95 protein-coding genes and 3 pseudogenes (1 of these 98 running past the window's edge) are annotated in these 105618 nt (G+C 69.3%); 65 read left to right on the top strand and 33 right to left on the bottom strand.

Going from position 1 to position 105618, the window contains the following annotated elements:
* The 6 genes and pseudogenes from VHB92_RS00775 to VHB92_RS00755 all read left to right on the top strand — a co-directional run.
* A partial coding sequence (locus tag VHB92_RS00775) for a MoxR family ATPase (protein ID WP_325450382.1) occupies positions 1 to 987 on the top strand: 987 nt, incomplete at its 5' end.
* On the top strand, positions 984 to 2330 hold the full coding sequence (locus VHB92_RS00770; protein WP_325450381.1) for a DUF58 domain-containing protein: 1347 nt from the start codon (positions 984 to 986) through the stop codon (positions 2328 to 2330). The genes VHB92_RS00775 and VHB92_RS00770, both read left to right, overlap by 4 nt.
* Entirely contained in the window at positions 2327 to 4657 is a 2331-nt protein-coding gene (locus VHB92_RS00765) for a transglutaminase TgpA family protein (protein WP_325450380.1), read from the top strand. Before VHB92_RS00770 ends, VHB92_RS00765 begins: the two co-directional genes overlap by 4 nt.
* A pseudogene (locus VHB92_RS16670) lies at positions 4608 to 4733 on the top strand (zinc-ribbon domain-containing protein); the annotation flags it as partial. The gene VHB92_RS00765 and the pseudogene VHB92_RS16670, both read left to right, overlap by 50 nt.
* Positions 4734 to 5102: 369 nt before the next feature.
* On the top strand, positions 5103 to 5426 hold the full coding sequence (locus tag VHB92_RS00760) for an FHA domain-containing protein (RefSeq protein WP_325450379.1): 324 nt from the start codon (positions 5103 to 5105) through the stop codon (positions 5424 to 5426).
* 186 nt (positions 5427 to 5612) lie between these two features.
* Positions 5613 to 8537 (top strand): FtsK/SpoIIIE domain-containing protein, encoded by a 2925-nt coding sequence (locus VHB92_RS00755; protein ID WP_325450378.1) that lies wholly within the window; start codon positions 5613 to 5615, stop codon positions 8535 to 8537.
* Between the two features lie 125 nt (positions 8538 to 8662).
* Here VHB92_RS00755 and ald read toward each other — a convergent pair whose 3' ends face one another.
* Complete coding sequence (gene ald, locus VHB92_RS00750; protein WP_325450377.1) at positions 8663 to 9778, bottom strand: alanine dehydrogenase; 1116 nt, start codon at positions 9776 to 9778, stop codon at positions 8663 to 8665.
* 66 nt (positions 9779 to 9844) lie between these two features.
* The gene (locus VHB92_RS00745) at positions 9845 to 10864 is read right to left on the bottom strand and encodes an asparaginase (RefSeq protein ID WP_325450376.1); all 1020 of its coding nucleotides are present in this window, start codon (positions 10862 to 10864) and stop codon (positions 9845 to 9847) included.
* A 169-nt stretch (positions 10865 to 11033) separates the two neighbouring features.
* On the opposite strand from VHB92_RS00745, the gene VHB92_RS00740 reads away from it, so the two are divergent.
* Positions 11034 to 11507, top strand: coding sequence for an OsmC family protein (locus VHB92_RS00740; RefSeq protein WP_325450375.1), 474 nt, complete (start codon positions 11034 to 11036; stop codon positions 11505 to 11507).
* Between the two features lie 39 nt (positions 11508 to 11546).
* A complete protein-coding gene (locus VHB92_RS00735) occupies positions 11547 to 11693 on the top strand; it encodes a hypothetical protein (protein WP_325450374.1) in 147 nt (48 codons plus the stop codon).
* A 168-nt stretch (positions 11694 to 11861) separates the two neighbouring features.
* Here VHB92_RS00735 and VHB92_RS00730 read toward each other — a convergent pair whose 3' ends face one another.
* The 3 genes from VHB92_RS00730 to VHB92_RS00720 form a co-directional block, all read right to left on the bottom strand.
* On the bottom strand, positions 11862 to 12557 hold the full coding sequence (locus tag VHB92_RS00730; protein WP_325450373.1) for a lysophospholipid acyltransferase family protein: 696 nt from the start codon (positions 12555 to 12557) through the stop codon (positions 11862 to 11864).
* A gap of 232 nt (positions 12558 to 12789) precedes the next feature.
* Complete coding sequence (locus tag VHB92_RS00725; RefSeq protein ID WP_325450372.1) at positions 12790 to 13707, bottom strand: hypothetical protein; 918 nt, start codon at positions 13705 to 13707, stop codon at positions 12790 to 12792.
* A gap of 144 nt (positions 13708 to 13851) precedes the next feature.
* Positions 13852 to 14679: a ClpP family protease gene (locus VHB92_RS00720; RefSeq protein WP_414653038.1), complete on the bottom strand. Its 828-nt coding sequence runs from the start codon at positions 14677 to 14679 to the stop codon at positions 13852 to 13854.
* 47 nt (positions 14680 to 14726) lie between these two features.
* Between VHB92_RS00720 and VHB92_RS00715 the strand changes: the two genes are divergently transcribed.
* Positions 14727 to 15074, top strand: coding sequence for a helix-turn-helix transcriptional regulator (locus VHB92_RS00715; RefSeq protein WP_325450371.1), 348 nt, complete (start codon positions 14727 to 14729; stop codon positions 15072 to 15074).
* Between the two features lie 127 nt (positions 15075 to 15201).
* Here VHB92_RS00715 and VHB92_RS00710 read toward each other — a convergent pair whose 3' ends face one another.
* Positions 15202 to 16554: an aminotransferase class III-fold pyridoxal phosphate-dependent enzyme gene (locus VHB92_RS00710; RefSeq protein WP_325450370.1), complete on the bottom strand. Its 1353-nt coding sequence runs from the start codon at positions 16552 to 16554 to the stop codon at positions 15202 to 15204.
* Positions 16555 to 16677: 123 nt separating this feature from the next.
* Here VHB92_RS00710 and VHB92_RS00705 point away from each other — a divergent pair, with 123 nt between their 5' ends.
* Positions 16678 to 17673: an FKBP-type peptidyl-prolyl cis-trans isomerase gene (locus VHB92_RS00705; RefSeq protein WP_325450369.1), complete on the top strand. Its 996-nt coding sequence runs from the start codon at positions 16678 to 16680 to the stop codon at positions 17671 to 17673.
* A 111-nt stretch (positions 17674 to 17784) separates the two neighbouring features.
* On the top strand, positions 17785 to 18870 hold the full coding sequence (dxr, locus tag VHB92_RS00700; protein WP_325450368.1) for a 1-deoxy-D-xylulose-5-phosphate reductoisomerase: 1086 nt from the start codon (positions 17785 to 17787) through the stop codon (positions 18868 to 18870).
* Positions 18871 to 19023: 153 nt separating this feature from the next.
* Here dxr and VHB92_RS00695 read toward each other — a convergent pair whose 3' ends face one another.
* Entirely contained in the window at positions 19024 to 19932 is a 909-nt protein-coding gene (locus tag VHB92_RS00695) for a DsbA family protein (RefSeq protein WP_325450367.1), read from the bottom strand.
* A gap of 213 nt (positions 19933 to 20145) precedes the next feature.
* Between VHB92_RS00695 and VHB92_RS00690 the strand changes: the two genes are divergently transcribed.
* Both VHB92_RS00690 and ispG read left to right on the top strand, forming a co-directional pair.
* Complete coding sequence (locus VHB92_RS00690) at positions 20146 to 21534, top strand: site-2 protease family protein (RefSeq protein ID WP_325450366.1); 1389 nt, start codon at positions 20146 to 20148, stop codon at positions 21532 to 21534.
* Positions 21535 to 21642: 108 nt separating this feature from the next.
* Positions 21643 to 22776, top strand: coding sequence for a flavodoxin-dependent (E)-4-hydroxy-3-methylbut-2-enyl-diphosphate synthase (gene ispG / locus VHB92_RS00685; RefSeq protein WP_325450389.1), 1134 nt, complete (start codon positions 21643 to 21645; stop codon positions 22774 to 22776).
* Positions 22777 to 22828: 52 nt separating this feature from the next.
* Here ispG and VHB92_RS00680 read toward each other — a convergent pair whose 3' ends face one another.
* Both VHB92_RS00680 and VHB92_RS00675 read right to left on the bottom strand, forming a co-directional pair.
* A complete protein-coding gene (locus VHB92_RS00680) occupies positions 22829 to 23464 on the bottom strand; it encodes a pyroglutamyl-peptidase I (RefSeq protein ID WP_325450365.1) in 636 nt (211 codons plus the stop codon).
* Positions 23461 to 24921: an RNB domain-containing ribonuclease gene (locus VHB92_RS00675; protein WP_325450364.1), complete on the bottom strand. Its 1461-nt coding sequence runs from the start codon at positions 24919 to 24921 to the stop codon at positions 23461 to 23463. Before VHB92_RS00675 ends, VHB92_RS00680 begins: the two co-directional genes overlap by 4 nt.
* Before the next feature lie 23 nt (positions 24922 to 24944).
* Here VHB92_RS00675 and VHB92_RS00670 point away from each other — a divergent pair, with 23 nt between their 5' ends.
* On the top strand, positions 24945 to 26732 hold the full coding sequence (locus tag VHB92_RS00670; protein ID WP_325450363.1) for a proline--tRNA ligase: 1788 nt from the start codon (positions 24945 to 24947) through the stop codon (positions 26730 to 26732).
* A 44-nt stretch (positions 26733 to 26776) separates the two neighbouring features.
* Positions 26777 to 27859: a TIGR00730 family Rossman fold protein gene (locus VHB92_RS00665; RefSeq protein ID WP_325450362.1), complete on the top strand. Its 1083-nt coding sequence runs from the start codon at positions 26777 to 26779 to the stop codon at positions 27857 to 27859.
* A 51-nt stretch (positions 27860 to 27910) separates the two neighbouring features.
* Here VHB92_RS00665 and VHB92_RS00660 read toward each other — a convergent pair whose 3' ends face one another.
* Positions 27911 to 28801: a DUF1206 domain-containing protein gene (locus VHB92_RS00660; protein ID WP_325450361.1), complete on the bottom strand. Its 891-nt coding sequence runs from the start codon at positions 28799 to 28801 to the stop codon at positions 27911 to 27913.
* A 193-nt stretch (positions 28802 to 28994) separates the two neighbouring features.
* On the opposite strand from VHB92_RS00660, the gene nusA reads away from it, so the two are divergent.
* From nusA to rbfA, 4 genes are all read left to right on the top strand, one after another.
* A complete protein-coding gene (nusA, locus tag VHB92_RS00655) occupies positions 28995 to 29999 on the top strand; it encodes a transcription termination factor NusA (RefSeq protein ID WP_325450359.1) in 1005 nt (334 codons plus the stop codon).
* A 441-nt stretch (positions 30000 to 30440) separates the two neighbouring features.
* Positions 30441 to 30686, top strand: a complete 246-nt coding sequence (locus tag VHB92_RS00650) for a YlxR family protein (protein WP_325450357.1) — start codon at positions 30441 to 30443, stop codon at positions 30684 to 30686.
* Between the two features lie 84 nt (positions 30687 to 30770).
* Entirely contained in the window at positions 30771 to 33506 is a 2736-nt protein-coding gene (infB, locus tag VHB92_RS00645) for a translation initiation factor IF-2 (RefSeq protein ID WP_325450355.1), read from the top strand.
* 168 nt (positions 33507 to 33674) lie between these two features.
* On the top strand, positions 33675 to 34115 hold the full coding sequence (gene rbfA, locus VHB92_RS00640; RefSeq protein ID WP_325450353.1) for a 30S ribosome-binding factor RbfA: 441 nt from the start codon (positions 33675 to 33677) through the stop codon (positions 34113 to 34115).
* An 18-nt stretch (positions 34116 to 34133) separates the two neighbouring features.
* Here rbfA and VHB92_RS00635 read toward each other — a convergent pair whose 3' ends face one another.
* Both VHB92_RS00635 and VHB92_RS00630 read right to left on the bottom strand, forming a co-directional pair.
* Entirely contained in the window at positions 34134 to 35081 is a 948-nt protein-coding gene (locus VHB92_RS00635) for a DnaJ domain-containing protein (RefSeq protein ID WP_325450351.1), read from the bottom strand.
* A gap of 25 nt (positions 35082 to 35106) precedes the next feature.
* Entirely contained in the window at positions 35107 to 36144 is a 1038-nt protein-coding gene (locus VHB92_RS00630; protein ID WP_325450349.1) for a helix-turn-helix domain-containing protein, read from the bottom strand.
* 85 nt (positions 36145 to 36229) lie between these two features.
* On the opposite strand from VHB92_RS00630, the gene VHB92_RS00625 reads away from it, so the two are divergent.
* Positions 36230 to 36484 (top strand): hypothetical protein, encoded by a 255-nt coding sequence (locus VHB92_RS00625; RefSeq protein ID WP_325450347.1) that lies wholly within the window; start codon positions 36230 to 36232, stop codon positions 36482 to 36484.
* Between the two features lie 64 nt (positions 36485 to 36548).
* Here VHB92_RS00625 and VHB92_RS00620 read toward each other — a convergent pair whose 3' ends face one another.
* Positions 36549 to 37466: an A/G-specific adenine glycosylase gene (locus tag VHB92_RS00620; RefSeq protein ID WP_325450345.1), complete on the bottom strand. Its 918-nt coding sequence runs from the start codon at positions 37464 to 37466 to the stop codon at positions 36549 to 36551.
* Positions 37467 to 37631: 165 nt separating this feature from the next.
* On the opposite strand from VHB92_RS00620, the gene VHB92_RS00615 reads away from it, so the two are divergent.
* Complete coding sequence (locus tag VHB92_RS00615; protein ID WP_325450343.1) at positions 37632 to 38318, top strand: uridine kinase; 687 nt, start codon at positions 37632 to 37634, stop codon at positions 38316 to 38318.
* Between the two features lie 48 nt (positions 38319 to 38366).
* On the opposite strand, the gene VHB92_RS00610 is transcribed toward VHB92_RS00615, so the two are convergent.
* The gene (locus tag VHB92_RS00610) at positions 38367 to 39362 is read right to left on the bottom strand and encodes a 2-dehydropantoate 2-reductase (protein WP_325450341.1); all 996 of its coding nucleotides are present in this window, start codon (positions 39360 to 39362) and stop codon (positions 38367 to 38369) included.
* A 307-nt stretch (positions 39363 to 39669) separates the two neighbouring features.
* On the bottom strand, positions 39670 to 41145 hold the full coding sequence (locus VHB92_RS00605; RefSeq protein ID WP_325450339.1) for a DHA2 family efflux MFS transporter permease subunit: 1476 nt from the start codon (positions 41143 to 41145) through the stop codon (positions 39670 to 39672).
* A gap of 159 nt (positions 41146 to 41304) precedes the next feature.
* Here VHB92_RS00605 and VHB92_RS00600 point away from each other — a divergent pair, with 159 nt between their 5' ends.
* From VHB92_RS00600 to VHB92_RS00580, 5 genes are all read left to right on the top strand, one after another.
* A complete protein-coding gene (locus tag VHB92_RS00600) occupies positions 41305 to 42054 on the top strand; it encodes a TetR/AcrR family transcriptional regulator (protein WP_325450337.1) in 750 nt (249 codons plus the stop codon).
* Complete coding sequence (gene truB / locus VHB92_RS00595) at positions 42051 to 42968, top strand: tRNA pseudouridine(55) synthase TruB (protein WP_325450335.1); 918 nt, start codon at positions 42051 to 42053, stop codon at positions 42966 to 42968. The genes VHB92_RS00600 and truB overlap by 4 nt, the downstream gene beginning before the upstream one ends.
* Complete coding sequence (locus VHB92_RS00590; protein WP_325450333.1) at positions 42965 to 43336, top strand: hypothetical protein; 372 nt, start codon at positions 42965 to 42967, stop codon at positions 43334 to 43336. Before truB ends, VHB92_RS00590 begins: the two co-directional genes overlap by 4 nt.
* A 100-nt stretch (positions 43337 to 43436) precedes the next feature.
* Positions 43437 to 43934 (top strand): hypothetical protein, encoded by a 498-nt coding sequence (locus tag VHB92_RS00585; protein WP_325450331.1) that lies wholly within the window; start codon positions 43437 to 43439, stop codon positions 43932 to 43934.
* Positions 43935 to 43942: 8 nt separating this feature from the next.
* On the top strand, positions 43943 to 44875 hold the full coding sequence (locus tag VHB92_RS00580) for a bifunctional riboflavin kinase/FAD synthetase (protein ID WP_325450388.1): 933 nt from the start codon (positions 43943 to 43945) through the stop codon (positions 44873 to 44875).
* Positions 44876 to 44896: 21 nt separating this feature from the next.
* Here VHB92_RS00580 and VHB92_RS00575 read toward each other — a convergent pair whose 3' ends face one another.
* On the bottom strand, positions 44897 to 45517 hold the full coding sequence (locus VHB92_RS00575) for a maleylpyruvate isomerase family mycothiol-dependent enzyme (RefSeq protein WP_325450329.1): 621 nt from the start codon (positions 45515 to 45517) through the stop codon (positions 44897 to 44899).
* A gap of 175 nt (positions 45518 to 45692) precedes the next feature.
* Here VHB92_RS00575 and VHB92_RS00570 point away from each other — a divergent pair, with 175 nt between their 5' ends.
* Positions 45693 to 46799, top strand: coding sequence for a class I mannose-6-phosphate isomerase (locus tag VHB92_RS00570; protein WP_325450327.1), 1107 nt, complete (start codon positions 45693 to 45695; stop codon positions 46797 to 46799).
* 64 nt (positions 46800 to 46863) lie between these two features.
* Entirely contained in the window at positions 46864 to 48126 is a 1263-nt protein-coding gene (locus VHB92_RS00565) for an MFS transporter (protein WP_325450325.1), read from the top strand.
* Between the two features lie 15 nt (positions 48127 to 48141).
* On the opposite strand, the gene VHB92_RS00560 is transcribed toward VHB92_RS00565, so the two are convergent.
* Together VHB92_RS00560 and VHB92_RS00555 are read right to left on the bottom strand one after the other, a co-directional pair.
* A complete protein-coding gene (locus VHB92_RS00560; protein ID WP_325450323.1) occupies positions 48142 to 49083 on the bottom strand; it encodes an ROK family protein in 942 nt (313 codons plus the stop codon).
* 151 nt (positions 49084 to 49234) lie between these two features.
* Positions 49235 to 50569, bottom strand: coding sequence for an MFS transporter (locus tag VHB92_RS00555; protein WP_325450321.1), 1335 nt, complete (start codon positions 50567 to 50569; stop codon positions 49235 to 49237).
* 120 nt (positions 50570 to 50689) lie between these two features.
* Here VHB92_RS00555 and VHB92_RS00550 point away from each other — a divergent pair, with 120 nt between their 5' ends.
* The 6 genes from VHB92_RS00550 to VHB92_RS00525 all read left to right on the top strand — a co-directional run bounded on the left by VHB92_RS00550 (position 50690) and on the right by VHB92_RS00525 (position 57043).
* Entirely contained in the window at positions 50690 to 51535 is an 846-nt protein-coding gene (locus VHB92_RS00550) for a LysR family transcriptional regulator (protein WP_325450319.1), read from the top strand.
* Positions 51536 to 51653: 118 nt separating this feature from the next.
* The gene (locus tag VHB92_RS00545; RefSeq protein WP_325450317.1) at positions 51654 to 52781 is read left to right on the top strand and encodes a sugar-binding transcriptional regulator; all 1128 of its coding nucleotides are present in this window, start codon (positions 51654 to 51656) and stop codon (positions 52779 to 52781) included.
* Positions 52778 to 53761, top strand: a complete 984-nt coding sequence (gene deoC, locus VHB92_RS00540) for a deoxyribose-phosphate aldolase (protein ID WP_325450314.1) — start codon at positions 52778 to 52780, stop codon at positions 53759 to 53761. The genes VHB92_RS00545 and deoC overlap by 4 nt, the downstream gene beginning before the upstream one ends.
* A 32-nt stretch (positions 53762 to 53793) precedes the next feature.
* Positions 53794 to 55446, top strand: a complete 1653-nt coding sequence (locus tag VHB92_RS00535; RefSeq protein ID WP_325450313.1) for an aldehyde dehydrogenase family protein — start codon at positions 53794 to 53796, stop codon at positions 55444 to 55446.
* Positions 55443 to 56303: an aldehyde dehydrogenase family protein gene (locus VHB92_RS00530; protein WP_325450311.1), complete on the top strand. Its 861-nt coding sequence runs from the start codon at positions 55443 to 55445 to the stop codon at positions 56301 to 56303. Before VHB92_RS00535 ends, VHB92_RS00530 begins: the two co-directional genes overlap by 4 nt.
* Before the next feature lie 155 nt (positions 56304 to 56458).
* Positions 56459 to 57043, top strand: coding sequence for a GDSL-type esterase/lipase family protein (locus tag VHB92_RS00525; RefSeq protein ID WP_325450309.1), 585 nt, complete (start codon positions 56459 to 56461; stop codon positions 57041 to 57043).
* A gap of 66 nt (positions 57044 to 57109) precedes the next feature.
* On the opposite strand, the gene VHB92_RS00520 is transcribed toward VHB92_RS00525, so the two are convergent.
* Together VHB92_RS00520 and VHB92_RS00515 are read right to left on the bottom strand one after the other, a co-directional pair.
* Entirely contained in the window at positions 57110 to 57673 is a 564-nt protein-coding gene (locus VHB92_RS00520; protein ID WP_325450307.1) for an O-acetyl-ADP-ribose deacetylase, read from the bottom strand.
* A 4-nt stretch (positions 57674 to 57677) separates the two neighbouring features.
* Entirely contained in the window at positions 57678 to 57956 is a 279-nt protein-coding gene (locus tag VHB92_RS00515) for a metal-sensitive transcriptional regulator (protein WP_325450305.1), read from the bottom strand.
* A gap of 234 nt (positions 57957 to 58190) precedes the next feature.
* On the opposite strand from VHB92_RS00515, the gene VHB92_RS00510 reads away from it, so the two are divergent.
* The 4 genes from VHB92_RS00510 (at position 58191) to VHB92_RS00495 (ending at position 62125) form a co-directional block, all read left to right on the top strand.
* Entirely contained in the window at positions 58191 to 58583 is a 393-nt protein-coding gene (locus tag VHB92_RS00510; protein ID WP_325450303.1) for a hypothetical protein, read from the top strand.
* A 211-nt stretch (positions 58584 to 58794) separates the two neighbouring features.
* The gene (locus VHB92_RS00505; protein ID WP_325450301.1) at positions 58795 to 59292 is read left to right on the top strand and encodes a DUF6804 family protein; all 498 of its coding nucleotides are present in this window, start codon (positions 58795 to 58797) and stop codon (positions 59290 to 59292) included.
* Position 59293: 1 nt separating this feature from the next.
* Positions 59294 to 59641, top strand: coding sequence for a DUF488 domain-containing protein (locus VHB92_RS00500; RefSeq protein WP_325450299.1), 348 nt, complete (start codon positions 59294 to 59296; stop codon positions 59639 to 59641).
* A gap of 324 nt (positions 59642 to 59965) precedes the next feature.
* On the top strand, positions 59966 to 62125 hold the full coding sequence (locus VHB92_RS00495) for a DEAD/DEAH box helicase (RefSeq protein WP_325450297.1): 2160 nt from the start codon (positions 59966 to 59968) through the stop codon (positions 62123 to 62125).
* Positions 62126 to 62203: 78 nt separating this feature from the next.
* On the opposite strand, the gene VHB92_RS00490 is transcribed toward VHB92_RS00495, so the two are convergent.
* Positions 62204 to 62419 carry a hypothetical protein gene (locus VHB92_RS00490; protein ID WP_325450295.1) on the bottom strand — a complete coding sequence of 72 codons (216 nt, stop codon included), beginning with the start codon at positions 62417 to 62419 and terminating at the stop codon, positions 62204 to 62206.
* A gap of 131 nt (positions 62420 to 62550) precedes the next feature.
* On the opposite strand from VHB92_RS00490, the gene VHB92_RS00485 reads away from it, so the two are divergent.
* The 3 genes from VHB92_RS00485 to VHB92_RS00475 all read left to right on the top strand — a co-directional run bounded on the left by VHB92_RS00485 (position 62551) and on the right by VHB92_RS00475 (position 66333).
* Positions 62551 to 63216 (top strand): CYTH domain-containing protein, encoded by a 666-nt coding sequence (locus VHB92_RS00485; protein ID WP_325450294.1) that lies wholly within the window; start codon positions 62551 to 62553, stop codon positions 63214 to 63216.
* Positions 63217 to 63352: 136 nt separating this feature from the next.
* On the top strand, positions 63353 to 64384 hold the full coding sequence (locus VHB92_RS00480; RefSeq protein ID WP_325450293.1) for a 6-phosphofructokinase: 1032 nt from the start codon (positions 63353 to 63355) through the stop codon (positions 64382 to 64384).
* A 320-nt stretch (positions 64385 to 64704) separates the two neighbouring features.
* Positions 64705 to 66333: a VWA domain-containing protein gene (locus VHB92_RS00475; RefSeq protein ID WP_325450292.1), complete on the top strand. Its 1629-nt coding sequence runs from the start codon at positions 64705 to 64707 to the stop codon at positions 66331 to 66333.
* A 90-nt stretch (positions 66334 to 66423) separates the two neighbouring features.
* Here VHB92_RS00475 and VHB92_RS00470 read toward each other — a convergent pair whose 3' ends face one another.
* A complete protein-coding gene (locus tag VHB92_RS00470) occupies positions 66424 to 68745 on the bottom strand; it encodes a S9 family peptidase (RefSeq protein ID WP_325450291.1) in 2322 nt (773 codons plus the stop codon).
* 209 nt (positions 68746 to 68954) lie between these two features.
* On the opposite strand from VHB92_RS00470, the gene VHB92_RS00465 reads away from it, so the two are divergent.
* On the top strand, positions 68955 to 69791 hold the full coding sequence (locus VHB92_RS00465; protein WP_325450289.1) for an aldo/keto reductase: 837 nt from the start codon (positions 68955 to 68957) through the stop codon (positions 69789 to 69791).
* A 152-nt stretch (positions 69792 to 69943) separates the two neighbouring features.
* Here the strand turns inward: VHB92_RS00465 and VHB92_RS00460 are convergent, their stop codons facing one another.
* A complete protein-coding gene (locus VHB92_RS00460) occupies positions 69944 to 70408 on the bottom strand; it encodes an Hsp20/alpha crystallin family protein (protein ID WP_325450287.1) in 465 nt (154 codons plus the stop codon).
* 177 nt (positions 70409 to 70585) lie between these two features.
* Here VHB92_RS00460 and VHB92_RS00455 point away from each other — a divergent pair, with 177 nt between their 5' ends.
* Both VHB92_RS00455 and VHB92_RS00450 read left to right on the top strand, forming a co-directional pair.
* Positions 70586 to 71272 carry a class I SAM-dependent methyltransferase gene (locus tag VHB92_RS00455; protein WP_325450285.1) on the top strand — a complete coding sequence of 229 codons (687 nt, stop codon included), beginning with the start codon at positions 70586 to 70588 and terminating at the stop codon, positions 71270 to 71272.
* Positions 71273 to 71390: 118 nt separating this feature from the next.
* Positions 71391 to 71813 carry a hypothetical protein gene (locus VHB92_RS00450; protein WP_325450283.1) on the top strand — a complete coding sequence of 141 codons (423 nt, stop codon included), beginning with the start codon at positions 71391 to 71393 and terminating at the stop codon, positions 71811 to 71813.
* 40 nt (positions 71814 to 71853) lie between these two features.
* Here VHB92_RS00450 and VHB92_RS00445 read toward each other — a convergent pair whose 3' ends face one another.
* The gene (locus tag VHB92_RS00445; protein WP_325450281.1) at positions 71854 to 73215 is read right to left on the bottom strand and encodes an alpha-hydroxy-acid oxidizing protein; all 1362 of its coding nucleotides are present in this window, start codon (positions 73213 to 73215) and stop codon (positions 71854 to 71856) included.
* 198 nt (positions 73216 to 73413) lie between these two features.
* On the opposite strand from VHB92_RS00445, the gene VHB92_RS00440 reads away from it, so the two are divergent.
* On the top strand, positions 73414 to 74604 hold the full coding sequence (locus VHB92_RS00440; RefSeq protein WP_325450279.1) for an inorganic phosphate transporter: 1191 nt from the start codon (positions 73414 to 73416) through the stop codon (positions 74602 to 74604).
* Complete coding sequence (locus VHB92_RS00435; protein ID WP_325450277.1) at positions 74601 to 74942, top strand: peptidase; 342 nt, start codon at positions 74601 to 74603, stop codon at positions 74940 to 74942. Before VHB92_RS00440 ends, VHB92_RS00435 begins: the two co-directional genes overlap by 4 nt.
* A 67-nt stretch (positions 74943 to 75009) precedes the next feature.
* Here VHB92_RS00435 and VHB92_RS00430 read toward each other — a convergent pair whose 3' ends face one another.
* Entirely contained in the window at positions 75010 to 76296 is a 1287-nt protein-coding gene (locus tag VHB92_RS00430) for a uracil-xanthine permease family protein (RefSeq protein ID WP_325450275.1), read from the bottom strand.
* Positions 76297 to 76455: 159 nt separating this feature from the next.
* Between VHB92_RS00430 and VHB92_RS00425 the strand changes: the two genes are divergently transcribed.
* Positions 76456 to 77892 (top strand): NCS2 family permease, encoded by a 1437-nt coding sequence (locus tag VHB92_RS00425; RefSeq protein ID WP_325450273.1) that lies wholly within the window; start codon positions 76456 to 76458, stop codon positions 77890 to 77892.
* A gap of 146 nt (positions 77893 to 78038) precedes the next feature.
* Positions 78039 to 79430, top strand: coding sequence for an aldehyde dehydrogenase family protein (locus tag VHB92_RS00420; protein WP_325450271.1), 1392 nt, complete (start codon positions 78039 to 78041; stop codon positions 79428 to 79430).
* Between the two features lie 54 nt (positions 79431 to 79484).
* Here the strand turns inward: VHB92_RS00420 and VHB92_RS00415 are convergent.
* Together VHB92_RS00415 and VHB92_RS00410 are read right to left on the bottom strand one after the other, a co-directional pair.
* A pseudogene (locus tag VHB92_RS00415) lies at positions 79485 to 79643 on the bottom strand (LacI family DNA-binding transcriptional regulator); the annotation flags it as partial.
* Between the two features lie 198 nt (positions 79644 to 79841).
* Positions 79842 to 80072: pseudogene (locus VHB92_RS00410) on the bottom strand (CGNR zinc finger domain-containing protein); the annotation flags it as partial.
* Positions 80073 to 80636: 564 nt separating this feature from the next.
* On the opposite strand from VHB92_RS00410, the gene VHB92_RS00405 reads away from it, so the two are divergent.
* Complete coding sequence (locus VHB92_RS00405; RefSeq protein WP_325450387.1) at positions 80637 to 82121, top strand: aspartate ammonia-lyase; 1485 nt, start codon at positions 80637 to 80639, stop codon at positions 82119 to 82121.
* 27 nt (positions 82122 to 82148) lie between these two features.
* On the opposite strand, the gene VHB92_RS00400 is transcribed toward VHB92_RS00405, so the two are convergent.
* The gene (locus tag VHB92_RS00400; RefSeq protein WP_325450269.1) at positions 82149 to 83024 is read right to left on the bottom strand and encodes a fumarylacetoacetate hydrolase family protein; all 876 of its coding nucleotides are present in this window, start codon (positions 83022 to 83024) and stop codon (positions 82149 to 82151) included.
* Positions 83025 to 83143: 119 nt separating this feature from the next.
* Between VHB92_RS00400 and VHB92_RS00395 the strand changes: the two genes are divergently transcribed.
* Positions 83144 to 84073, top strand: a complete 930-nt coding sequence (locus tag VHB92_RS00395) for an alpha/beta fold hydrolase (protein WP_414653042.1) — start codon at positions 83144 to 83146, stop codon at positions 84071 to 84073.
* 65 nt (positions 84074 to 84138) lie between these two features.
* Here VHB92_RS00395 and VHB92_RS00390 read toward each other — a convergent pair whose 3' ends face one another.
* Positions 84139 to 84909, bottom strand: coding sequence for a glycosyltransferase family 2 protein (locus VHB92_RS00390; protein ID WP_325450265.1), 771 nt, complete (start codon positions 84907 to 84909; stop codon positions 84139 to 84141).
* 252 nt (positions 84910 to 85161) lie between these two features.
* Here VHB92_RS00390 and VHB92_RS00385 point away from each other — a divergent pair, with 252 nt between their 5' ends.
* Positions 85162 to 86280, top strand: coding sequence for a PrsW family intramembrane metalloprotease (locus tag VHB92_RS00385; RefSeq protein WP_325450263.1), 1119 nt, complete (start codon positions 85162 to 85164; stop codon positions 86278 to 86280).
* Positions 86281 to 86542: 262 nt separating this feature from the next.
* Positions 86543 to 86917, top strand: coding sequence for an FKBP-type peptidyl-prolyl cis-trans isomerase (locus tag VHB92_RS00380; RefSeq protein ID WP_325450261.1), 375 nt, complete (start codon positions 86543 to 86545; stop codon positions 86915 to 86917).
* 36 nt (positions 86918 to 86953) lie between these two features.
* Here VHB92_RS00380 and VHB92_RS00375 read toward each other — a convergent pair whose 3' ends face one another.
* Positions 86954 to 88222 (bottom strand): MFS transporter, encoded by a 1269-nt coding sequence (locus VHB92_RS00375; RefSeq protein WP_414653041.1) that lies wholly within the window; start codon positions 88220 to 88222, stop codon positions 86954 to 86956.
* Between the two features lie 201 nt (positions 88223 to 88423).
* Between VHB92_RS00375 and VHB92_RS00370 the strand changes: the two genes are divergently transcribed.
* Entirely contained in the window at positions 88424 to 88948 is a 525-nt protein-coding gene (locus VHB92_RS00370) for an adenine phosphoribosyltransferase (protein WP_325450257.1), read from the top strand.
* A 117-nt stretch (positions 88949 to 89065) separates the two neighbouring features.
* The gene (locus VHB92_RS00365) at positions 89066 to 90601 is read left to right on the top strand and encodes a carboxylesterase/lipase family protein (RefSeq protein WP_325450255.1); all 1536 of its coding nucleotides are present in this window, start codon (positions 89066 to 89068) and stop codon (positions 90599 to 90601) included.
* Here the strand turns inward: VHB92_RS00365 and VHB92_RS00360 are convergent.
* On the bottom strand, positions 90585 to 91418 hold the full coding sequence (locus VHB92_RS00360; protein WP_325450253.1) for an alpha/beta hydrolase: 834 nt from the start codon (positions 91416 to 91418) through the stop codon (positions 90585 to 90587). The genes VHB92_RS00365 and VHB92_RS00360 overlap by 17 nt on opposite strands.
* Before the next feature lie 155 nt (positions 91419 to 91573).
* Between VHB92_RS00360 and VHB92_RS00355 the strand changes: the two genes are divergently transcribed.
* Both VHB92_RS00355 and rpsO read left to right on the top strand, forming a co-directional pair.
* Complete coding sequence (locus VHB92_RS00355) at positions 91574 to 92743, top strand: hypothetical protein (protein WP_325450251.1); 1170 nt, start codon at positions 91574 to 91576, stop codon at positions 92741 to 92743.
* A gap of 170 nt (positions 92744 to 92913) precedes the next feature.
* Positions 92914 to 93183, top strand: coding sequence for a 30S ribosomal protein S15 (rpsO, locus tag VHB92_RS00350; protein ID WP_146317451.1), 270 nt, complete (start codon positions 92914 to 92916; stop codon positions 93181 to 93183).
* 198 nt (positions 93184 to 93381) lie between these two features.
* Here rpsO and VHB92_RS00345 read toward each other — a convergent pair whose 3' ends face one another.
* Positions 93382 to 94101, bottom strand: a complete 720-nt coding sequence (locus tag VHB92_RS00345) for an MBL fold metallo-hydrolase (RefSeq protein ID WP_325450247.1) — start codon at positions 94099 to 94101, stop codon at positions 93382 to 93384.
* A gap of 125 nt (positions 94102 to 94226) precedes the next feature.
* Here VHB92_RS00345 and VHB92_RS00340 point away from each other — a divergent pair, with 125 nt between their 5' ends.
* The 4 genes from VHB92_RS00340 to VHB92_RS00325 all read left to right on the top strand — a co-directional run bounded on the left by VHB92_RS00340 (position 94227) and on the right by VHB92_RS00325 (position 98563).
* The gene (locus tag VHB92_RS00340) at positions 94227 to 94805 is read left to right on the top strand and encodes a TetR/AcrR family transcriptional regulator (protein WP_325450245.1); all 579 of its coding nucleotides are present in this window, start codon (positions 94227 to 94229) and stop codon (positions 94803 to 94805) included.
* Between the two features lie 169 nt (positions 94806 to 94974).
* Complete coding sequence (pdhA, locus tag VHB92_RS00335; protein ID WP_325450243.1) at positions 94975 to 96126, top strand: pyruvate dehydrogenase (acetyl-transferring) E1 component subunit alpha; 1152 nt, start codon at positions 94975 to 94977, stop codon at positions 96124 to 96126.
* Positions 96123 to 97106, top strand: coding sequence for an alpha-ketoacid dehydrogenase subunit beta (locus tag VHB92_RS00330; protein WP_325450241.1), 984 nt, complete (start codon positions 96123 to 96125; stop codon positions 97104 to 97106). Before pdhA ends, VHB92_RS00330 begins: the two co-directional genes overlap by 4 nt.
* Positions 97103 to 98563 (top strand): dihydrolipoamide acetyltransferase family protein, encoded by a 1461-nt coding sequence (locus VHB92_RS00325; RefSeq protein WP_325450239.1) that lies wholly within the window; start codon positions 97103 to 97105, stop codon positions 98561 to 98563. The genes VHB92_RS00330 and VHB92_RS00325 overlap by 4 nt, the downstream gene beginning before the upstream one ends.
* Positions 98564 to 98838: 275 nt before the next feature.
* Here the strand turns inward: VHB92_RS00325 and VHB92_RS00320 are convergent, their stop codons facing one another.
* Positions 98839 to 99501, bottom strand: a complete 663-nt coding sequence (locus tag VHB92_RS00320) for a TetR/AcrR family transcriptional regulator (RefSeq protein ID WP_325450237.1) — start codon at positions 99499 to 99501, stop codon at positions 98839 to 98841.
* A 92-nt stretch (positions 99502 to 99593) separates the two neighbouring features.
* Here VHB92_RS00320 and VHB92_RS00315 point away from each other — a divergent pair, with 92 nt between their 5' ends.
* From VHB92_RS00315 to VHB92_RS00295, 5 genes are all read left to right on the top strand, one after another.
* On the top strand, positions 99594 to 101219 hold the full coding sequence (locus VHB92_RS00315) for a carboxyl transferase domain-containing protein (protein WP_325450235.1): 1626 nt from the start codon (positions 99594 to 99596) through the stop codon (positions 101217 to 101219).
* 5 nt (positions 101220 to 101224) lie between these two features.
* Positions 101225 to 103369: an acetyl/propionyl/methylcrotonyl-CoA carboxylase subunit alpha gene (locus VHB92_RS00310; protein ID WP_325450233.1), complete on the top strand. Its 2145-nt coding sequence runs from the start codon at positions 101225 to 101227 to the stop codon at positions 103367 to 103369.
* Positions 103366 to 104577: an acyl-CoA dehydrogenase family protein gene (locus tag VHB92_RS00305; RefSeq protein ID WP_325450231.1), complete on the top strand. Its 1212-nt coding sequence runs from the start codon at positions 103366 to 103368 to the stop codon at positions 104575 to 104577. The genes VHB92_RS00310 and VHB92_RS00305 overlap by 4 nt, the downstream gene beginning before the upstream one ends.
* Positions 104578 to 104731: 154 nt before the next feature.
* Positions 104732 to 105286, top strand: coding sequence for a MaoC family dehydratase (locus VHB92_RS00300; RefSeq protein ID WP_325450229.1), 555 nt, complete (start codon positions 104732 to 104734; stop codon positions 105284 to 105286).
* On the top strand, positions 105283 to 105618 hold the start of the coding sequence (locus VHB92_RS00295; RefSeq protein ID WP_325450227.1) for a CoA ester lyase. 678 nt of this gene lie beyond the right edge of the window; the window shows 336 of its 1014 coding nt (coding positions 1-336); it begins with the start codon at positions 105283 to 105285; the stop codon falls past the right edge of the window. The genes VHB92_RS00300 and VHB92_RS00295 overlap by 4 nt, the downstream gene beginning before the upstream one ends.

Here is a 105618-nt window from a genome sequence, read left to right as displayed (position 1 = left end):
GCGACACGCTCGCTCAACCCGCTCACCGACGACCAGGCATCCTGGTTCCAGACCACGGTGGATGCGATCGTCGCGAACGTCGAACGGGTCCTGCTGGGCAAGACTCACGTGATCCGCCTGGCCGTCACGGCGTTGCTCAGCGAAGGACATCTTCTGCTGGAGGATGTACCGGGCACGGGCAAGACCTCCCTGGCGAGAGCGCTCGCCGAGACGATCTCGGGAACGAGCAGCCGCATCCAGTTCACCCCCGACCTGCTGCCGGGCGACATCACCGGTGTCGGTGTCTACGACCAGAGAAGGGGTGACTTCGAGTTCCATCAGGGCCCCGTCTTCGCCAACGTCGTGCTGGCGGATGAGATCAACAGAGCGAGCCCGAAGACGCAGTCCGCGCTGCTGGAGGTCATGGAGGAGCGGCAGGTCAGCGTCGACGGCGTCACGCACCACCTCGCGCCGCCGTTCATGGTCATCGCCACGCAGAACCCGATCGAGCAGGCGGGCACGTACCGACTGCCCGAGGCGCAGCTCGACCGCTTCATCATGAAGGCGTCCATCGGCTACCCCGATCACGCCTCGATGGTGCGCATCCTCGAGGGCGCTGATCACGCAGCGCACGACACCGTGCTGCCGACGGTGGTGATGGGCGACATGGTGACGACGATGTCGAAGCTGGCACGCGCCGTGCACGTCGACGCGTCCATCAACGACTACGTCTCACGCCTCGTGGATGCCACGCGCAACGCCGAGGAGGTGCGTCTCGGCGTCAGCGTGCGAGGTGGTCTCGCGCTCATCCGCACCGCTAAGACGTACGCAGCCGGGATGGGCAGACCCTACGTGGTGCCCGACGACGTGAAGGCGCTCGCCGAACCGGTGCTGTCCCACCGCATCGTGCTGGACCCCGAGGCCGAATTCGACGGCGTCACCGCGCAGAGCGTCGTCGCCAACGTGGTGCTCCAGACGCCGCCACCGCTGGACGGGGCAGCGGTGTGACTTTCGACGCACCCTCAGGCAGCAGCACCGGGCTCGACAACGCGAGAACCCGGCTGGTCGGCGCGCGCGAGGGCAGGCTTGCGGATGCCATCGTCGCAGCCGTGCAGGCGTGGCGCGCCTTCTCGGCCGTGTGCGCGAGGGTGTGGCGACGGGTCAGCGAAGTCACGACGGTCACGGGCGTCTGCGTGGCGATGGTCACGGTGGCCGCCTTCATCGCCGGGTACGTCGCGGGATGGTCGGAGGCCGTGGTCTTCGCGTGGACAGGGGTGGCGCTCTTCGTCGTCGCCGTGCTGTATCTGATGGGTTCCGTGGCATACAGCGCACGCCTGCAGCTGCCGACGCCACGTGTGGTCGTCGGAACGCCGGCTCCCGTAGACGTCATCGTCTCCAACCCGACTCGCCGAGGGCTGCTGGCGGCTCGTATCGAGGTGCCGGTGGGGGAGGGGATCGCCGAGTTCGCGGTGCCCGGACTCCGACCGGACGCGGAGTTCCGCGACGTGTTCCTCGTGCCGACGCCGCATAGAGGCGTCGTGACCATCGGCCCGGTGCGTTCCGTGCGCGCGGATCCGGTCGGACTCCTGCGGCGGGAGAGCGACTGGGAGCAGACGGCCGAGCTGTTCGTGCATCCGCTCACGGTTCCGGTGCCGAGCATGAGCACCGGACTGGTGCGCGACCTCGAGGGCAACTCCACCCGGGACCTCACCACCAGCGACATGTCGTTCCACGCGTTGCGCGAGTACGCGCGCGGGGACGAGCGCAGGCACATCCACTGGCGCAGCACGGCGAAGACCGGCGATTTCATGGTGCGCCAGTACGAGCAGACGCGGCGCAGCAACCTGCTCATCGGGCTGTCCCTGGCCGAAGGCGACTTCGCCTCCGATGAGGAGTTCGAGCTCGCCGTGAGCGCTGCGGCATCCCTCGGGGTGCGAGCGGTGCGCGACGGTCGCACCGTCTCGTTCGTGGTCAGCGAGCGCACGCCCGACTTCGCGAAGACTCCGGTGTTCGACGTTCGCACGCTCGACAGCGTGACGCCGACCAGGCTGCTGGATGCGCTCTGCCGCGTCGAACGCGCGACCGGTGCGCTGCGCATCGCCGACGTCGCCAAGGTGGCAGCGGACACGACGATCGACCTCTCGGTGGCGTTCCTCGTCTGCGGATCGACCGTCACGACGGCACAGCTCCGGCACGCAGGCACGATGTTCCGTGCTGGTGTGGACGTCGTGGTCGTTCGCTGCACGGCAGGGGTGTCGCCGAGCCTGCGCAGAGTGGGCGAGCTGAGCATCCTCACCATCGGCTATCTCGACGATCTGCGCTCGAGTCTGTCCCGATCGAGGGCGGCATGACACGTCGACACGCGCTCTACCTCGTCGTCAGCACCGCGGATCTTCTCGTGCTGGTCGGCGCGTGCGTTGCCGTGTTCTGGCCCGTGTACCGCGACGCGGACTTCATCGTCATGGCCGTCGGAGCGATCGTGGCCGGCGCCGCAGTGGCCATTGCCGGAGCCATCTGGCGCTGGTCGACGCTCGTCACGGTGCTCGTCGCTCTCGGCACGTTCTTCGTGCTCGGAGTGCCGCTCGCCGTTCCGACGCAGACTCTGTGGCGCGTGGTCCCGACGCCGCAGGGCCTGTTCGACCTCATCACGGCTGTTCCGCTCGGCTGGAAGCAGCTCATCACCATCTCGGTGCCGGTGGGGTCCTATCAGGCGCTGCTGGTGCCCGCCTATCTGCTGGCCTTCGCCGCCGCGCTCGTCGCCGTGACGATCTCGTTGCGGTCTCGGATGCCCGAGCTCGCCCTCGTCCCGCCTCTTGTCGTCTTCGTGCTGGCGATCGTGCTCGGCTCCGACACGGCGGCCACCCCGCTCCCGCTGACCCTCCTTGTCGCGGCACTCAGCGTCGGCTGGCTGGTCTGGATGCGCCGCCGACGTCGCCTCTCGCGCCTGGTCTCCCTGGCGAGTGAGCACGCGGACGGCGTGCGCCGCAGCGAACGCTCGCTCGCGGCGGCGCGATCCGTCGGCATCGCCGTGCTCGCCGTCGTGCTGGCGCTCAGCGTGGCCGCCGGTGTCGCTGCAGGCATCCCTCCCGTGGCGGTCCGCACCGTGGCCCGCACGGCGACGACACCGCCGTTCGACCCACGGGACTATCCGAGTCCGCTCGCCGGCTTCCGGTCCTATCTGGAGCCGCCTCGATCCGACGAGCCGTTGTTCACTGTGCGAGGCGCGGGAGACGTGCACCGTCTGCGCATCGCGACATTGGACACATACGACGGGATCGTGTACTCGGTCGGCACCCAGCCGGGAGACTCGGGTGCCTTCGCGCGGGTACCCGACACGCTCAGCCTGCCGGCGGCATCCGACCCCTCGAAGAGGCCTCTTCAGACGGTCGACGTCACGCTTCAGGGTCTTACGGGGCCGTGGCTGCCCACGTTCGGCGACCTTCGGAGCATCTCGTTCGGCGGCAGCTCACCCGACAGCCTGCGTCAGGGCTTCTACTACAATTCGACGACGGCCACCATGGCCGACGTGTCGCAGTTGCGTGAAGGCGACTCGTACCGCATCACGGCGGATGCCACGCCCACCTGGACGCTGGCACAACTCGCCAAGGCTCGGCCGGGTGACGCCCAGCTCCCTTCGCTCTCCGTCGTCCCCAGCCGCCTGGACGACACGGTGCACCGTTACGAAGGCGACGCGGCGACCCAGGGAGCGAAGCTCGCCGCCGCGCTGCGCCAGCTGGCCGACACCGGCTACGTCAGCCATGGGATCGGCACGGAGCCGAAGAGCCTCTCGGGGCACGGGGCCGACCGCATCGACTCCCTGCTGACGCAACAGCCGATGATCGGCGACCAGGAGCAGTACGCCGTCACGGCTGCGCTGATGGCCAGGCAGATCGGGTTCCCGGCGCGCGTCGTGCTCGGCTTCACGATGCCGCAGAAGGCGAGTGGAGAGAGGGTGACGATCACGGGATCCGACGTGACGGCGTGGATCCAGGTGCAGACGGCCAAGGATGGCTGGGTCGACGTCGACCCGAACCCCCAGGTGCGGCCCATCCCGCAGAAGAAGCCCGACGAGCCCAAGCAGATCTCGCGGCCGCAGTCGGCGGTCGAGCCGCCGAAGGACGACGTGGATCGCGAACAGAGCCCGCCGCCGCAGTCGCACGTTGCGCAAGAGCACAACGACGACATGCCGCTCTGGATGAGCATCCTTCTCACCGTGCTGGGTGTGCTCGGGTGGGTCCTGTTGGTGCTCGCGCTGGTCGCGTCCCCGTTCCTGGCCGTGATCGCCGCGAAGTGGCAGCGGCATCGTTCCCGCCGGTCACCCCGGGTCCTGCCTCGCGGGCGCATCTCGGGCGCGTGGCGGGAGTTCGCCGACATCGCGGTCGACCACGGGTACGTGCCGCCGGGTGCTGCCACCCGCACCGAGGTGGCGCAGGCGGTCGGCGGCCCTCGTCCTGTGCTGCTGGCCGCCGTGGCCGACAGGTCGGCGTTCGGGCGCGCCGAGCCCACCGACGACGACGCCGAGCAGGTCTGGCGGGCCGTTGACGAGCTGCGCAGGGACCTCGACGGGCGCACCACCCGTTGGGGCAGACTGCGCGCCCGCATCTCGCTTCGGTCGCTGGGCGGCTACCGTGGAAGCGCACACGGAAAGGACGCGGTGCGAAGAAGGAGGTCGCGGTGAGGAGGTTGCGGTGAACTGTGCGTCATGCGGGGCGGCGCTGCCCGAAGGCGCGATGTTCTGCGGGAACTGCGGCCGGGCGGTGCACGCCATCACCGTTCCACGCGATCGACTCGAAGACCCGAGACCGGGCGACACGACAGTCATCCCGCCCCGGTCCGTGTGGAGAGCCATGATCGCCACGACGGATGCGTCGCCGTCGCCGGCCGAGCAGGCCCGCCTAGCGGAGCAGTCGCGGGTTGCAGAGCCTGCCGGTCCGGAGAGCGCGCCGTCAGAGGATGGCCGCACTCGGGCCGAAGGCTCGAAGGCCGGACCCTCGGAGGCCGGGCGCACTGAGAACGGACACACTGAGACTGGACAGCCGGACGCCGCACGCTCGGCAGCGCCCACGTCGGCGAGGTCCACGGGAGCGTCCGAAGCGGACATCCCGACGGGTCCGATCCTGCCCGTGCCGTATGTGCTGTCCTTCTCCACGGGTGAGCGCATCGTCGTGGTCGGTGCGGGCCTGCTCGGCCGCCGGCCGTTCGCGCAACCGAACGAGCGGTTCGACCAGCTGGTGTCGATCGCCGACCATGAGCGTTCCGTCTCGAAGACGCACCTCGAGTTCGGCGTCGAAGACGGCCAGTTGTGGGTGTGCGACCGCTACTCGGCCAACGGCACCGTGATCATCCCGCCGGCCGGCGGCCCGCACCGGTGCGAACCCGGCAGACGATACCGGGTGCCACGAGGCGGACGCGTCGAGATCGGCGACCACTGGTTCGACGTGCGCTGACGCTGCCTGGCGGATGACGGTCCTGCCGCTTCGAGCGTGGAGTGGCCGGTCGCGTTCTGGGACGCCGAGCTCCCGATCCGGATTCTCCGAGTGCCGCCCTGCGTCCCCAGACCCCTTCGTCGTGGTCACTCCACCGACTTCCGAGGAGGACCCCCGCCGGCTCGCCAGTTCGAGTGCACTGGACGCATGCCAGTCCCGGATCCCCTCGAGGCCGAGCCGCTCGCCTTGCCAAGGCAGCCGCCGCCACCACCCAAATCCGGGTTTCCCCTGCTCGCGGTCCTTGTTCCGCTCGTCGGCGCCGCCATTCTCTTCGCCGTCGTCCGCTCGCCCTACATGCTCGCGTTCGCCGCGCTCAGCCCGGTCATCGCCGTCGCAGGCGTGGTCGACGGTCGCATCTCGGCCCGCAGACGACGGCGGGCGGATGAACGCACGTTCGCGGCCGAGGCGGCCAGGTATCGCGAAGACGTCGCCGTCGCACACGAGCGCGAGCGTCGAATGCGCGATCAGCAGCATCCCGCCGCGAGCTCGCTGGTCTCCGACGCTGAGCACCGGCCACGACGATGGGCGCACGGCGACGACGACTTCGCCGCCGTCCGCATCGGAACGGGCAGGACGACGAGCGCTCTGACGGTGTCCGGGTCGGCAGCGTCAGAACGCGACCGCGAGCTGCTCGTCGCCGCCCGGACGATCGCGGATGTCCCCATCGTCGCCGACCCATCGGACGGAATCGGGCTGATCGGCCTACCTCCGGTCGCCAGGGCGGCGCTCAGGGGGCTCGTCGTGCAACTCGCTCACTCGCATCCTCCTGGTGCGATGGCGATCGTGGCGCCGCCCGATGAGGCATACGACTGGCTCGACGACTATCCGCACGGCGCGAGCCCACAGCACGAACCGCTCGTGCTCCGCATCCTCGACGACACCGGGGACGGCGCTCGAGGCGAAGCGCCGGCCGGTCAGGTCACCGCGGCCACCCCCGTCGGGCGAGGCGGGGCATCGGCTCGGTCTGCGACTCTCGCCGTCGCCGAGCGTGTCGACGAGCTGCCGGCCGGATGCCGTCTGGTGGCGGAGGTGTCGGCTGACGGCCGGCTCACGGTGCTCGCGCCGGCGCACGCGGTCGGAGAGTTGCGCACGGAGCTCGTCACCGCACAGACCGCCGCGGCTTTCGGTCGCGAGCTTGCAGCCTCGGCCAGAACACGGGGTGTCGACCTCGGCAGACCGCTGCCCTCGACCGTCCGGTTCGCTGAGCTTCCCGCGGTGGAGCCCGCAAACGGGACGGGGCTGATGGCCGTCGTGGGGAGAACGGCGTCCGGCACGCTCCAGCTCGACCTCGTGGCGTCCGGCCCGCACGCCATCGTGACGGGAACGACGGGAAGCGGCAAGAGCGAGCTGCTCATCACGTGGGTGCTGGCGATGGCGGCCATCGCGGCGCCCGATGCGGTGAACTTTCTTCTCGTCGACTTCAAGGGCGGCACTGCGTTCCGCCGTCTCGCCGCGCTGCCGCACACGGTCGGCGTGGTCACGGATCTCGCGCACGGGGAGGCCGCACGGGCATTGAAGAGTCTGCGCGCCGAGCTGCGCAGACGCGAAGCGAAGCTGGCCGACCTCGCCGCATCGGACATCGCCGAGGCGAGCGGCGCGCTTCCGCGTCTCGTCATCGTCGTGGACGAGGCCGCGGCGATGCTCGCTGCATTCCCCGAGCTGAGCGAGCTCTTCTCCGACATCGCCGCCCGAGGTCGAGCGCTCGGTGTTCACCTGATCCTGGGCACTCAGCGGGCGACCGGCGTGCTGAGCGATGCTCTTCTCGCGAACTGCGCGCTGCGCGTCTCCTTGCGGGTCGCATCGGACAGCGACAGCACGGCACTCCTGGGGACGGATGCGGCTGCGCGTCTGCCGCACGGCGTTCCAGGGCGCCTCGTGGTGGCGCGCGACGGCGACCTGCTGATCGCGCAGGCCGCGACGGTCGAGTCCGCGGACGTCGAGGCCGTCGTGCGCGCGCACTCCTCGGCTTCCCGTCAACGCGCTCCGTGGCTGCCTGCGCTGCCCGACGTCATCCCGCTCAGGGCGTTCGGCGCGCCACCCGCCGGTGCGGTAGTGATCGGCGCAGGCGACGATCCCGATCGACAAGTGCAAGAGGGTGTCGTCTACCGGCCTGCTCGTGCGCATCTTCTCGTCCTCGGGGTGCGCGGGAGCGGCAAGTCCACGGTTCTCGCGACGATCTCCTCGCAATGGACCGGGTCCGTGATCGCGGTGCCGGCCGGCATCGAGGGGGCGTGGGACGCCATGACTCGGGCGGAGTCGCTCCTGCACTCTCGCCAGGACGACGATCGCGGATGCCTGGTTCTGATCGACGACGTGGATGCGCTCCTCGACCGATTCGATGACGAGCACCGCGACGCCATGGCCGAGCGGATCCGTTCTCTCCTGGTGGACGGCCCGCGAGCCGGGATCGCCGTCGAGTGCACGGCGGCAATGCTGCCTACCGGACTTCGGAGCGTTGCGGGACGATTCGGCGAACGTCTGCTCCTTCGCCAGGCGGACAAGCAGGAGCACGTTCTCTCCGGCGCACCTGCCGACCTCTACGATCCCTCCGCTCCACCCGGCCGGGGGGTGTGGCACGAACGCGCCGTACAGGTCGCAATGACGGATGTCCCTGCACCCGAGTCCGAGCCTTCATCCGCCAGTCGACGGCCGCCCGTTCTCACGTTCCCGCCCGCCTCGCTCACGCTCGTCGTGACCCGATCGCCCGGTGCGCTCGTACGACGCCTGCGTGTGGTCTTCGCCGAGCTGGACGTCGTCGACCTCGGCGAGGTGGGCACCGGTCTAGGAAGAACGTCGCCGGAATCCCTCGTCCCGGCACCGGAGCCCGGTTCGGTCAGCGTCACGGAAGACGGGCGAGCCGTCGTCGTGGTCGGGGATGCGGATGTCTGGCAGGCCAACTGGACCCTGCTCGGCCGCCTTCGGCAGAGGTCGACTCTGGTGTTCGACGGCTGCACCCTCGCGCAGGTGCGTGCCATACTGCATGCTCGCGTGCTGCCGCCGCCTGCCCAGGCCGGCCACGTCATCGTGTGCGACTCCTCGATGGAGTTCACGAGGGCGACGTTGCCGGCATGAGGCATGCGGCAGCGGCATCGCCGCAACCGGGCAGGGTTCGCCGTTGCTCTCTGCTTTCCGGGCGTCTCGTTTCCGGGCGTCTCGTCTCCGAGCGTCTGCTCTCCGGGCGTCTGGTTTCCGGGCGATCAGCGAAGCGCGTCCTCCAGCGCCGTTGGCTGGATCCCGTTCGCCTCTGCGACGCCCTTGTTCGTCACGGACCCGCCGACCACGTTGAGTCCAAGCGCCAGGGATGCGTCGGCCTGCAGTGCGGAGCGCCAGCCGTTGTTGGCGATCGCGCGAAGGTAGGGGAGGGTCGCGTTCGTCAGGGCATGCGTGGACGTGTGCGGCACGGCGCCCGGCATGTTGGCAACGCAGTAGAAGACCGTGTCATGCACGCGGAACGTCGGTGCGTCGTGGGTGGTGGGATGGGAGTCCTCGAAGCAGCCGCCTTGATCCACCGCGATGTCCACGAGAACGCTGCCCGGTCGCATCTTGGCGACCATGTCGTTGCGCACGAGCTTCGGGGCCTTCGCCCCGGGCACGAGCACGGAGCCGATCACGAGATCGGCGTCCAGCACGGCACGCTCGACCTCGAAGGTGGTCGAGGCGATGGTTTTGATCCGCCCCGCGTAGAGCGCATCCAGCTCGCGCAGCCGGCCCACGTTCGTGTCCAGCACCGTGACGTCCGCGGCCAGGCCGACGGCCACCGATGCGGCGTTCGTGCCCGCGACGCCCCCGCCGAGCACGACGACCTTCGCCGGATACGTTCCCGGCACGCCGGGAACCAGCAGTCCGGAACCGCCCTGCGGTTTGAGCAGAGCGTTCGCACCCGCGATGGGAGCCAGCCTTCCCGCGACCTCACTCATCGGCGCGAGCAGGGGCAGCGTGCGGTCCGGACGCTGCACCGTCTCGTACGCGATCGCCGTCACGCCCGCATCCATGAGCGCGCGAGTCAGCTCGGGTGCTGCGGCCAGGTGCAGGTAGGCGAACAGCACGAGCCCGTCACGGAAGTAGCCGAACTCGCTCTCGATCGGCTCTTTCACCTTCAACAGGAGCTCCGCGGCCGCCCAGGTGCTGGCCGCATCGGGCTCGATGATCGCGCCCGCGTCGGAATAGGCGGAGTCTGCGATGGACGACCCTTCGCCGGCGCCGCGCTCGACGTGCACTTCGTGACCATTGCCGACGAGGTCGTGCACTCCGGCAGGTGTGATCGCTACCCGGTACTCGTTGTTCTTGATCTCGCGCGGAATGGAGATTCTCATCGTGTTCCTTGTCTCTTCGCTAGGGGCGTCGTCGCCCGCTCGCGGTCTCCTTCGACCGCGAAGTTCTCAGACCACAGGGCGCAGGCGTCCGACCGGTGCTCCGCCGCCCAGCACGACGGTGTCCGCCGCCTCGAGCGCGCTCTGCGCGGCGTCAGTGGTGATGGCGCCGGCTTTCGCCAGGAGCGCGACGGCCGCCGTCCTCGCCGCCCTGACATTGCCGTCGAGCACCTTCACGGCGACGGCCGTGCCGTCATCCGTCGCCATGGTCATCACGCCATCGGCGCCCGCTTTGGCATAGCAATGCAGCAGCTCCATCAGCACGGTGTCGGGTCTGCCGGAACCGGAGATGGCCCATGGATGCTCGCGCGCGCTTCTGTACACCCGAGCGGCATTCCGATACAGCGCGAAGGGCGACTGCTCCGAGGTCGTCGCCACGCGCTGCACGCCGCGGGCGAGGCCGGCCAACGTGATCGCGAACACGGGCGCGCCGCATCCATCCACGGCCGTGTGGGCAACCTTCTCGCCGGTGAGACGCTCGACGACGTCTTTCACATGCTGTTGCAAGGGGTGCCGCGCATCCGTGTAGTCGGCCGTGGTCCAGCCGTTCGCCACGCACGCGGAGAGCATGCCGGCGTGCTTGCCGGAGCACTCCATGTAGATGGGCGAGGGCCGCCCGCCGCCACCGAGCACGTCGTTCCTGGCGTCACTGTCGGCAGGCAGCGCGGGCGGACAGAGCAGCGCGCTCTCGTCGAGACCGACTTCAGTGAGCATGCGACGCACCACTGCCACATGGGCTGCGGTGCCAGCGTGGCTGGCGGAGGCGAGTGCCGTCTGCTCCCCGTCGAGACGCGCGCCGGCTCCGATCGACGCGACGGCCTGGAACGGCTTGAGCGTGGAACGCGGCAGGATGGGTGCGTCCGGCGAGCCGAGGGCGATCATCCGCTCGCCGTCAGGGGACAGCACGAGCGCGGAACCGACGTGACGGGTCTCGATGAAGCCGCTGCGCTCCGCGACCGCGAGTTCCACGGCGCCCGAGACTTCGAAGGTGCCGCCGACAAGTCGCGGGGCCCGCACCGGATCGCTCATGGTGATCCGAGTCTAACGAGGGCCGAACGACGGATGTTTGCGGCGCAGCCGACGATCCGTGCGATCCTCATGGCTTGAACGGCGGAGTGTGCGACCACGGAGGATCGCGCCGGATGGGGCAGAGTAGAGGCCTGCCCGAGAGGGACCGGCAGGGGAAGGATTCCAGCGCATGAACGTCGACCACCACTACGCCCTGACCCTGGAGTGGACGGGTAATCGCGGTACCGGGACGAGCGGCTACCGGGACTACGGCCGCGACCACATCGTGAGGGCCGAGGGCAATCCGCCCATCGAAGGCTCCAGTGATCGTGCCTTCTTCGGCGACCCCGAGCGGTGGAATCCGGAGGAGCTCCTCGTGGCGGCGCTGGCGCAATGCCACATGCTCAGCTATCTGCATGTGGCGCAGAAGAACGGAGTGGTCGTGACCGGCTACACCGATTCGGCAACGGGCACGATGGCCACAGCTGCGGATGGCGGCGGCCACTTCACCTCGGTGACCCTGCGGCCCGCTGTCACGGTCGCGGAGCAGGGACAGGTGGAGCTCGCGCAGAGTCTGCACGAAGAGGCATCCCGCCTGTGCTTCATCGCGTCGTCCGTGAACTTCCCTGTGGAGCACGAGCCCTCGACGACCGCTGCGGCGTGATGGACGACGCTGGGGCGTGATGGACGACGCTGGGGCGTGATGGACGACCGCTGCGGCGTGATGGACGACGCTGCGGCGCGATGGGCGAAGGCTGAGCGCGATGGGCGGTGGGCGATGGGCGATGGCCGCGCGGTGACGGCTGACGGCCGCGCCGTGACGGACGACTGGCGCCAGACGATGGCGTGAGCCATTCGACCGGGCGGCATCACCGAGTACAGAGGCTCAGCCTGACGGTTCAGCCGTTGAGGTTCGGAGGCGGCTCAATGCGACGATTGAGCGGCAGAGGCTCAGCTCGATGATTCAGCGGCAGAGGGTCGGCACGACGATTCAGCCGCAGAGGTTCGGCTCGAGGGTTCAGCCGTTGAGGTCGTCCGCGGGCGCCTCGTTGTAGGTGCCGGCTTCCGTCTGGCCCGTGAGACGCTGGATCTCCGCCATGATGGCGTCGGTAGCCTCGCGCCGGGTTCTGCCGCTGGAGGCCGGACCGAATGAGGAGACGTCGATCGGCTTGCCGAAGGCCACTGTCACCTTCGCGAACGCGGGCACCTTCGACCCGACCGGCTGCAGCTTCTCCGTGCCGATCAGGCCCACCGGAACCACGGGAGCACCGGTCGTCAGGGCGAGCCATGCCACTCCCGTGCGACCCCGGTAGAGGCGGCCGTCCCGCGATCGCGTCCCCTCCGGGTACAGCGCGAACGCGTTGCCGCTCTCGAGGATGCCCTTGCTGATCTCGAGGGCGTCCTGCGAGTCCCTGCCCGCGCCGCGGCGAACGCCGACGGCGCCGATGGCGGTGAAGAAGGTGCGCTTCACCCAGCCTGCGAACCCGGTGCCCTCGAAGTAGTGCGACTTCGCCAGGAACTGGATGCGACGCGGCGCGACGACCGGGATCACCACGCTGTCGATGAACGAGAGGTGGTTGCTCGCGAGGATGACAGCACCCGCCATCGGCACGTTCTCACGACCGATGACGCGCGGCCGATAGAGCAGCTTCGCCAGCGGCGCGATCACGAACCGGCCGAAGGCGTAGACGGCGCCCGCACGGGGGCGACGCACTCGTCGGGCTGTACGAGCAACTGCGGCCGACTCGGGCGGGCGCTGTGCATGTGCGTCCTGACGCTGTTCGTGCGCATGCCGAGCCGGCACCGAAGACATGGCCGTAGCCTTCGTCGTGGCCGCTTTCGGCATGATCCTGGACTCCGGCCGCGACAGTGTGGTCATGGCTCGACACTACGAAGCCGCGTATGCCGCCGCGGGCATGACTATGGGCAAGACCAGGTGTGCGCCATCACAGGCCCGTGACCGGGTCGGGGAAGCACCGCCTGCCGTCGACCAGGTTCAGGCAGGCGTCGTACTGCGGAGGGACGAGCTCGGCGAGCGGCGAGCCGAACCAGTCCTTGTACAGCCGCCAGAAGTTCAAGTTGCCGAAGGTGGAGCATCCCGTGGCAGTGTCGGGATGCTTCAGCGTCTCGGGCGAGGGCTGGTACGGCGTGTAGTTGTAGAGGTTCGCCGTGGCCTGGTTGCGGATGTCGACCGTGCTGGACCCGCACGTCGTGTCGGGATGGAACTGGATCGGCACGCTCCCCACGTGATAGCGCCAGGACCTGCCACCGACGGTGTACTCCCTGAACTGCCATGCGGCGTTGTAGACCTGGTTGAAGAATCCGAAGTACCTGGCGTCGCACGCCGCCGTGTCGGGGCAGGCGTATCCGGTGGCGCGCTGATAGCCGGACGCGCTGGGATGCGTGAGCAGAGACTGCTCCTTCTGCAGAAGCACCAGCAGCACCTTCGGGCTGATGCGGCAGGCATGCGCCACCTTCACGATGATGGTGCTCGCCCGCTCGCCGGCTCGCCCGTGATATGCGGCGCAGTGGGCGTACTGCGTCGGCTCGTCAGGGGTGTCCTGTCGGTAGTCGGCGAGGCACGGCGATCCATCGGCCGAGACGCACGATCGGGTCTGGAGGAAGTGCTGCACCTGCGAACGCGTCATGCTGTCCGGGTTGTAGAACGCAGCGTCGCTGATGATCAGGCCCGGCCGGAAGTGCGCATCCGACGGTGGCCGGGACGACGCGCGCGGCACCACCAGCATGAGCACCACGAGAGCGATCACGGCCAGCGCGGCGGCGGCGACGATCGCGATGTCTCCGGCATCCGCCGCGAGCAGCCGCCCGCGCGCCCGCTCGGAATCGCGGTCAGCTGCGGGCATGCCTCGACCCTATGTGCCCGAACCTCGGCATGCGCTGGGGCTTACCGCGGGGATCGCTCTCCGATGCGCATCAGCATGGCGGTGCGGGTGCGGCGTTGCCGCGCCGCGACGGCGTTGCGGCGACGCGCATCCGTCTGCGGGCCGCTACGAGGCGCTGAGAGCGGTCCGGCCCATGCCCGCAAGAAGGTCCTGCGAGGAGATCACCCGGTCGGCGAACCCGTAGCGCACCGCCTCGTCCGCCGTGTACCAGGCATCGCGATCGCCGTCGCGCAGGATCTCCTCGATGTCGTGGCCCGTCTGCTCGGCGGTGAGCCGCGCCATCTCGTTCTTGAACTTCACGATCTGCTCGGCCTGCCTGCTGATGTCTGCGGCTGTCCCGCCGAACCCGCCGTGCGGCTGATGCATGACCACGCGGGTGTTCGGCAGCACGAAGCGCTTGCCCGGCGTGCCTGAGCTCAGCAGGAACTGCGCCATCGAAGCGGCGAACCCGAGCCCGACCGTCACCACATCAGGCGCCACGTAGCGCATCACGTCGTAGATGGCGAAGCCGGCCGTCACCGATCCGCCCGGCGAATTGATGTACAGCTGGATGTCGCGCTTCGGGTCGGCTGCGGCGAGAAGCAGCAGCTTGCCGCAGATCTCGTTGGCGATCGCATCGTCCACCTCGACGCCCAGGAAGACTATGCGGTCCTCCAGCAATCGGTCGAAGACCTGCGAAGACGCGGAAGGGGTAACTGTCTCTGTCATGCACTCACTCCGTTGTCGTCCGGCACTTTCCGCGCGACGGGCCGTGGCCTCTGCGGGGCGTTCGTTCGAACGCGGGCCGGTGTTGGTCCATGCTGCTGCGAGCGGATTCCGTCGCGAGGCCGTTTCTGCCCAGCGCGACTTCGCGCAGAGCAGAACCGCGAATCGCCGGCCGGAACGGCCTCTGCGCGTAGCCTCGAAGCAGTGGCGCGACCGTCGCCGCGTCACACCGTTCCGAGACCGCGCATCGAACGCGAACAAGGGAGGAGAGGCGGATGCTTCTCAGGTACGCCGTGGGGTCGGCGATCCGCCGGTTGAGGCTCGCCAGGGGCTTGACGCTGCGCGAGGTGTCGCAGTCCTCGGCGATCTCGCTGCCTTACCTCTCCGAGATCGAACGCGGTCGCAAGGAGCCCTCGAGCGAGATCATCCAGACGGTGTGCTCCGTGCTGGGCATCACGTTGCGCGAGCTGATGCGTGAGACGGACGCCGAGCTCATCGTGGCGGAACGAGGCCAGGGGCGACCTGTCGCTCCCGTGCTCGACCTGACGGCACGACGGCGGACGCCGTCCCGAGCGACCGGCTCCCTGCCGAACACGGGAACCCCGCAGCTTCTCGCCGCCTGACCGCCGGACATCGCTCTGGCGCACGCATCGGAGCCGACAGGATCTCGGCGCCCGCATCGCATCCTCGCTCAGGCCGACTGCGCCGTCGGCGCCACCTCGATCGCGGCGTCCGGCGTGGCGTACTCGATCAGGCCGACTGTGCGGCCAGCGCCACCTCGATGACGCTCGCGGCGTCGTCGATGAGCTCCTCGCTGATCACGACCGACGGCATGATGCGCAGCACGCTGTCCCAGCTGCCGGCATCCAGCACGATCACGCCGTTGCTCGTGGCGTGCCTCAGGATGCCGGTGAGCGCCTCCGGGTTCGGCCGGCGCGTTCCCGGCACGACCAGCTCGACACCCCACATGGCGCCCTTGCCGCGCACGTCCCCGACGACGCCGAAACGCTCGGCCCAGTCGCCGATGCGTGCCTGCATGGCCCGCTCGACCCTCTGCGCCTCCGCGATGAGGTTCTCGCTCTCGATCACGTCGAACGTGGCGAGGGCGGCAGCGGTGGAGACCGGGTTGCCGCCGAACGTGCCGCCGATCCCGCCCGGCTGCACGGCATCCATGATCTCCGCGCGGCCCGTCACCGCGGCGAGCGGGAAGCCGCCCGCGATGCCCTTGGCGCTCGTCACAAGATCGGGCACGACGCCGAAGTGCTCGATCGAGTACCAGGCGCCCGTGCGCGCCATGCCTGCCTGGATCTCGTCGGCCACGAAGACGATGCCGTTCTCCCGGCAGAACTCGGCGATGCGGTTGAGGTAGCCATCGGCCGGGATGACGATGCCGCCGTCGCCCTGGATCGGCTCGACGAAGAACGCCGCGATCTCGGTGGCGCCGATGTGCGTCTGGATGTAGTCGATGGTGCGCGCGGCGGCCTCCTCGCCGCTGAGCCCGTCCTTGAACGGGTAGCTGCCAGGCACGCTGTACAGCTCGCCGGGGAACGGGCCCATTCCCGCCCGCTCCGGCCACGGCCGGTACGTCATGGCCATGGTGAGGTTGGTGCGTCCGTGGAACGCGTGCTCGAGCGACACGATCGCCCGGCGACCCGTGTGCTTCCTCGCGATCTTCACCGCATTCTCGACGGCCTCGGCACCGGAGTTCACGAGGATGGAGTGCTTCTCGAACTCGCCGGGCGTCACCTGGGCAAGCTTCTCGGCCACGCGCACGTAGTTCTCGTACGGCGTCACGGTGAAGAGCGTGTGAGTCAGGCGGCTGGCCTGCTCGAACGCAGCGGCAGCCACGGCGGGATGCGCGTGCCCGATCGTCGTGACCCCGATGCCGCATCCGAGATCGATCAGCCGGTTGCCGTCGACATCGACGAGGATCGCGCCCGATGCGTGGTCCATGTAGATGTTCGCGAGCGTTCCCGCCCCGCGTGAGACGGATGCCTCGCGACGCTGCTGCAGCTCCACGGAGCGAGGCCCCGGAAGCGGGGTCACGACGGAACGGCTCTGTGGGACGGAGAAGTCCCGGGTCACTGACGAATCGCGAGGCATCCCCCCATCGTACGGTGGCCGCGACGAGCGGAAGCCCGCTCTCGACGACGTGGGCTCACAGCGCGGGCAGAGGAGCGTGGTGCACACTGAAGGCCCCACTGTTCGTGTTCAGAAAGCTGTGCCGTGCGCCTGAAACTCCCCGCAGTCCTTGCCGTGTCCGCCGCCGCTCTGCTCCTCGCGGGCTGCGCCAGCTCGGGAGGAACGGGCAGCACCGCCTCGCCATCGACCTCCGGCAGCGCCGCCTCGAAGGCGTGCACCGCGCCCAAGGCCGGAAGCGTGTCGAGCGCGGTGAAGGTCACGGGGGACAAGGGCGCCGAGCCGGCCGTGACGTTCGACAAGCCGTTGAAGGCGACGGGCACGCAGCGCAGCTACATCACCAAGGGCGACGGGTCGGAGGCGAAGAACGGGTCGACGGTCGACGTCGCACTCGTCGCGTACAACGGCACCAGCGGCGCCAAGCTCACGAGCAACGGCTTCGGGGGAACGGCGACCATTCCGGTCACGGTGGGGGACTCCACGATGATCCCCGGGCTGACGCAGGCCGTGGAGTGCGCCTCTGTGGGCTCGCGGCTGGTGACCACGTCGACGGCCAAGGAGGCGTGGGGCGGAGCCGACCCGTCGAGCGTGGGCAGCCTCAAGAGCACCGACACCGTCGTGTTCGTCGTCGACATCCTCGACCAGGTTCCGAACAAGGCGGACGGCGCCGCACAGCCCCCGCAGCAGGGTTTCCCGACGGTCAAGCTCGCGTCGGACGGCAAGCCGAGCGTCACCATCCCGAAGAGCCTGAAGCCGCCGACGGAGACCAAGGTCGAGGTGCTGAAGAAGGGCACGGGGGCCACCGTCGCCGACGGCGACGAGGTGACGCTGCAGTATCAGGGCGTCAACTGGCGAACGGGCAAGGTCTTCGACCAGAGCTGGGGCCGCGGGCTCTCCACCCTGCAGACGTCGCAGGTCGTTCCCGGATTCAGCAAGGCACTGGTGGGGCAGATGGTCGGATCCCAGGTCGTCGCGGTCATCCCGCCCGCCGACGGCTACGGCAGCGCCGGGCAGTCCCAGGCCGGCATCAAGGGCACGGACACGCTCGTGTTCGTCATCGACATCCTCAAGACCCAGCACTGACCCGCGCTTCTTCTGTCTCCTGGCGCTCGAATCTGCGGACTGTGACGCGCGCCGTGATGCGGCCGGGCACAGGCCCGTGCCGCGCATCATCGCCGCGGATACGATGAGCGGATGCGCAGGGTACTGATTCTCGGATCCACCGGCTCGATCGGCACCCAGGCGCTCGACGTGATCAGGCGCAACCCGGAACGGTTCGAGGTTGTGGGACTCTCGGCCGGGAGCAACAGGGATGCGCTCGCCGAGCAGGCCGAGGAGTTCGGCGTCGAGCACACGGCGCTCGGCTCAGCCGATGCCGAGCGGCTCGTGCGCGATGTCGAGGCGGACGTCGTGCTCAACGGCATCACCGGATCGGTCGGGCTCGGCCCCACGCTCGCCGTGCTGGCGACGGGCGCGACGCTCGCTCTGGCGAACAAGGAATCCCTCATCGTCGGGGGAGCGCTGGTGACCGAGCGGGCGAGACCGGGGCAGATCGTGCCGGTCGACTCCGAGCACTCCGCGATAGCGCAGGCGCTGCGCGCCGGGACGGACCGTGAGGTGCGCAGGCTGGTGGTCACGGCATCCGGCGGCCCGTTCAGAGGCCGCACCCGCGCCCAGCTGGCCGACGTCACGCCCCAGCAGGCGCTGGCCCACCCGACCTGGAACATGGGCCAGGTGGTCACGACCAACTCCGCGACGCTGGTCAACAAGGGGCTCGAGGTGATCGAGGCCCACCTGCTCTTCGACGTGCCGTACGACCGCATCGACGTGGTGGTGCATCCGCAGTCGATCGTGCACTCCATGGTCGAGTTCGTCGACGGCTCGACCATCGCCCAGGCGTCGCCGCCCGACATGCGCCTGCCCATCTCGCTCGGGCTGGACTGGCCGCATCGGGTCGCCGGCGTCGGCGTTCCGCTGGACTTCAGCGCCGCGCAGCAGTGGACCTTCGAACCCGTCGACGAGGATGCCTTCCCCGCCCTGGCCCTCGCGAAGCGCGTCGGTCGGGCAGGCGGCACGTACCCGGCCGTCTTCAACGCCGCGAACGAGCAGGCGGTCGCCGCGTTCCACGCCGGACGGCTCGGGTTCCTCGGCATCGTCGACACGGTGCGCCGCGTGGTTGACGAGCACGAGCCGCCTGCCGAGCTCGACCTCGCGGCCTTGTCGGAGGCGGAGCGCTGGGCGCGTGAGCGCGCGGACGACGTGATCGCGTCCGCCGGCTGAGACGGTCGTTCCGCAGCCCGCAGCCCGCAGCCCGCAGCCCGCAGCCCGCAGCCGCGGCCGGCAGCCCGCAGCCGCAGCCCCAGGTCGCGGCGCACGCTCCCGCCGCTCTGCCGCTTCACGATCGCTCGCGTCACGGCATCCTGGCCGGACGCCCTACTGGGTCGCGGTGGGCGTCGGCGTCGGAGTGGGCGTCGAGGTGGACGAACCGACGGTCGACTGCACGAACGAGGAGAACGCGGACGCGTCGGTGAGCGAACCCTTGTACTGCTGGCCGTTCACGATGACGGTCGGCGTGCCGCCGAACGTCGTGACGTCGGAGTTCGGCAGTTTCTGGGTCGTCGCCCGCTTGGTCGCCGCGTTCAGCCAGTTCGAGTACCTGGTGTTGTTCACGCACTTCGTGATGCTGCTCGAGCTGACGCCCGCGCTCTTCAGGATCGACAAGATCTGCGAGTTCGGCAGCCCGCCCGTGCCCTCCTGGGGCTGCTTCGCGTACAGCGCCGAGTTCACGGCGAGGAACTTGTCGGGGTCGTAGTTGGCCACGCACGAGACGGCGTTCGCGGCCCGAAGAGCGTAGCCGCCGTTCGCGGGCGACGTGAGGTAGTTGAGCGGGTGGACCTCCAGCTGCGCGAGCCCGGAGTCGAGCCACTGGGTGATCTGCGTCATGTTGGTCTGCTCGAACTGCTGGCAGTACGGGCACTGCAGGTCTTCGTAGAGCGTGATGTACGCCTTGCTCGACGTGTCAGACTGCGTCGTCGGCGTCGGCTTCTCGCCGGCGGCCAGGGCTGGGGTGCGCACGGCCTTGGTCGAGGAGGTCAGCACGATCCCGTCGCTGATCATGTTCTTCGGACCGGCGGAGGTCTGTCCCTGCGGAATCGAGTTGACGATCACGAGCGCCACCACGGCCAGCACGGCGACGATGACGACGGCGACGGATCCCTGGATCCACCACTTGCGGCGCCTGGCCTTCTTCGCGGCCTCCTCGCGCATCAGTCGCGCGTGCTCGCGTGCAGCCTCCCTGCGGTCCTTCTTGCTCGGACCGTTCGCACCGCGGCCAGTAGCCATCTGTCGTCCTCTTCGTATAAGGGGGATGGAGAAAGAGCGTGGGTCGCCGGCAACGGTCGATCCGGTCGCAGGCGTCAGCAACTCACCCTAACGTGGCCTGTCTATGCGTTTCGTGAGGGGACGCCGTCAACCCTCGCCGAGGCCGGCCTGCGTTCGCCGAGAGCCTGGCTCACGTCAGGGCGCAGCACAGGATCGGCTGGCTACGATTTCTCCATGTCCTCTGTGCTGCCCTTCGTCGTCGGCGTGCTGATCTTCGTGGTCGGTCTCGCCGTCTCGATCGCGCTGCACGAACTCGGCCACCTGACGGCCGCGAAGGCGTTCGGCGTCAAGGTCACGCAGTACATGATCGGCTTCGGCAAGACGCTGTTCTCGTTCCGCAGGGGCGAGACCGAGTACGGCGTCAAGATGCTGCCGCTCGGCGGGTACATCGCCATGATCGGGATGTTCCCGCCCAAGCATCCCGGCGAGGCGCCCCGGGATGCGTCGACCGGCTTCTACAACTCGCTCGTGATGACGGATGGCGCGATCGGCGCACCGGCCGAGGAGCGGGCGCAGCAGCGGCGGAGCGTGCTCAGCAGCATGGCGGAGGAGGCGAGGCAGGCCAGCGCCGACACCATCCCCGACGGCGAGGAGCACAGGGCGTTCTACCTGTTGCATCCGCTCAAGCGCATCGTGATCATGCTCGCCGGTCCGTTCATGAACCTCGTGATCGCGTTCGTGCTCATCCTGATCATGTTGTGCGGCATCGGCGTCCAGACGGCGACCACGACGGTGCAGAGCGTGTCGGAGTGCCTGAAGCCCGCGTCCTCGTCGTCCGCCACGTGCGGGTCGTCCGATCCCGCCTCGCCCGCCGCGGCGGCCGGTCTCAAGGCGGGCGATCGCATCCTCGAATACGGCGGCACGCCGATCACGAGCTGGAACCAGTTGTCGACGAAGATCCAGCAGTCGGCGGGGCAGACGGTGCCGGTGGTCGTCGAACGATCGGGCGAGCGCGTCACGCTCACCGTGACGCCGCAGAAGACGCATTCGGAGGTGACGGATCCGAAGACGGGCAAGACATCCACAAAAGTCGTCGGGATGATCGGCATCTCTCCGACGACGGCGTTGCAGCGTCAGTCGCCCGCGACGGCGCTCGCGACGACGGGACAGCAGCTCGGCCAGGTCGCAGGCGTCGTGGTGAACCTTCCCGAGCGCATGGTAGGCGTGTGGAACGCGGCGTTCGGATCCAGCGAGCGTTCGGTATCCAGCCCGGTCGGCATCATCGGCGTCGGCCGCATGGCGGGCGAGATCGCCGACAGCTCGTCGTACGCCTTCGTCTCCAAGATCCAGCTGATGCTCAGCCTGCTCGCGTCGCTGAACCTCGCGCTCTTCGTGTTCAACATGATCCCGCTGCTCCCGCTCGATGGCGGCCACATCGCCGGCGCCATCTGGGAGTGGCTGAAGCGCGGCTGGTTCAAGGCCACGAGGCGCGAGCCGGGCCCGAAGCCGGTCGACATGGCGAGGCTCATGCCCCTGACCTATGCGGTGATCATCGTGCTCGGCGCGATGAGCCTGCTTCTCGCGTACGCCGACATCGTCAAGCCCATCACGCTGCCCGGCTGATCGCCGAATCGCGCAGGCGGATGAAGGCGGGTCCTGTCTCGTGGAGCGCCCACGCCGCGATCAGGCGGCCGTCGTAGGCTGATGGGCGTGCCAGCAGTGAATCTCGGTATGCCGAAGGTCCCGGAAGTGCTCCACCCGCGCCGCAAGTCGCGGCAGATCCGGGTGGGCAAGGTGCTCGTCGGCGGGGATGCCCCGATCAGCGTGCAGTCGATGACCACGACGCCGACGACCAACATCAACGCGACGCTGCAGCAGATCGCCGAGCTGACGGCATCCGGATGCGACATCGTGCGCGTCGCGGTTCCCAGCCGCGACGACGCCGAGGCCCTGCCCATCATCGCGAAGAAGTCGCAGATCCCGGTGATCGCCGACATCCACTTCCAGCCCAACTACGTGTACGCGGCCATCGACGCCGGATGTGCCGCTGTGCGGGTGAACCCGGGCAACATCCGCAAGTTCGACGACCAGGTGGGAGAGATCGCGAGGCGGGCCAAGGAGGCCGGTGTCTCGCTTCGCATCGGCGTGAATGCGGGTTCGCTGGAGCCCAGCATTCTGCAGAAGTACGGAAAGCCCACGCCTGAGGCGCTCGTCGAGTCGGCGGTGTGGGAGGCCAGCCTGTTCGAGGAGCACGACTTCCACGACTTCAAGATCTCGGTCAAGCACAACGACCCGATCGTCATGGTGAAGGCCTACCGGCTGCTCGCCGAGCGCGGGGACTGGCCGCTGCACCTTGGCGTCACCGAGGCGGGCCCCGCCTTTCAGGGCACCATCAAGTCGGCGACGGCGTTCGGCATCCTCTTGTCCGAGGGCATCGGAGACACGATCCGCGTCTCGCTCTCCGCTCCGCCGGTGGAGGAGGTCAAGGTGGGTCTGCAGATCCTGCAGTCGCTCAACCTGCGCGAGCGCAAGCTCGAGATCGTCTCCTGCCCGTCGTGCGGTCGCGCCCAGGTGGACGTGTACTCGCTGGCCGACAACGTCACCGAGGGCCTGCAGGGCATGAGCGTGCCGCTGCGCGTCGCGGTGATGGGATGCGTCGTGAACGGTCCGGGCGAGGCCCGCGAGGCCGACCTCGGCGTGGCATCCGGCAACGGAAAGGGCCAGATCTTCGTCAAGGGCGAGGTGATCAAGACGGTGCCCGAGTCCGAGATCGTCGAGACGCTGATCGCGGAAGCGAACCGGATCGCGGACGAGATGGGCGCCGCCGCTCCGGTGGGCGAGCCGTCGGTCACTGTCGGGCACTGACCCGTCGCACCGACGGCGCGATACGTCACCGATCGATCGGGACACACCGCGCTCAGTGCAGCGCGCCGCCGGCAGCATGCACGTCGTCGGCGGTCTCCAGCGTCGTGCGGATCGCCGTCTCGATGGCGAGCGCCGACTGCCCGAGAGCAAGCTCAGGTTCGCCGTGGGGCGCCTGCCGCTCTGCCCAGGGAAGATGGATGAAGCCCGCGCGGGCGCCTGAGCCCTCCGCCCATGCGGCGGCGTGCACGAGCACGTGGTTGCACACATACGACCCGGCCGTCAGCGACGCCTCCACGGGGACACCCGCCGCCGCGACATCCCGCACGATCGCCTTCACCGGCAGCGAGGAGAAGACGGCGGCAGGCCCACCAGGCAACGACGGCTCGTCGACGGGCTGCTCGCCGTCGTTGTCCGGGATGCGCGCGTCGAGGAGGTTCACGCCGACGCGCTCGATCGAGACGCGGGACCGGCCTCCTGCCAGCCCGGTCGCCACGACGACGTCCGGTCGGTGCTTCTCGAGCAACTCAGCCAGTCGCAGGGCGGAGCCCCTGAATGTCACGGGGAGCACGTCCGTGACCAGCCGCTCCGGCCGGCTCCATCGGGAGGCGATGAGCCGCACGGCCTCGCCCGAGGGGTTGACGGCATCCGAGCCGAACGGCTCGAAGCCCGTCAACAGGATGGTCGTCATGACGCCGCCTCCTCCTGCCTGAAGGTGTTGCTGTCTGCAGCCGTGAACTCGACGGTTCCCTTCGCGATGTCAGCCTGCAGGAGCCGCACCGTGAGCGTCATGCCGGCGCGCACCGAGTCGGCGACGCGGCACGACGACGTCACGACGGGCTCCGTCAGCTGGATGCGCGCCCGTCCGTCGTGCACCTCGAGCACCCACGCCGTGAACGTGTCGCCGATGCGATCCTTCAACAGCGCGGCCTCGACCCTGTCGATGGACCCGGAGGAGAGTCGCGATGCGCGGTCCGTCGACGCCTGCATCAGGCGCGGAACCGCCGGCAGGCTCTCCCGCACCCAGCCCGGGACCTCGGTGCCGGAGGAGATCGACTCGCACACGACGAGGCCCCAGCGATCGACCAGCCGGCGCAACGGCGCGGTCACGTGAGCGTAGGGCGCTGCGACCGCCGCTTGCATCGCGTCGGCCGGACGTCGTCCGTCGAAGGCCGCATAGCCGGCGCCGCGGAAGAGCGATGCCGCGGCCTGCAGCACGGCGAGCGTCTGAGGGTCGTCGCGGTCGAGGCGGCGCAGGTACTCCCCGTAAGGGACATCGGTGCCCCACGGCATCCCCAGAGCCGCCGTTCTCGCGCGGAACGCTGCGACGGCGACGTCGTCCGCCGCCGGCATGGTGCGCAGGATGCCGACGCCGGCCTCGAGCATCATCTCCGCGGCCGCCAGCCCGGTAAGGAGGGACAGCTGCGCGTTCCAGTCCTCGAGCGGAAGCGGCCGCCGCCTCCTGATGTCGTATGCACCTGAGGCATCCCGCACGATCTCCTCATCAGGCAGGTTGAGGCTCGCGCCGCCGCGCAGGCGCTCCTGCTCGAGACGAGCCCTGCCCACCTCGGGAAGCAGCGCCGCTGGGGAGTCGGCGTCGCCCGCGTCGAGCGCTCGCTCAGTCGTGACGTAGTCGAGCTGTGCCCTCGAACGGATCCAGGCGCGCTCGACGCGGCTGGATGTCGCCGCTCCCGCATCGTCGAGGTCGAAGCTCCAGACATGCGCCGGCCTGTCCCTGCCGGGCAGGAGGGACGCCTTGTCCTCGCCGACCGCCGGTGGGTGCAGTGGCACCGTGCCGTCGGGCGCATACAAGGTCTGTCCGCGTTTGCGCGCCTCGGCATCAACGGCGCCGCCGGGAGCGACGAAGCCGGGGACGTCGGCGATGGCATAGCGCACGCGCCACCCCGATCCCGAGCGCTCCAGGTGGAACGCCTGGTCGAGGTCCAGAGCGCCGGCCGGGTCGAGCGTGACGAACGGCACGTCGCGCAGGTCGAGCCGCGGAGGGGTGGCCCCTACGGCATCCGCCTCGGCCAGCGCGTCGGCGGGGAACGTCTCGGGGATCGCGAGCTCCGTGCGGAGCACGGCCAGCGACTCGGCCAGCTCGCTCTGCGCCGTCGAGGCGGTCAGGCGAGCGCGACGGAGGGGCACGAGGTCAACCCTAGACTTGACGCGTGGTCACCCGTCTCTCGAACTTCTTCTTCCGCACCCTCCGCGAAGATCCCGCCGACGCCGAGGTCGCGAGCCATCGGCTGCTCGTACGCGCCGGGTACATCCGTCGCCAGGCGGCAGGCATCTTCGCCTGGCTCCCACTCGGCCTGCGCGTGAAGGCGAAGATCGAGCAGATCGTGCGCGAGGAGATGGCTGCGGCGGGCGCCCAAGAGGTGCACTTCCCCGCTCTGATGCCGCGAGAGGCGTACGAGGCGACGGGTCGCTGGGAGGAGTACGGCGACCTGCTGTTCCGTCTGCAGGACCGCAAGGGCGGCGACTACCTGCTCGCGCCGACGCACGAGGAGGCGTTCACGCTCCTCGTCAAAGACCTGTACTCGTCATACAAAGACCTGCCGATCACGATCTACCAGATCCAGGACAAGTACCGCGACGAGGCCCGCCCGAGGGCTGGGCTGCTGCGCGGCCGCGAGTTCACGATGAAGGACGCCTACTCCTTCGACTACACGGATGCCGGACTCGACGCTTCGTACGAGGCGCAGCGCGCGGCGTACGAGCGCGTCTTCACGCGGCTCGGCCTGTCCTACGTGATCGTGCAGGCGGATGCCGGCGCCATGGGCGGATCCCGTAGCGAGGAGTTCCTGCACCCGACCCCGGTCGGCGAGGACACGTTCGTGCAGTCGCCAGGCGGCTATGCGGCGAACGTGGAAGCGTTCACCACGACGCCCCCGCCCACGCGGTCCTACGAGAAGCTCACGCCTCAAGAGGTCGTGGACACCCCGAACACGCCGACGATCGAAACGCTCGTGGCCATCGCCAATGAGAAGCATCCTCGTCCGGACGGCCGGGCGTGGACCGCCGCCGACACGCTGAAGAACGTGGTGCTGGCGCTCACGCACCTCGACGGGACGCGGGAGATCGTCGTCGTCGGGCTGCCGGGCAACCGCGAGGTGGACATGAAGCGCGCGGAGGTCGCGTTCGCGCCCGCCGGGGTGGAACCGGCCACCGACGCCGACTTCGCGAAGAAGCCCGGCCTCGTCAAGGGCTACATCGGACCGTGGTCGCCGGAGGGTCCCGTGCTGGGCGAGGAGTCGCGCACCGGCGTCCGCTACGCGGTCGATCCCCGGGTCGTCGACGGCACCGGCTGGCTGACGGGCGCCAACATCGAGGGCAAGCACGTTCTGGGGCTGGTCGCGGGGCGCGACTTCGGATGGGACGAGACCGTCGAGGTCGCCGAGGTGCTGCCGGGCGACCCGGCACCCGACGGCTCGGGCCCGGTCGAGCTGGCTCGCGGCATGGAGATCGGCCACGTGTTCCAGCTGGGCCGCAAGTACGCCGACGCGCTGGGCCTCAAGGTGCTCGACGAGAACGGCAAGCTCGTCACGGTGACGATGGGCTCGTACGGCATCGGCATCACGCGCATCCTCGCGATCATCGCCGAGGAGAACAACGACGAGAAGGGCCTGATCTGGCCGGAGTCCGTCGCGCCGTTCGACGTGCACGTCGTGGCGACGGGCAAGGACACCGCCGTGTACGAGGTGGCGGAGAGCGTGGTGGCCTCGCTCGAGGCATCCGGCCTCGACGTTCTCTACGACGACCGCCCGAAGGTGTCTCCCGGCGTGAAGTTCGGCGATGCCGAGCTCGTCGGCGTGCCGCACATCGTCGTCGTCGGCCGGGATGCGGCCGAGGGCGTCGTCGAGCTGTGGGACCGCCGCACGGGGGAGCGCAGCAAGGTCGACATCGCCGACGTAGCGGGAGCGCTTGCCGCGCGGGGTGTCGCCGCCGGCGCCTGAGCGGTGGCGGCCCTGGGCCGTGACACGCGTGTCATCCTGGCTTCATGCCTGACGACGCCATGGATGCCCTTCCGCCGGCCGTAGCCGAGGAGCTGCGGGATGCGGTGATGAGCGCCGGCATCCACGAGGACCGCGACCTGGTGCTGCGCATCCTCGCCACGGGCGCCGGCCTGGGCATGGATGCGCCCGGCCGCCTCGACCTGAAGATCGTCTCGGCGTCGCTCGAGGAGATGCGGGCTGCGTTCCGGCTGTTCGCGCCGTACGTCGACGTGCCCAAGGTGACCATCTTCGGATCCGCCCGTACGAGGCAGCAGGACGCCCTGTACCGCCAGACCATGGACGTGACGTCGGCGCTGGCCGATCGGGGATGGATCGCCGTGACCGGCGCGGGGCCCGGCATCATGCAGGCTGCCGTGCAGGGCGCGGGGCCCAAGCGGTCGATCGGGGTGTCGATCCGGCTGCCGTTCGAGGAGCATCCCGAGGATGCCGTGCAGGACGACCCGAACGTCGTCACGATGAAGTACTTCTTCACGCGCAAGCTCATGCTGGTGAAGGAATCGAGCGGCTTCATCTGCCTGCCCGGCGGTTTCGGCACGCTCGACGAGATGTTCGAGCTGCTCACGCTGCAGCAGACCGGCAAGGCGGAGCCCGTTCCGATCGTGCTGCTGGATGCTCCAGGTGGCACGTTCTGGGCCGGCCTGCGTCGGTTCGTCGACGAGCAGCTGATCACCACCGGTGTCATCTCGCCCGACGACTTCGACCGCGTGCTGATCACCGACTCCGTCGATGCCGCCGTGTCGGAGATCACCGGGTTCTGGCGCAACTACGACTCGCTCAGATGGGTCGGCCATCGACTCGTGCTCCGGCTCAAGGCAGATCCGACGGATGCCGAGATCGCCTCGCTCAACGAGCGTTTCGGCGAGCTGGCGCCCGACGGCGGCATCGCGCGCACGGAACCGCTGCGCGCCGAGCGGGTCGACCAGGATCGTCTCGAGCTGCCCAGGCTCGTGCTGCGCCTCGATCAGTTCCGCGTGGGGGAGCTGCACAGGCTGATCAGGGCGCTCAACGCCTTGGGCAGCGCGCCTGCGCTCGATAAGACGCGCTGGTCGCGGACCACGGAGGGCTGACCGCGCCTCGGCCGTCGCCGGGCTCGCCGCCCGAGGCCTCCTTGGCTCCCCTCACAGCTTTCCGCGCACCGCCCGGATGCCGCAGAACAGCCCGTAGACGATGAGGCCGCACCCGAGGAGCGCGAGGGTGGTGTTGCCGAAGGGCACGTGCCTCATCAGCTTCAGAGCGGGATCCATGCCGCCTGCAGCGTGAGCATTGCCGGTGACGGCGGCGATCAGAAAGAACACGCCGACGACGCCGAGCGCGATGCCCTTGGCGACGTACCCGATCACGCCCACCACGATGACGACGAAGCGCCAGCCGCCAGATGGCATCCTGAGCAGTTTGCGGAAGCTCGCGCGGACCCCGATGACGAGGAAGCCGATGCCGACCCCGACGACCGTTCCTCCCACGATGAACACCACGATCGCGCCCCCCGGCGCGCCCAGCAGCCACCGGCTCGTGGTCTCCAGGGTGTGCTGGGAGTTCTGCCGGCCGCCGAGTGCGAACACCAGCGCGCTGACCGCGAGCACCGCGTACGCGATGCACTTTCCGCCCTCCGAGATGCGCCTGCCCCAGCGCTTGACCGCGATTCGCTCATGCACCAGCACGAACTGAGCGACCTGCCAGAACGCGAGCCCACCGAGGGCGATGAACATCAGCCAGAGCAGGATGTCGCCGCCCAGTGTACGAGCGATCTGCGACATCGCCCCCGACTGGTCGGCCTCGCCACCGCCCGAATGCGTCGCCGCCGAGATCGCGATGCCGCCGATGACGACGTGCACGACGCCCAGCATGGCCAGGCCGATGCGAGTGGCGAGGCGGAGGATCGGCGAGCCCTCGGCTACGGAAGCCGCTTCCTTAGCGTCGTCGTCCGCCGTCTCGGCGGCGCCACGCATGCCTCGACCGTGCTTCGCCCGCGTCCCTGACGCGTCGGGAGCGGATGCCTGGCCGTGGATCATGCGGTCACAGTACCCGCAGAGTGCGCGGCGAGACGACGGGTCCGGGCCAGGGAGATCGGGCCGTGACGAGCCCGTTCCGATCCGGTATCCTGAATGGTCAGCCCTGCGAGGGCACTGGCGTGACGCCCGCGGTCCATGTGACTGCGGGCCTTCACTTGAAGACTGACTTCGAACTGAATAAAGGGGGCCGAAGGTGGACATCGACCTCAGCGTCTTGCGTCTGATGGAGCGCGAACGGGAGATCCCGTTCGACGAGCTCGTCGAGATCATCGAGCAGGCCATTCTGACGGCCTACCTCAAGCACACCAACCAGGCGGAGCATCGGCACAGCCAGGGGCACAGTGAGGAGTCGCCTGCAGCCCGCGTGCACCTGGACCGCAAGACCGGGCACGTCACCGTGCATGTTCCCGAGTTCGACGAAGACGGCAAGGTCATCGGCGAGTCGGAGGACAGTCCAAGCGACTTCGGTCGCATCGCGGCGTTCGCGGCGAAGCAGGTGATCAACCAGCGGTTGCGCGACATCCAGGATGACGCCGTGCTCGGCGAGTTCAAGGGCCGGGAGGGTGACGTGGTCGCCGGCGTCATCCAGCAGGGGCCCAATCCTCGCATGATCCACGTCGACCTCGGGTCCGTCGAGGGGATCCTTCCCCCCGAGGAGCAGGTGCCGGGGGAGGAGTACACGCACGGATCGCGCGTCCGCGTGTACGTGACGAGCGTCTCCAAGGGGCTGAAGGGACCGTCCATCACGGTCTCGCGCACGCATCCGGCGCTCGTCCGCAAGCTCTTCGCGCTGGAGGTGCCCGAGATCGCGAGCGGCGTCGTCGAGATCGTGTCGCTCGCCCGTGAGGCAGGGCACCGCACGAAGATCGCCGTGCGGGCGAACCAGCCGGGCGTGAACGCCAAGGGCGCCTGCATCGGTGAGCTCGGCCAGCGCGTGCGGGCCGTCACCGCGGAACTGAACAACGAGAAGATCGACATCGTCGACTATTCGCCCGACCTTCCCACGTTCGTGGCGAGCGCGTTGTCTCCTGCGAAGGTGACGAGGGCGTTCGTCGTGGACGAGTCGTTGAAGGCCGTTCGCGCGCTCGTCCCCGATTACCAGCTCTCTCTCGCGATCGGCAAGGAGGGCCAGAACGCCCGACTGGCCGCCAAGCTGACGGGCGCGAAGATCGATATCCAGCCGGATACGGCTGGGTAACGATCTTCGCGAAAGGCGGCAGCCAGGCGATGCCGGTGGCATCGCCTCTGCGGTAGACCGCGGAAGCCGACGCGGCAGCTGTCTCCTGCGCGCACTGGAAACAGCAGATGTCGCCGGGAACAGGAGGAATTCTGCTGTTTCGGGTGCGAGAGCGCGATCTCTGCTGTTCCCGGTGCAGGGCATCCGCGGAGCTGCAAGCATCCGTTGCTCACCCAGGCTCGCGAACAGGCGGCGATGCCGGTGGCGTCGTCTGTGCGGGTAGACCGCGGAAGCCGACGCTGCAGTGGAAAGTAGCCAGACATCCAGCCGGACACGGCCCGGTGCTTGCAGGCACATCTCTCCACAACAGGCCGATCGCGCCTGTTTTGAAGAGGAAAGCGCGACCATGCCTGTTTCGCGGATGCGGGCCGCGGCGCGGGCGGGTGCGGCGTGTGGGGTACCATGGAGGCTGTGAGAACGTGCGTCGGATGCCGTTCCCGCGCCCCCCGATCCTCGCTTCTGAGGGTTGTCGCCCGGAATTCGCAGCTGGTGGCGGATGAGTCCGCCCGGATGCCCGGCCGGGGTGCGTGGCTGCATCCGACTTCCGAGTGTCTCGACAAAGCGATCCGGCGCAGAGCCTTCGGGCGTGCGCTCCGGGTCGAAGGACCTCTGGACACCCGGCCACTAGAGAACAGGCTGAACGGCTAATGGACAACTGATGAGCGGCTCGAAATGAGACCCGTCCACCACTAAGGCTTGCCCCTGCTCGGGCGAGTCCCGAACAGGAGAATTGTGGCTGCAAAACCACGTGTACATGAGATCGCGAGCGAGCTCGGCGTCGACAGCAAGGTCGCACTCGCGAAGCTCAAGGAACTCGGCGAATTCGTCAAAGGACCGTCGTCGAGCATCGAACCCCCGGTCGCGCGCAAGCTGAGAGCTGCGCTGCAGGCAGACGGCGCGCCGTCCGCCGCGCCCGCCAAGCCCGTGGCGACCGCGGCATCCAAGCAAGCGGGAACCCCGGCGACCGTGCCGGCAGGCGCAGCCGCGCCGAAGCCCGCCGCTCCGAGGCCTGCTGCGACGCCCGCGCCCGAGACCAGGCGCGAAGCGGCGAAGCCCGCGGAGGCCCGATCGGCCGACACCGGGTCGGCGGAATCGAAGCCGGCCGACGCGAAGCCCGCGTCCCGGCCGGGCGACGCCCCTGCCGCTCGTCCCGGCGGCCCCCGCCCAGGCGGACCGCGTCCCGGCAACAATCCGTTTGCGAGCTCGCAAGGCATGGGGCAGCGTCCGGCGGGAACGCCGCGCCCCGGCAACAACCCGTTCGCCAGCTCCCAGGGCATGGGACAGCGTCCGACTCCGGGCAACATCCCGCGTCCGCAGGCTCCGCGACCCGGCTCGCCCCGACCAGGCGGACCCCGCCCTGCCGGTGCAGGCCAGCGCGGACCCCGCCCGGCAGGTGCTGGCGGCGGGCGTCCAGGCGGTTTCCAGCGCCCGGGTGGCGCAGGTGCAGGCGCGGGCGGCTTCAACCGTCCAGGCGGCGGCTTCGGCGGTCCACGCCCCGCAGGTGGTGGCGGCCGTGGCCGTGGTCCCGGCGGTGGAACCGCCGGTGCCTTCGGTCGTGGCGGCGGAAAGAGCAAGGCCCGCAAGTCGAAGCGCACGAAGCGTCAGGAATTCGAGATGCGCGAGGCGCCGTCGATCGGCGGCGTCAGCGTACCCCGCGGTGACGGCGGCACGGTCATCCGCCTTCGTCGCGGTGCATCCATCAGCGATTTCGCGGACAAGATCGATGCGAGCCCCGGCAACCTCGTGACCGTGCTCTTCCACCTCGGTGAGATGGCGACGGCGACAGAGTCGCTCGATGAGGCGACGTTCGAGGTGCTCGGCGCCGAGCTGGGCTACAAGATCCAGATCGTGTCGCCGGAGGACGAGGACAGGGAGCTCCTCGAGGGCTTCGACATCGACCTCGATGCCGAGCTGGAAGAGGAGTCGGACGAGGATCTGGTTCCCCGCCCGCCCGTGGTCACCGTCATGGGCCACGTCGATCACGGTAAGACGCGACTGCTCGACGCCATCCGCAACACCAACGTGGTGGCGGGCGAGGCCGGCGGCATCACGCAGCACATCGGCGCGTACCAGATCACGACGGTGCACGAGAACGTCGAGCGTCCGATCACGTTCATCGACACGCCGGGTCACGAGGCGTTCACCGCCATGCGTGCCCGTGGAGCGCAAGTGACCGACATCGCGATCCTGGTGGTCGCGGCAGACGACGGCATCATGCCGCAGACCATCGAGGCGCTGAACCACGCTCAGGCGGCCGACGTGCCCATCGTGGTCGCGGTGAACAAGATCGACAAGCCGGATGCCAACCCCGCCAAGGTGCGCCAGCAGCTCACCGAGTTCGGGCTGGTCGCCGAGGAGTACGGTGGCGAGACGATCTTCGTCGACGTCTCCGCCCGCGAGAACATCGGCATCACCGATCTGCTCGACGCCGTACTGCTCACGGCCGACGCCGGTCTCGACCTGCGGGCCAACCCCGACAAGGATGCCCGCGGCGTGGCCATCGAGGCCAAGCTCGACAAGGGCCGTGGTGCCGTGGCGACCGTGCTCATCCAGTCGGGAACGCTCCGCGTCGGCGACTCGATCGTCGCCGGAACGGCGTACGGACGCGTCCGCGCCATGCAGGACGAGAACGGCGACGCCGTCGAGGCGGCTCTGCCGTCGCGACCCGTCCAGGTGCAGGGTCTGTCCAGCGTTCCCCGCGCAGGTGACACGTTCATTGTCACCGAGGAGGACCGCACGGCCAGGCAGATCGCCGAGAAGCGCGAAGCGGCCGAACGCAATGCGCAGCTGGCGAAGGCGCGCAAGCGCATCAGCCTCGAGGACTTCACGCGTGCTCTCGAGGAGGGCAAGGTCGAGTCCCTCAACCTCATCATCAAGGGTGACGTGTCCGGTGCCGTCGAGGCGCTGGAGGAGTCGCTCATGAAGATCGAGGTGGACGACAGCGTTCAGCTGCGCATCCTGCACCGTGGCGTCGGCGCGATCACCGAGAGCGACATCGACCTGGCCACGATCGACAACGCGATCGTGATCGGGTTCAATGTGCGGCCCGACGTCAAGGCGCGCGAGCGCGCCGCGCGCGAGGGAATCGACGTGCGGTTCTACTCGGTCATCTACAACGCCATCGACGACATCGAGAACTCGCTCAAGGGCATGCTCAAGCCCGAGTTCGAAGAGGTGCAGTCCGGCGTCGCCGAGATCCGCGAGGTGTTCCGTTCGTCCAAGTTCGGCAACATCGCCGGTGTCTACGTGCGCAGCGGAATCATCACGCGCAACGCCAAGGCGCGGGTCATCCGCGACGGCGTCGTGGTGGGCGACAACCTCACCATCGAGTCGCTGCGACGGTTCAAGGATGACGTCACCGAGGTCCGTCCGGACTTCGAGGCCGGTATCGGTCTCGGACGGTACAACGACATCCAGGTCGGCGACGAGATCGAGACGATCGAATTGCGCGAAAAGCCGCGTGCGTAGCACGCAGAGAGCGGGGGCCATTTCTGGCCCCCGCTCTTTTCGCGCCGAGCCCGTCTCGGGCCCGGTCAAGTGAACACAGGGCGCGTAGCGCTCCATCGCTCGTGCGAGAGAGGCCGAGCGGCAGCCCCTCCCGCCGTCGCGCGGCCGGGGGAGTGAGAGAGGTTTGGAATGGCTGACGAAGCACGGGCTCGCAAGCTCGCCGACCGCATCAAGGAGATCGTCGCCAGGAGACTGGACAAGGGTCTACGCGACCCGAGGCTGGGCTTCGTGACCATCACCGACGTCCGTGTGACGGGTGACCTGCAGCACGCCAGCGTGTTCTACACGGTGTACGGCACGGACAAGGAGCGCGAGGACTCCGCTGCCGCCCTGAAGGCGGCGACGGGGATGCTGCGCACCGAGGTGGGCAGGAACATCCAGGTGCGCCTCACGCCGTCGCTGGAGTTCATCCCCGACGCCATTCCGGAGAACGCCGCGCACATCGAGGATCTGCTGAGGGCCGCGCACGAGCGCGATGCTGAGGTCGCGAGGCTGGCGGCATCCGCTCAGTATGCGGGCGACGAAGACCCCTACGTCAAGCCGCGCGAATTCGACGAGGACGACGACTGAGATCGCCGGCAGGCGTTCTCACACGAACCTGATCCCCTGTTGCAGCCTCGTGCGCAGCTCGAACAGGGCGGTGCCGTCCGGCCGAGGCGTGTCGGCGACCCCCGTGCGCAGCAGGTGCGCGAGCACGGATGACTGCGCAGCAACGAGAGCGATGCCGCGCGACCGCCCCACGACGGTCACCGGGTCGTCCAGGTCCTGATCGGGCAAGACGACGACGGCGACGGTGAACTTGACCCCGGTGGCGCGGCCGAGAGTGCGAGCGCGTCCGGCGAGCTCGTGCAGCGGCTGCCTGTCGTATCCGGATGCCTCGCCCTCCGGCACGAGATCGCCTCGCCGCACGGTCGCTCTGGTCGCCCAGTCCTCCGACTGCACCGCGAACAAGCCAGAGGGCCCGAGCACGACGTGGTCGATCTTCTCCACCCGGCCGGCGGCGGATGCGGCGCGGCCCGTCGCATCCACGTCGTGCCACACCGTGTACCCAATGCCGAGCCCCGTGAGCGCGCGCGCCGTCGTCTCCTCCGCGAGGGCGTCGGCCAGCGCATGACGGATCTCGCGCGGCGCCGTTCGCACGAGGGCGGGATCGTAGGGATCCGGCAGCGGCTCACCACGGCCGACCCATTCGCGCACCAGATTCAGGTAGCGCTCGCGCGAGTATCCGCCGGGGTGCCCGTACGATCGCGTCTGCGGCCTGGACTGCTGGCGTGGCGCGCGCGCAGGCCGCGGTGCCCAGGTGTGCTGAGTCGTCTCGTGCAGGCCCTTGCCCCTGTCGTATGCCGCCCTCGCCTCCGGCGTGCCGATCGCGGCCCACGCGCGCTGCACGGTCACGAACAGGGCCTCCGACCCGCCGGTGTCGGGATGCGCCTGTCTCAGCATGCGGCGGTACGCGCGGCGCAACTCCTCCTGGCTGGCCGACACGGGCACGCCGAGCACGTCGTACGGCGAAGCGGAGAGCGGACTTTCGGGCATCGAAAGCACAGCATAGGGCCCGTGGTCAGGCAATGGCTGCGACGCGCATGCCGACACGCTCGGAATCCCGGTCGCCCCCGGTGGCGTCGCTCCGCGAACCGGCGTCGTCGCGCGCGAACGAGCGACGGTACGCGCTCGGTGCCACACCCACCTCGCGAGAGAAATGGTGGCGGAACAGGGTGGCGCTGCCGAAGCCGCACGTGGCCGCGATCTCGTCGATGGAGGCATCCGTCGTCTCCAGCAACAGGCGCGCGTGCAGCACGCGTTGCGAGGTGAGCCACTGCATGGGCGTCACCCCCGTCTCGGCCACGAAACGACGTGCGAAGGTGCGAGTGGACATGTGCGCGAGCCTGGCCAGCGACGCCACCGAGTGCTGATCGGCCAGGTTGTCGTTCATGAACGCCAGCACGTCGACGAGTGCATCGCACTCGGCCTCGGGCACCGGCCGGCTGATGTACTGCCGCTGGCCGCCGTCGCGCTGGGGTGGCACCACCATGTTGCGCGCGATCACGTTCGCCACCCCGCTGCCCAGCTCCCTGCGCACCAGGTGCAGGCTGGCGTCGATGCCCGCCGCCGTTCCCGCGCTCGTGATGAGATCGCCGTCGTCGACGAAGAGCACGTCCGGATCGACCCGCGCGCTCGGATGCCTCGCCTGCAGGTCGTCTGCATACCGCCAGTGCGTGGTGCACGGCCTGCCCTCGAGCAGTCCCGCTGCGCCGAGCAGGAAGGCGCCAGAGCACGCGCTCAGCATGATCGCACCCCGCTCGGATGCCCGCCGCAGCGCCGCGAGCAGCTCGGCGGGGTACTCGTCGTCCGCTCGCACCCTGGCTGCAGGCACGGCGATGACATCGGCGTCGTCCATCGCCTCGAGCCCCAACTCGGGAGTGATGGGGATGCCTGCCTGTGTGCGCACCGGCCGGCCCGCCTGGACGCCGCAGACGCGGAAGTCCAGCCTGGGCACATCGGAATAGTCGGTGCGGTCGAGCCCGAACACCTCGTTGAGCAGGCCGAACTCGAACATGGCGAGGTCATCGATCACGGGCACCGCGACGCTGCGAATCATGCTGCCACTGTACTGGCTGGATCTTTGTGAAGGTAGTCTCTGTGCCACCTGGTGGCAGAATCTGCATGTTCGTAACGTGAGAGCCATGACTCAGAACATGGCATCCGAGCACTCGTTCACGGCACGGTCGAAGCGTTCCGTCGCGCTCCAGGGCATCGAGCACGGCTACGTCGCCAAGCCGAGTCGCAAGAAGCGGTTCGTGCTGTGGAAGTGGATTCCTCGCGCCGTGCTCGGTCGCGGAGCCATCGCCACGCGCGACGACGAACGTGCGTATCGCGACATCCAGGCCGTGCGCGATCACGACGAATGGGAATCCGTGGAGCACGCGCGACGCTTCTGACGAGGGTCCTTCATCCTCACCGCGGCGGACGACCGCCGGTCGCCGGGCGCGGAACTCCGGTCCGTCAGTCCGGCAGGCGGTAGCCGTCGTCTCCGGCGACGGCGAGACCGTCGGAGACGAGACCGGCCAGGGCACGCGCGCGCTGCTCGCGATGCGGCCATAGCGTTTCGAGCTCGTCGGCCGGAACCGGCGCGACCGCCTTGCGAAGCGTCGCCAGCAGGATGCCGCGCGCCTGGCGATCGCTGCCCTCGTACCGCTTCTGCACGGCGCGTCGTGCGCCGAGGTATGCCGGCTTGCCAGCGCCCAGCCACGCGCATTCGCTCGCGACGGGGCAGAGTCCGCATCGAGGCGCTCGCGCGGTGCAGATCACCGCTCCCAGCTCCATGGCCGCGGCGTTGAACACCCTGGCCTCTGCGTCGTCGACGGGAAGCACGGACTCCATCGAGGCCAGATCCCGTCGAACGGCGGGCGGACCGGGCTCGCCGAGCCCGTCGACGCAGCGCGCCAGGAACCGGCGCACGTTCGTGTCGACGACGGGGTGGCGCTTACCGTAGGCGAAAGCCGCGACAGCCCGAGCCGTGTAGTCGCCGATACCGGGCAGCGCGAGCAGCTCCTCGATATCGCTGGGCACCTCGCCGCCGTGGCGCTCGGCTATCGCGACGGCGCAGGCGTGAAGGCGCAGTGCCCTGCGCGGGTAGCCGAGGCCTGCCCAGGCCCTGATCGCCTCGGATGGCGGCGCGTCCGCGAGATCGGACGGCGTCGGCCACCGATCGAGCCATTCGGCCAGCCGGGGGATGACGCGCACGACGGGCGTCTGCTGCAGCATGACCTCGCTGACCAGGATGCCCCACGCCCCGAACCCCGGACGGCGCCACGGCAGGTCCCTGGCCTCGCGTCGGAACCAGTCGTTCAGCACTCGGGCAAGGTCATCGGCGCCGCTGCCGGATGCTCGTGCATCCGTCGTGGCGAGCGTCGACTGCATCCCGAAAGGATATCCTCGCCGGCGCGCCCCGCCGTCGACGGTCCGCGGCTCGCGCTCGGGTCGAGCCTGGCTCGGGTCGAGCTCCCGTTCGCGTCGGGCCTGCGCTCGCGTCCCTTCCCTTCGCCGGAGAGTTCGCCCGCTCGGCGCCCGGCCTAAGCTGGCGCCATGCAGCTGGCGACGACACCGCGCACGGCCTTCCTGCGCGATCTGAGAGCGGAGATCGCGCACAACTATCCGGCCGGCCGCGTCATCGTCGCGATCGACGGTGCCGAGGGCTCGGGCACCGCGGCATTCGCCGACGATCTCGCGGCCGTGTACCGCGAATCGGGAACGGCGACCGCGCGGGCGTCCCTCGTCGACTTCCACCTGCCACGGCAGCGGCGCCATCCGAACGGTCGGGGCGATGCCGGCGACTACTACGAGCGCTCGTTCGACTACGAGACGCTCCGCAGGGCGCTCATCGACCCGTTCCTCCTCGGCGGATCGACGGGGTTTCAGACCCGCGCGTTCGACGCGCGCCGCGACGCCCCGGTGATCTCCGAGTGGCGGACGGGACCGGCCGACATGGTCCTGATCGTCGACGGACCCTTCCTGCTCCGGCCCGAGGTGCGCGGAACCTGGCACTTCTCCGTGCTCCTGGATGTCCCGCTGGTCGAGGTGTACGCGCGGCTCGCGTCGTCGCAGGGCAGGCACCCGGATCCGGAAGCGCCGTCGAACGCGCGGTACGTCGGAGGGTGGCGGCGCTACGGCGAGGAGGTCGAGCCGCAGTACCTCGCGTCGGCGGTCGTCGACCTGGCCGATGCCGAGCATCCGCGCCGGGAATTCCCCGACACCGGTTGCGCCTGCTTCTGACGAGAAGCGGGGCGCGCCCGCCCCGGGTCGATGCCGCGATCCTCGGCTTCACCCGATCGGCAGCGCCGCGGCTTCGTCTCGGCTGAGGTACACGCCGGCGTGCTCTGCCCGGTGCATGGCCTCGACGATCGCCTCGTTCACGGGTGCAGTGCGTCCACTCGCGGCCGCTGCTCTGACGACCGCCCCGTTCAGGAAGTCGATCTCGGTCGCGCGTCCGCGCCTCCGGCTCTGCAGCGTGGACCCGAGGTTCGGAACGGACCCCATGCGTCGCGCCATGAGCCGGGGGAGCGCGCGTGCCGCCCAGAGCGGGAGCCAGGAGAACACGCGCAGCAGAGGATGACTGAGCCCCTGAACGCTCGCGTACCGCACGCCCGATGCGAAGCCGACCCGCACGGTCTCGCGCATCGACGCCGTCACGATGCGGCCGAGCCGGGCATCCCGGATGGTGTCCTGCACGCTCATGCCGGTGAGCGCGGGCAACGCGTTCACCATGTTCACGACGAGCTTCGACCACTGCGCGCCCGAGAAGTTCCGTGTCGCCACGGCGGGCATGACGGCGGCGAGGATGGCCGCAGCACGCCTGGCGGCCTCCGTCGGCTCGCCGCTGCCGTCGCCGAGATACGTGCTGCCCGGCGCCGTCACGGTGACGTGCCCCGGCTCGACGTACCGCGCCGCGTAGAGCGCCAGAGCGCCGACGAGCTCGGACTCGGGCAGGATGCCCGCAGCGAGCTGCAGCGCTTCGAGCCCGTTCTGCACCATCACGACGGTGATGCCTCGCAGGGCATCAGCGTTCTCGCGCAGCGCTGCGGCCGCATCCTGGGCCTTGGTGCAGACGAAGGCGACCTCTGGGGCCGTGGTGAGCCGTTCCGCCGCGGACACGCGAGCGACGTGATCGCCCCACGCGCCGTCCAGCTGGAGTCCGTGCGCGGTGATGGCGGCCAGGCCCTCTCCGCGCGCGGTGACGGCGACCTCGTGTCCGGCGCGGTCCAGGAGGGCCGCGATGGTGCCGCCGATCGCACCTGCCCCGATGATGCCGATGCGCATCCGGTCAGCCTACGGCTTACGCTTCGCCGCGCGGTGCGCCCGAGCGTGATGCGCCGGAGCGTGATGCGCCCGCGCTCCAGGCAGAGAGAGCCGCAAGGGCCCTCGAACAGCACGGCAGAGCCGTCGGAGCTGGCCGACGGCTCTGCGGTGCGGTGCTTGCGGCTTCCTCTCGTCTGGGCCGGTTTCTTCTGGGCTGGTTTCGTCTGGACTGGTCCCATCCGGGCCGGTCCCGGCGAGCTCCGGCTTGTGGGAGCAGTTCTTCCGCGGCTGCTGCTGCCTGTGGTCGAGGACCGCCGCGGCGGGTGGCTCAGCCGATCGCGACGCCCGCCACGGTCTCGTCCGCGTCCCGCACCTCGTCCTCCAGCTCGTGGATCGAGTTGCCGCGAGCGGGGCGGGCATCGCGGCCGATCGGCAGGAAGACGGCGATCACGGCCGCGGCCGCCAGGACTGCTGCGCCGACGATCACGGCGGGAATGGCGGCGCTCACGTATCCGGTCGGCGTCAGCTGTCCGCCGGCTCCGATGAAGACGGCGGTGAGCACGGCGACACCCAGGGCGACGCCGATCTCGCGGAGGGTGGCGTTCGTTCCCGACGCCTTCGCGTGGTCCTTCTCGCCGAACCCGGCGAGCACCGCTGTCGAGCTCGGTGCGAAGACGAGGCCCATGCCGATGCCGGCGAGCAGGAACGGCGGAACCATCGCGGCGTACGGAGTGTCGGCCGAAAGGATGGCGGCGACCCAGAACATGGCCGCCGACTGCAGCACGAGACCGGCCACGATGGGCAGCCGGGTGCCGAAGCGGGGCACGATGACCGCGCCGGTCAGCGGTGCGACGACCATCGGTGCGAGCGTCCACGGCATGGTCATCAGGCCCGCCTCGAGAGCGGAGTGGCCCTGAACGACCTGCAGGAACTGGATGAGGATGAAGACGGCGCCGAAGATGCCGAAGCTGAACGTGACGCCGACGAGGTTCGCCACCGAGAAGCTGCGGTTGCGGAACAGCCGGAGCGGAAGCAGCGGTGCGCTCGCCCTCGTCTCCCACCAGACGAAGGCGAGAAGCAGCAGGCCGCCGCCGATGAGCGCGGTCAGCACTTCGCCGCTGTCCCAGCCTGCGTCGTTGCCGCGCACGATGCCGTACACGACGGCGAACACCCCGATGCCGACGAGCACGACTCCGAGCACGTCTGCGCGCAGCTTCGCGCCGAACGAGTTGGGGAGCGCGAGCAGCAGGAGCGGCAGCGCGATCACGCCGACCGGCACGTTGATCCAGAAGATGGCCTGCCAGTTCCAGCCCTGCACGATGGCGCCGCCGATCAGCGGACCGAGCGCGACACCGAGACCGGAGACCCCGCCCCAGATGCCGATGGCCGCCGGTCGCATGCGCTCGCCGACGGAGCCGACGAGCAGCGTCAGCGACAGCGGCATGACGGCGGCGGCGCCTGCACCCTGCACTGCCCGGAACAGGATCAGCTCCGTCGGCGAGGTGGCGAGGGCGGATGCCGCGCTCGCCAGCGTGAACACGCTGACGCCGATGGCGAAGACCGTGCGGCGGCCGAAGCGGTCGCCGAGGGCGACGGACAGCAGGATGAACGTGGCGAACGACAGGCTGTAGGCGTTCACGACCCACTGCAGCTCCTCGATGGACGCCTTCAGGTCGACGCCGATCCTCGGCAGCGCGTTCGTCACGACGAGGTTGTCGAGCGTCGCCATGAACATCGGAACGGATGCCGCCACGATGGCGAGCCAGGTCGGCACGCGCCTGCGCGGTGCTCGAATGTCGGTCATGAGTCTCTCCGTGACGGTCGTGACGTGGTGGTTCGGGTTCGGTCCGTTCGCCGGACCTGGGGAGCGGCGGCGGGCGGGTACCGGCATCCGCGCCGATGATTGATGTAATCGAATGATTACAAGAGGTGACTGTAGTAATCGACTGATAACATGTCAAGCATGAGTGACGAATCCGGTCAGGAGAGGAGCGGTCTCGCGACGGCGCCGTCGACCGAGCGCTCCTCGGCGCAGGAGGCATCGACGGCTGCGCAGCCCACAGAGGCGACATCGGAGACTCCGGCGAAGCAGGAGCGGGTATCGTCGGCCGTTCGCCGGGAACAGATCCTGGCTGCGGCCAGCCGGGTGTTCGGCGAACGGGGCTATGTGGGCGCCACGACAGACCAGGTCGCGCGGGAGGCGGGCATCAGCCAGCCCTACGTCGTTCGCATGTTCGGGAGCAAGGAGAACCTCTTCGTCGCCGTCCTGGAGGGGGCGCTCGTCAAGCTGCTCGATGCGTTCAACGGAGCCCTGGCCGATGCCAGGAGGAAAGGCGAGACGCGCGACGAGACGATGGGGCGGATGGGGGCCGCTTACGCGGACCTCATCAAAGACCGCGGAATCCTCCTCTCGCTCATGCAGGCCTTCATCTCTGGCCACGAGCCGGTGATCGGCGAGCATGCGCGCGCAGGATTCATGAAGATCTACACGCTGCTGCGCAACGAAGCAGGGATGGACCCCGATCAGATCGTCGACTTCCTCGCGCACGGCATGCTGTTCAACGTGCTCATTGCCATGCACATGGTCGACGAGCACGACTCGGACGACCCGTGCATCCCCGAGTTGCTCGCGCACACGTTCCGCACCAAGCTGGACATCGTGGTGAACACGATCACGGGCTCGGACGGATCGCACTCGCGGGCGACCGCGTGAGCGGTCCCAACGGCATCCTGATCGTCGACAAGCCGGCCGACTGGACGAGCCACGATGTCGTCGCACGCGTGCGCAGGCTCGCCGGCACCCGCAAGGTGGGCCACGCGGGAACGCTGGACCCGATGGCGACGGGCGTGCTGGTGCTGGGTCTCGGGCCGTCGACGCGGCTGCTCACCTACATCGTCGGCTCCGACAAGGAGTACCTCGCGACGATGCGGCTGGGTGCCTCGACGACCACGGACGACGCAGAGGGCGAGCCGCTCGGGTGGGCGCCGGCAGGACGCATCCGGTCGATCACACCGCAGCGGCTGGCGGATGCCGTCGCGCATCTCACCGGCGACATCCAGCAGGTGCCCTCCAGCGTCTCGGCGATCAAGGTCGACGGCAAACGCGCGTACGCGAAGGTGCGGGCGGGGGAGCAGGTGGAGTTGAAGGCGCGCGGCGTGACCGTCTCGGCCTTCGACATCCTCGCCACCCGCGAGGTCGCGGTCGGCGACGCGGTCGCGCTCGACGTCGACGTGCGGATCGCCTGCTCGTCGGGAACGTACGTGCGGGCCCTCGCCCGCGACCTCGGCGTCGCGCTCCTCACCGGCGGCCACCTCACGTCGCTGCGCCGAACGAGAGTCGGACCGTTCGCCGAGGCGGATGCCCGCGAGCTGGCCGATCTCGACGTCGCGTCGGCGCTCATCCGGCCGGCCGCCGCCGCCTCTGCGCTCTTCCCGGTGCTCCAGCTCACGGCCGAGCAGGCGAGGGATCTCGGCAACGGCAAGCGGATCGCGGTGGCGGCAGCCGATTCGCCGATGGTGGCAGCTGTCTCGCCTGACGGTGCCCTCGTCGGCATGGCGAGCGTGCAGGACGACGTCGCTCGCACGGTCGTCAATTTCCCCAACGCCTCGGAAGGAGAGCAGGGTTGATCGAGTGGTTCACCGCCGTGCAGGTGATCGTGGCGGTGCTGGCCGGCCTGCTCTGCCTGGTCGTCGGCTTCATCGGGCGACCGCCCAACGATCTGACCCTGGGAGCCGTCGCGCTCGTCGAACTGCTGCTCGTCGCTCAGCTCGTGGTCACGATCGTCGCCCCGATCGTCGGCAACGAGCCGTCCGGATCTCTCGGCGAGTTCTACATCTACCTGATCTCGGCGCTGCTGCTGCCTGCCGCGGGCGGCTTCTGGGCGCTCATCGAGCGCACGAGGTGGAGCACCGTCGTGCTCGGCGTCGTCGGCCTGGCGATCGCGGTCATGACATATCGCATGGGCCAGATCTGGTTCGTGCAGGGCACGCCCTGACGGCCGTCTTCTACGGCGACCGGTGCCAGAGTGTGCGGCCCCAGGGTGTTGCAGCCGGGACGCACCGCGTCGTCCGGCGCTACGGCGATAATGGAGTGACATGACCGAGAACCCATCCTCCGCCGCTGCCACCCGCGCGCCGCGTCGCATGACCGGCGTGGGCCGCGTGCTGGTGGCCGTGTACGGCATCCTGGCCCTGGCAGCTGCTGGGCGCAGCGCCTACCAGATCGTCGATCACTTCTCCGTCGCGCCCGTGGCGTTCACGCTGTCGGCGTTCTCCGCTCTCGTCTACATCGTGGCGACGGTGGCGCTCATCGCCCCCGGCCGGCTGTGGTATCGGGTCGCGTGGATCACCATCTCGATCGAGCTGGCCGGCGTTCTGGTCATCGGCACGTTGAGCACCTTCGCGCCGAGCGTCATCGGCATGGACGCCATCGATCCGTTCGGGGAGGACTCGACCGTGTGGTCGGCCTACGGCGCCGGATACCTGTTCGTCCCGCTCGTGCTCCCCGTTCTCGGCATGCTCTGGCTCGCCAGGCACCGGCCGGTCGCGGTCTCGGCAGAGCCGGCCCCGTCGTCGGCGGCGACCAGGGCATGAGCGCCGGCATGCAGGTCTTCCGGTCGATCGACGACATCCCGGAGGACTTCGGCCCGAGCGCCGTCACCGTCGGCAAGTTCGATGGTGTGCACCTCGGGCACCGTGCCGTGATCGGGCGGCTCCTCGCCGTGGCGCATCGCGAACGGCTGTCGTCGGTCGTCGTCACGTTCGACCGGAATCCGCTGTCCGTCGTCGCGCCCGAGCGCTGCCCGGAGGATCTCGTGAGCGTGGAGCAGAAGCTCGAGCTGCTCGAGGTGACCGGCATCGACGCCGTTCTCGTGCTCACGTTCGACCGCGAGCTCTCCCGCGTGCCCGCCGAGGAGTTCGTCGAGCGGTATCTCGTGTCGAAGCTGCACGCGAAGACGCTGCTGGTGGGCAGTGACTTCCGCTATGGAGCCAGGGGCGCCGGAGACGGGGCCTTGCTCCGCGAACTCGGCGCCCGAGACGGATTCCAGGTGCAGCTCATCGACGATGTGCGTCCCGACGGGCACGACCGGGTCTCGTCGACCTGGATCCGCTCGCTGCTGGCGGAGGGCGACGTGGCGTACGCCGGCGTGCTGCTCGGGCATCCGCCCACGGTGCGAGGCGTCGTCGTGCATGGAGCGCAGCGCGGCAGGCAGCTCGGATTCCCGACGGCCAATCTGTCCCCGCAGTGCGAGGGCCTGATCCCCGCCGACGGCGTATACGCAGGATGGCTGATCGACGGGGGAGTGCGGCATCCCGCCGCCATCTCGGTGGGGAACAACCCGACGTTCGAGGGGGTGCCGCAGCGGCAGGTCGAGGCGTACGTGATCGGAGAGGATCTCGACCTCTACGACCACGTTGTCGACGTCGAGTTCGCCGAGCGGATCAGGGGCATGGTGGCGTTCGGCGGCATCGACGCGCTGATCGAGCAGATGACATCCGACGTCGACACGGCGTCGAGGATGCTCGCCGACTGACCGCGAAGCCGGAACCGGCCGCTACGCGGCGGCAACCGCCAGCGGCCGCCTGCCGAAGAGGTACAGCACGATGCCCTGCGCCGAGCCGTCGATGATGCGCCCCGCGCCCGGCTTCGTCCTGCCGATCGCCCACCCGGCGTCTGTGGCGTGCAGGGTGTTGCGGGCGACGACGACCCGGCGGTCGGGTGAGGCGAACAGCAGGCCGCGCAGCGCGACGCGACGGCTCGCATCCTGATCGACGTCGATCGGGACGCCGAGCGGCTGCACGATGTCGTACGTGTGCACGACGGACTCCACCAGATCGTTCAGGCCCGTGCGGCCGATGCCGGCGAGTCGCAGGGCCGCGATGCGCCGCAGCCGCTGCACCAGCTGCTCGGGGCTCGTGGCCTCGGCCTCCTGCCTGCTGACCGCATCGGTGAGCGAGTCCATACTGGTGCGAGACAGTGTGAGCATGGGCAGGGTGCTGCGCAGCATCTCGCCGTACGACCCTCCGACCCGCCACACGATGTGACCGGCGACATCGCGCACCGTCCACCTCGAGCACAGGCTCTGCGCGCCCCACTCGTCCGGCTGAAGACCCTCGAGGATGTCCGCCAGCTGCGTCAGCGTGCGTGCGATCTGCTCGCCGAAATCGTCTCGCATGTTCCGCCCCCGTTCAGCGAACATCCTGGCACGCGCTCCCGCGTGCGGCCTTGGAGGCCGGGCGCCGTTGCCGGCCCGTCGGCTCCCAGGCAGCATGCGCGACACCGCTAGCCTGGTTGCTGCCGAAGAGCGTGGCCTTTCGGTGCCACGAGACATGCCGAAAGGGAATGACGAGATGACGAGCCTGCCAGCGCCATCCGGGACACGCGCGCCTGCTCCCGTGGTGCTCGGCCCGAACCGGCCGGCCGAGCGGCCGTACCGCGGGGGCGAAGGCATCCTCCGGTTCCGAGGTCTGGATCGCGGCTCCGATCCTGCCGGCGACCGGATGCCGGAGGATTTCGTCGCGTCGGCGACCGAGGTGTTCGCGGGCGGCGGCGTCGGGCTCACGGTGCTGCCTGACGGCACGACGCTGCGCGATGCGATCGCGGCGGATCCGACCGGCTACCTGGGCGACGAGCATGTGCTGGCGTACGGCGACGACCCGCGGCTGCTCGTCAAACTGCTCGACACCCGCGAGCGGCTCTTCGCGCACTACCACCCGGGAACCCGGTTTGCGCGCGACGTGCTCGGCCGCCCCAGCGGAAAGACGGAGGCCTGGGTCTTCGTCGCCGCCGACGGACCGGCATATGCGTACCTCGGATTCCGGCGAGAGGTCTCGGAGGCGGAGGTGCTCGACTGGTTCCGGAGGCAGGACGTCTCCGCCATGCTCGCCGCGATGAATCGGGTCGACCTGGCGCCTGGTGACACGCTTCACGTGCCTGCCGGCATGCCGCACTCGATCGGACCGGGCATCACGCTCGTCGAGCTCCAGCAGCCCGTCGACCTGTCGATCCTCATCGAATACGACGGGTTCCCGGGCCTCGACTCGAAGGGTGCAGTGCTCGGCCTCGACGTCGCCACGGCACTCTCCGACCTCGACCGTTCAGCCGTCTCGACGGCGCGGCTGGCCGAGCTCGCCTCTTCGCGGCCGACGCACGAGCTTGGCGGCGTGAGCGTGACCGCACTCTTCCCCGCGGAGGCGGATGCCGTCTTCCGTGCCGATCGCATCCGCATCGCTTCCGAGCATGGGACGGCGGAGCTCGATCCGGGCTACGCGGTCGTCGTCGCGCTCGACGGAACCGGCGTGCTTGAGTGGGAGGGCGGAGAGACGGCGCTTGCGGTCGGTGACACCGTGCTCGTCCCTTACGCATCGGGAGCGACGACCCTGCGAGGGCGGCTCACCGTGCTCCGCTGCCGTCCGCCCGCACCCCGACCGCTGGAAGTGCCCGAGAGGCGAGGCTGAGCGACGAGGCCCAGCGACGCGCCCGTCGGGATCAGCCACAGCGCCTGCTGTGAAAGACTGGGGTGTGACCCTCCAGAACGCCTCGGCCAGACCGCTCTGGGCCGGCCGCACACTCGCGCTGCTGGGCATCCTGCTCGTCGCGGCCAACCTGCGCGCCGCCGTCACGGCGCTCTCGCCGATCTTCGACGAGATCACGCGCGACGTTCCGTTCGGGGCGGCCGGCATCGGACTGCTCGGCGCTCTGCCGCCGGTGTGCTTCGCCGTGTTCGGCCTCGTCGCACCACTCTTCACGCGTAAAGCCAGCCTCGAGGTCGTCATGGTGATCGCGCTCGCCGCGATCGTGCTCGGCCACCTGGTGCGCGGACTCTCCGTCTCGTTCTGGATGCTCACTGCGGGGAGCGTGCTCACGTTCGCCGGCATGGCGGTGGGCAACGTGCTGCTGCCGCCGCTCGTCAAGCGCTACTTCCCCGACCGCATCGGCCTGCTGACGTCGCTGTACGCCACGGTGCTGTCGATCAGCACGCTCGTGCCGCCGTTGCTGGCGGTGCCCGTCGCCGACTCGGCTGGGTGGCGGTACTCGGTCGGCATGTGGGCCGTGCTCTCCGTGCTGGCGCTTCTGCCGTGGCTCGGCATCCTCGTTCGCTCGCCGGAATCCCGGCGAGTCGACGCTGTGGTCGAGGAGGCGAGCGGAGCGGCACTGGGCAGGGTGTGGCACGTGCCGCTGTCGTGGGCGATGGCGGTCACGTTCGCCGCCTCGTCGCTCAACGCGTACGCCATGTTCGCGTGGCTCCCCGAACTGCTGCACGACACCGCAGGCAGCGATCCGGTTCAGGCGGGCGCGCTGCTCTCGCTGTATTCCGCCATGGGAATACCGGCGGGGCTGCTCATCCCCGTGCTCGCGACGAGGATGCGCAACGTCGGTGTGCTGGTCTACCTCGGGGTGGCGTTCTTCGTCGTCGGATACCTCGGCCTGCTGCTCTGGCCTGCCCAGGCGACTTGGCTGTGGGTGGCGCTGGCCGGGCTCGGCCCGCTGCTGTTCCCGCTGTGCCTCGTGCTCATCAATCTGCGCACGAGCACTCACGAGGGCGCTGTCGCGCTGAGCGGCTTCACGCAGGGGCTCGGCTACGTGCTGGGCGCGCTCGGCCCGCTCGTCTTCGGCCTGCTGCACGATGCGACCGACGGATGGCTGTGGCCGCTCGTGTTCCTGCTCGCCACGGCAGCGGCCGTCGCCTTCGCGGGAGTCGTGATCGCGCGCCCCGGCACGCTCGAGGACCATGTCGCCACCCGGCACGCGAGGTCGGTCGCGTCAGGCACCGGAGCGGACTGACCGCCTCGCGCGGCGTCAGCGCGGCGGCAGCAACTCCGCGCGATGCACGAGCGCTGCCGCCCCGATGAGCGGGCCTTCTCCGGAGAGCCCGGAGGGCACCACGCGCACCTTGCGCACGAATCCGAAGTAGTGCCGAGCGATCGTCTCGTCGATGACGTCGAAGAGGTCGGGTGTGGCTTGCGAGAATCCGCCGCCGATGGCCACGAGCTCGAGGTCGAGAAGCGCTGTGGCACTGGAGATCGCCTGGCCGACTGCTTGTCCGGTGCGGTGGATCGCCGCATGTGCGACAGGGTCGCCCGCCGCGTACGCTGCCGCGAGGTCTTCACCCGTCGCTCCCGGGAAGCCCTGCCTGCGCGCCCACGCCACGGTGTGCGGACCGCTCGCGATCGCCTCGAGCGACGTCGCCTTGCCGAACGTGTCCTCGCCTTCGAACCCCGCCACTTCGATGTGGCCGATGTGCCCCGCGTTGCCCGTCGGGCCCGTGATGACGCGGCCGCCGACGATGAGGCCGCCGCCGATGCCCGTCGAGACGACCATGCCCATGACGTTGTCCACGTTCTGGGCGGCCCCCACCCAGTGCTCCGCCATTGTGATCGCGACGCCGTCCATCTCGAGCGTCACCTGCACGTCGAGACCGTTGTCGGCGAGCACCGACTCCGCGAACGACCGCAGGTCGAAGTCCCGCCACGCCGGAACGTTGAGCGGGGACACGAGGCCGCGCGCCCTGTCGATGGGGCCGGCGCATCCGATGCCGACGCCGACGAGGTCGCCATCCAGCCCGGACAGCGCCGCCTCCATCACCTCGCGAACGGATGCCTGCAGCCGCTCGCTCGTCGCGTCGCGACCCGTCGGCGCGCGGTGCCTCGACTCCGGCACCACCTCGCCTTCGGCGGTGACGAGGGCTGACTCGACTTTGGTGCCGCCGAAGTCGACGGCGAGAGCGAGGGGCGGGGTCATGAGTCCAGGTTAGGGGAGCGCCGGGTGTGGTCCGCGCCGGTGGCAGTCACGCCCGCCGGGGACGGCTACGACCCCGCGGGGCACGCCCCGTAAGGCCGCCGCGAAGAGCCCATACCGGCGCGCGGATCGTGGTGGGCCGGCCGGATCCCGATCAGTCGCGCGGGATCAACGCGAGCGCCGGAAGACGCCCGCTGCGCCTCAGGGCGATGCGCAGGCGCGAGCGCCGCATGATCAGCAGCCCGAGGACGACGGCGGTCAGAAGCGGCACGAGGCCCGAAACGGCGAGGCCCCATGCTGGTCCGAAGCTTTCCACGATCCAGCCCATCACCGGACCGCCCAGAGCCTGCCCGCCGAGCTGGACCAGGATGTAGAGCGCCATCACGCGACCGCGGATGCCCAGGTTCGTCGACATCTGCACGAGCGAGTTCGCACTGGTCAGGAACAGCAGGCTCGCCGCTCCGCTCAGCGCCATGAGCACGGCGAACACCACGATGTCGGGGGAGAGCGCAGCGGATGCCTGTACGACGCCGAGCACGACCGCGCCGGCGATCACGAGGCGCAGGCTCACGCCCATGCGGCGAGTGGACAGCACGGCGCCGGTGAGCGCGCCGACCGCGACGAGCGCGTTGAAGAAGCCGTAGCCGGCCGACCCCACCTTGTAGACGTCGTTGGCATACGCGGCCAGCAGCACGGGCATGGTGTACGCGAACATCGCGACGGCGCCCAGGGTGATGATCGTGAAGAGGATGGCCGGTTTGCCTGCCGCGTAGCGAAGCCCTTCGGCCAGCTGTCCCTTGCCGCGCGGCGTGACGGGCGAGGGGAGGAGCGTCTTCGTGTTCATCATGCCGAGCGCCGTGACCACGACGAGACACGCGCAGGCGTTGATTACGAAGGCCCAGCCGCTGCCCACCGCGCTGATCGCGATGCCGCCGACCGCCGGGCCGATGAGAGCTCCCAGCTGGAACGTCGACGAGTTCAGGCTGATCGCGTTGCGCAGCAGCTTCGGCCCGACGATCTCGTTCACGAAGACCTGTCGCGCCGGGTTGTCGACGACCGTCACGAATCCGCCGATGAACGCGAGCGCCCAGATGTGCCACACCTGAACGGTGCCGGTCAGGATGAGCGTGGCCAGGATGCCGGCGAGCAGCGCTGCCGTCGACTGCGTCAGCATCAGGAGGATGCGCTTCGAATAGCGATCGGCGATCACACCGCCGAGCAGACCGAAGATGAGCATCGGCGCGAACTGCATGGCCACCGTGACGCCGACGGCCGCGACGCTTCCGGAGAGCTGGAGCACGAGCCAGTCCTGTGCCACGCGCTGCATGCCGAGCGCCGTGGTCGCGATGACCTGAGCACCGGCGTAGAGGCGGTAGTTCGGAACGCGCAGCGAGGAGAACGTGTCGCGCCACGGGGGGCGCTGCTCCAGAACGGGTACGGGCTCGGTGAGGAGGCTTTCGGCTGCTGGCGTTTCGGAAGTGGCTGTCACGGTGCTTTTCGTACGGAATGGCTGAAGGAACGTGTTCTTCAACGCTAACGAACCGCCGCTCATTCCCCCCGATAATCGCATCTATAACTCCCATTGCGTTTTCGAATGTATGCTGCGTGCATGTTCGATCCCGACCTGCTCGCGACGTTCCTCGCCGTCGCCGAGACCGGCAGCTTCACCAGGGCGGCTGAGCGGCTTCGGCTCAGCCAGCCCACCGTGAGCCAGCACGTCGCGAAGCTCGAGAAGGCAGCGGGCCGCGTGCTGGTCGACAGGGACACGCGCCAGGTGCGGCTGACCGACAACGGCGACGCGATGGCGGGCTTCGCGCGCAGCATCCTCGCCGCGCATGCTGCGGCCGACAGCTACTTCAGCGGAACGGCGATGCGCGGCAGGCTGAGGTTCGGCGCGGCCGACGACCTGGCGATCACCCAGTTGCCGAGCATCCTGCGGGACTTCCGGCAGGCGTATCCGCAGATCAACCTCGAGCTCACGGTGAGCCAGTCCACGCCGCTGCACCGGCGGCTCAAGGCCGGCCAGCTCGACCTCATCTTCATCAAGCAGATGGCGGGCTCGCAGGAGGGCGACCGCGTCAGCAGCGACGACCTCGTGTGGATGGGACTGGACAAGACGGAGCTCGCCCCCGACGACCCGGTGCCCCTCATCGCGTATCAGGACCCCAGCATCAGCAGGCAGATGGCCATCGACGCCCTGGAGGCGGCGGGACGCGTGTGGCGCATCACGTGCAACACCCGCGAGGTGAACGGCGTGCTGGCCGCCGTGCGCGCCGGCCTGGGAGTCGCGCCGTTCCCGCGCACGATCATCCCGAACGACCTGGTCAAGGTCACCAACCGGCTGGGACTGCCCGAGCTCGGCCAGGTCGAGTTCAGCCTGCTGGCCAATCCGAGGGCTGCGGCCGAACCCGTCGCCGCGCTCACCCGAGCGATCATGGGCCGCACGCTGCACTAGGCCGCCCCATCCGCCGCCGGCGCTGCCGGGAGCTACAGCGCGTGCGAGTGCGCACATGAGCGCATAGCCGTGCCCGCATTGCTCATAAGTGAACTGTCTTCCTATCCTGGATGACGTTATGAATTCCTCAGACGAACTGCTCGCGGTGCGTGCGGCCGAGCTCTACTACGACGAGGGACGCACGCAGGATGAGATCGGCGCGGTCCTGCACATCACGCGCTGGAAGGTGGGCAGGCTGCTCGCCCAGGCGAGGACCGCAGGCATCGTGCGCATCGAGATCGTGCACCCGAGAGCGAGACGCGTGCTCGCCGAGCAGGCCGTGAAGAAGCGGTACGGGCTGAAGGACATCGTGGTCGCCTCCTCCGCGGGCGTCTCGTCCGCCGAGGAGCTGCAGAGGCGCGTCGCCCAGGCGGCTGCCGACTACCTGACGGCGATGCGGCCGGCACCGCAGACCCTCGGCGTCAGCTGGGGCAGGACGATGCACGATGTGGCGGCCTGCCTGCCCCGCGGGTGGGCGCACGGAGTGGGCGTCGTGCAGATCAACGGCGGGCTCAGCCTGACCAAGTACGGCGACACCGCATCGGCGACGGCGCTCGTCATCGCGCAGAAGGCTGCGGGCTCCGCCCATGTGCTTCCCATCCCCGCGATCCTCGAGCACACGGCGACGAAGCGCAGCATCGAGCACGACAGGGCGATCGCCGGAGTGCTCGATCGTGCGGCGCACGCCGAGACCTATCTGTTCAGCGCCGGCGTCGCAGGGCCGGACTCCGCCCTGGTGCACAGCGGGTACCTCACGGCAGAGGAGGTGGACGGCCTCGTTCGGAAGGGCGCGGTGGGCGACCTGATCGGACGGTTCATCGGAGCAGACGGCAAGCCCGTCGACGCCGAGCTCGACTCGCGAACGGTCGGTCTGCCGCTGGAGCGGATCAAGGCATCCGACAGGGCGATCGCGGTGGTCGCGGGAGAAGGCAAGCACGAGGTGGCCAGGGCTCTCGTCACCAACGGCCTGTGCACGGTGCTCATCACCGACGACCAGACCGCTGCCGCACTGCTGGCCGAGCCGTCGGAGCAGCCGGTGCACTCCGCTGCGCAGAACCAGGCTGCACAGAACCCGGCTGCACAGAATCCGACGGGGCAGAACGAGCGCAGGCAGGGACAGCGCAGCACGTCCGACCGCGTCCCCAACGAGCGGAACCCGCACAATCGCGTTCTGAGCGATCGTCGACCGAGAGAGCAGGCATCATGACGTTGGATCTCGCGCGAACGGTCGTGGGCTCCGAGCTCAGCGAACGCAGCCTGCGGGGCTTCGTGCTGGGGCTTCCCGGGGTGGATGCCGTCGGCCTCGAGCAGCGGGCCGCCGGGCTGGCGACCAGGTCCATCAAGACCTCGTCGAAGAAGCGCGCGCTCGACACGATCGTGTCGCTCATCGACCTGACGACGCTCGAGGGTGCGGACACGCCCGGCAAGGTGCGGTCGCTGGTGGCGAAGGCCGTGCTCCCCGATCCTTCCGATCCCTCGTGTCCGCAGGTCGCCGCCGTCTGCGTGTACGGCGACCTCGCACACGTCGCCGTGGAGGCGCTCGGCGCGCACCACACGGCATCCGGCGGCAGCATCGCCGTCGCGGCCGTCGCGACCGCCTTTCCGAGCGGCCGAGCCTCGATGGGCGTCAAGCTCGCCGACACCGCTGACGCCGTCGCCGCGGGCGCAGACGAGATCGACATGGTCATCGACAGGGGGGCCTTCCTCTCCGGCCGGTACGGCGAGGTGTTCGACGAGATCGTCGCCGTCAAGGAGGCGTGCCGTCGGCCCGACGGCACGAGCGCCCACCTCAAGGTGATCCTCGAGACGGGCGAGCTCGCCACGTACGACAACGTGCGGCGCGCGTCGTGGCTCGCCATCCTGGCCGGGGCCGACTTCATCAAGACGTCGACGGGCAAGGTCTCGCCGGCCGCCACGCTTCCCGTCACCCTGCTCATGCTCGAGGTGGTGCGCGACTGGCACCGACTGACGGGCGAGCTCGTCGGGGTGAAGCCCGCGGGCGGCATCCGTTCGTCGAAGGATGCCGTGCGCTACCTCGTCACGGTGGCCGAGACTGCGGGGGAGCGCTGGCTCGACCCGCACCTATTCCGGTTCGGCGCATCGAGCCTTCTCAACGACGTGCTGCTGCAGCGGCAGAAGCTCGCGACCGGACACTATTCCGGCGCCGACTACGTGACCATCGACTAGCCGATGCCGCGTCCGAACACTGGAGATCCCCGATGACCTTCCTCGACTACGCGCCGGCGCCCGAGTCGCGCGCGATCCTCGACCTCAAGCCGTCGTACGGGCTGTTCATCGACGGCGAGTTCGTCGACGGGCACGGCGAGGGGTTCCACACGATCTCGCCCGCCTCGGAAGAGGCGATCGCCGAGATCGCGGCAGGAGACGAGCACGATGTCGACCTGGCCGTGCGTGCCGCACGTCGCGCGTACGAGCGCGTGTGGTCCCGGATGAGCGGATCCGATCGCGGCAAGTACCTGTTCCGCATCGCCCGGCTGGTGCAGGAGAGGGCGCGCGAGCTCGCCGTCGCCGAGAGCCTCGACAACGGCAAGCCCATCAAGGAGAGCCGTGACGTCGACGTGCCGCTCGTCGCCGCCTGGTTCTTCTACTACGCGGGATGGGCCGACAAGCTCGACCACGCGGGTCTCGGGCCTGCGCCGCGCGCGCTGGGGGTCGCCGGCCAGATCATCCCCTGGAACTTCCCGCTTCTCATGCTCGCGTGGAAGATCGCGCCGGCGCTCGCGGCGGGGAACACCGTCGTGCTCAAGCCTGCGGAGACGACCCCGCTGACCGCGCTGCTCTTCGCCGAGATCGTGCAGCAGGCCGGCCTTCCCGCCGGTGTCGTCAACATCGTCACCGGAGCGGGCGAGACCGGCAGAATGCTGGTCAACCACCCGGATGTCGACAAGGTCGCCTTCACCGGATCGACGGCCGTCGGGCGGGAGATCGCCAGGGCCATCGCGGGAACGCACAAGAAGGTGACGCTCGAGCTGGGCGGGAAGGCGGCGAACATCGTCTTCGACGACGCGCCGATCGATCAGGCCATCGAAGGCATCGTGAACGGCATCTTCTTCAACCAGGGACACGTGTGCTGCGCAGGCAGCAGGCTGCTCGTGCAGGAGAGCGTGCACGAGGAGGTCGTCGACCGGCTCAAGGCCCGGCTGAGCACGCTGCGGCTCGGTGACCCGCTGGACAAGAACACCGACATCGGGGCGATCAACTCGGCCGAGCAGCTGCAGCGCATCCGACAGCTCAGCGACATCGGGGAAGCGGAGGGCGCCGAGCGGTGGAGCGCGGAGTGCGCCATCCCGGATCGCGGCTTCTGGTTCGCCCCCACGATCTTCGACAACGTGTCGACGTCGAGCCGCATCGCCAGGGAGGAGATCTTCGGCCCTGTGCTGTCGGTGCTCACGTTCCGCACGCCGGACGAGGCGATCGCGAAGGCGAACAACACGCCATACGGGCTGTCCGCCGGCATCTGGACCGACAAGGGCAGCCGCATCCTCGCCGTCGCCGACCGCCTTCGCGCCGGCGTCGTGTGGGCGAACACGTTCAACAGGTTCGACCCGGCGTCGCCGTTCGGCGGATACAAGGAGTCGGGATACGGCCGGGAGGGCGGAAGGCACGGCCTCGCGGCGTACTTGGCGCCGCCGGCGGCGACGCCAAGAAGGACTGCAGCAGGAGCGGAGCGAAGCATCGCTTCGCGAAGCGCATCCGGCGGCCTCGAGAACGAGACTTCCAGGGCCGACGCGCGAACCACGATCTCTGAAACGCCTTCGGCAGACACGGATACGCGTCGCGAAGGCGTGACCGCCACGCGAGCGAGCCGATCGTCGTCGAAGTCCGCCTCGAAGAAGGGATCCGCCAAGTGACGCGCCTGGCCGTGCCCAAGACGTACAAGCTGTTCATCGGCGGAGCCTTCCCGCGCAGCGAGTCCGGCCGCAGCTACGAGATCCTCGGCGCCGACGGCGCCTTCCTGGCGAACGCCGCGAAGGCGTCGCGCAAGGACGCCAGGGATGCCGTGCTCGCCGCCCGCAAAGCGGTCGCAGGCTGGGCGGGAGCCACCGCGTACAACCGGGGGCAGGTGCTCTACCGCGTGGCGGAGCTGCTCGAGGGGCGACGTGCGCAGTTCATCGAGGAGGTGCGCGCGTCGGAAGGGCTGTCCGAGCCGGATGCCGCTGCGCAGGTCGACGAGGCCATCGACACGTGGGTGTGGTACGCCGGCTGGGCCGACAAGTACGCCCAGGTGGCAGGCAACGCCAATCCGGTGGCAGGTCCGTACTTCAACATCTCGGTCCCCGAGCCCACCGGCGTGGTCGCCGTCATCGCGCCGCAGGGCACGTCGTCGCTGCTGGGCCTGGTCGCCGTGGTCGCGCCGGCGATCGTGACGGGCAACGCCGTCGTCGTGGTCGCCGATGAACGCCATCCGCTGTCCGCCATCTCGCTCGCAGAGGTGCTGGCGACGAGCGACGTGCCTGGCGGCGTCGTGAACGTGCTCACCGGGTCTGCGGCGGAGCTGGCTCCGTGGCTCGCCGCGCACGCCGATGTCAACGCGCTCGACCTCACCGGGGCATCCGAGCTCGACTGGATCGATCTGCAGATCTCTGCCGCGGAGACGCTCAAGCGGGTGCTGCCGCCCGCCGGCGGTGAACTCGACGTGCGCTCGCTCGAACGCATCACGGCGTTCGTGGAGACGAAGACCGTCTGGCACACCAAGTCCATGCGCTGACCGGCGCAGCGGCGGCATCGGGGAGGCGGTTCGCCCACCGACTGCGGCACGCTTACGGCGCCCTCGGCTCGCGAAGCACCACGCCGACGTTCGTCAACCGGTGGCGTGTCGTCGGTGTGGCAGGGATGATGGGACTCCGGGGCGGAAGGAGCGACATGTCCGACGAGGTGTCGACTGTTTTCGTCGGCGACAGCATCACCGCAGGCGGCAGATGGGACGAGTGGTTCCCCGAGGAGCACTCGAAGAACCTGGGTGTCGCTGGCGACACGACGGATGCCGTGCTGTCGCGCCTCGACGAGGTGATCGCGCTCGACCCCGACACCGTCGTGCTGCTGATCGGCACCAACGATCTGGCCTGGCGTCGCTCGGCCGAGCACATCGTGCGGAACATCGAGATGATCCTGGTGTCGTTGCGCAAGGCGCTGCCCGGTGCCCAGCTGCTCGTGCAGTCCGTCATGCCGCGTGAGGCCGCCCACGCCGACACCATCAAAGACGTCAACCGTCACCTGTGGCAGTTCTCCTCGACGGTGCGTGCTCAGTACCTCGACCTCTGGCCCGCGCTGGCCGGCGAAGACGACGCCATCGACCCGGAGTACTCGGACGACTCGGTTCACCTGAACGAACGGGGTTACGCCGTCTGGGCGGGGGAACTGCGCACCGCTCTCGAGACGCTGCACAAGGTGCCGCCCACCAGCAGACCGATACTCATTCCGCGCGAGCATCTCAGGCATCGCCGGTAGCCGGCTCTCGCTGAAGACAGGAATCCGGAAGATTCGTCGGGTCGCGGCCGGCCGAGGACGGGCCGCTCAGCCGAGGGTAGACGCGAGCGCTCGTTCGAACTCCTCGAGCGCTGGCGGAGAGAAGAGCACGAAGCGCACGAGCGTGATGCCGTCGAGCGACGGGGCGACGCCCGCTGTGGTCTCCACTGCCACGCGCGCCGCGTCGGCCATCGGCCACCCGTAGACGCCTGCCGAGATGGCGGGAAAGGCGACGGATGCCGCACCCACCTCTTCCGCCACGCTCAGCGAGCGCGAGTACGCGCTCTGCAGCAGCGGCGTGCGGTCCTCGCGTCGCGACCACACCGGCCCCACCGCGTGGATGACGTGCCGCGCAGGCAACCGCCCGGCCGTCGTCGCGACGGCGTCTCCGGTGGGCAGCCCGTCGGGGAGCGTGGTGTCGCGGAGCGCTCGGCAGGCCGCGAGGATCTCTGGCCCGCCTGCCCGGTGGATGGCACCGTCGACCCCGCCGCCTCCGAGCAGCGAGGAGTTCGCGGCGTTGACCACGGCATCCACGGTCTGACGCGTGATGTCTCCGAGCACGGCCTCGAAGCGCACGCCGTCGACGACGCGCCGTGCTTCGATGTCCGTCATCGCGTCATCCCCTGTTGTTCGAGAGCTCGAAGACGCGCAGCAGCTCCTCCACGGCGCGTTCGCGCTCGTCGCCCCCTGCCTCGAACTGCTCGGTCACGTGGGTTCGGAGGTGGTTCTCGACGAGCAGCTTGTTCAGCGAGCCGAGCGATTTCTGTATCGCGAGCGACTGCGTGAGGATGTCGACGCAGTAGTCCTCGTTCTCGATCATCTTCTCGAGTCCGCGCAACTGGCCGGCCAGGATGCGCGTGCGATGCAGGGCCCGCTTCTTGATGTCGTCGATCACGCTCTCAGGGTAGGACGCGCGGGCGGAATCGGCAGGCAGGCCGGAGTCGGGGCGGGCATCCGAGGCGGACGCGAGACGCCGTCGTCCCTCCCGAAGAGACGGAACGGCGTCCGGCCCCGAACAGGGGTCTTTCCCCATGGCTCGGGCCGTTCCTAGACTTTCGACGGATCCTCAGTGACCCGAAACGCCAACCCGAGGCGTTGCGCCGACCCGAAGGCGCGAGGAGGTACCCGCATGCTCAAAAACATGTCCCCCTTGATGTCAGGGGCGCTGTTGCGCGCCCTCGACGACGCCCCGAGCGGCGCGTGGATCGCGATAGTCAGTTCGGACCACGACGTGGCGGGCAGTATCAGGCTCGACCCCGACTCCGTGGAGCTCGTCGTGATGGCGCTTCTAGCCGTCACCCCGCTCGACCCCGACGCCCCCATCGTCGTGGAAGGCGAGAGCGAGCTGAGCGACATCGCGTTCGCGGTCGCAGGGCTGGCGGCGGACGCCGAAGGCCATCGGTTCGACGTTCTCCCCGTCTCCGAGGCCGCATTCGGTGCACTGACGACGGTCAGCAAGGTGACGGTGGCGGTCGAGACGCCGGAGCACTTCGGCTTCCTGCTCTGCAAGGGCCGTTGCTGAGCTGAGCCGCGAGCCGTTCGGCCGTGGCTCGTCGAGCATCCAGAACGCGGCTCCCGGCGCGCCCCGAGAGTGCGAGGCATCGCCTTGCATGGCGCCGGGAGCCGCCTCCCTCCATCGGATGCACGGATAGGCGCCGACAGGTCAACAGTGACGGGTGGCGCTCCCGGATAGGCTCTCCCTGGTAGGCGCTCGCGGGTAGGCTCTGAGCACGATGTCGCGTCCCAGCACTGAACCCACCCGCGCCCGTCTCGCCTTCCTTCCCGGGCTGATCGGCGCGATCGTGCTGATGGCAGCGCTCGCACTCATCGGCGGCAGCTGGTACGTCTGGGTGCTCTTCGCGGTCGCCATCCTCGCGCTCATCATGTGCGTGTTCGCCGTGCAGGCGAAGTCGTACTGGTGGCTGGCCGGACTGATCCCCATCGCCATCGTCTTCAACCCGGTGTGGCCGCTGCCGATCGGGGACGTGTGGCTCAGGCTGCTGCACCTGGCGGGTGCCATCGTGTTCATCGCCGCCGGTGTCTCGATCAAGGTGCCCGTCGAGGCTGCGAAGCAGGGGCCGGCCGGGCGATACGACGGCACGCGTGCGAAAGGCGGCTCGTCCGGCGGCACGGCGAGCAGGTCGAAAGGCCAAGGACACGGCGGCAGGCAAAGTCAGAGCGGCAGGCGCGGACAGGGCGGCGGAAGGTCACGCGGCTCGGGTCGGAGGTGACATGTCCATTCGAATCAAGCGCGTCTACGAGCCGGCATCCGACGATGACGGATACCGCGTGCTCGTCGACCGGATCTGGCCGCGCGGCGTGAGCAAGCAGCAGGCGCGACTGGACGAATGGGACAAGGAGCTGGCTCCGAGCACCGAGCTTCGCACCTGGTTCGGGCACGACCCGGAGAGGTTCGAGGAGTTCCGCGCGCGATACGTCGCCGAGCTGCAGGGGAACCCCGCCCTCGACGGTCTCCGGGAGCGCGGCAGGCACGGCGTGCTCACCCTCGTCTACAGCGCTCACGACGAAGAGCACAACCAGGCCGTGGTGCTGCGGGACGTCTTGAACAGCGGCTCCTGACCGCGCGACGCAGCCAGACCGACCATCGCCGGAAACGCCAGACGGTCTCGAGCGGCTCTGCGACGCGCCGGTGCCTCTTCCCGAAGTGACGGGAGGCGGCCGCGTGTCGTAAAATGACTGTGCGTCGGGGTTCTGGCATCCGCCGGACACGTCTCGTCGACTGCATCGCAGGCGACCCTCGGGCTTCCCTTGCCCCCCGCATCGGTCTTGTCGCCACTGCCGTTCCACAGTGCGATCGGGCGCATGCGGGCGGGATGTCGCCACCACCCCGTCGCCCCACCAGGAGCGGCCCCCTCTCTGCGGGCCCTCACGCACAGGAGGATCATGCCGAACACCGGCGATCGCACCGCCCAGGCTTCACGTCGTTCCGGCTCGCGCCACTCGAACAACGACGGTCTCATTCCCGTTCTCGCCCGCCGCGTACGCGAGGTCGAGTCCAAGGCGACGAGTGGCAAGAAGCTCGGGCCGACCAACCGCACCAAGTTCCAGGTCATCGCACTGCTCATGCGCGAGGAGCGAGGGCGCGCCAAGTCCGACGCCACGCTCAGCGACTCGGCGCGCGCAGAGCAGCTGAAGCGCCTCGACGGCATCGCCACCATCCTGGCGAAGACCGCCGCCAGGGACACCTCGCTCATCGCGCTCCTCGAGTCGACGGCGCCGCCGAGCCCCGCCGCTCAGAAGATGCGCAGAGACTGGCTGCTGGAATCCGGCATGGAGCTCGCGCCCGACGATCTCATCATCACGACGGAGGCGCCGAAGCCGAAGCAGGAGGTTCTGCTCTCGCCGGAGCTCGCCCAGAAGCAGGTCATACCGCAGTCCGTGCGCGCCAGGCAGCTGTCGAACCCGTTCCTCGCGCCGGACTTCGCCCTGGCGCATCAGTCGGCTCCTGCACCTCGCCGCCGGCTCGACTCGTGGGAGCTCCTCGGGCCGCTGTTCAAGTCGTTCGAGTACGGCGCGGGCGGCAAGGCGGCAAGCATGGAGCTTCCTCCCGCACCGGCCATCGACAGGTACTCTCCGCACGGCATGGAGCTCATGAAGCACCAGGCGAGGTTCGTGGAGTCGGTGCGCCAGGGGCACAGGAGCTTCCTGCTCGCCGATGAGCCCGGGCTGGGCAAGACCGCGCAGTCGCTGCTGGCGGCGTCGGTGGCGGGAGCCTACCCGCTGCTGGCCGTCGTGCCGAACGTCGTCAAGATGAACTGGGCGCGCGAGGTGGAGCGCTGGACGCCGCACCGCAGGGCGACGGTCATCCACGGCGACGGCGAAGGCCTCGACGCGTTCGCCGACGTCGTCATCGTGAACTACGAGGTGCTGGACAGACACCTCGCCTGGCTGTCGGAGCTCGGATTCCGCGGCATGGTCGTCGACGAGGCGCATTTCATCAAGAACCTGCATTCGCAGCGCTCGCGGTACGTGCTCGGCCTGGCGGATGCCATCCGGCACAGGGTCGCGGATCCGCTGATGATCGCGTTGACCGGAACCCCGCTCATCAACGACATCGACGACTTCAGGGCGATCTGGCAGTTCCTGGGCTGGATCGACGGCACGAAGCCGACGGCGGAGCTGATGGAACGCCTCGACGAGACGGAGCTCACGCCCGCCGACCCCGGGTTCTACACGGCGGCCCGCGAATCCGTCATCGACATGGGGATCGTGCGGCGCAAGAAGATCGACGTGGCCGCCGATCTGCCGTCGCGCCGCGTCGTCGACCTGCCGATCGAGCTGGATGACGAGCTCGGCCGCTCGATCAAGGCCGCCGAACGTGAGCTCGCGGCCCGCCTGGTGCAGCGCTACCGTCGCGCGGAGGCGGCGGGCGTCGGGGACTCGTTCTCCGGCGACGGAGACGAGCGCAGGGAGCATCTCATCCGCATCGTGGCGCACGCCGAGCTGGAGGAGTCGAAGGGCCAGAAGACGGGCGAGAACGTCTTCACCATGGTGCGCAAGATCGGCCAGGCCAAGGCCGCTCTCGCCGCCGACTATGCGGCGCAGCTCGCGCGGTCCGTCGGCAAGGTGGTGTTCTTCGCGAAGCACATCGACGTGATGGACCAGGCTGAGGAGGCGTTCGCCTCCCGAGAGCTGCGCAGCGTCTCGATCAGGGGCGACCAGACGGCCCTGATGAGGCAGCGCGAGATCGACGCCTTCAACAACGACCCCGGTGTGTCCGTCGCCGTCTGCTCGCTCACTGCGGCCGGCGTCGGGCTGAACCTGCAGGCGGCATCCAATGTGGTGCTGGCCGAGCTCAGCTGGACGGCCGCCGAGCAGACCCAGGCGATCGACCGGGTGCACCGCATCGGTCAGGAGGAGCCGGTGACGGCGTGGCGCATCATCGCGGCCCAGACCATCGACGCGAAGATCGCCGAGCTCATCGACGCCAAACAGTCACTTGCCCTGCGGGCTCTCGACGGCGTCGACGTGGAACCGGGATCGGCGGACTCCGTGCAGCTCGACGCTCTCATCTCCGTGCTGCGCGACGCCCTGGCCGCGTAAGACGGGCAGTACGACCGCACGTCACGTGAACACGCGCGGCGTGAACGCGTGCTGCGTGAACGCGGGCAGCGCGTAAGCTCAGGCCTCGTCTTCGCCGGGTTCGTCGTCGAACACGACGACGCGCTCGTCGTCGGGGAATCCGTCGTCGAGGTCGTCGTCGATGGGGCGTTCGTCTTCGTCGGCGAGCACCTCGGCTTCGTCGATCTCCGGCTCGTAGTCGCCGTCCTGAGCCGCGGCGAACTCGTCGAACTCCGGATCCGAATCCGCAGGTACTGCCTCAGCGTGCTCGCTCATGCAGCAAGGGTAATCCGCGAGCGGGCTTTCACCCAGGGGCACCGTCGAATCGTCTCGCCGCGGGCGCAACAGGCAGAGCACGATCCCGTCACGACGCGCCGGCTGCTCGGCCACTGCGCGAGACTGGAGGAATGAGCAGGCAGCACGGAACCTCCACGATCGAGATCGAGCGCAAGTACGACGTGATCGAGCCGGCGGGAGAGCCTGCGTTCGTCGGGGTCGGCCCCATCGCCGTCGTCGAATCCCCTGAGGTGCGTGAGCTGGATGCCGTCTACTACGACACAGCGGATCTCGCGCTCGCGAGGGCGCGCGTCGCGCTGCGCAGGCGTGAGGGCGGTCCTGATGCCGGATGGCACATCAAGCGAGACGTCGAGGAGGGCAGGTCGGAACAGCACTGGCCGCTCGGCGGCGACGGCGGCGTCGACGCAGGTGACTCGGGCGGCGAGGGAAAGGCATCCGTTCCGGCGGCGCTCCTCGAGGAGGTCAGGGAGCTGACGGGAGGCGCGGCACTGGTGCCCGTGGCGCGCGTGCGCAACCACCGGGTGGTGCGCCGGCTGCTGGACGCGGCAGGCTACCCGGTCGCGGAGCACTGCGACGATCACGTGACGGCGGAGAATCTCCTCACCGGCGGCACGCAGTCGTGGCGGGAGTGGGAGGTGGAGCTGGCGGCGGCCGCTCCCGACAGCCGGAAGGCGAGGACGGAACTGCTCGACGGGCTGGAGGCCGTCGTGCTCGCAGCGGGGGGAACGGTCGCGACGAGTTCGTCGAAGCTGGAACGCACTCTGACGGGTCGTTGAGTGGTGGGTGAAGCATGCCGCGGCCGTTTTGGAGCCGACCGTCGGCATCCGGCATGATCGTTGACGTATCGGCCGATACACCGGCGTATCGACGTGCAAACAGACGTACTCCCTGTATGTGCGAAAGAGGCACGTTATGAAGATCGGAATCCTGACCTCGGGCGGTGACTGTCCAGGCCTGAACGCCGTCATCCGCGGTGCCGTGCTCAAGGGCGACCGCGTCTACGGCGACGAGTTCGTCGGGTTCCGCTACGGCTGGCGCGGCGTGGTCGAGGCAGACATCGTTCCGCTCGACCGGCACAGCGTGCGCGGGTTGTCCCGCCAGGGCGGCACCATCCTCGGTTCCAGTCGCACGAACCCGTTCGAGGGCGAGGGCGGCGGACCGGAGAAGATCCAGCGGATGCTCGACGACAACGGCATCGACGCCATCGTCGCCATCGGTGGCGAGGGAACGCTCACGGCGGCGCGACGGCTCGTCGACGAGGGCGGCCTGAAGGTCATCGGCGTGCCGAAGACCATCGACAACGATCTCGCCGCCACCGACTACTCATTCGGTTTCGACACGGCGGTCGAGATCGCGACCGAGGCGATCGACCGGCTGCGCACCACCGCGGAGTCGCACCAGCGCTGCATGATCGTCGAGGTGATGGGTAGGCACGTCGGCTGGATCGCGCTGCACTCGGGCATGGCGGGCGGAGCGCACGCCATCCTGATTCCCGAGCGGCCGCAGTCGATCGACCAGATCTGCGAGTGGGTCGAGCACGTGCGGGATCGCGGGCGCGCGCCCGTCGTCGTGGTCTCCGAGGGCTTCCACCTCGACACCATGGAGGGCGCGCACTCGCACAAGGGACTCGACGCGTTCAACCGCCCGCGGCTCGGCGGCATCGGCGAGCTGCTCGCGCCCATGATCGAGGAGCGCACCGGCATCGAGTCGCGGGCGACCGTGATCGGCCACATCCAACGCGGCGGCGTTCCCAGCGCATACGACCGCGTGCTCGCGACGCGACTGGGCATGGCCGCCGTCGACGCCGCACAGACCGGCCAGTGGGGTTCGATGGTCTCGCTGAAGGGCACGGATGTCGAGATCGTGTCGATCGCCGACGCGACGGGCGGTCTGAACACGGTGCCCGACTACCGGTACGATGAGGCCGCCGTACTCTTCGGATAGCGGCGGACTTCGTCCACGGTGTGACGAAATCGCGTGGTCCGATGGTCTCACCGCCGGGCGTTGGCTAGGCTGTCGGCGTACTTCAGCCGAGTCGAGGGGGACGAATCGGGCTGACTGGAACCCGACCAGGAGCGTCCGTGGGCCGTCACGCCAGCAATGAGCCACCCGCACGGCGGCGTGGTCACAAGCGCCAGGCCGATCGCCACACCACCATCGCTCCGCGGCACACTCCCGCACCGTCACAGCCGGTCCGTGCAGGGCGGCCGTCCTCGAACACGGGAGGCGTGCCGGTACAGCAGCCGAGGCGACGACGTCGCCGCATGGTCGCCTGGCTCGTGGCGGGAGGTATCGCCCTCGTTCTCCTCCTGACCGGTGGTGTGGCCTGGACGAAGAACGCCTTCGATCCGATCCTGCCCGCTGCGGCGTGGGCGCAGACGTGCGATCCGGTCGAGCTCAGGGTGGTTGCCGATCCTTCGATCGCGGATGCCCTGGCCAAGTCGGCCCAGGGTTTCGATGCGACGACGCCGTGCGTGCACACCACGGTCCGCGCCGAGAAGTCGGCAGACACGGCATCCACCCTCGCCGTGGGCGGCGACCCGAAGGCCGACGTCTGGATCCCGGACTCGCCTGCGTGGGAGCCGCGCATGCAGGTCTTGTCGTGGTCGCTCATCCGGCGTGCACCGCTGGCGGACTTCGGCGCGTCGATCGCCTCGAGCCCGCTGGTGTTCGCGACGCCGTCGGACAACGCCGACTCGTTCGACGGCCAGAGCCTGCAGTGGAGCACGATCGCGGACGGTGACGCCCCCGCACTACTTCCGGAGCCGGCGCAGAACGGATCCAGCCTCGCCGCGCTTGCCGAGATCAAGGCCACCGCCGATCCGCACGACGGCCTCGCATTCTCTCGGGACATGATCGAGCTGGGCAAGACCATTCCGCCGACGGTCTCCGACGCGTTCGGCGACGCTGAGAAGGCGCCGTCGCCCACCGTGGTCATCACGACGGAGCAGTCCGTGGTCGCGCAGAACGAGTCGTCGCCCGATCACCAGTTCTTCGCCCTGTACCCCAAGGACGGCACCGTCAGTGTGTCCTACCCGTTCGTCCGGGTCGCCGGCCCGACAACGGGCGATGAGAACAAGGACGAGCTGATCGACGCCCTCGAGCGCCAGTTCACCTCGGACTCGAAGACCCTCGCACGCGCCGGCTTCCGCACCGCCAAGGCGGCGACCGATTTCGAAGCGAAGGGCGTGGTGGCCAACGCGCCGAAGACGCGGCCGGCCCTGGACGGCGGCGCACAGGTGGGACTGCTGCAGAGCTGGTCGGCGATCACCGTGCGCTCCCGGGTGCTCGTGGTCGTCGACACGTCGGGGTCGATGGACGAGGATGCGGGCGGCCGTAGCCGGATCGCCGTCTTCCAGGATGCCGCGAACAGCATGCTGCAGCTGCTCCCGCCGCAGACCGACATGGGCGTGTGGACCTTCTCCACCGACCAGGACGGCACGCAGCCGTGGGCCCAGCGCGCTCCGCTTCTGCCACTGGACGAGGGCTCGCACGCCGCCGACGTCGCGCGCGTCTTCGGCTCGCTCTCCGGGATGGTCGCCGGAGACACCGGCCTGTACGACACGGTGCTCGCTGCCGTGAAGGCCGTGCGCAACGGATACGACCCGCACATGGTCAACTATGTTCTCGTCGTCACGGACGGCAGGAACGACAATCCGGCAGGCGGGCTGGGCCTCGCCGACCTGCTGTCCCAGTTGAAGTCGCTGCGGAACCCGCAGAAGCCGGTGCCGGTCATCATGGTGGGCATGGGGCCGGACACGGATGTCGCTGCGATGTCGCAGATCGCCAACGCGACGGTCGGCGCGGTGTACACGGCCGAGCAGCCCAAGGACATCACGAACGTGCTGGTCGATGCGCTCGCGCAGCGCACGTGCCGGCCGTACTGCTCCTGATCGGCGCGGTCGTCGACGAGGTCGCTGCCGGCCCGGCGCCTGGCGCCTGATCCTCGCTGACCGGGTTCTGCCGGTCCAGTGCTGCCGGCCCTAGTTCTCCCGGTACCCGTTCTCCTGGCGCTGGTCCTTCCGGCCAGGGCTCGCCGGCTCACGGTCGGCGAGGGCGAGCACGTCCAGCAGCCACGCCAGCTCGAACGCCCGCTCGCGCCACGCGTTGTAGCGGCCGCTGACGCCGCCGTGCCCCGCCGACATCTCGGTCTTCAGCAGAACGGGGGCACCAGCCTCCCGCAGCCTGGCCGCCCACTTCGCCGGCTCGACGTACAGCACGCGGGTGTCGTTCAGGCTCGTGACGGCGAGGATGCGCGGGTACCCGCGGGCATCCTGTCGCACGTTCTCGTACGGCGAGTACGACTTCATGTACTGGTACACGGCCGGATCGTGCAGCGGGTCGCCCCATTCGTCCCACTCGATGACGGTGAGCGGAAGGTCGGGATCGAGGATGCTCGTCAGCGCGTCCACGAAGGGAACGTCGGCGAGGATCCCGGCGAACAGTTCGGGCGACAGGTTCGCGACGGCGCCCATGAGGAGTCCGCCGGCGCTTCCGCCCTCCGCGACCATCCGATCCGCACCGGTCCAGCCCGTCTCGACAAGATGCCTGGCGCACGCGACGAAATCGGTGAACGAGTTGCGCTTCCTGGTCAGCTTGCCCTCTTCGTACCAGTGCCTGCCCAGTTCGCCGCCGCCCCGGACGTGCGAGATCGCGAACACGACGCCGCGGTCCAGCAGCGACAGGCGCGCGACGGAGACGGCGGGATCGATGCTGTGCTCGTACGAGCCGTAGCCGTACAGCTCGAGCGGAGCCGGTGTGCCCGGGGTGACGAGGTCCTTCCGGTAGACGAGCGAGATCGGCACCAGCGTCCCGTCGTCGGCCTTCGCCCACTCCCGCCGCTGTTCGTACGCGTTCGGGTCGTAGCCGCCGAGGATGGGCTGCCGCTTCAGCATCCGCAGTTCCGGCGTGCCCTGCGCTGCGTCCGGCATCCAGTCGTACACCGTCGACGGCGTCACGAGCGAGCCGTAGCCGAGGCGAACGGTTGGCTGATCCCACTCCGGGTTGCCTGCAGCGCCCACCGTGTAGATGGGCTCGTCGAAGCCGAGCTCGCGCAGCTCGCCGTAGCCGTCCTCGGTCAGGGGCAGCACGGCCACTCTGGTGAGCGCCTCTCTGCGGTACTCCAGCACGATGCGGGAGGCGAACGCGTCGACGGACTCCAGGCGAACGCCCTTCCGGTGGGGGAGGATGACGCGCCGCTCGCCCTGCGGGTCGGATGCCGCGACATCCACGAGCTCGAAGTCCTCGGCGTCGTCATTGTGCACGATGAGCAGCCGGTCGTCGCCGCCCACGACGGCATGCTCCACCGAATACTCGACGCCCTCCCGGCGCGGCCACACCACGAACGGCTCGGCGGTGGGGTCGGATGCGGGAACCAGCCGCGACTCACTGGTGATCGAGGAACCGATGCCGATCTCGATGTACCCCCGGCTGCGCGTGACGCCGACGCCGACCCAGTACCGCTCGTCCGGCTCCGTGTGCACGACGACATCGGCCGCGGCTTCGGTGCCGAGCTCGTGCCGCCAGATGGTGTCCGGCCGCCATGCCTCGTCGACCGTGGCATAGAACGCGTGCCTGCCGTCCGGCGAGAGCACGGCTCCTGCCGACGTGTTCGGAACGGCATCGCCGAGGTCGGCGCCGCTGGCCAGGTCACGGACGCGCAGCGTGTACCGCTCATCGCCGACCGTGTCGATGGCGTAAAGCAGCGTGCTGCCGTCGGCGCTCACGTCGAACGTGCCGAGCCGGAAGAAGTCGTGCCCTTCCGCCTCGGCGTTCGCGTCGAAGATCACCTGCTCGCCGGGCAGGGCGGGCAGCGCGGCATCCACATCGGCGACCGTCGGCGGATCCCAGTCGTCGTCCGCCGCGATCGGGGCCCGGCACTGCACGCCGTACTGCCTGCCCTCGAAGGACCGCGAGTAGTACCACCAGCGCCCCTCGCGAACCGGAACGGAGAGGTCGGTCTCCTGCGTGCGCGAGCGGATCTCGTCGAACAGGCGCTCGCGAAGGGGAGCGAGGTGCGCCGTCTGCGCATCGGTGTACGCGTTCTCGGCGGTCAGATGCGCGATCACCTCGGGGTCGTCCTTGTCGCGCAGCCACTCGTACGGGTCGAGGACCGAATCGCCGTGGTGCGTGCGCGTGAACGGCACCTTCTTCGCGAACGGCGGGATCGGAGAGCGCTCTGCCGGAGACGGAGCGGCGGGGGAGGCGTCGGTCGAAGACGAAGCGGCGGGAGAAGAAGCGGCCGGAGAAGAGTCGGCCGGAGAAGAGTCGACAGGGGAGGTGGAAGCGTCGTGGGCGTCGGGCATGTTCCCCACGCTATCCGCTAGCGGCCGCCTTCTGGCTGCAGCTCCCGAGCAACAGAACCGGCAGGCAGAACCGGAAACCAGAACCGGCAGCCAGACCGGCAGCCAGACCCGGCAGGGTCTAGTCCGCCGACGGCGCCGCGACCGGATGCCGCGCGCCGCGCTCTTCATCCCGCGCGCACGTCTCGCGTGCCTCTGGGTAGCGTTGACGCATGAGCATTCCCCAACGCGAGTTGAACGACGGAACCACGATCCCGGCGATCGGCTTCGGAACCTACCCGTTGCGCGGTCAGGAAGGCGAGCATGCCGTGGTCTCGGCGATCGAGGCCGGCTATCGCTTGCTCGACACGGCCGTCAACTACGCAAACGAGGAGGCGGTCGGGCGCGGCATGCTGGCATCCGGGCTCGAGCGTTCGCAACTGATCGTGCAGACGAAGATCCCCGGCAGGCACCACGGCTACGACGAGACCCTGGCATCGTTCGAGGAATCGCGTCGGGCGCTCGCCGTCGACACGATCGACATCTACCTGATCCACTGGCCGAATCCCAGCGTCGACAAGTACGTCGACACGTTCAAGGCCATGATCGATCTGCGCGACCGTGGGCTGGTGCGCACGATCGGCGTCTCCAACTTCACCGAGGAGTTCCTGACTCGGCTGCAGCGCGAGACGGGCGAGCTGCCCGCTGTCAACCAGGTGGAACTGCATCCGTACTTTCCGCAGCAGAGGCTGCGCGCATTCCACGACGAGCACGGCGTAGTGACAGAGGCGTGGAGCCCGCTCGGCAAGAACTCTCCCGTGCTGAACGAGAAGGCGATAGCGGATGCCGCGAAAGCGCACGGAGTGACTCCAGCGCAGGTGGTTCTCAGGTGGCATGTGCAGCTCGGCTCCGTGCCGTTGCCGAAGTCGCGCAGTGCCGACCGTCAGAACGAGAACTTCGACATCTTCGGCTTCGAGCTCACCGACGAGGAGGTCGGCGCGATCACGGCCCTGGGCAAGGCCGATGGCCGGCTGTTCGGCGGCGACCCGAACCGTCACGAGGAGCAGTAAGGCAGTACTCCGGCTCGTAGGAAGAGTGAAGGCGGGGCGGGACGACTGTCCCGCCTCGCCTTCATGACGTCCGCGAGGCGGACGAGGCCTTCATGACGTCCGCGAGGCGGACGCGGGCCCTCGTGACGTCCGCGAGGCGGACGCCGTGACGATCACGCCTCGATCGGCTTCTCCTGCTTCTCCTCGACGGTCACTGTCGGGTGAGCGGAGTCGTCCGATGCGTTACCGCTCGTCACGGCGATCTTGCGCGGCTTGGCCTTCTCGCTCATCGGGATGGTGACGCTCAGCACGCCGTTCACGTAGCTCGCCGAGATGCGCTCGGTGTCGATCCCCTGACCGAGGCTGAGCTGGCGCAGGAACGACCCGGACTGCCGCTCGCGGGTGATCCACTTGGCACCGTCGCCGCTGGCGAGCGTGCGCTCGGCGCGGATGGTGAGCAGCTGTCCGTCGACGTCGATGTCGACCGAGCCGGGGTCGATGCCCGGCAGGTCAGCATTCAGCACGTAGGTGTCGCCGTCGCGGTAGAGGTCCATGGGCATGATCCTGGGACCCTGGCCACCGAACATGGCGCCGGCGAGGCGGTCGAATTCCCGGAACGGGTCGTAGTTGGTTGCCATCTTCTCTTCCTCCATGGTTCGATCCACGATGGTTCAAACTTGAGCCTTATGGGCTCAACAATGGTGAGATTAGCACTCGGGCATGGAGAGTGCCAAGTGTTGTCCTCGTGGATTCCGTTTGCTGTGGGCGAACCGCTGACGGCAAGTCCGCGAGCGAATTCCGGCCACAATGATGGGATGTCGCAGAAGCAGCACGACGGAAACAGCCGGCCGGAGAACGAGGTCGAGGATCCGCAGGTCATTGCCAGGCGGTTCGACGAGCGGGCCGGTGAGTACGACGAGTCGGCATTCCACCGGGCGCTCGCCGAGGAGACGGTGGCGTTCGCCGGCATCGACGGTGTGCGCACCGTGCTCGACGTGGCGACGGGCACGGGCCTCGTGCTGCGCGCGTTGCCGGCATCCGTCCGCATGACAGGCGTCGACGTGTCGGCCGGCATGATCGCTGTCGCGCGTCGTGAGCTGCCTGCTGCCCGGCTGATCGTCGCCGATGCGTCGGGCGACCTCGACCTCGAGGACGCGCAGTTCGACCTCATCACGTGTGCGACGGCTTTGCATCTGCTCCCGAGCCCAACACGGGCCATGCGATCCTGGCGACGGCTCCTCGCACCGGGTGGGCGTGTCGTGGTGGCCGGGTTCCGCCACGGCGACGCGACGGAGGTTCCCGAGGTCGCGGATGCCATCAGGCACGGGGCGGAGCGTCGCCCGCACGGATCCCATGACACCCTGCACGAACGCGTGGGCACCCCCGAGAAGCTGCAGCGGCTGGCCGAGGAGGCCGGGTTCGCCATGACGCGCACCGAGACGTGGGTGCATCGCGAACCGTTGGAGGTGTGCCTGCTCGCGGAGTTCGTGCCGGCATCCTGACCCGGCATCGCACGCCGCGCGGAGACAGCGCAGGGCGTGCCGCCGTCGGTGGCCCGCGAAGGTGCGATCTCGCTGGCAGTGCGTGCACCTGCCGGAACCCGCGACGCATAATGACGGAATGATCACGACCGAGCTGGCACGGGAGCTTCGCACTCACGGATTGGTGTGGCATCCGGCATCCGGCGACGTGTTCGCCATCGACTCGGGCGAGTTCGACGGCGAGACGTTCACGGTGAGCGAGATGACCATCGAGGCGCACGAGTTCGATACCGGCACCATCCTCGGCTTCAACGGCACGACCGAGTGGGCGCTCGACTCCGTCGCCGTCGAGAAGGCTGTCTGGCTGCCGCGCGAAGACCAGCTCCGCACGCTGCTCGGCGGAACGTTCGTGTCGCTCAGCCGAACGGATGCCGGCCAGTACGTCGTCGAGACGGTCCGCGACGGTGCAGGCGCTCGGTTCACCGCCGAGGACGCCGAGACGGCGTATGCGAATGCGGTGCTCGCCCTCATGGCGCAGGCGACGGCGGACGCGACGGCCTGAGCGGCGACGCGACGCGCGCGACGTCTCGGCACTCGAGCGATCAGCCTCCGGCGAGCGTCGACCGATCGATGTCGGCTACTGTGCGAGCGCCGGCGAGCGCCATGGTGATGTCGAACTCGGCGACCAGGTTCTGCAGTACCTCGCGCGCGCCCGTCTCCCCGCCGGCGGCCAGGCCGTAGACCCAGGGGCGTCCGATCCCGACGGCGGCCGCCCCGAGCGCCAGCGCGACGAACGCGTCGGCGCCGGAACGCACGCCGCTGTCGAAGAGCACCGGCATTCTTCCCGCCACGGCCTCGAGCACGGCAGGCAGCGCGTCCAGCGCCGCGACGGCCCCGTCGACCTGCCTTCCGCCATGATTCGAGACGATCAGGGCGTCGGCACCTGCTTCGACGGCAGCGCGGGCGTCCTCGGCGTGCAGGATCCCCTTCAGCACGATCGGCAGTGTCGTGATGGAGCGCAGCCACGTCAGGTCGCTCCAGGTAAGAGTCGGATCGGCGAAGACGTCGAGGAACGTCTCGACGGCAGCCCGGGGAATCGGCGATCTGAGGTTGCGCGTCAGGGGGCCGGGCGTCCTCGATGACATCTCCACGAGCGCGCGCAACCCGCTCATCGTCGCCTTCGGTCGCGCGCCCTGCCGCGGGGCGGCCGCGCGCTGCTCGACGAGGTGCATGAACACCGGGTCGCTGGTGTACTGCGCGATGCCCCTCCCGTGCGCGAACGGGAGGTAGCCGAGGTCGAGGTCGCGTGGGCGCCAGCCGAGAAGATGCGTGTCCAGGGTGACGAGCAGCGCCTCGCATCCTGCCGCCTCCGCACGGTGCACGAGGCTCTCCGTCAGCTCTCGCGACGAGCTCCAGTAGAGCTGGAACCACGCGGAGGCGGCAGGCGCCGCACGCGTGACCTCTTCCATGGGTGTCGAGGCCTGGGTGGAGAGCGCGATCGGGATGCCGAGCCGGGCTGCGACCTTCGCGGCCGCCGTGTCGGCATCCGGGTGCGCGAGGTCGAGCACGCCGATGGGAGCGAGATAGAACGGTGTCGCGCGCCGGCGGCCGAGCAGGTCGACGCCGAGGTCTCTGGATGCCACGTCGCGGAGCACTCTGGGCACGATGCGGTGCTTCGCGAACGCACGGCGGTTCGCCGTCGCCGTGGTCTCCAGCCCCGCGGACCCGGCGACGTAGGCGAACGCCTCCTTCGACATGGCGCGCTTCGCGGCGCTCACCAGACGGGGATACGAGACCGGGACCGACGGCATCCTGCCCATCACGCCGGCCAGATAGACCGCGCTCTGCCTCGCCCTGCCCGCGCCGTTCGACGCGGTGGCCGCTTCCACGGCCGGTTCGGTGGCGGGTCGGCCGGTGGGCGACGGCGGACCGCCGGCAGTCGAGGCGTTCGACGACTCTGTCATGCCGACAAACCTACGTGCGGGCGCTGCGGGCCGGGCACGCCGGTCGCGCACCGCCGCCGAGTTGACCGGTTCAGCGCAGCGTGTGACGATCGACGTGGTCTTAACGCGCGGTGCACGACAGGTGAACCCTGGATGCGCCCCCCCGGCTCACCGAGGACGCGACAGGCCTCCCGTGCCCGCTATTCGAGAAAGACGTCGGTGGACTTCACCCTGATCGTCGTGCTGGTGATCGTGCTGGCGCTCTTCTTCGATTTCACCAACGGTTTCCACGACACGGCCAATGCGATGGCGACTCCGATCGCCACGGGCGCGATGCGTCCCAAGATCGCCGTCGCGCTGGCCGCCGTGCTCAACCTGGTCGGCGCCTTCCTGTCAACCGAGGTGGCCAAGACCATCTCCAACGGGCTGATCAAAGAGGGCGGCGGCGGTGTGCAGATCACGCCGACCATGATCCTCGCCGGCCTGGTGGGGGCGATCATCTGGAACCTCGTGACCTGGCTGTTCGGGCTCCCGTCCAGCTCCAGCCATGCGCTGTTCGGTGGATTGATCGGCGCCGCCATCGTGGGCGCAGGCTTCGCCTCCGTCGACTACCTCGTGCTGCTCGACAAGGTCATCTTCCCCGCGCTGCTGTCGCCGGTCATCGCCGGGTTCGTGGCCTTCTGCTCCACCCGGCTCGCGTACGCGATCACCCGCCGCTACGACCGTCTGCCGGATGGCCGTGCCGGATTCCGCTTCGCCCAGATCTTCTCCTCGTCGCTCGTGGCACTCGCGCACGGCACCAATGACGCGCAGAAGACCATGGGCGTCATCACGCTGGTGCTGATCTCGGCCGGCGCCCTGGCGCCCGGGTCGAACCCGCCCGTGCTCGTCATCACCGCGTGCGCGCTCGCCATCGCCGTCGGAACCTACACGGGCGGTTGGCGCATCATCCGCACACTGGGCAAGGGACTGACCGACGTCAAGCCGGCTCAGGGCTTCGCGGCGGAGACGAGCACGGCGGCGACCATCCTCGCGTCCTCCCACCTCGGGTTCGCGCTCTCCACCACCCAGGTGGCCTCGGGATCGGTGATCGGCTCGGGCCTGGGCCGACGCGGCTCCAGCGTGCGGTGGGGCACGGCCGGCCGCATCGGACTCGGCTGGCTGATGACGTTGCCGGCCTCCGCCGTCGTCGGAGCCATGGCGGCGTTCATCGGCCTGCTCGGCGTCGTCGGCGTCGTGATCGACCTCGTCGTCGCGGTCGGCGTGATCGTGCTGATCTTCGCCATCTCCAAGCGCAACCAGGTGTCTGCGCGCAACGCCTTCCAGGGCGTCAACGAGGTGGCGGAGTCGGGTCGGGTGGTCAAGATCCGCAAAGTCAAGCCGAAGAAGGCAAGGGGGCAGGCGGCATGAACGGCATCGACTGGGTCTCGTTCCTGCTGGTCGCCGGCGCTGCTCTGATCTCGTCGTGCGCGGTCGTGGCGTTGTACGCGCTCGGGCTGCGGATGCTCTCCACCGCCGGAAAGGCCCCGCACGTCACCCCGGCCGAGTTCACCGACGCCATCACGATCGTCACGCCGACGGAGGCCGCGGCCGAGGCCAAGCGCATCAAGAAGGCGGCAGCACGCAGCCCGCTCACCCCGTGGCAGAAGCGGCTGGCGCTCTTCGTCGCCTACACCTGTTTCGTGATCTGCGGTCTCGTGGTGCTGTTCGGCATCTACCTGATCGTTCCGGCGCTGCACGAGCACTGACGATCCTCGTCCTCGTCCGACGGCTCGTGGAGCTGGTGCTCTCGGTCGGTGTGCCGAGGCGGAGGGCTCAGTCGGTGCGGCGGACGCGTCCGATCGCGTTCATCAGGTGGTAGATGACGATCGCGGCCACGGTGCCCAGCACGATGCCGCTCAGCTGGATGCCGCCCTTCGGGTCGCCGATCACCCAGGTCAGGTTGCCGACCCCGATCACGAGCGCCACGGCGGCCGTGAACTGGTTCTTGGGCCGGGAGAAGTCCACCCTGTTGTCGAGCCAGATCTTGATGCCGACGACCCCGATGAGGCCGTACAGAGCGAGCGTCGCACCTCCGAGCACGCCGGCCGGGATGGTGTTGAGCACGGCGCCGACCTTGGGGGAGAGCCCGAGCAGCACGGCCACGATGCCGGCGACCCAGTACGCCGCGGTCGAGTAGACCTTGGTGGCGGCCATCACGCCGATGTTCTCGCCGTACGTCGTCGTTCCCGAGCCGCCGAAGAGGCCGGCCAGCGTCGTCGCGATGCCGTCGGCGAACAGCGCGCGGCCGGTGAGGACGTTCACGTCCTTGCCCGTCATCTGGGCGACGGCGCGGATGTGACCGACGTTCTCCGCGATGAGCACGAGCACGACGGGCAGGAAGACGGGGAGAAGCGACCAGAGCGAGGCATCCGCGAACGGATTGCCGGCCAGCGTGAACCGGGGGAGCCCGATCCATGCCGCCTTGGCGACCGGACCGAAGTCGACGGCGCCGAGCAGCACAGCGGCGAGGTAGCCGACCACGACGCCGACAAAGATCGACATGCGGCCCAGCATGCCCCGGAACAGCACCGTGCACAGGATGATGGCGGCCAGGGTGATGAGCGCGACGAGCGGGGACGACGCGAAGTTCGTCACCGCCGTCGGCGCCAGGTTGAATCCGATCAACGCCACGATGGCGCCGGCGACCACGGGCGGCATCAGGGCGTCGATCCAGCCGGTTCCGGTGAGCACGACGACGCCGCCGACGATGGCCAGCAGGATGCCGACGGCGAGGATCCCGAACAGCGCACCGCCCATCCCGTGCCCCGCGGCTGCCGCCGTGATGGGCGCGATGAACGCGAACGACGACCCCAGGTAGCTGGGCAGCCGGTTGCGCGTGATGAGCAGGAACCCGATCGTGCCGATGCCGGAGAACAGCAGCGTGGTGGAAGGCGGGAAGTGGGTGAGCAGCGGAACGAGGAACGTGGCGCCGAACATGGCGACCACGTGCTGCGCGCCGATGCCGATCGTGCGCGGCCAGCTCAGCCGCTCATCCGGTGCCACGACCGTGTCGGGGCGGATCGCCTTGCCGTCACCGTGCAGGGTCCACGTGGGCGCCATCTGGCCTCATTTCTCGCTTCGCGGGTGGGGGAGAATGGAAAGCGGTCGCCAGCGGCGGCTCGGCATTCCCCGCGATGCTAGCGTTCCCTGGCAGTCGCCTGACACTATCGTCTCGACGCGCCGCGTTCCCCTTCCCTTCGCCGATCGGAGAGAGCCCCCATGTCCCAGACCGACACGAAGACCGACGTCGTCGCGAACGGCCGCCTCGACGCGTTCTTCGAGATCTCCAAGCGCGGATCGAGCTGGTGGCAGGAGGTACGAGGCGGACTCGTCACCTTCGTGACGATGGCCTACATCATCGTGCTCAACCCGATCATCCTGTCCGGCAGCCCCGACGTCGACCACCACAAGCTCCAGTTCACGGCCGTCGCAGCCGTGACCGCCCTGACGGCCGGCGTCATGACGATCCTGTTCGGTCTGATCGCCCGGTTGCCGTTCGCGTTCGCCGCCGGGCTCGGCATCAACTCGTTCCTCGCGGTCAGCGTCGTGGGCCAGGTGACGTGGCCGGAGGCGATGGGACTCGTCGTGATCGACGGCGTGGTCATCGTCATCCTGTCGGCGACCGGACTGCGCAGGCTCATCTTCGACGCCGTGCCCTACTCGCTCAAGATCGCGATCACCGTCGGAATCGGGCTCTTCATCGCCTTCATCGGCCTGGTGGATGCCGGCTTCGTCAAGTCGACCGGGCTCGGCTCTCCGCCCATCGGGCTCGGCAGCAACGGCTCGGTCGCCACCATCCCGACCGTCGTCTTCGTGCTCACCCTGCTGATCACCGGCGTGCTCGTCGCGCGCAAGGTGAAGGGCGCCATCCTGATCGGCCTCGTCAGCGGCACCATCCTCGCCGTCGTCGCACAGCTCATCTGGCACCTCGGTGCGCAGCCGAAGGACGCTTCAGGCTGGAACCTCAACATCCCGGCCATCACGAACTGGATCTCGCTGCCCGACTTCAGCCTCGTCGGGCAGGTGAGCTTCGACTTCAGCAAGCTCGGGGTGCTGACGGCCGTGATGCTCGTCTTCACGCTGGTCTTCAGCAACTTCTTCGACGCCATGGGCACCATGACGGGACTGTCCAAGGAAGCCGGGCTGGCCAACGACGACGGCACCTTCCCCCGACTGCGCAGCGCGCTGATCGTCGAGGGCGTCGGAGCCGTCGCGGGCGGTCTCACGTCGAGCTCGTCCAACACGGTGTTCATCGAATCGGGGGCCGGCATCGGGGAGGGAGCCCGAACCGGGTTCGCGAACGTCATCACGGGAGCGCTGTTCCTGCTCGCGATGTTCTTCACGCCCATCGCCCAGATCGTGCCGTCGGAAGTGGCGGCTGCTGCACTGGTCATCGTGGGCGCGCTCATGATGTCGCAGATCAGGAGCATCGACCTCACCGACTTCTCCGTGCTGCTTCCCGTCTTCCTCACCGTGATCGTGATGCCGCTGACCTACTCCATCGCGAACGGGATCGGCGCAGGCTTCATCGCCTGGGTGGTGGTGCAGGCGTTCTCCGGCAAGGTGCGCAGGATCAGCCCCCTGCTCTGGATCGTGGCCGTCGGGTTCGCCATCTACTTCGCCCGCGGACCGATCGAGGCGCTGTTCCCGCACTGACCCGCCCTGGCCCGCCCTGGCCCGCACTGATCCGTCCCTGACCCGCGCTGACCCGTTCCCGACCGGACCAGGATCGGCGGAAGAGCGGCGAGCGGACCGCGATCGCGTGGAGTTGGTCATCCGACCAAGAGCCGTATCCTGTGCGCATGACCTCTGAGCACATCGCGGGCATCGTTGCCTCGCGACGCAAGGCCTTCCAGGACGGGATCACCAAGCCTCTCGCCTGGCGCAGACAGCAGCTGAACGGCATCCGGAGCATGCTCACCGAGCACGCGGCGGAGTTCGAGGCGGCGCTCGCATCCGATCTGCGCAGGAGCCCGACGGAGACACAGCTCGCCGAGATCAACGTCATCCTGGCGGAGGTCGCGCACGCCATGAAGAGCCTGCGCTCGTGGACCGCGCCCCGCAGGGTCGCGCTGCCGCTGTCGCTGCAGCCGGGGCGCGGGTGGGTGATCCGCGAGCCGCTCGGCGTCGTGCTCGTCATCGCGCCGTGGAACTATCCGGTGCAGCTGCTGCTCGGCCCTGTCGTCGCCGCGCTCGCCGCGGGCAATGCGGTGGTGCTGAAGCCCAGCGAACAGGCCCCAGCCACCTCGGCCGCGTTCGCCAGGCTGGTGCCCGAGTATCTGGATGCCCGCGCCGTCACGGTCGTCGAGGGCGCCGCGGCCGAGACCACCGTCCTTCTCGAGCAGCGTTTCGACCACATCTTCTACACCGGAAGCGCCAGGGTCGGCCGCATCGTCGCGGAGGCGGCGGCCAAGCACCTCACGCCCGTCACGCTCGAGCTGGGCGGAAAGTCGCCCGTGTACGTGGACGACTCCGTCGACCTGAAGGCGGCGGCGAAGCGGATCGCGTGGGGCAAGTCGCTGAACGCCGGACAGACCTGCGTCGCACCCGACTACCTCATGGCGACCAGGGAGGTCATCGATGCCATCGTGCCGCTTCTGGATGACGCGGTGCGCGAGCTGTACGGCGAGGATCCGCAGACGTCGGGGGACTACGCCCGCATCGTGAACGGTCAGCGCTTCGACAGGCTGACCACGCTGCTCGGCGACGGCACAGTGGTGTCAGGGGGCCGGACCGATGCCGAGGACAGATACATCGCGCCGACCGTGCTGACGGACGTGGCAGAGGATGCACCCATCATGCGGGAGGAGATCTTCGGGCCGCTCCTACCCATCGTCGAGGTCTCAGGACCGGACGACGCGATCGCGCGCATCGCCGCCGGCGAGAAGCCGCTCGCGCTGTACGTCTTCACGAACGACGAGAGCGTGCGCAGGGCGTTCCTGCGCGGCACGTCGTCCGGCGCGGTGGCCTTCAACGTGGCGCTCGTGCAGCAGACCGTGATCGGCCTGCCGTTCGGCGGCGTCGGCCAGAGCGGCATGGGGCGGTATCGCGGTGAGGCCGGCTTCACGACGTTCAGCAACGAGAAGGCAGTCCTGAGCAAGCCGCTGGCGCCGGAGTCGCTCGCGCTGATCTTCCCGCCCTACACCAAGCGCGTCGATTCGTTCGCCCGTGGGCTGTTGCGCAGGCTCTCCTAGCGGTCGGCAGGCTGCTCATCGCTCTGCCGAGGCGGCAGAACGACGAGACGGCGTCGAGCGCAGCGCCCGGGCAGCGAGGTTCGGACGGTAGCCGAGCTCGGCGATGGCCGTCTCCACCCGGCTGCGCGTTGCGGGCGCGACATTGACCGCGCCGGTGACCACGTTCGAGACCGTCTTCATGGAGACTCCGGCCAGCGCGGCCACGTCGACCAGGGTCGCGGCGCGGCGCTCTTCCGTGCCGTGCCGCTCCGTGCCCTGCCCTCCCGTGCCATGTTGTTCCGTGTTGTGCCGTTCCTGCTGGCGCTCTCCCTGTTCGCGCTCTCCCTGTCGGCTTGCTCCCTGTTGCCGTGCTCCCCGCCGGGGCAGCAGCACCTCGTCGCTCAGCGGGTGGCCGTTCCGCCTGCGCATCTTGACGTAGTTGCCGCACCATTCCATCGAGCACCAGCGGCCCGAGCGGTTGCGTGACCCGTCCCAGTAGGCCCACCGGCACGACTCGCGAGCGCACGCTTTCAGCCGTTCGAAGGATCCGTCGCCTCGCGCCGTCTCGACCGCCGCGACGATTCGGGTGAGCGGCTCGTCGAGCGCGGTCCCCAGAGCGGAGACGAGCGTGACGCCGCCGTCATCCTCGATGCGCAGGTGCATAGGAAGCCGCGCGAGCACGTCGTTGAAGCGATCGCGTTCCGGCGGCAGCGGATCGTGTCCCGCGTGCTGCAGGAAGACGGACCTGAGCCCTTCGCGAAGGCTCTTCGCGACCAGGAGGTCCGATTCGTCCAGTCCGGAGACGGCGATCCCGAGGCGGCCGGAGAGCCACTCGCCGAGCTCGCCGGGAGTCGACCAGCTCTCGGAGTCCTCCTGCCATTCGACGGTGTTGACGAGATCGCGCAGGAGGAGGGCGGCGGGTGGGATGTCCACGGCATCCTGTCGGGCGGGCCCATCCATGACACCACCGTAACGGAATAGATGGTGTCGGACAACGAAGCGCACGACGTGCGGACGAGCGACAGCTCCCCGATTCAGGGGCGAGAGCCGGGAAAGGCTGCGGGCGTCGGCGAATCCGGGGCCCCGGACACCGGTGGCGACCGCGCCCAGGAACGCCTCACGGCAGCACGCGTACAGTCGAATTGCGTGCGCGATGGCGCGCACCGCGGAAAGGCCATGGTCGTGACAGTGACGCAAGAGATCCCCGTGCAGCACCCGCGCTCGTCCATGTCTCCGCCCGAAGGATGGGATGCGCGCGACGGCGAGTATCGCGTCGAGACCGATTCCCTGGGGGAGCGGCGCATCCCCGTCGACGCCTACTGGGGCATCCACACCTCACGCGCCCTCGAGAACTTCCCGATCGCCCAGCGTCCGATCTCGGTCTATCCCACGTTCATCGACGCCCTCGCGATGGTGAAGCTCGCCGCGGCCAGGGCCAACGCCGAGATCGGCGCGATCGACGCGCACAAGGCCGAACTCATCGAGGCCGCCTGCCAGGAGGTGCTCGACGGCAAGCTGCACGACCAGTTCGTGGTGGGCATCATCCAGGGCGGCGCGGGCACCTCGACCAATATGAACGCGAACGAGGTCATCGCCAACCGCGCGCTCGAGCTCGGCGGGTGGAAGAAGGGCGACTACGCGCACATCCACCCGATCGACGACGTGAACCGCAGCCAGAGCACCAACGACACCTATCCGACCGCGGTGAAGATCGCGCTCGCGCTGTTGCTGCGCTCGCTGCTCGACGAGCTGTGGGCGCTGCGCGAGTCGTTCTCCCGCAAGAGCATCGAGTTCAAGCACGTGCTCAAGGTGGGGCGCACGCAGCTGCAGGACGCCGTGCCGATGACTCTCGGGCAGGAGTTCCACGGCTTCGCCACGACGCTCGGCGAGGACTACGAGCGGCTGAAGGAGACCATCTGGCTCCTCTCCGAGGTGAACATCGGGGCCACAGCGATCGGCACGGGCATCACGGCCGACCCGAGGTACTCGCTCTCGGCCGTCCACCATCTTTCGCGCATCTCGGGACTCGACCTCGAGACGGCGCCCGACCTCATCGAGTCGACAAGCGACGCGGGCGCCTTCATGTCGTTCAGCGGCGCGCTCAAGCGCAGCGCGGTCAAGCTGTCCAAGATCTGCAACGACCTGAGGCTGCTCTCCAGCGGCCCGCAGGCAGGCCTCGGCGAGATCAACCTGCCGCCACGCGCCGCGGGTTCCAGCATCATGCCTGGCAAGGTCAACCCCATCATCCCCGAGGTGGTGAACCAGGTCGCGTTCAGCATCATCGGGGCGGATGCCACGGTCACCGCGGCCGCCGAGGCCGGTCAGCTCCAGCTGAACGCGTTCGAACCCGTGATCGCGAACTTCCTCCTGCAGTCCATCACTTGGCTGCGGCAGGCGTGCCTGACGTTGCGGGTGAACTGCGTCGACGGGATCACGGCCAACGAAGAACGGCTGGAGACCATGGTCGGATCGAACATCGGCGTCATCACCGCGCTGACGCCGCACATCGGCTATGCGGCGGCCGCCGCGCTCGCCAAGACCGCGCTGCTGACGAACCGCAACGTCGCAGATCTCGTCGTCGAGGCCGGGCTCATGCCCAGGGACCAGGTCACCAGACTGCTCTCGCCTGCCCGGCTGAGCGGCCTGGAGACGATCACGATGGCGATCCCCATCGTCGACGACCACCGCGGCAGGCCGGAAGAAGGCGTCTGACCTCTCCCGCCGGCGGCCACGGCCGCATCACAGCACGCGGCAGTGCGTCGTGAGTGCTCCGATCCCCGAGCACGAGACGGTCACCGTCGAGCCGTCGCGCAGGAAGACCGGGGGAGTGCGGGAGTACCCGGCCCCGCCCGGGCTTCCCGTCGAGATCAGCGTGCCGGGCTGCAGGGTGGCGGACCGGGAGAGGAACGAGATCAGCTCCGCGACGGAGCGCACCATGCCCGATGTGGACGCATCCTGCAGCAGCTTTCCGTCCACGGTCGTGGCGAGCCACAGATCCTGCGGATCCGGGATCTGATCGGCTGTGACGACGACGGGCCCGGTGGGTGTGAAGCCGTCGAACGACTTGCACCGGGACCACTGCGCCTCGGAGAACTGCAGGTTCCGGGCCGTGATGTCGTTCACCACGGTGTACCCGAACACGTAGTCGAGCGCATCGGCGACCTTCACGTCGCGCGCAGGGCGTCCGATGATCACGCCGAGCTCGGCCTCGTAGTCGACCTCGTCGGACAACTCGGCCGGCCAGCTCGTCGTGCCGCCGTGTGCCGCCAGCGAGTTGGGCCACAGCGAGAAGACGGTGGCCGCCTTCTCCACCTTGAGCGCCAGCTCCGCGGAGTGGGCGGCGTAGTTCGCCCCGATGGCGAGCACGACCGGCGGTCGTAGCACAGCTGACGCGTGGCGCAACTCGACGAGCGGATGCCAGATCTCACCGTTGCCCAGCGCCTGCTCGGATGCCGAATCGAGACGCGAGACCATGCCGTCGCCGCATTCGATGAGCGCCTGGAGATCCCGCGGGGCCTCGTCGACGAGGTCGTCGGCGAACGCCGCTTTGTCGTCGACGACCACGGCCAGACGCGCGCTCAAGTCACCGGGCCTTCCCAGGTGCGCGAATCTCACCCCGAAAGGCTATCCCGCTCGACGCGTCGGTCCGCGCGTCGGCATGCCGCGCGGCGGCCGCGTCGGGATGCGTGCCATGCCTGGCGTTCCCGGCCGCGCAATAGGGTAGACGGGTGTCCATCGACGAGGAGCGGACCGGCACGCCTGAGCCGGCCGCTGACGACGGCGACTCGCGCCGCGCGGCCATCGCCGCCGACGCGGCGCTCGGCGAGATCGACTGGGTCACGCCGCCGGACGGCACTGTCGTCGGTCGCTTCGACGCGCCCAGCGGTTCGCTCGCGACCTGGAGCATGGGCGACTCCGCCGATCCACGGGTCGTTCTCGTTCCCGGTGTGACGGGATCGAAAGAGGACTTCGCGCTGCTGGGGCCGATCCTCGTCGCCGCCGGCTACAGCGTGCTGAGCTACGACCTGGCCGGGCAGTTCGAGTCGGCGGACGCCGGACCTGGTGAGGGAGCACGGTACGACTACGATCTCTTCGTCTCCGACCTGATCGCGGTGCTCGCAGCAGGAGGGCCGTCGCATCTGCTCGGCTACTCGTTCGCGGGCACGGTTGCGCAGCTCGCCGCGCTGCGGCGTCCCGACCTCGTGCGCAGCCTCACGCTGCTCACGGCCCCGCCCGTCGCGGGCCAGACCTTCCGCGGCGTGCGGATGATCGGCTGGCTGAGCCCCTTCACGACGGCGCACCAGGGCGCCGGCCTCATGATCTGGGGCATCGTGACGAACAAGAACAAGGTGGGGCCGAAGCGGCTCGCGTTCGTCCGCTCCCGCTTCGAGCTCACCAGACGGGAGTCCGTCGACGACATCATCGGGCTCATGCGGCACACGCCGGACGTCGCATCGCAGCTGCGGGCGACGGGCATCCCGCTGCTGGTCGCGACGGGGGAGCATGACCTCTGGCCGGTCGAGCTGCACGCCGACTTCGCCGAGCGCCTGGGTGCGCGGCTCGCCGTGTACCGTACCGGACACAGTCCGTGTGAGACCGCCCCGAACCAGCTGGCGAGGGACATGCTCGAGCTGTTCGCCCGGACGGGGAACGCGGCATCCTGACAGGGCTTCCGGGGCGGATATCGTGGCCGGGACGGAACCCCTATCGGCCGCAACCGGGCAGACGATCAGACGGTGCTGGTGGCGTCGCCTTCGTCCGAGACCCGCGACAGCAGGTACTCCTCGCGCTGCTGACGCAGCCGCCAGGGCGAGGCATCCGGCCAGTTCATGCGGAACGTGAGATAGGCCCAGCCCAGGCGCCGTCCGAAGCCGCGCCATGTCAAGAAGGGCCTGGCCGAGATGCCCACGCGGAGCGTGTCGTCGACGCGCACGACGACGTCGGGCGGCAGGTGGAGGCTGAGGTCGAGGTCGTCGTGCACCCGGCGCACGTCGCGATGCACGCGGTCGCGCACGCGCAGCCACACGTCGCGGCGCATCGCGAAGTTCGAGCCGAAGACGGGTCCGTTGTCCAGCCAGAGGCTCCCGAACCAGAAGTATCCGCCGATGTAGAGATTCTCGCCGAGCCACGAGACCACGGGATTGCCGTCGTAGAACTCGCCAGGGCCGGTGAGCACGCCGATGTCGGAGGCGAGCGTGAGTTCGGCCTCGATGTGCGCCAGCCAGTCGGCCGGGGGCCGGGAGTCGGCATCCAGACGGGCGATGATGTCGCCGGATGCCGCGTCATAGCCGGCAGCGGCGGCGGGGAAGATGCCGCGCACCGGCTGATGCACGACAGTGGCGCCCATGGCGGCCGCGACCGCGGACGTGTCGTCGGTGCTGGCGTTGTCCACGACGATGATCTCGTCTGCCGCACGCAGCTGCGCCGACAACCTGCCTAGACACTCCCTGAGCATCACCGCGTCGTTGTATGCGGGGATCACCACGGAGATCGTGGACACGTTGCGCAGCACTCCTTCAGCGGCAGGACACCCGGTGGTTGCACCGCCGCCGCCCACCGATCCTACGCGTAAGATTCCCGTGCGCGTGATCGGCGCTCGCGCACCCCGACCCTTCGCCGCCGCGGTGCTCCGGGCACGACTCGACCGCTCGGGCACGGGGAGGGGCGGTGCTCGCACCGGTCGATCGGCCGAGACGAGGAGGAGTCGCATGTCCTATCCGGTCGGTCGTGTGACCGAGGAGCGCGGGGCGGCATGAGCGACCTTCCGTCCCCGCTGCCGTCCGCGCCGCAGCGCCCGCGAACGAAGACCAGCACCGTCGTGTGGACGATCATCGCACTCGTACTGCTGACGCAGCTGCTCGTCGTCGTCTTCGCCTACCTGGTGCTCGCCTTCGGGGTGGGCCTCGTCGCGGTGAGCGCGCTGCTCGCGCTCGTGCCGCTGGCGATCGTCGTGCTGACGGCCACGTGGATCGACGCCTGGGAGCCGGAGCCCTGGGCCGCGAAGGTCTTCGCGTTCCTCTGGGGAGCTGCGGCCGCGATCACGATCGCGCTGCTGTTCGACATCGGGCAGCGCTTCCTGACGCCCATCCCGGAGAGCTCGATCCTCTCCGCCATCGCCCGCGCGCCCGTCGTCGAGGAGTCGGCCAAGGGCATCGCGCTGCTCATCCTCGTCTTCGCCGCCAGGCGGACGTTCGACGGCCCCATCGACGGCATCGTCTACGCAGCGTTCACTGCGGGCGGGTTCGCGTTCGTGGAGAACATCCAGTACTTCGGCACCGCGCTGCACGACGGCGGGGCGGGCGAGGCGGCCACCGTGTTCGTGCTGCGCGCGCTGTTCTCGCCGTTCGCCCACGTGCTGTTCACCTCGTGCACCGGCCTCGCCGTGGGGCTGGCGGCGCGCAAGCGCGGAGTCGGTCGCATCATCGGCGCGTTCCTCGTCGGTCTCGCCGCCGCGATCGTGCTGCATGCGGTGTGGAACTTCGCGGGATACGTCGGGTTCTGGGGCGTGTACCTCTTCTTCGAGTTCCCCATCTTCGTCGCCGCCGTCGTGACGGTGGTGCTGTTGCGCGTCCGCGAGCAGCACCTCACCCGCGATCACCTGGAGGAGTATCGGCGGGCAGGGTGGTTCGCGCCCGACGAAGTGGTTCTCTACGGAACTCGGGCCGGAAGACGCAGGGTGCGCTCCTGGGCGCGAACGAAGGGTGGCGAGACACCCGTAATCGTGCGATCCATGGTGCGGGACACCACGAGACTCGCCATGGACCGCCAGCGGGTGATCATAGGCTCGGCCGACGCGGACACCGCGGTCGAGGAGGCCGCTCTGCTCGCCGAGATCAGCGAATCGCGGCGGCGTCTGTACTCGCTCGGGTGAGGTTCAGGCAGAGCCGGCATGCGGGTCGCCTGCGGAAGAACCGGCCCGGACAAAAACCGCCTGGACAAAACTCACCGCTCGGTGGTGCGGCACTGCCGGCAGCCGAATCCGAGCGGCGAGTTGGTCTTCCCCCAGCCTGCAATGACACGCTCCGGATTGCAAGCTTTTCGGGGCACGATGCACGGCACGGCCTACTGGTCGTGCGGCGTCGCGCCGGTGCCACCGCTTTGACCTCGTACGCGCGGTGCCGTTGGATGGTGGGATGAGCGATACGCAGAAGTCCAAGCCCGAGATCGATGCCCCACAGGGGCCGGCCCCCGAAGAGCTCGACATCGTCGACATCATCGAGGGCGACGGAGCCGAGGCGACGCCGGGCGCCACGGTCGACGTGCACTACCTCGGCGTCGACTACGACTCCGGTGAGGAGTTCGACTCCTCGTGGAGCCGCGGACAGTCGATCCAGTTCCCGCTGCAGGGTCTCATCCAGGGCTGGCAGGACGGCATCCCCGGCATGAAGGTCGGCGGTCGCCGCCAGCTCACCATCCCGCCGGAGCTCGCGTACGGTCCGGCAGGGAGCGGGCATCCGCTCGGCGGCAAGACCCTGATCTTCGTGATCGACCTGCTCGACGTCAGGTAATCGGCCCTTCAGAACCATCCGATGCACCCGGATGCCTCACGGCTCCGGGTGCATCGCGTCGTAGTGGCGGAATGTGGGCTGAAGGCGCAGCAGGAGCACGACGGCGGCGATGATCACCAGGCCTCCGAGTGCCGGCGGGAACCACAACGCGACGAGGGCAGCCGCTGCGCCCGCATAGAGGTCTCCGAGTCTCGGTCCTCCCGTCACCACGACCGTGAAGACGCCTTGGATGCGCCCGCGCATCGTGTCGGGCGTCGCCGTCTGCAGGATCGTCTGCCTGAAGATCGACGAGACGTTGTCCGCCGCGCCCGCGCCGGCGAACAGCACGCTGGCGATGGCGATCGCCGACAGATCCGGGTGGCCCGAATCCGCTGAACCGAACCAGCCCGTGGCGAGCAGTCCGAGCTCAGCGCCCAGGGCGAGGATGAATGCGCCGTACACGATCACCGATCTGCCGACCGCGAGCCCCTGCATCCTGACGTGGCCGAGCGGCCCGGAGAACACGCTGGAGATGAGCGCTCCGATCGCGAACGCCGCCGTGAGCACGCCCACCGTGACGGCACCGCCGCCGAGCACCAACGCGCCCGCGGCCGGCAGGATGACGCGCGGCTGCCCGAACGTCATGGCGATGATGTCGACGATGAACGACATGCGTACGTTCGGCGCCGTCCGCAGGAATCGCAGGCCCTCGACGAGCGATTCCCACCCGGGCTTCGCAGCCTCGCCCTCCGGCACGATCGCCGGGAGCGTGAGGATGCCGAGGAACGCGAACACGAAGAGCACGACGTCGACCGAGTACGTCCAGCCGAAGCCGACCGCGGCGACGAGCACTCCGGCGAGTGCCGGCCCGAGCGTGACCATGACGCCGGTCGAGATGCCGCCGAGCGCGGATGCCGCGGGCAGCAGCTCGCGGGGCAGCAACCGTGGGTAGATCGCCATGCGCGTGCTGCTGATGACCGTGGCGGCCACCGAGTTCAGCGTGGCGAGCAGATAGAGCAGCCAGACGTTGTCCACGTGGAACCAGGCGAGGAGCGCGATGCACAGCGTCGAGCCCCACGCGACGATCGCGGAGAGCAGGGCGAGCAGCCGACGGTCGACGACGTCGGCCAGCATGCCGCCGTAGATGCCGAAGAACACCATGGGCAGCAGAGCGAACAGCGCGACCCCCGAGACGGCGAGCGTGGAGCGCGTGAGGTCGTACACCTGCAGCCCGATCGCGACGATCGTCATCTGCCCGCCGATGCCCGAGATCGCTCCTCCGATCCAGAGCCGGGCGAACGCCGGACTGCTGCGCAGCGGCCGCACGTCGACGAAGAGGGAGCGATGCGCGTCCGAGCCTTCGCGGGAGACCTCCGTCGCTCGACGTCTCGGATGCGGTCCCTCGTCGTGGTCGTGCGGCACGGGATCCGACGCTAACACGCGGCCCGTGCGCGCTCGGAGGGCGGCGCTCCGCGGTGTCGTCGTGCGCCGTCGTCCCGCGCGGCGACGCCCGCGTAAGGTGGGCGGGTGAGTCGCGCGCGTGAGGAACTGGACCGTCTGCTGGTGAGCGTCCCCGACTTCCCGGAACCCGGCATCCTGTTCCGCGACCTCGCACCGGTGTTCGCGGACGGTACGGCCTTCCGCGCACTGGTCGACGATCTGGCCGAGCACTTCGCGGGCGGGTTCGACGCCGTCGCAGGAGTCGAGGCACGCGGGTTCGTGCTGGCGGCCGCCGTCGCGTACGCGGCCGGAGCCGGCGTGCTCGTGGTGCGCAAGGCGGGCAAGCTGCCCGGCGTCGTGCTGAGCGAGACCTACGAGCTCGAGTACGGCAGCGCGAGCCTCGAACTGGAGCCCAACCGGCTGCCCGCCGGCTCTCGCGTGCTGGTGCTCGACGACGTGCTCGCGACGGGAGGAACGCTGGGCGCCTCGGCCAGGCTCATCAGCAGAGCCGGATACGAGATCGCCGGATTCGGCGTCGTGCTCGAGCTCGAAGACCTCGGCGGCCGTGCACGCCTGGCCGGTTCACCGGTCTATTCGATAGCGGCGCTCTGATCCGATAGCGGGGCTCTGATTCGATAGCAGGGCTTGGAGAGCACGCTCGAATCCATCCGTCGGGACTCGTGTACCTCCTTCGGGCACACCCGCTGCGCGCCGCAATAGCCTGACAATGTGAGTGCGACGGATGCGGCGCTCAGCGCCGCCACTGAGAGATCGGGCCCTGTCGTCGACACCGTGCACGGCCGGGTGCGCGGCGTTCACGGCGCAGCCGTGTTCACGTTCAAGGGCATCCCGTATGCCGCTCCTCCGGTGGGGCCGCTCCGGTTCCGTGCTCCGCAGCCGCCAGAGCCGTGGGACGGTGTGCGCGACGCCACGGCGTTCGGCCGCATCGCACCGCAGCCGATCCAGGCCTTCCCCGGTGCACGGCCCCGCGAGATGAGCGAGGACTGCCTCACCGTCAACGTCTACACGCCGACGCTGGAGCCCGCCGGCCTGCCCGTGATGGTGTGGATCCACGGCGGCGCCTACTACGTGGGATCCTCTGCCGACCCGCTCTACGACGGAACGAGGCTCGCTCAGCGCGGAGTCGTCGTGGTGTCGTTCAACTACCGGATCGGGCCGCTCGGCTACCTCGACCTCTCGTCGTTCTCCACGGCAGACGAGGTCTTCGAAAGCAACGTCGGGCAGCGGGACCAGCTGGCGGCGCTGCGCTGGGTGAGGGACAACATCCGTGCGTTCGGCGGCTCACCCGACCGGGTCACGCTCTTCGGAGAGTCCTCGGGCGCGGGGTCGGTGACGACCATGCTGGCCACGCCCAGCGCAGACGGGCTGCTGCACGGTGCGATCGCGCAGAGCTCGCCGGCCGGCAGCGTGTATTCGAGCGAGACCGCGCGTGTCTCGGCCGAGCGGTTCCTGAACAGACTCGACATCGGGCCGGGAGACGTCGACCGGTTGCGACGTCTTCCGCCAGGGTCGCTCATCGAGGCGTGCTCGCGGCTCATCGTCGACACCGTCGCGCTCGAACCCGGCACCATCCCGGTGGCGCCGGTGGTCGACGGCGAGTTCGTTCCCGAGTATCCGCTGACGGCGATGGCCAAGGGAAGAGCGCTGCGCGTGCCGCTCGTCATCGGCTCGAATCGCAACGAGGCCATGTTGTTCCGGCTGCTCCGATCGCCCATCGTGCCCAACAGCTCCAAGGCAGTTCAACAAATGGTCGAGCGGCTCGGCACCCCTGAGGCGCTTGCACTTCCGTCCGGATACCGCGGATACCCGCGACTGCGGCCGGCGCTGCGACTGTCCACGGATGCCGCCTTCCGCATGCCGACCGTCTGGGCGGCGTCTGCCCACAGCAAGTACGCGCCCACCTGGGCGTACGAGTTCGACTTCGCGCCGCCTCTCCTGCGGATGACGGGGCTCGGCGCCCTGCACGGAGCGGAGCTGCCGCACGTGTTCGACACGCACGTTCCGCGCGTCGTCGCGCTCGGCGCCGTGGCGAGCGGTCGCAGGCTGACCGAACGGATCCAGTCGCGATGGACGTCGTTCGCCGCCATCGGCGACCCCAATCCGCTCGGCATGGCGCCGTACTGGCCGCGCTACGACACCGAATCCCGGCTCACGTACGTCTTCGACGGCAAGGACGGCGTAGTCGCCGACCCGCACGGTGACCTGCGCCGCGCCTGGGGCGACGAGATCATCGCGTTCCGCTGACGCCGTGGTCGGGTGCGCCGCGAACGCGGGAACGGACGAGGCGCCACAGCTTTGGATGCGCCAGCACCCGGAAGTGCCCGGCGACGGGCAGGCGCACGTTGGCGCCGGCATCCTCCAGCTCGCTCCCTCCGGGGATCTGCGGGTCGAACTGAGGGAACACCGAGACGATGTCCCGGTTCGCCGACCGGTTGCCGGCCAGATCCAGAAGCGTCGTGTCGGCCGGTGAGAAGTCGCGCAGCGCGCGGGTGGGCGCCCTCGTCGCGAAGGCGGACCCCGAGAACGGGGTGGCGACGGCGATCATGCCCGCGATCCGCCATCGGGTTCGCTCCCACACCATCAGCTGCTTGCCCACCAGCCCTCCTTTGCTGTGCGCCACGACGAGCACCTCGGTCAGGTCGTGGCGCTCCAGGTAGGAGGCCGCGAGCTCCGCGGTGTCCATCACGCGCCCCACGTTGCGTCCGAGGGCGGTGATCGCGTGCGGTGGCCTGCCGCAGGCGACGGTCAGCGCGGCGAACGGATCGAGGAACCGGGGCGACTCGTGCACGCCGGGAAGAAGGAGCACGGGCGGTCCGTCGAGCGGATGCCCCGCTTCGCGCAGCATCCACCGTCTCGCCCTCGCCCCTGTGCGATGCCAGGCGGGCAGGAAGGCGGCATCCGCAAGGCCCACCGTCGCGGCTCTGACCACGTCGGCGATGGTGAGCACGGCGGGCGGCGTGCCGACGGCCGACGCGTCGGGGTCCGCGGCGACGGCGCTCGAGACAGGCCGCCGCGGCGGCGGAACGGCCTCCCCGGCAGCCTGCGGATCCGTCGTCGACATGTGTTCACGCTAGCCATCTGCGGCGCGCCCAAGTGAGCCGGTCGGACACGGAACCCGGCGGGTAATGTCGATCGGGTAATCGCACGACCCGCCGGGCGGGAATCGCCGTCCGGTCATCTGCTCTGACGTCGTCAGGGCGGGAGAGGAGACCAGCTGTGACCCCGACGAGGAAGACCAGTCCGCGCACGAAGCCGACGACGGCGGAGTCCGAGCCGGCCGTCGAGATCATGCCGGAATCCGGTGCGGAACGCGCCGACGAGGTCGTCGACGACGCGAGGGTTGCCCCCACCACGTCCGTCGATTCGGCCGACAGTAGCTCCGAACCGGCAGCCGCGAAACCAGCCGCCTCACCCAAGAAGCCGGCCGCGTCGAAGCCGGCCGCATCGAAGCCGGCCGCGTCCAAGCCGGCCGCCTCGAAGCCGAGGGCCACTGCGCCCGCGAGCCGGAAGACGGGAACCGGAGCGGCCGGTGGAACGTCGTCCGCGGCTCGCACCAAGACCGCCGGGACCGGGACCGCGAGTGCCGCAGCCGGCGCTCCGTCTACTGCGGCTGTCACCGGCACCGAGCCGGCGTCCACCGAGATGACCTCCGCCACCGCGTCCCGCTTCTCCGCCGGCGCCGCGGCATCCAGCCGCGAGGTAGTCAGCCCGGCAGCATCCAACCCCACGGAACCCGGCCTCACCGAGCCGGAACCCGAGGCCCACGCGTCTGAGCCCACCCGACCTGAGGTCACCGGCCAGGGCGCCACCGCGCCGGTCGCACCTGCGGGGCCTGCACCGGCCGTCGTTCCACTCAATGCCACCCAGCTGCAGAACGATCCGCTGCTGGGCACGCACGACGACATCATCGTGGATCTCGGACGCAAGCTTCGGTGGGCGGCGATCGGCTATGCGCTCCTCGGCATCGTCGCCTCGTGGCTCATCGCCGCACAGGTGGGGGTGGCCACGAAGAGCGGCGCTCCGTTCGCCTGGGCGCTGGCGGCGACCATCGTCATCGCGGCCGCCACGATGTGGTACTTCATCGACGTCTCGACGCGCTTCACCTCGGTGGCCGCCTACCGCAAGGCCAAGACGCCCCAGGCGATCGCCAGACTGGACCGCGGCGCCGTCGTGGGCCTCTACGGCACGATCGGGGCGTGGATCGGCGCCGCGCTCGGAGCTCTCGTGATCGTCAGCGGCACGGTCACCGCCGTGCTGACTCTGGCGTTCGGAGCGTCCGGATGGGCGTGGTTCTTCGGCGCGATCCCCGTCGTGCTGCTCTACCTCTACTGCTTCGGGCTGCTGCACTACCGTCTCCTCGAGAAGACGAGGGACGCGGTCGCCTGATCCGTTCGAGAACCGGGTGTGCAGGGCATCGCAGCGGGCTCCCCACAGCGTCACCCGCACCTCCGGCGTGCTGCTAAACTTGTCCGGTTGCCGTCAGAACGGCCGCGGAGAAAGAGCGCCCAGGCATCCGGCCTGCGGCACCGCGCAACGAGAGGAAGGGGATCGAATCTATGGCACTCGATGCAGATGTCAAGAAGGCGATCATCGAAGAGTACGCAACCCACCCCGGTGACACCGGATCCCCCGAGGTTCAGGTCGCGATCCTGACCAAGCGGATCAAGGACCTCACCGAGCACCTCAAGGAGCACAAGCACGACCACCACTCGCGTCGTGGCCTGCTGCTGCTCGTGGGTCAGCGTCGCCGCCTGCTGGGCTACCTGCAGGAGATCGACATCAACCGGTACCGCTCGCTCATCGAGCGACTCGGTCTGCGTCGCTGAGGCACAGTCGCTGAGGCGCCGACTGGCACGCGTCGATCGGCAGCTCTTCGTTCGACAACGCGAACTTCTTGCGGAACGGCCCGCCACCTCGAAGGTGGCGGTCCGTTCTCGTGTCTTCGGCGCCGACATCCGGCCGTCTACGGCCGCGCCCGCTGCCTCCCGCGGCGCCATGCCTCGGACTGCGTGGAGACGACCTCGTCAGGCTGTGGCGTCGGCACGAGCCAGTTCAGCGGCGAGTTCCCGCGTTCCGCGGTCCCATGCCGGACCGTGACCGGGCAGAACCCACCTGGCCTCCACCGTCGCGAGCTTGGCGTGCGACTCTCGCGCGGCATCCTGGTCGTCGGTGAACGGGGCGGGCTGCGGGCCGCGCTTGCCGGTGAGCACGTGCCGGGTCGTGAACGCGTCGCCGACGAACAGGGCGTCTACCGCGGGAACGGCGATGCCGATGCTGCCCGCCGAATGCCCGGGGAGCGCGACGATCCTGGGGGAGCCGGGAAGATCGAGCACGTCGCCGTCGTGCACGGGGATGACCTCGGTGAGGTACTTGGTGCGCATGCCGCCCTTGCGCATCGAGTACCAGAGGAAGCCCGTCGTGGCTCCGATGCGCGCCTTGCCCCATGCCGGGTGGCTGGACTCCTCGCCGCGAGCTCGCGCTGCGTCGGCTTCTCCTACGTACACGGGGATGCCGTGTTCGCTGCGCAGCCGTTCGGCGTAGCCGATGTGGTCGGAATCGCCGTGCGTGAGGACGACGCCTTTGATGTCGGTCACCGAGCGACCCATGGCCTTCAGCTCGGCGAGGAGGTCCGAGTACTGCCCGGCGACGCCGGCGTCGATGAGAGTGAGTCCGCCGTCGCCCTCGACGAGATAGGCGGCGATGATGTCGTTTCCGACGCGGTGCAGACCGGGGGCGAGTTGCATGGCCGGTTCCTTTCGGGGCGGTAGGGTTTGTTTTGGCTACGGTAATTAGCCATGATGGCTAATGTCAATAGCCAAGTTGGATCCGTGCGCCCGTCGCGAGCAGGGGCGCAGGAAGGGGGAAGAGGATGCCCGCACGCATCCGCACGACGAACGAGGAGATCCTGGCCGTGGCGACTCGGCTCGTAGAGGAGGGCGGCGCCGATGCGCTGACCATGAAGGCCGTGGCGGAGCGTGTCGGTGTGCAGCCCCCTTCGCTGTACAAGCGCGTGCAGAGCCGCGAGCACCTGCTTGGCCTCGTCGTCGAACGCGCGGCCCAGTCCATCGCCACCGTGCTCGACGACGCGCTGGCGGGAGCCGGGTCCGATCCGCTCGCCGCCGTGGTGGCGATGGCGCACGCCGTGCGCCGCTTCGCGCACGACCACGCGCACCTCTTCGGTCTGCTGTTCGCTCAGCTTCCTGCCGCCGCGAGACCGACCCGCGACGTGCTGGCCAGGTCGAGTGCCGCAGTGCTCACCGCAGCAGGGCGCCTGGCCGGCCCGGAACGAGCTCTGGATGCCGCGCGCACCATCACGGCGTGGACCTACGGGTTCCTCACGATGGAGCTGGCCGGCGCGTTCCAGCTGGGCGGCGACCCGGAGGGCGCGTTCGAGTTCGGAGCGAGGTCGATCGCTCGTGCGCTCGACGCGCCCGGAACGGCATCCTGAGGCCGTCTCGCGCAGCGGCATCGGGCGCCGAGCGCGCGGCACAGGGGGCAGAGGTGGCTCCGACCGGGCCCGTCGTCGTACTCTGGAAGCGACGTTCGGCAACGGTGCCGAGCGGACCGGCCAGCCACAAGCTTCGGCCGGTCACGATCGATGAAGGCTGCGTACAACGATGCTCACCATCCGACCTGGTACAGACACGTCCCTCCGTCAAGGCCAACTGGCCCGGCTGATCGCTCCGGACGGACAGCGGCTGCACGACCCCGACCTCGACCCGTGGGTCGCCGATGTGTTCGAGGAGCAGCTCCTCGGTCTGTACGAGGACATGGTGGTCGCGCGCCGCATCGACACCGAGGCGGTGGCTCTCCAGCGTCAGGGCCAGCTCGTGCTCTGGCCCCCGCTCATCGGGCAGGAGGCCGCCCAGATCGGCTCGGCTCGCGCGTTGCGTTCCGACGATTTCGTCTTCTCCAGCTACCGCGAGCATGCCGTCGCCTATGTGCGCGGCGTCACGATGACCGACATGCTGCGCGTGTGGCGAGGCTCGCAGTTCTCGGGCTGGAACCCGTACGACGTGGGCATGGCCACGCCGGCCGTCATCATCGGAGCCCAGACGCTGCACGCCGTCGGCTATGCCATGGGCATCACACACGATGGCGCGGATGCCGTCTCCGTCGCGTACTTCGGCGACGGTGCAACGAGCGAGGGCGACACGAACGAGGCGATGGTGTTCGCCGCGGCCTATCGCGCTCCCGTCGTGTTCTTCTGCCAGAACAACCACTACGCCATCTCCGAGCCGGTGGGGCTGCAGGCGCAGAAGCCGCTCGCCGACCGCGCACCGGGCTTCGGCATCCCGAGCATCCGTGTCGACGGCAACGACGTGCTGGCGGTGCTCGCGGCGACCCGCATGGCCGTCGACCACGCGAGAACGGGCGGCGGCCCGATGTTCATCGAGGCGGTCACGTACCGTCTCGGCCCGCATACCACCTCTGACGACCCGACCAAGTATCGCGAGGCCGCAGAGCTGGAGACGTGGCGCGAGCTGGATCCGCTGGAGCGCACACGGCTCCGGCTGGTCGACGCCGGCGTGCTGACGCAGGAGCGTGAGGCGGCCGTGAAGGCGGCATCCGGCCGGATCGCGAAGGAGCTGCGCGAAGGATGCCTGTCGCTGCGTCCCCGCGACCCGCTCGCCATCTTCGACGACGTGTACGCGAAGACTCCCGACTCGCTCCGCCGCGAACGGGATGCCTACGCCGCGTACCTCGCGTCGTTCGACGGCGCGGAGACGACCACCGGCGACGCCCGGAGCGAGGGGGTCGCCCGATGACCGAGCTCACGCTCGCGAAGTCGATCACGACGGGTCTGGCCGATGCGCTCGCAGCAGACGACAAGGTGCTGCTGCTCGGGGAGGACATCGGCAAGCTCGGCGGGGTTTTCCGCGTGACCGACGGCCTCCAGGAGCGGTTCGGCGCCGACCGGGTGATCGACACGCCCCTCGCAGAGGCCGCGATCATCGGCACGGCGGTCGGACTGGCCTACCGCGGCTTCCGCCCCGTCTGCGAACTGCAGTTCGACGGCTTCGTCTTCCCCGGCTTCGACCAGGTCGTCGCGCAGGTGGCGAAGATGCGGTACCGCACGATGGGGGCCGTCAGCATGCCGATCACCATCCGGGTGCCGTTCGGCGGCGGCATCGGCTCGGTCGAGCACCACTCCGAATCGCCGGAGGCGTACTTCGCGCACACGCCGGGTCTTCGGGTCGTCGCGTGCTCGAACCCCCAGGACGCCTACACGATGATCCGCCAGGCCATCGAATGCGACGACCCCGTCGTCTTCTTCGAGCCTAAGCGACGCTACTGGTCCAAGGGCGACGTGCTTCCCGACGTCGCAGACGCGCCGTCGCTGGACCGCGCGCGGGTGGTGGCCTCCGGCTCCGATGTCACGCTGGCCACGTACGGCCCGCTGGTGCAGACCGCGAAGGACGCAGCGCTCGCCGCAGAGGACGAGGGCGTCTCGGTGGAGGTGATCGACCTCAGATCGCTGGCGCCACTGGACGAAGAGGCCATCGTCGCGTCCGTTCACAAGACCGGCCGCCTTGTGGTCGCGCACGAGGCCGCGCGGTTCGGCGGGATGGGAGCCGAGATCGCGGCCATGGTCACGGAGCGCTGCTTCGACACCCTCCTGGCGCCGCCGCTGCGGGTGACGGGCCACGACATCCCGTACCCGCCTTCCGAGCTCGAGGAGCACTATCTGCCCGACCTCGACCGCATGCTCGACGCGGTCGACCGTGTGATGGGGGTGCGGGTATGACCGTCAAGGAATTCGCGCTGCCCGACCTGGGTGAGGGCTTGACCGAGTCCGAGGTGGTGGCGTGGCGCGTCGCCGTCGGCGACGAGGTCGAGCTGAACCAGATCATCGCGGAGGTCGAGACCGCCAAGGCGCTCGTCGAGGTGCCGTCGCCCTTCGCGGGAGTCGTGCGCGAGCTGCACGCCGAGCCGGGCGAGACGCTCGAGGTCGGCGCACCGTTGATGTCGGTCGAGGTGGAGAGCGAGGCCGAGAGCGCAACCGAGGGTGACGAGCCGGCCGACGAGGATGCCCGCGAGCCGTCGTCCGCCGAGTCGCGCCTCGCCGAGCCGGTCGCTGTGGGCGCGCGGTCGTCCGCGGCCAGGCCCGTGGTGAAGAACGAGGGCGGGCGCCCGAAGGTGACCGGAGCCGCCGCCACGGCGCAGGCGTCGGCCGCCGAGGTAGCGGAGGTCGTGGAGGTCGTGGACGGCTCGTCAGCGGTCCGCGCCGATGGGTCGACCGGGGATGTCGACGCCCCGGCCGTCGACGAACCGGCCGTCGAGGAACAGGCGGTCGAGAGACCCGCGGACGAGGAGCGTCACGCGGTGCTCGTCGGACGTGGCCCGCGCGCCCAGTCTGCCCGCCGTCCGAAGCGCAGAGCACGCTCGGGACGCCTGGCCGAGCCCGTGAGCTGGCAGCGGCCGGACGGCATCGGACGCCCTGCCTCCGAGGCACAGGGGGAGGAGCGGCCGGCTGCGGCCCGCGACGAGACGGCCGCCGACGCGGGTCACGAGACGAGATCGCCCGTGACCGGGGTGCGACGGCGCACAGCAGAGGCGATGGTGCGCAGTGCAGCAGTGCCGCAGGTGACGGAGTTCCTCACCGTCGACGTGACGCGCAGCATCCGGCTGCTCGACCGGCTCGCGCAGTCGCCGGACTTCCGGGGCAAGCGGGTCACGGTGCTCACGCTCTCCGCCAAGGCGTTGTGCCTCGCGCTCGCCGCCACCCCGGAAGCGAACGCGCACTGGGACGACGCGACAGGTGAGATCGTCGCACCTGCCGGCGTCAACCTGGGGATCGCTGTGGCGAGCCGTCGCGGGCTCGTCGTGCCGAACATCCCGAACGCTGCGGCACTACGCATGCCGGAGCTCGCCGACGCCATCGCCGGGCTGGTGCAGCGCGCCCGCGACGGCAGGTCGGCTCCCGCGGAGTTCCTGGGCGGTACGGTCACCATCACGAACGTCGGCATCTTCGGCGTGGATGCCGGAACCCCGCTGCTGAACCCCGGGGAGACGGCGATCCTGGCGCTCGGAGCCGTCGGCCTGAGGCCATGGGAGCACAAGGGCAGGGTGCGGTTGCGGCAGGTCATGACGCTGAGCCTCACGTTCGATCACCGCGTGATCGACGGCGAGCAGGGGTCACGTCTGCTCCGGGATCTCGGAAGGATCCTGGCGGATCCGGCGACCACGCTCGCTCTTGCCTGAGCAGGCGTCAGGGCGGAGAGCCGCAAGCGGGTCGCATGCGACAGAGCCACTAGCAGCAGAACCGCAAGCAAGAGAGCCCAAGCAAGAGAGCCGCAAGCAGGAGAGCCAAGCACCACAACTCGGAGCACGGGTCTCACAAGCCACAGTCCCTGAACGGGCGGAGCATGTCGGAGCGCACATCTGAACACCAGCTGCGCTCGTTCAGGGGCGGTGATCCTCCCGCGCGCAGGGAGCGCCAGGCGGGGCCAAGCGGTCGCCGGATGCCCTGTCCTTCGTCAGGTCCGGGGCAGGAGGCAGGCCATCGCCATCTCCCGCAGCAGCGTGCCGACCACCGAGAGCGGCGGACGGCTCGCGGTCTGCGTGCGGCTGGAGTGCGGCGTGGAGTTGATGAGCCCGAAGACGGCGTGCGCCCGCACGCGCAGCGACCTGCGGTCCTCGTCGTCGTGCAGCTTCTCGAGCACATCCACCCAGAGCTCCACGTACGTGCGCTGCAGCGTTCGCACCCTCGCTGCGTCGGCAGGCGAAAGGCTCTCGAGATCACGATCCTGAGCGCGGATGACGTCGGGTTCCGACAGCGCGAAGGCGACGTGGAACGCAATGAGCGCGACGAGCGCGTCGTGTGCGTCGATGGCATCCTCGACGCAGCGGCGCCCGCCGGACAGCAGCCCTTCGCTGACGCCGATCAGCAGCGCGGCGAGCACGGCCTGCTTGCTCTGGAAGTGGCGGTAGACGGCCGGTCCGCTCACGCCTGCCGCAGCGCCCAGGTCTTCCATCGAGACACCGGCGAACCCGCGCTCCGCGAAGAGCCTGGCAGCCGCCGTGAGCAGCGCCTCGCGGCGATCCGCCTTGGCCCGGCTGCGTGGCGTGCCGGCCGTTTCGCCGCCGTTTCCCGCGGTGTTCGACGTGCGCCCGGCATGCGTGCCCGTCTCGCTGGTCATGCTTCGACTCTAGACACTTCGGTTAATGATCGCTAACGTTTATTCGGTTAGAGCGGACTAACCGAATCGCGAGGAGGCGGCGGACGATGTCGATGACGGGAACCTCGGCCGTCGCGACGGCGAGCGATGGCGATCCGGCGTCGGCGGCCGCCGGGCAGGGCACCCAGCGCGAGCTCGTCGCGGAGTTGCGCGCTCGCCTCGCCCGGGCGGCGTGGGGAGGGTCCGACCAGGCGAGAGAGCGGCACACGGCAAGGGGCAAGCTGCTGCCACGTGATCGTGTCGAGCGCCTGCTCGACACCGGCAGCCCGTTTCTCGAGGTGGCTCCGCTGGCAGCGACCGGCATGTACGACGACGAATGCCCGGCGGCGGGTGTCATCGCGGGCATCGGGCTCGTGAACGGCAGGCACGTGATGATCGTCTGCAACGACGCGACGGTCAAGGGCGGCACCTACTTCCCGATGACGGTGAAGAAGCACCTCCGGGCTCAGGAGATCGCGCTCGAGAACAGGCTGCCGTGCATCTACCTGGTCGACTCGGGCGGCGCCTACCTGCCGATGCAGGACGAGGTCTTTCCCGATCGCGACCACTTCGGCCGCATCTTCTACAACCAGGCGAGGATGTCGGCGGCCGGCGTGCCCCAGATCGCCGCCGTGCTCGGCTCCTGCACAGCGGGCGGTGCGTACGTGCCCGCCATGAGCGACGAGAACGTCATCGTGCGCGGCCAGGGGACGATCTTCCTCGGCGGGCCGCCGCTCGTGAAAGCCGCGATCGGCGAGGAGGTCTCCGCTGAGGAGCTTGGCGGGGGAGACGTGCACTCCAGGATCTCCGGCGTGACCGACCACCTCGCCGAGGACGACGAGGACGCCCTCCGCATCGTGCGGGAGATCGTCGCGACGCTCCCGCGTCCGCTCGAGCCGGCGTGGGACGTCGTCGCCGGGCGCCCTCCCGCGAAGCCGACGGCATCCGTGCTCGACATCGTGCCTGTCGATCTGCAGGCCGCATACGACGTGCACGAGGTGATCGACGCCCTGGTCGACGGCGGCACGTTCGCCGAGTTCAAGCCGGAGTACGGCGCCACCCTCGTCACGGGGTTCGCGCGCCTGCACGGGCATCCGGTGGGCATCGTGGCCAACAACGGCGTGCTCTTCAGCGAGTCCGCCGTCAAGGGCGCTCACTTCATCGAACTGTGCGACGCCCGTGGCATTCCGCTGGTGTTCCTGCAGAACATCTCCGGCTTCATGGTGGGCAGGGATGCCGAGGCAGGCGGCATCGCCAAGCACGGCGCCAAGATGGTCACCGCCGTCGCCACCACGAGGGTTCCCAAGCTCACCGTGGTGATCGGGGGATCGTTCGGGGCCGGCAACTACTCGATGTGCGGGCGCGCCTACTCGCCACGGTTCCTCTGGATGTGGCCGGGCGCGAGGGTCTCCGTCATGGGAGGCAGGCAGGCTGCTTCCGTGCTCTCGACCGTGCGTCGCGACGCGCTCGAGAAGCGCGGAGAGACATGGAGCGCCGACGAGGAGCAGGCGTTCACGGAGCCGATCCGCCGCCGCTACGAGGAGCAGGGCAGCCCGTACTACTCGACCGCACGGCTCTGGGACGACGGCGTCATCGACCCGGCCGACACCAGGACCGTGCTCGGACTCGCACTCGACGTCGTCTCCCGATCCCCGCTGCCCGAGGCCGGTGAGCCCCGGTTCGGCATCTTCCGGATGTGACCGCCATGACCGACCCACTGCCGCACGCCGCTCCCTTCGGCACTGTCCTCGTCGCCAATCGCGGTGAGATCGCGTGCCGCATCATCCGCACGCTCCGCGCCATGGGCATCCGCCCGGTCGCCGTGTACAGCGACGCCGACGCCGGCGCTCGCCACGTGCGCGAAGCGGATGCCGCGTACCGGATCGGACCGGCAGAGGCGGCGCACAGCTACCTCGACATCGAGGCCGTGCTCGACGCCGCCCGGCGAAGCGGAGCGGAGGCCGTGCATCCCGGGTACGGGTTCCTGTCGGAGAACGCCGACTTCGCCAGAGCGTGCACCCGGGCGGGCATCGTCTTCATCGGCCCGCCGGCCGAGGCCATCGAGGCGATGGGCGACAAGGTGCGCGCGAAGCTCCTCGTCGCGGAGCACGGCGTGCCGGTCACACCAGGGGTGGACGATCGGACGCTGGACGACGAGGCGCTCGCCGCTGCCGCCGAGCGCATCGGGTTCCCGGTGCTCGTGAAGCCCTCGGCAGGTGGCGGAGGCATGGGCATGGTCGCCGTGCGGGAGGCATCCGAGCTGCCGAACGCCCTGGCGACAGCGCGTCGCGTGGCCAAGGCCGCCTTCGGAGACGACGCGCTGTTCCTCGAGCGCCTGATCGACACTCCCCGGCACATCGAGGTGCAGGTGCTGGCCGACGCGCACGGGTCCGTCGTGCACCTGGGAGAGCGCGAGTGCTCGCTGCAGCGCCGACACCAGAAGGTCGTCGAGGAGTGCCCGTCACCTGTGGTCGATGACGCGCTGCGGGAGCGGCTCGGGGATGCCGCGTGCCGGGTGGCCCGCTCCGTCGGCTACACAGGAGCAGGCACCGTCGAATTCCTGATCTCCGACGCCGACCCGTCGTCGTTCTCGTTCATGGAGATGAACACGCGGCTGCAGGTGGAGCATCCTGTCACCGAGCTGGTCACCGGCGTCGACCTCGTCGAGCAGCAGGTGCGCATCGCGGCCGGGCTTCCGCTGCCCTTGACGCAGCACGACGTGCGGATGAACGGCCACGCCGTGGAGGCCCGGGTGTACGCGGAGGATCCGGAACGCGGGTTCCTTCCCGCGACGGGACACGTGCTCGCGCTGCACGAACCGACGGGTCCCGGCATCCGTGTCGACAGCGCTCTGATTCCGCACCTGGAGGTGACGGCCTCCTACGATCCCATGCTCGCGAAGATCATCGCGGCAGGAGCCGATCGCGCGGAGGCCTTCGACCGGCTCTCCGGCGCACTGCACGACACCGTCGTGCTCGGGGTCACGACCAACGTGTCGTTCCTCCAGGAACTCGTCGACGACGCCGACGTGCGCGCCGGCAGGCTCGACACCGGCCTCATCGGGCGAATGCTCGACACCGCGGAACGTGACCCTGCCCACGCCCAGCACGGTGTGCCTGAGCATGTGGTGACTCTCGCCGCGCTCGCTCTTCACGACGATGCCTGGCGAGCCGGCTCGGATGCGCCGTGGTCGCGACCGACGGGCTGGCGGATCGGGGCGCGGGTGCCTGCCAGATATGTCTTCGCCGCCGGTGACGGCATCGTCGAGGTCGACGTCGACGGCGCACCGAGCGCCGCGAACGTGGCGGTGGGTGGCGGCACGCCCTTCGCGGCAGCCGTGCTCGACCGCATCGACGACCGCATGCTCGCGCAACTCGACGGCAGCGCGATCACGGTGCATCTCGTGCGCGACGGTGACCGGCTGCTGCTCTCCGATCAGGGCCGGAACTGGGCGCTCACGATGCTGCCGAGCGCGCGGTCCGCTTCCGCTCGCGGAGCGGCGGGGCGCGCATCCGGCGAGGCCGAGCCCGTGCTGCGTTCGCCCATGCCGGGCACGGTCGTGACCGTCGACGTCGCGGAAGGCGATGCGGTGGAGGCCGGCGCGAGCATCCTCGTCATCGAGGCCATGAAGATGGAGCACCGCCTCACCGCCCCGGTCGCCGGCGTCGTCCGGCTGTCCGCCCGAGTCGGCGACCGAGTGGCGGCCGACCAGGAGCTCGCCGTCATCGAACCGTCCGCAGCCGGCGACTCGGCACCCACCATCCAGGACTCTCCCCATGCCGCGCCCACCCCGGGCGGCGTCGCGGCCGCTGACGGCCGCACCATCCCCACGAAGGAAGGACCATCATGATCGAGACCGCGATGCCGCTCACCGCCAGGAATCCGGTGGGCGACGACCCGCGCCTCACCGACGAGCACCGCGAGCTGAGACGCACCGTGCGCGACTTCGCCGACCATGTGGTGGCGCCGCAGGCGTACCACTACGACACCCAGCGCACGCTGCCGATGAACGTCATCGCGCAGATGGGTCAGCTGGGTCTGTTCGGTCTGCCGTTCCCCACGGAGTACGGCGGAGGCGACCGCGACTACCTCTCGCTCTGCCTTGCCGTCGAGGAACTGGCCAGGGTCGACCAGTCCATCGCCGTGACGCTCGAGGCGGGGATCGGGCTCGGCGTCATGCCGATCTTCCGCTACGGCACGCAGGAGCAGAGGTCGCGCTGGCTGCCCGACCTCGTGGCCGGCCGCGCGCTGGCCGGATTCGGCCTCACCGAGGCGGATGCCGGATCCGACGCCGGCGCGACGCGCACGACAGCGCACGAGGACGGCGACGAGTGGGTCATCAACGGAACCAAGCAGTTCATCACCAACTCGGGAACGCCCATCACCTCGGTCGTGACGGTGACGGCGGTGACGGGGGAGCGGCGCAGGCGGGACGGCTCCGTGGCGCCCGAGCTGACCACCTTCATCGTTCCGAGCGGCACGCCGGGCTTCTCCGTGCTGCCGAGCTACGACAAGGTCGGCTGGCACACGTCCGACACGCATCCGCTCGTGTTCCGCGACGTGCGTGTACCGAAAGAGAACATGCTCGGCGAGCGCGGGCGCGGTTACGCGAACTTCCTCACGGTGCTCGACGAGGGCAGGGTCGCCTTCGCCGCGCTGTGCACGGGAGCGGCGCAGGGATGCCTCGAACAGGCGCTCGAGTACGCGGCATCCCGCGTGGTGTTCAACCACCCGATCGGACAGAACCAGCACATCGCGTTCATGCTGGCTCGCATGCAGGCTCGCACGCAGACGGCGCGCCTGGCCTACTACGACGCCGCGTTCAAGATGGCGGCGGGCGTGCCGTTCAAGACCGAGGCGTCGATCGCGAAGCTCGTGGGGTCGGAGGCCGCCGTCGCCAACGCCCACGACGCATCGCAGATCATGGGCGGCTACGGCTACCTCAACGAGAATGCGGTCGCGCGGCACTATCGCGACGCGAAGATCCTCGAGGTCGGAGAGGGCACGACCGAAGTACAGCTCATGATCATCGCCCGCTCGCTGGGCTTCGACCAGTAGCCCGGCGTCCCGCGGGTTGAGCCTGTCGAAACCCCGCCGTGAACGTCTTCCCGCGGGTTGAGCCTGTCGAAACCGCGCCGTGAACGTCCTGCCGCGGGTTGAGCCTGTCGAAACCCCCGACCGATACTCGCACTACCGAGAGAACGGAGGCGCCATGAACGCCGACGATGAGCGGATGCCCGAGCGCACCGTCGTGCAGCGGGGCCTGTACTACGACGAGCTGGAGGTCGGCACGCGCTACCTCCACCGACCGGGTCGCACCGTGACCGAAGCGGACAACGTGCTGTTCACCACGCTCACCATGAACACGCAGTCGCTGCATCTGGACGCGGCGTGGGCGGCCACCCAGCCGTTCGGCGAGCGCCTCGTGAACTCGATGTTCACGCTCGCCACCATCGTCGGCGCCTCCGTCGGCCAGCTCACCCAGGGCACGATCGTGGCGAACCTGGGCTTCGAGAGCGTGCAGTTTCCGCACCCGCTCTTCCACGGCGACACGCTCTACAGCGAGTCGCTGGTCGTGGCGAAGCGGCCGTCGGCGTCGAGGCCCGGGCAGGGCATCGTGACGTTCGATCACACGGGCCGCAACCAGAACGGCGACATCGTGGCGACCGCACGACGAGCGGCGCTGATGTGGTTCTCGGATGCTCACGAGCGAGCGCGGTCGGACGAGCACGTGCCGGCCGCCGGCGTGTCGAAGGACGAGGCGTGAGCGGGCGTCTCGGCCTGGGGCCCGCCCTGCTGTTCTGTCCCGCCGACCGGCCGGAGCGCTTCGGCAAGGCTCTGGAGCGCGCGGATGCCGTCATCCTCGACCTGGAAGACGGCGTCGCAAGCGCGGACCGGCACCGCGCGCGAGAGGCGATCGTCGCCTTCGGCCGTTCGCTCGGCGAAACGGACCAGGTGTCGGGGGACTGGGCGCCCGATCGCGCGGCCTCGGGTGTCGTCATGCGGGAGCTCTCCGCCCGTGACGGCGTCGCGCACGAGCGCTCCGCCCGTGACGGCGTCGCGCACGAGCGCTCCGCATCGCACGGCTCCGCGCCGAGC

The organism is Humibacter sp. (genome assembly GCF_035547335.1).
Taxonomy (GTDB): Bacteria; Actinomycetota; Actinomycetes; order Actinomycetales; family Microbacteriaceae; genus Humibacter.
The sequence above is the reverse complement of the archived record's forward strand: the minus strand, read 5'-3'. Positions and strand labels throughout refer to the sequence as shown.

What these genes read in the sequence shown, in the direction of transcription:
- VHB92_RS00500 (WP_325450299.1), top strand. Translation starts at nt 59,294, where the DNA reads ATGTCCATTCGAATCAAGCGCGTCTACGAGCCGGCATCCGACGATGAC.
- deoC (WP_325450314.1), top strand. Translation starts at nt 52,778, where the DNA reads ATGACGTTGGATCTCGCGCGAACGGTCGTGGGCTCCGAGCTCAGCGAA.
- VHB92_RS00545 (WP_325450317.1), top strand. Translation starts at nt 51,654, where the DNA reads ATGAATTCCTCAGACGAACTGCTCGCGGTGCGTGCGGCCGAGCTCTAC.
- VHB92_RS00660 (WP_325450361.1), bottom strand. Translation starts at nt 28,801, where the DNA reads ATGATCCACGGCCAGGCATCCGCTCCCGACGCGTCAGGGACGCGGGCG.
- VHB92_RS00385 (WP_325450263.1), top strand. Translation starts at nt 85,162, where the DNA reads ATGAGCGACCTTCCGTCCCCGCTGCCGTCCGCGCCGCAGCGCCCGCGA.
- VHB92_RS00305 (WP_325450231.1), top strand. Translation starts at nt 103,366, where the DNA reads ATGATCGAGACCGCGATGCCGCTCACCGCCAGGAATCCGGTGGGCGAC.
- VHB92_RS00680 (WP_325450365.1), bottom strand. Translation starts at nt 23,464, where the DNA reads ATGACGACCATCCTGTTGACGGGCTTCGAGCCGTTCGGCTCGGATGCC.
- VHB92_RS00695 (WP_325450367.1), bottom strand. Translation starts at nt 19,932, where the DNA reads ATGGCTACTGGCCGCGGTGCGAACGGTCCGAGCAAGAAGGACCGCAGG.
- VHB92_RS00460 (WP_325450287.1), bottom strand. Translation starts at nt 70,408, where the DNA reads ATGGCAACCAACTACGACCCGTTCCGGGAATTCGACCGCCTCGCCGGC.
- VHB92_RS00650 (WP_325450357.1), top strand. Translation starts at nt 30,441, where the DNA reads ATGGAGGCTGTGAGAACGTGCGTCGGATGCCGTTCCCGCGCCCCCCGA.
- VHB92_RS00570 (WP_325450327.1), top strand. Translation starts at nt 45,693, where the DNA reads ATGACGAGCCTGCCAGCGCCATCCGGGACACGCGCGCCTGCTCCCGTG.
- VHB92_RS00725 (WP_325450372.1), bottom strand. Translation starts at nt 13,707, where the DNA reads ATGCCCGCAGCTGACCGCGATTCCGAGCGGGCGCGCGGGCGGCTGCTC.
- VHB92_RS00485 (WP_325450294.1), top strand. Translation starts at nt 62,551, where the DNA reads ATGAGCAGGCAGCACGGAACCTCCACGATCGAGATCGAGCGCAAGTAC.
- VHB92_RS00495 (WP_325450297.1), top strand. Translation starts at nt 59,966, where the DNA reads ATGCCGAACACCGGCGATCGCACCGCCCAGGCTTCACGTCGTTCCGGC.
- VHB92_RS00745 (WP_325450376.1), bottom strand. Translation starts at nt 10,864, where the DNA reads ATGAGCGATCCGGTGCGGGCCCCGCGACTTGTCGGCGGCACCTTCGAA.
- VHB92_RS00715 (WP_325450371.1), top strand. Translation starts at nt 14,727, where the DNA reads ATGCTTCTCAGGTACGCCGTGGGGTCGGCGATCCGCCGGTTGAGGCTC.
- ispG (WP_325450389.1), top strand. Translation starts at nt 21,643, where the DNA reads ATGCCGAAGGTCCCGGAAGTGCTCCACCCGCGCCGCAAGTCGCGGCAG.
- VHB92_RS00475 (WP_325450292.1), top strand. Translation starts at nt 64,705, where the DNA reads ATGGTCGCCTGGCTCGTGGCGGGAGGTATCGCCCTCGTTCTCCTCCTG.
- VHB92_RS00550 (WP_325450319.1), top strand. Translation starts at nt 50,690, where the DNA reads ATGTTCGATCCCGACCTGCTCGCGACGTTCCTCGCCGTCGCCGAGACC.
- VHB92_RS00560 (WP_325450323.1), bottom strand. Translation starts at nt 49,083, where the DNA reads ATGACCCCGCCCCTCGCTCTCGCCGTCGACTTCGGCGGCACCAAAGTC.
- VHB92_RS00450 (WP_325450283.1), top strand. Translation starts at nt 71,391, where the DNA reads ATGATCACGACCGAGCTGGCACGGGAGCTTCGCACTCACGGATTGGTG.
- rbfA (WP_325450353.1), top strand. Translation starts at nt 33,675, where the DNA reads ATGGCTGACGAAGCACGGGCTCGCAAGCTCGCCGACCGCATCAAGGAG.
- VHB92_RS00600 (WP_325450337.1), top strand. Translation starts at nt 41,305, where the DNA reads ATGAGTGACGAATCCGGTCAGGAGAGGAGCGGTCTCGCGACGGCGCCG.
- VHB92_RS00330 (WP_325450241.1), top strand. Translation starts at nt 96,123, where the DNA reads ATGACCGAGCTCACGCTCGCGAAGTCGATCACGACGGGTCTGGCCGAT.
- VHB92_RS00345 (WP_325450247.1), bottom strand. Translation starts at nt 94,101, where the DNA reads ATGCAACTCGCCCCCGGTCTGCACCGCGTCGGAAACGACATCATCGCC.
- rpsO (WP_146317451.1), top strand. Translation starts at nt 92,914, where the DNA reads ATGGCACTCGATGCAGATGTCAAGAAGGCGATCATCGAAGAGTACGCA.
- VHB92_RS00465 (WP_325450289.1), top strand. Translation starts at nt 68,955, where the DNA reads ATGAGCATTCCCCAACGCGAGTTGAACGACGGAACCACGATCCCGGCG.
- VHB92_RS00300 (WP_325450229.1), top strand. Translation starts at nt 104,732, where the DNA reads ATGAACGCCGACGATGAGCGGATGCCCGAGCGCACCGTCGTGCAGCGG.
- VHB92_RS00665 (WP_325450362.1), top strand. Translation starts at nt 26,777, where the DNA reads ATGCCTGACGACGCCATGGATGCCCTTCCGCCGGCCGTAGCCGAGGAG.
- VHB92_RS00605 (WP_325450339.1), bottom strand. Translation starts at nt 41,145, where the DNA reads ATGACCGACATTCGAGCACCGCGCAGGCGCGTGCCGACCTGGCTCGCC.
- VHB92_RS00585 (WP_325450331.1), top strand. Translation starts at nt 43,437, where the DNA reads ATGACCGAGAACCCATCCTCCGCCGCTGCCACCCGCGCGCCGCGTCGC.
- VHB92_RS00505 (WP_325450301.1), top strand. Translation starts at nt 58,795, where the DNA reads ATGTCGCGTCCCAGCACTGAACCCACCCGCGCCCGTCTCGCCTTCCTT.
- VHB92_RS00470 (WP_325450291.1), bottom strand. Translation starts at nt 68,745, where the DNA reads ATGCCCGACGCCCACGACGCTTCCACCTCCCCTGTCGACTCTTCTCCG.
- VHB92_RS00405 (WP_325450387.1), top strand. Translation starts at nt 80,637, where the DNA reads ATGTCTCCGCCCGAAGGATGGGATGCGCGCGACGGCGAGTATCGCGTC.
- dxr (WP_325450368.1), top strand. Translation starts at nt 17,785, where the DNA reads ATGCGCAGGGTACTGATTCTCGGATCCACCGGCTCGATCGGCACCCAG.
- VHB92_RS00310 (WP_325450233.1), top strand. Translation starts at nt 101,225, where the DNA reads ATGACCGACCCACTGCCGCACGCCGCTCCCTTCGGCACTGTCCTCGTC.
- VHB92_RS00765 (WP_325450380.1), top strand. Translation starts at nt 2,327, where the DNA reads ATGACACGTCGACACGCGCTCTACCTCGTCGTCAGCACCGCGGATCTT.
- VHB92_RS00435 (WP_325450277.1), top strand. Translation starts at nt 74,601, where the DNA reads ATGAACGGCATCGACTGGGTCTCGTTCCTGCTGGTCGCCGGCGCTGCT.
- VHB92_RS00480 (WP_325450293.1), top strand. Translation starts at nt 63,353, where the DNA reads ATGAAGATCGGAATCCTGACCTCGGGCGGTGACTGTCCAGGCCTGAAC.
- VHB92_RS00635 (WP_325450351.1), bottom strand. Translation starts at nt 35,081, where the DNA reads ATGCCCGAAAGTCCGCTCTCCGCTTCGCCGTACGACGTGCTCGGCGTG.
- VHB92_RS00380 (WP_325450261.1), top strand. Translation starts at nt 86,543, where the DNA reads ATGAGCGATACGCAGAAGTCCAAGCCCGAGATCGATGCCCCACAGGGG.
- VHB92_RS00455 (WP_325450285.1), top strand. Translation starts at nt 70,586, where the DNA reads ATGTCGCAGAAGCAGCACGACGGAAACAGCCGGCCGGAGAACGAGGTC.
- VHB92_RS00340 (WP_325450245.1), top strand. Translation starts at nt 94,227, where the DNA reads ATGCCCGCACGCATCCGCACGACGAACGAGGAGATCCTGGCCGTGGCG.
- VHB92_RS00710 (WP_325450370.1), bottom strand. Translation starts at nt 16,554, where the DNA reads ATGCCTCGCGATTCGTCAGTGACCCGGGACTTCTCCGTCCCACAGAGC.
- VHB92_RS00630 (WP_325450349.1), bottom strand. Translation starts at nt 36,144, where the DNA reads ATGATTCGCAGCGTCGCGGTGCCCGTGATCGATGACCTCGCCATGTTC.
- VHB92_RS00325 (WP_325450239.1), top strand. Translation starts at nt 97,103, where the DNA reads ATGACCGTCAAGGAATTCGCGCTGCCCGACCTGGGTGAGGGCTTGACC.
- VHB92_RS00490 (WP_325450295.1), bottom strand. Translation starts at nt 62,419, where the DNA reads ATGAGCGAGCACGCTGAGGCAGTACCTGCGGATTCGGATCCGGAGTTC.
- VHB92_RS00430 (WP_325450275.1), bottom strand. Translation starts at nt 76,296, where the DNA reads ATGGCGCCCACGTGGACCCTGCACGGTGACGGCAAGGCGATCCGCCCC.
- VHB92_RS00520 (WP_325450307.1), bottom strand. Translation starts at nt 57,673, where the DNA reads ATGACGGACATCGAAGCACGGCGCGTCGTCGACGGCGTGCGCTTCGAG.
- pdhA (WP_325450243.1), top strand. Translation starts at nt 94,975, where the DNA reads ATGCTCACCATCCGACCTGGTACAGACACGTCCCTCCGTCAAGGCCAA.
- VHB92_RS00320 (WP_325450237.1), bottom strand. Translation starts at nt 99,501, where the DNA reads ATGACCAGCGAGACGGGCACGCATGCCGGGCGCACGTCGAACACCGCG.
- VHB92_RS00615 (WP_325450343.1), top strand. Translation starts at nt 37,632, where the DNA reads ATGCAGCTGGCGACGACACCGCGCACGGCCTTCCTGCGCGATCTGAGA.
- VHB92_RS00690 (WP_325450366.1), top strand. Translation starts at nt 20,146, where the DNA reads ATGTCCTCTGTGCTGCCCTTCGTCGTCGGCGTGCTGATCTTCGTGGTC.
- VHB92_RS00735 (WP_325450374.1), top strand. Translation starts at nt 11,547, where the DNA reads ATGGACGACCGCTGCGGCGTGATGGACGACGCTGCGGCGCGATGGGCG.
- VHB92_RS00315 (WP_325450235.1), top strand. Translation starts at nt 99,594, where the DNA reads ATGACGGGAACCTCGGCCGTCGCGACGGCGAGCGATGGCGATCCGGCG.
- VHB92_RS00510 (WP_325450303.1), top strand. Translation starts at nt 58,191, where the DNA reads ATGCTCAAAAACATGTCCCCCTTGATGTCAGGGGCGCTGTTGCGCGCC.
- VHB92_RS00755 (WP_325450378.1), top strand. Translation starts at nt 5,613, where the DNA reads ATGCCAGTCCCGGATCCCCTCGAGGCCGAGCCGCTCGCCTTGCCAAGG.
- VHB92_RS00625 (WP_325450347.1), top strand. Translation starts at nt 36,230, where the DNA reads ATGACTCAGAACATGGCATCCGAGCACTCGTTCACGGCACGGTCGAAG.
- VHB92_RS00445 (WP_325450281.1), bottom strand. Translation starts at nt 73,215, where the DNA reads ATGACAGAGTCGTCGAACGCCTCGACTGCCGGCGGTCCGCCGTCGCCC.
- ald (WP_325450377.1), bottom strand. Translation starts at nt 9,778, where the DNA reads ATGAGAATCTCCATTCCGCGCGAGATCAAGAACAACGAGTACCGGGTA.
- VHB92_RS00420 (WP_325450271.1), top strand. Translation starts at nt 78,039, where the DNA reads ATGACCTCTGAGCACATCGCGGGCATCGTTGCCTCGCGACGCAAGGCC.
- VHB92_RS00610 (WP_325450341.1), bottom strand. Translation starts at nt 39,362, where the DNA reads ATGCGCATCGGCATCATCGGGGCAGGTGCGATCGGCGGCACCATCGCG.
- VHB92_RS00525 (WP_325450309.1), top strand. Translation starts at nt 56,459, where the DNA reads ATGTCCGACGAGGTGTCGACTGTTTTCGTCGGCGACAGCATCACCGCA.
- VHB92_RS00535 (WP_325450313.1), top strand. Translation starts at nt 53,794, where the DNA reads ATGACCTTCCTCGACTACGCGCCGGCGCCCGAGTCGCGCGCGATCCTC.
- VHB92_RS00575 (WP_325450329.1), bottom strand. Translation starts at nt 45,517, where the DNA reads ATGCGAGACGATTTCGGCGAGCAGATCGCACGCACGCTGACGCAGCTG.
- VHB92_RS00425 (WP_325450273.1), top strand. Translation starts at nt 76,456, where the DNA reads ATGTCCCAGACCGACACGAAGACCGACGTCGTCGCGAACGGCCGCCTC.
- VHB92_RS00580 (WP_325450388.1), top strand. Translation starts at nt 43,943, where the DNA reads ATGCAGGTCTTCCGGTCGATCGACGACATCCCGGAGGACTTCGGCCCG.
- VHB92_RS00360 (WP_325450253.1), bottom strand. Translation starts at nt 91,418, where the DNA reads ATGTCGACGACGGATCCGCAGGCTGCCGGGGAGGCCGTTCCGCCGCCG.
- VHB92_RS00740 (WP_325450375.1), top strand. Translation starts at nt 11,034, where the DNA reads ATGAACGTCGACCACCACTACGCCCTGACCCTGGAGTGGACGGGTAAT.
- VHB92_RS00620 (WP_325450345.1), bottom strand. Translation starts at nt 37,466, where the DNA reads ATGCAGTCGACGCTCGCCACGACGGATGCACGAGCATCCGGCAGCGGC.